This is a genomic window from Pseudomonadales bacterium, from assembly GCA_041395945.1.
GTDB lineage: Bacteria > Pseudomonadota > Gammaproteobacteria > Pseudomonadales > Azotimanducaceae > SZUA-309.
In genome coordinates this window covers 1-115343 of record JAWKZN010000001.1, presented here as the reverse complement: position 1 = coordinate 115343, position 115343 = coordinate 1, and the positions used below count along the sequence as shown (strand labels likewise).

112 protein-coding genes, 1 tRNA gene and 2 pseudogenes (1 of these 115 running past the window's edge) are annotated in these 115343 nt (G+C 62.0%); 56 read left to right on the top strand and 59 right to left on the bottom strand.

All coding sequences use genetic code 11. The features are described from left to right. The 5 genes in view from R3E82_00575 to R3E82_00555 are tightly spaced (at most 53 nt apart) and all read right to left on the bottom strand, a layout consistent with a single transcriptional unit that may run on beyond the window. Positions 1-262, bottom strand: partial view of a YfcE family phosphodiesterase gene (locus R3E82_00575; protein ID MEZ5549362.1) — the 5' portion only. Its footprint begins 347 nt before the window's first position; only the first 262 of its 609 coding nucleotides appear in the window; it begins with the start codon at positions 260-262; the stop codon falls past the left edge of the window. A 39-nt stretch (positions 263-301) separates the two neighbouring features. Next, positions 302-844, bottom strand: coding sequence for a DUF4124 domain-containing protein (locus R3E82_00570; GenBank protein MEZ5549361.1), 543 nt, complete (start codon positions 842-844; stop codon positions 302-304). A gap of 53 nt (positions 845-897) precedes the next feature. Then, on the bottom strand, positions 898-2838 hold the full coding sequence (locus R3E82_00565; GenBank protein MEZ5549360.1) for an amidohydrolase family protein: 1941 nt from the start codon (positions 2836-2838) through the stop codon (positions 898-900). A 33-nt stretch (positions 2839-2871) separates the two neighbouring features. Next, on the bottom strand, positions 2872-4161 hold the full coding sequence (locus tag R3E82_00560; GenBank protein ID MEZ5549359.1) for an MFS transporter: 1290 nt from the start codon (positions 4159-4161) through the stop codon (positions 2872-2874). Positions 4162-4165: 4 nt separating this feature from the next. Next, positions 4166-5023: an MBL fold metallo-hydrolase gene (locus R3E82_00555; protein ID MEZ5549358.1), complete on the bottom strand. Its 858-nt coding sequence runs from the start codon at positions 5021-5023 to the stop codon at positions 4166-4168. A gap of 242 nt (positions 5024-5265) precedes the next feature. Here R3E82_00555 and R3E82_00550 point away from each other — a divergent pair, with 242 nt between their 5' ends. The 3 genes from R3E82_00550 to R3E82_00540 all read left to right on the top strand — a co-directional run bounded on the left by R3E82_00550 (position 5266) and on the right by R3E82_00540 (position 8461). Continuing rightward, complete coding sequence (locus R3E82_00550) at positions 5266-5649, top strand: hypothetical protein (protein MEZ5549357.1); 384 nt, start codon at positions 5266-5268, stop codon at positions 5647-5649. A 79-nt stretch (positions 5650-5728) separates the two neighbouring features. Further along, positions 5729-6919 carry a lytic murein transglycosylase gene (locus R3E82_00545; protein MEZ5549356.1) on the top strand — a complete coding sequence of 397 codons (1191 nt, stop codon included), beginning with the start codon at positions 5729-5731 and terminating at the stop codon, positions 6917-6919. A 171-nt stretch (positions 6920-7090) separates the two neighbouring features. Continuing rightward, positions 7091-8461: a DUF222 domain-containing protein gene (locus R3E82_00540; protein ID MEZ5549355.1), complete on the top strand. Its 1371-nt coding sequence runs from the start codon at positions 7091-7093 to the stop codon at positions 8459-8461. 223 nt (positions 8462-8684) lie between these two features. Here the strand turns inward: R3E82_00540 and R3E82_00535 are convergent, their stop codons facing one another. Genes R3E82_00535 through R3E82_00525 form a run of 3 tightly spaced genes read right to left on the bottom strand, consistent with a single transcriptional unit; the run spans position 8685 to position 11763 of the window. Further along, complete coding sequence (locus tag R3E82_00535) at positions 8685-10124, bottom strand: MFS transporter (protein ID MEZ5549354.1); 1440 nt, start codon at positions 10122-10124, stop codon at positions 8685-8687. Positions 10125-10127: 3 nt separating this feature from the next. Further along, a complete protein-coding gene (locus tag R3E82_00530; protein MEZ5549353.1) occupies positions 10128-10904 on the bottom strand; it encodes an SDR family NAD(P)-dependent oxidoreductase in 777 nt (258 codons plus the stop codon). A 40-nt stretch (positions 10905-10944) separates the two neighbouring features. Beyond that, positions 10945-11763 carry an SDR family oxidoreductase gene (locus R3E82_00525; protein ID MEZ5549352.1) on the bottom strand — a complete coding sequence of 273 codons (819 nt, stop codon included), beginning with the start codon at positions 11761-11763 and terminating at the stop codon, positions 10945-10947. A gap of 134 nt (positions 11764-11897) precedes the next feature. Here R3E82_00525 and R3E82_00520 point away from each other — a divergent pair, with 134 nt between their 5' ends. From R3E82_00520 to R3E82_00480, 9 genes are all read left to right on the top strand, one after another. After that, the gene (locus R3E82_00520; protein MEZ5549351.1) at positions 11898-12056 is read left to right on the top strand and encodes a hypothetical protein; all 159 of its coding nucleotides are present in this window, start codon (positions 11898-11900) and stop codon (positions 12054-12056) included. A gap of 3 nt (positions 12057-12059) precedes the next feature. Next, positions 12060-13097: a phosphotransferase family protein gene (locus R3E82_00515; GenBank protein MEZ5549350.1), complete on the top strand. Its 1038-nt coding sequence runs from the start codon at positions 12060-12062 to the stop codon at positions 13095-13097. Positions 13098-13120: 23 nt separating this feature from the next. Then, the gene (locus R3E82_00510; GenBank protein ID MEZ5549349.1) at positions 13121-13507 is read left to right on the top strand and encodes a hypothetical protein; all 387 of its coding nucleotides are present in this window, start codon (positions 13121-13123) and stop codon (positions 13505-13507) included. 155 nt (positions 13508-13662) lie between these two features. Continuing rightward, the gene (locus tag R3E82_00505; protein ID MEZ5549348.1) at positions 13663-14490 is read left to right on the top strand and encodes a helix-turn-helix transcriptional regulator; all 828 of its coding nucleotides are present in this window, start codon (positions 13663-13665) and stop codon (positions 14488-14490) included. A gap of 54 nt (positions 14491-14544) precedes the next feature. Continuing rightward, positions 14545-15450, top strand: a complete 906-nt coding sequence (locus tag R3E82_00500) for an alpha/beta fold hydrolase (protein ID MEZ5549347.1) — start codon at positions 14545-14547, stop codon at positions 15448-15450. 98 nt (positions 15451-15548) lie between these two features. Then, positions 15549-15624 (top strand) — tRNA-Lys (locus tag R3E82_00495). Positions 15625-15823: 199 nt separating this feature from the next. After that, the gene (locus tag R3E82_00490) at positions 15824-17503 is read left to right on the top strand and encodes an AMP-binding protein (GenBank protein ID MEZ5549346.1); all 1680 of its coding nucleotides are present in this window, start codon (positions 15824-15826) and stop codon (positions 17501-17503) included. A gap of 173 nt (positions 17504-17676) precedes the next feature. Then, positions 17677-18228, top strand: coding sequence for a hypothetical protein (locus R3E82_00485; protein ID MEZ5549345.1), 552 nt, complete (start codon positions 17677-17679; stop codon positions 18226-18228). A gap of 92 nt (positions 18229-18320) precedes the next feature. Next, on the top strand, positions 18321-20171 hold the full coding sequence (locus tag R3E82_00480) for a winged helix-turn-helix domain-containing protein (protein MEZ5549344.1): 1851 nt from the start codon (positions 18321-18323) through the stop codon (positions 20169-20171). Here R3E82_00480 and queC read toward each other — a convergent pair. The 14 genes and pseudogenes from queC to R3E82_00410 form a co-directional block, all read right to left on the bottom strand. Further along, the gene (gene queC / locus R3E82_00475; GenBank protein MEZ5549343.1) at positions 20162-20842 is read right to left on the bottom strand and encodes a 7-cyano-7-deazaguanine synthase QueC; all 681 of its coding nucleotides are present in this window, start codon (positions 20840-20842) and stop codon (positions 20162-20164) included. The two genes, R3E82_00480 and queC, sit on opposite strands and share 10 nt — an antisense overlap. 51 nt (positions 20843-20893) lie before the next feature. Then, a complete protein-coding gene (queE, locus tag R3E82_00470) occupies positions 20894-21556 on the bottom strand; it encodes a 7-carboxy-7-deazaguanine synthase QueE (GenBank protein ID MEZ5549342.1) in 663 nt (220 codons plus the stop codon). Beyond that, complete coding sequence (ybgF, locus tag R3E82_00465; protein ID MEZ5549341.1) at positions 21553-22440, bottom strand: tol-pal system protein YbgF; 888 nt, start codon at positions 22438-22440, stop codon at positions 21553-21555. The genes queE and ybgF overlap by 4 nt, the downstream gene beginning before the upstream one ends. Before the next feature lie 13 nt (positions 22441-22453). Beyond that, positions 22454-22990 carry a peptidoglycan-associated lipoprotein Pal gene (pal, locus tag R3E82_00460; GenBank protein ID MEZ5549340.1) on the bottom strand — a complete coding sequence of 179 codons (537 nt, stop codon included), beginning with the start codon at positions 22988-22990 and terminating at the stop codon, positions 22454-22456. Positions 22991-23235: 245 nt separating this feature from the next. Then, a complete protein-coding gene (tolB, locus tag R3E82_00455; protein MEZ5549339.1) occupies positions 23236-24552 on the bottom strand; it encodes a Tol-Pal system beta propeller repeat protein TolB in 1317 nt (438 codons plus the stop codon). 5 nt (positions 24553-24557) lie between these two features. Next, positions 24558-25322 (bottom strand): cell envelope integrity protein TolA, encoded by a 765-nt coding sequence (gene tolA / locus R3E82_00450; protein ID MEZ5549338.1) that lies wholly within the window; start codon positions 25320-25322, stop codon positions 24558-24560. A gap of 1 nt (position 25323) precedes the next feature. Beyond that, a complete protein-coding gene (tolR, locus tag R3E82_00445) occupies positions 25324-25743 on the bottom strand; it encodes a protein TolR (protein ID MEZ5549337.1) in 420 nt (139 codons plus the stop codon). A 26-nt stretch (positions 25744-25769) separates the two neighbouring features. Next, positions 25770-26447, bottom strand: coding sequence for a protein TolQ (gene tolQ, locus R3E82_00440; GenBank protein ID MEZ5549336.1), 678 nt, complete (start codon positions 26445-26447; stop codon positions 25770-25772). A gap of 11 nt (positions 26448-26458) precedes the next feature. After that, the gene (gene ruvB, locus R3E82_00435; protein MEZ5549335.1) at positions 26459-27490 is read right to left on the bottom strand and encodes a Holliday junction branch migration DNA helicase RuvB; all 1032 of its coding nucleotides are present in this window, start codon (positions 27488-27490) and stop codon (positions 26459-26461) included. A gap of 2 nt (positions 27491-27492) precedes the next feature. After that, positions 27493-28110 (bottom strand): Holliday junction branch migration protein RuvA, encoded by a 618-nt coding sequence (gene ruvA, locus R3E82_00430; GenBank protein ID MEZ5549334.1) that lies wholly within the window; start codon positions 28108-28110, stop codon positions 27493-27495. A gap of 73 nt (positions 28111-28183) precedes the next feature. Further along, complete coding sequence (gene ruvC, locus R3E82_00425) at positions 28184-28672, bottom strand: crossover junction endodeoxyribonuclease RuvC (GenBank protein ID MEZ5549333.1); 489 nt, start codon at positions 28670-28672, stop codon at positions 28184-28186. A gap of 42 nt (positions 28673-28714) precedes the next feature. Continuing rightward, positions 28715-29455: a YebC/PmpR family DNA-binding transcriptional regulator gene (locus R3E82_00420; GenBank protein MEZ5549332.1), complete on the bottom strand. Its 741-nt coding sequence runs from the start codon at positions 29453-29455 to the stop codon at positions 28715-28717. A 39-nt stretch (positions 29456-29494) separates the two neighbouring features. Then, positions 29495-31252 carry an aspartate--tRNA ligase gene (aspS, locus tag R3E82_00415; GenBank protein MEZ5549331.1) on the bottom strand — a complete coding sequence of 586 codons (1758 nt, stop codon included), beginning with the start codon at positions 31250-31252 and terminating at the stop codon, positions 29495-29497. Between the two features lie 305 nt (positions 31253-31557). After that, a pseudogene (locus R3E82_00410) lies at positions 31558-31779 on the bottom strand (zinc ribbon domain-containing protein). A 359-nt stretch (positions 31780-32138) separates the two neighbouring features. On the opposite strand from R3E82_00410, the gene R3E82_00405 reads away from it, so the two are divergent. The 3 genes from R3E82_00405 to R3E82_00395 all read left to right on the top strand — a co-directional run bounded on the left by R3E82_00405 (position 32139) and on the right by R3E82_00395 (position 35176). After that, entirely contained in the window at positions 32139-32558 is a 420-nt protein-coding gene (locus tag R3E82_00405) for an HU family DNA-binding protein (protein MEZ5549330.1), read from the top strand. 162 nt (positions 32559-32720) lie between these two features. After that, a complete protein-coding gene (locus tag R3E82_00400; GenBank protein ID MEZ5549329.1) occupies positions 32721-34442 on the top strand; it encodes a proline--tRNA ligase in 1722 nt (573 codons plus the stop codon). Continuing rightward, positions 34442-35176: a transglycosylase SLT domain-containing protein gene (locus tag R3E82_00395; GenBank protein ID MEZ5549328.1), complete on the top strand. Its 735-nt coding sequence runs from the start codon at positions 34442-34444 to the stop codon at positions 35174-35176. Before R3E82_00400 ends, R3E82_00395 begins: the two co-directional genes overlap by 1 nt. A gap of 42 nt (positions 35177-35218) precedes the next feature. Here the strand turns inward: R3E82_00395 and R3E82_00390 are convergent, their stop codons facing one another. After that, positions 35219-35677 carry a TlpA disulfide reductase family protein gene (locus tag R3E82_00390; GenBank protein ID MEZ5549327.1) on the bottom strand — a complete coding sequence of 153 codons (459 nt, stop codon included), beginning with the start codon at positions 35675-35677 and terminating at the stop codon, positions 35219-35221. Position 35678: 1 nt separating this feature from the next. After that, positions 35679-37010, bottom strand: a complete 1332-nt coding sequence (locus R3E82_00385) for a YihY family inner membrane protein (GenBank protein ID MEZ5549326.1) — start codon at positions 37008-37010, stop codon at positions 35679-35681. A 174-nt stretch (positions 37011-37184) separates the two neighbouring features. Between R3E82_00385 and wrbA the strand changes: the two genes are divergently transcribed. Together wrbA and R3E82_00375 are read left to right on the top strand one after the other, a co-directional pair. Continuing rightward, on the top strand, positions 37185-37802 hold the full coding sequence (gene wrbA / locus R3E82_00380; protein MEZ5549325.1) for an NAD(P)H:quinone oxidoreductase: 618 nt from the start codon (positions 37185-37187) through the stop codon (positions 37800-37802). Continuing rightward, positions 37799-38170, top strand: coding sequence for a DUF2069 domain-containing protein (locus R3E82_00375; GenBank protein MEZ5549324.1), 372 nt, complete (start codon positions 37799-37801; stop codon positions 38168-38170). The genes wrbA and R3E82_00375 overlap by 4 nt, the downstream gene beginning before the upstream one ends. A gap of 606 nt (positions 38171-38776) precedes the next feature. Here the strand turns inward: R3E82_00375 and R3E82_00370 are convergent. The 4 genes from R3E82_00370 to R3E82_00355 all read right to left on the bottom strand — a co-directional run bounded on the left by R3E82_00370 (position 38777) and on the right by R3E82_00355 (position 44122). Further along, complete coding sequence (locus R3E82_00370; GenBank protein MEZ5549323.1) at positions 38777-39112, bottom strand: putative quinol monooxygenase; 336 nt, start codon at positions 39110-39112, stop codon at positions 38777-38779. Next, entirely contained in the window at positions 39109-40992 is a 1884-nt protein-coding gene (locus R3E82_00365) for a propionyl-CoA synthetase (GenBank protein ID MEZ5549322.1), read from the bottom strand. Before R3E82_00365 ends, R3E82_00370 begins: the two co-directional genes overlap by 4 nt. Then, positions 40989-42119: a CaiB/BaiF CoA-transferase family protein gene (locus tag R3E82_00360; GenBank protein ID MEZ5549321.1), complete on the bottom strand. Its 1131-nt coding sequence runs from the start codon at positions 42117-42119 to the stop codon at positions 40989-40991. The genes R3E82_00365 and R3E82_00360 overlap by 4 nt, the downstream gene beginning before the upstream one ends. A 65-nt stretch (positions 42120-42184) precedes the next feature. Next, complete coding sequence (locus tag R3E82_00355) at positions 42185-44122, bottom strand: ABC transporter transmembrane domain-containing protein (protein MEZ5549320.1); 1938 nt, start codon at positions 44120-44122, stop codon at positions 42185-42187. Here R3E82_00355 and R3E82_00350 point away from each other — a divergent pair. The 24 genes from R3E82_00350 (at position 44121) to R3E82_00235 (ending at position 65371) form a co-directional block, all read left to right on the top strand. Further along, the gene (locus R3E82_00350) at positions 44121-44789 is read left to right on the top strand and encodes a dienelactone hydrolase family protein (GenBank protein MEZ5549319.1); all 669 of its coding nucleotides are present in this window, start codon (positions 44121-44123) and stop codon (positions 44787-44789) included. The genes R3E82_00355 and R3E82_00350 overlap by 2 nt on opposite strands. 299 nt (positions 44790-45088) lie before the next feature. Next, on the top strand, positions 45089-45679 hold the full coding sequence (locus tag R3E82_00345; GenBank protein ID MEZ5549318.1) for a hypothetical protein: 591 nt from the start codon (positions 45089-45091) through the stop codon (positions 45677-45679). Further along, positions 45672-46550 (top strand): hypothetical protein, encoded by an 879-nt coding sequence (locus tag R3E82_00340; GenBank protein ID MEZ5549317.1) that lies wholly within the window; start codon positions 45672-45674, stop codon positions 46548-46550. Before R3E82_00345 ends, R3E82_00340 begins: the two co-directional genes overlap by 8 nt. A gap of 193 nt (positions 46551-46743) precedes the next feature. Continuing rightward, positions 46744-47691 carry an N-acetyl-gamma-glutamyl-phosphate reductase gene (argC, locus tag R3E82_00335; protein ID MEZ5549316.1) on the top strand — a complete coding sequence of 316 codons (948 nt, stop codon included), beginning with the start codon at positions 46744-46746 and terminating at the stop codon, positions 47689-47691. Continuing rightward, a complete protein-coding gene (locus R3E82_00330; GenBank protein MEZ5549315.1) occupies positions 47688-48989 on the top strand; it encodes an aminotransferase class I/II-fold pyridoxal phosphate-dependent enzyme in 1302 nt (433 codons plus the stop codon). The genes argC and R3E82_00330 overlap by 4 nt, the downstream gene beginning before the upstream one ends. After that, positions 48986-50221 carry a DEAD/DEAH box helicase gene (locus R3E82_00325; GenBank protein MEZ5549314.1) on the top strand — a complete coding sequence of 412 codons (1236 nt, stop codon included), beginning with the start codon at positions 48986-48988 and terminating at the stop codon, positions 50219-50221. The genes R3E82_00330 and R3E82_00325 overlap by 4 nt, the downstream gene beginning before the upstream one ends. Before the next feature lie 179 nt (positions 50222-50400). Next, a complete protein-coding gene (locus R3E82_00320; GenBank protein ID MEZ5549313.1) occupies positions 50401-51264 on the top strand; it encodes a carbon-nitrogen hydrolase family protein in 864 nt (287 codons plus the stop codon). After that, the gene (locus R3E82_00315) at positions 51261-52361 is read left to right on the top strand and encodes an AI-2E family transporter (GenBank protein ID MEZ5549312.1); all 1101 of its coding nucleotides are present in this window, start codon (positions 51261-51263) and stop codon (positions 52359-52361) included. The genes R3E82_00320 and R3E82_00315 overlap by 4 nt, the downstream gene beginning before the upstream one ends. Before the next feature lie 10 nt (positions 52362-52371). After that, positions 52372-53472: a histidinol-phosphate transaminase gene (gene hisC, locus R3E82_00310; protein MEZ5549311.1), complete on the top strand. Its 1101-nt coding sequence runs from the start codon at positions 52372-52374 to the stop codon at positions 53470-53472. Beyond that, positions 53469-53942 carry a cupin domain-containing protein gene (locus R3E82_00305; GenBank protein ID MEZ5549310.1) on the top strand — a complete coding sequence of 158 codons (474 nt, stop codon included), beginning with the start codon at positions 53469-53471 and terminating at the stop codon, positions 53940-53942. Before hisC ends, R3E82_00305 begins: the two co-directional genes overlap by 4 nt. Positions 53943-53962: 20 nt before the next feature. Continuing rightward, the gene (locus R3E82_00300; protein ID MEZ5549309.1) at positions 53963-54604 is read left to right on the top strand and encodes a DJ-1/PfpI family protein; all 642 of its coding nucleotides are present in this window, start codon (positions 53963-53965) and stop codon (positions 54602-54604) included. A gap of 24 nt (positions 54605-54628) precedes the next feature. Beyond that, complete coding sequence (locus tag R3E82_00295; protein MEZ5549308.1) at positions 54629-55396, top strand: rhomboid family intramembrane serine protease; 768 nt, start codon at positions 54629-54631, stop codon at positions 55394-55396. A gap of 185 nt (positions 55397-55581) precedes the next feature. Further along, on the top strand, positions 55582-56487 hold the full coding sequence (locus R3E82_00290) for an LLM class flavin-dependent oxidoreductase (GenBank protein MEZ5549307.1): 906 nt from the start codon (positions 55582-55584) through the stop codon (positions 56485-56487). A 109-nt stretch (positions 56488-56596) separates the two neighbouring features. Continuing rightward, positions 56597-56866 (top strand): DUF6356 family protein, encoded by a 270-nt coding sequence (locus tag R3E82_00285; GenBank protein MEZ5549306.1) that lies wholly within the window; start codon positions 56597-56599, stop codon positions 56864-56866. A 145-nt stretch (positions 56867-57011) separates the two neighbouring features. Further along, a complete protein-coding gene (locus R3E82_00280) occupies positions 57012-57614 on the top strand; it encodes a (2Fe-2S)-binding protein (protein ID MEZ5549305.1) in 603 nt (200 codons plus the stop codon). 29 nt (positions 57615-57643) lie between these two features. Further along, positions 57644-60040, top strand: coding sequence for a xanthine dehydrogenase family protein molybdopterin-binding subunit (locus tag R3E82_00275; protein ID MEZ5549304.1), 2397 nt, complete (start codon positions 57644-57646; stop codon positions 60038-60040). A 7-nt stretch (positions 60041-60047) separates the two neighbouring features. Further along, positions 60048-61037, top strand: a complete 990-nt coding sequence (locus tag R3E82_00270) for a xanthine dehydrogenase family protein subunit M (protein MEZ5549303.1) — start codon at positions 60048-60050, stop codon at positions 61035-61037. 4 nt (positions 61038-61041) lie between these two features. Next, positions 61042-61800, top strand: coding sequence for a cytochrome b/b6 domain-containing protein (locus R3E82_00265; protein ID MEZ5549302.1), 759 nt, complete (start codon positions 61042-61044; stop codon positions 61798-61800). A gap of 34 nt (positions 61801-61834) precedes the next feature. Beyond that, on the top strand, positions 61835-62185 hold the full coding sequence (locus R3E82_00260) for a hypothetical protein (protein MEZ5549301.1): 351 nt from the start codon (positions 61835-61837) through the stop codon (positions 62183-62185). After that, complete coding sequence (locus R3E82_00255) at positions 62182-62697, top strand: histidine phosphatase family protein (GenBank protein ID MEZ5549300.1); 516 nt, start codon at positions 62182-62184, stop codon at positions 62695-62697. The genes R3E82_00260 and R3E82_00255 overlap by 4 nt, the downstream gene beginning before the upstream one ends. Positions 62698-62733: 36 nt before the next feature. Further along, complete coding sequence (locus R3E82_00250) at positions 62734-62967, top strand: hypothetical protein (GenBank protein ID MEZ5549299.1); 234 nt, start codon at positions 62734-62736, stop codon at positions 62965-62967. Positions 62968-62976: 9 nt separating this feature from the next. Beyond that, a complete protein-coding gene (locus R3E82_00245; protein MEZ5549298.1) occupies positions 62977-63744 on the top strand; it encodes a hypothetical protein in 768 nt (255 codons plus the stop codon). A 13-nt stretch (positions 63745-63757) separates the two neighbouring features. Then, on the top strand, positions 63758-64672 hold the full coding sequence (locus tag R3E82_00240) for an MBL fold metallo-hydrolase (GenBank protein ID MEZ5549297.1): 915 nt from the start codon (positions 63758-63760) through the stop codon (positions 64670-64672). Positions 64673-64789: 117 nt separating this feature from the next. After that, the gene (locus tag R3E82_00235) at positions 64790-65371 is read left to right on the top strand and encodes a hypothetical protein (GenBank protein ID MEZ5549296.1); all 582 of its coding nucleotides are present in this window, start codon (positions 64790-64792) and stop codon (positions 65369-65371) included. Positions 65372-65408: 37 nt separating this feature from the next. On the opposite strand, the gene R3E82_00230 is transcribed toward R3E82_00235, so the two are convergent. Then, positions 65409-66335, bottom strand: a complete 927-nt coding sequence (locus R3E82_00230; GenBank protein ID MEZ5549295.1) for a LysR family transcriptional regulator — start codon at positions 66333-66335, stop codon at positions 65409-65411. Positions 66336-66521: 186 nt separating this feature from the next. Between R3E82_00230 and R3E82_00225 the strand changes: the two genes are divergently transcribed. From R3E82_00225 to R3E82_00210, 4 genes are read left to right on the top strand one after another with little or no spacing between them, the layout of a single operon-like run. Next, on the top strand, positions 66522-67454 hold the full coding sequence (locus tag R3E82_00225; protein ID MEZ5549294.1) for a hypothetical protein: 933 nt from the start codon (positions 66522-66524) through the stop codon (positions 67452-67454). A gap of 45 nt (positions 67455-67499) precedes the next feature. Beyond that, entirely contained in the window at positions 67500-68783 is a 1284-nt protein-coding gene (locus R3E82_00220; GenBank protein MEZ5549293.1) for a glycosyltransferase family 4 protein, read from the top strand. After that, on the top strand, positions 68780-69508 hold the full coding sequence (locus R3E82_00215; protein MEZ5549292.1) for a class I SAM-dependent methyltransferase: 729 nt from the start codon (positions 68780-68782) through the stop codon (positions 69506-69508). The genes R3E82_00220 and R3E82_00215 overlap by 4 nt, the downstream gene beginning before the upstream one ends. Beyond that, complete coding sequence (locus tag R3E82_00210; protein ID MEZ5549291.1) at positions 69498-70544, top strand: hypothetical protein; 1047 nt, start codon at positions 69498-69500, stop codon at positions 70542-70544. The genes R3E82_00215 and R3E82_00210 overlap by 11 nt, the downstream gene beginning before the upstream one ends. Here R3E82_00210 and R3E82_00205 read toward each other — a convergent pair. Further along, positions 70503-71114 (bottom strand): class I SAM-dependent methyltransferase, encoded by a 612-nt coding sequence (locus tag R3E82_00205; GenBank protein MEZ5549290.1) that lies wholly within the window; start codon positions 71112-71114, stop codon positions 70503-70505. The two genes, R3E82_00210 and R3E82_00205, sit on opposite strands and share 42 nt — an antisense overlap. Positions 71115-71138: 24 nt before the next feature. Further along, on the bottom strand, positions 71139-71327 hold the full coding sequence (locus R3E82_00200) for a hypothetical protein (protein ID MEZ5549289.1): 189 nt from the start codon (positions 71325-71327) through the stop codon (positions 71139-71141). Positions 71328-71399: 72 nt separating this feature from the next. Between R3E82_00200 and R3E82_00195 the strand changes: the two genes are divergently transcribed. Then, complete coding sequence (locus tag R3E82_00195) at positions 71400-71879, top strand: hypothetical protein (protein ID MEZ5549288.1); 480 nt, start codon at positions 71400-71402, stop codon at positions 71877-71879. Positions 71880-72201: 322 nt separating this feature from the next. Here the strand turns inward: R3E82_00195 and R3E82_00190 are convergent, their stop codons facing one another. The 4 genes from R3E82_00190 to R3E82_00175 form a co-directional block, all read right to left on the bottom strand. Further along, positions 72202-73755 (bottom strand): carboxyl transferase domain-containing protein, encoded by a 1554-nt coding sequence (locus R3E82_00190; protein ID MEZ5549287.1) that lies wholly within the window; start codon positions 73753-73755, stop codon positions 72202-72204. A gap of 52 nt (positions 73756-73807) precedes the next feature. Continuing rightward, on the bottom strand, positions 73808-74617 hold the full coding sequence (locus R3E82_00185) for a crotonase/enoyl-CoA hydratase family protein (protein MEZ5549286.1): 810 nt from the start codon (positions 74615-74617) through the stop codon (positions 73808-73810). 61 nt (positions 74618-74678) lie between these two features. Continuing rightward, on the bottom strand, positions 74679-74903 hold the full coding sequence (locus R3E82_00180) for a biotin/lipoyl-binding carrier protein (protein MEZ5549285.1): 225 nt from the start codon (positions 74901-74903) through the stop codon (positions 74679-74681). A gap of 12 nt (positions 74904-74915) precedes the next feature. Then, a complete protein-coding gene (locus R3E82_00175; protein MEZ5549284.1) occupies positions 74916-75272 on the bottom strand; it encodes a hypothetical protein in 357 nt (118 codons plus the stop codon). Between the two features lie 170 nt (positions 75273-75442). Here R3E82_00175 and R3E82_00170 point away from each other — a divergent pair, with 170 nt between their 5' ends. Continuing rightward, the gene (locus tag R3E82_00170; GenBank protein MEZ5549283.1) at positions 75443-76537 is read left to right on the top strand and encodes a hypothetical protein; all 1095 of its coding nucleotides are present in this window, start codon (positions 75443-75445) and stop codon (positions 76535-76537) included. Positions 76538-76630: 93 nt separating this feature from the next. Here R3E82_00170 and R3E82_00165 read toward each other — a convergent pair whose 3' ends face one another. The 9 genes from R3E82_00165 to R3E82_00125 form a co-directional block, all read right to left on the bottom strand. Further along, on the bottom strand, positions 76631-77551 hold the full coding sequence (locus tag R3E82_00165) for a phosphoribosylaminoimidazolesuccinocarboxamide synthase (protein MEZ5549282.1): 921 nt from the start codon (positions 77549-77551) through the stop codon (positions 76631-76633). A 64-nt stretch (positions 77552-77615) separates the two neighbouring features. Continuing rightward, positions 77616-78380: an SDR family oxidoreductase gene (locus R3E82_00160; protein ID MEZ5549281.1), complete on the bottom strand. Its 765-nt coding sequence runs from the start codon at positions 78378-78380 to the stop codon at positions 77616-77618. 20 nt (positions 78381-78400) lie between these two features. Continuing rightward, a complete protein-coding gene (locus tag R3E82_00155; protein ID MEZ5549280.1) occupies positions 78401-79621 on the bottom strand; it encodes a cystathionine gamma-synthase family protein in 1221 nt (406 codons plus the stop codon). 30 nt (positions 79622-79651) lie between these two features. Continuing rightward, on the bottom strand, positions 79652-81919 hold the full coding sequence (locus R3E82_00150) for an EAL domain-containing protein (GenBank protein MEZ5549279.1): 2268 nt from the start codon (positions 81917-81919) through the stop codon (positions 79652-79654). A 418-nt stretch (positions 81920-82337) separates the two neighbouring features. Then, entirely contained in the window at positions 82338-82925 is a 588-nt protein-coding gene (locus R3E82_00145) for an NUDIX hydrolase (protein MEZ5549278.1), read from the bottom strand. Beyond that, on the bottom strand, positions 82912-84111 hold the full coding sequence (locus tag R3E82_00140; protein ID MEZ5549277.1) for a lipocalin-like domain-containing protein: 1200 nt from the start codon (positions 84109-84111) through the stop codon (positions 82912-82914). Before R3E82_00140 ends, R3E82_00145 begins: the two co-directional genes overlap by 14 nt. After that, the gene (locus R3E82_00135) at positions 84098-86359 is read right to left on the bottom strand and encodes an FtsX-like permease family protein (GenBank protein MEZ5549276.1); all 2262 of its coding nucleotides are present in this window, start codon (positions 86357-86359) and stop codon (positions 84098-84100) included. The genes R3E82_00140 and R3E82_00135 overlap by 14 nt, the downstream gene beginning before the upstream one ends. Before the next feature lie 77 nt (positions 86360-86436). Beyond that, the gene (locus R3E82_00130) at positions 86437-87138 is read right to left on the bottom strand and encodes an ABC transporter ATP-binding protein (GenBank protein MEZ5549275.1); all 702 of its coding nucleotides are present in this window, start codon (positions 87136-87138) and stop codon (positions 86437-86439) included. Then, a complete protein-coding gene (locus tag R3E82_00125) occupies positions 87135-87890 on the bottom strand; it encodes an NUDIX domain-containing protein (GenBank protein ID MEZ5549274.1) in 756 nt (251 codons plus the stop codon). The genes R3E82_00130 and R3E82_00125 overlap by 4 nt, the downstream gene beginning before the upstream one ends. A gap of 112 nt (positions 87891-88002) precedes the next feature. Between R3E82_00125 and R3E82_00120 the strand changes: the two genes are divergently transcribed. Together R3E82_00120 and R3E82_00115 are read left to right on the top strand one after the other, a co-directional pair. Then, positions 88003-88299: an Arc family DNA-binding protein gene (locus tag R3E82_00120; GenBank protein ID MEZ5549273.1), complete on the top strand. Its 297-nt coding sequence runs from the start codon at positions 88003-88005 to the stop codon at positions 88297-88299. A gap of 5 nt (positions 88300-88304) precedes the next feature. After that, positions 88305-89303, top strand: coding sequence for a hypothetical protein (locus tag R3E82_00115; GenBank protein ID MEZ5549272.1), 999 nt, complete (start codon positions 88305-88307; stop codon positions 89301-89303). A 6-nt stretch (positions 89304-89309) separates the two neighbouring features. On the opposite strand, the gene R3E82_00110 is transcribed toward R3E82_00115, so the two are convergent. The 3 genes from R3E82_00110 to sbcB are packed head-to-tail and all read right to left on the bottom strand — an operon-like array spanning position 89310 to position 93012. Next, positions 89310-90842, bottom strand: a complete 1533-nt coding sequence (locus tag R3E82_00110) for a glycine betaine ABC transporter substrate-binding protein (protein ID MEZ5549271.1) — start codon at positions 90840-90842, stop codon at positions 89310-89312. Next, complete coding sequence (locus tag R3E82_00105) at positions 90839-91570, bottom strand: ATP-binding cassette domain-containing protein (GenBank protein MEZ5549270.1); 732 nt, start codon at positions 91568-91570, stop codon at positions 90839-90841. Before R3E82_00105 ends, R3E82_00110 begins: the two co-directional genes overlap by 4 nt. After that, positions 91567-93012: an exodeoxyribonuclease I gene (gene sbcB, locus R3E82_00100; protein MEZ5549269.1), complete on the bottom strand. Its 1446-nt coding sequence runs from the start codon at positions 93010-93012 to the stop codon at positions 91567-91569. Before sbcB ends, R3E82_00105 begins: the two co-directional genes overlap by 4 nt. 77 nt (positions 93013-93089) lie before the next feature. Here sbcB and R3E82_00095 point away from each other — a divergent pair, with 77 nt between their 5' ends. Next, the gene (locus R3E82_00095) at positions 93090-94469 is read left to right on the top strand and encodes an SLC13 family permease (protein ID MEZ5549268.1); all 1380 of its coding nucleotides are present in this window, start codon (positions 93090-93092) and stop codon (positions 94467-94469) included. An 18-nt stretch (positions 94470-94487) separates the two neighbouring features. On the opposite strand, the pseudogene R3E82_00090 reads toward R3E82_00095, so the two are convergent. Continuing rightward, positions 94488-95525 (bottom strand): annotated as a pseudogene (locus R3E82_00090) (aminopeptidase). 168 nt (positions 95526-95693) lie between these two features. Between R3E82_00090 and R3E82_00085 the strand changes: the two are divergent. The 3 genes from R3E82_00085 to R3E82_00075 are packed head-to-tail and all read left to right on the top strand — an operon-like array spanning position 95694 to position 99071. Continuing rightward, positions 95694-96602 (top strand): acetyltransferase, encoded by a 909-nt coding sequence (locus tag R3E82_00085; protein MEZ5549267.1) that lies wholly within the window; start codon positions 95694-95696, stop codon positions 96600-96602. Next, complete coding sequence (locus R3E82_00080; GenBank protein ID MEZ5549266.1) at positions 96602-98458, top strand: AAA family ATPase; 1857 nt, start codon at positions 96602-96604, stop codon at positions 98456-98458. The genes R3E82_00085 and R3E82_00080 overlap by 1 nt, the downstream gene beginning before the upstream one ends. 1 nt (position 98459) lies before the next feature. Continuing rightward, positions 98460-99071, top strand: coding sequence for a general secretion pathway protein GspB (locus R3E82_00075; protein ID MEZ5549265.1), 612 nt, complete (start codon positions 98460-98462; stop codon positions 99069-99071). 125 nt (positions 99072-99196) lie between these two features. Here the strand turns inward: R3E82_00075 and R3E82_00070 are convergent, their stop codons facing one another. The 6 genes from R3E82_00070 to R3E82_00045 form a co-directional block, all read right to left on the bottom strand. After that, positions 99197-101119 carry an HD domain-containing phosphohydrolase gene (locus R3E82_00070; protein ID MEZ5549264.1) on the bottom strand — a complete coding sequence of 641 codons (1923 nt, stop codon included), beginning with the start codon at positions 101117-101119 and terminating at the stop codon, positions 99197-99199. Between the two features lie 168 nt (positions 101120-101287). Continuing rightward, the gene (locus R3E82_00065) at positions 101288-102073 is read right to left on the bottom strand and encodes a hypothetical protein (GenBank protein MEZ5549263.1); all 786 of its coding nucleotides are present in this window, start codon (positions 102071-102073) and stop codon (positions 101288-101290) included. 160 nt (positions 102074-102233) lie between these two features. Next, positions 102234-102878: a urate hydroxylase PuuD gene (locus R3E82_00060; GenBank protein ID MEZ5549262.1), complete on the bottom strand. Its 645-nt coding sequence runs from the start codon at positions 102876-102878 to the stop codon at positions 102234-102236. 262 nt (positions 102879-103140) lie between these two features. Continuing rightward, on the bottom strand, positions 103141-104772 hold the full coding sequence (gene groL / locus R3E82_00055; GenBank protein ID MEZ5549261.1) for a chaperonin GroEL: 1632 nt from the start codon (positions 104770-104772) through the stop codon (positions 103141-103143). 24 nt (positions 104773-104796) lie between these two features. Then, the gene (locus tag R3E82_00050) at positions 104797-105087 is read right to left on the bottom strand and encodes a co-chaperone GroES (GenBank protein ID MEZ5549260.1); all 291 of its coding nucleotides are present in this window, start codon (positions 105085-105087) and stop codon (positions 104797-104799) included. 283 nt (positions 105088-105370) lie between these two features. After that, positions 105371-105862: an FxsA family protein gene (locus R3E82_00045; protein ID MEZ5549259.1), complete on the bottom strand. Its 492-nt coding sequence runs from the start codon at positions 105860-105862 to the stop codon at positions 105371-105373. A gap of 52 nt (positions 105863-105914) precedes the next feature. Between R3E82_00045 and R3E82_00040 the strand changes: the two genes are divergently transcribed. Beyond that, positions 105915-106226, top strand: coding sequence for a methylated-DNA--[protein]-cysteine S-methyltransferase (locus R3E82_00040; GenBank protein ID MEZ5549258.1), 312 nt, complete (start codon positions 105915-105917; stop codon positions 106224-106226). Here R3E82_00040 and R3E82_00035 read toward each other — a convergent pair. Continuing rightward, complete coding sequence (locus R3E82_00035; protein ID MEZ5549257.1) at positions 106186-107496, bottom strand: AmpG family muropeptide MFS transporter; 1311 nt, start codon at positions 107494-107496, stop codon at positions 106186-106188. The two genes, R3E82_00040 and R3E82_00035, sit on opposite strands and share 41 nt — an antisense overlap. Beyond that, on the bottom strand, positions 107493-107975 hold the full coding sequence (locus R3E82_00030) for a YajQ family cyclic di-GMP-binding protein (GenBank protein ID MEZ5549256.1): 483 nt from the start codon (positions 107973-107975) through the stop codon (positions 107493-107495). Before R3E82_00030 ends, R3E82_00035 begins: the two co-directional genes overlap by 4 nt. Positions 107976-108173: 198 nt before the next feature. Here R3E82_00030 and R3E82_00025 point away from each other — a divergent pair, with 198 nt between their 5' ends. Continuing rightward, entirely contained in the window at positions 108174-109151 is a 978-nt protein-coding gene (locus tag R3E82_00025) for a response regulator (GenBank protein MEZ5549255.1), read from the top strand. 21 nt (positions 109152-109172) lie between these two features. Continuing rightward, complete coding sequence (locus tag R3E82_00020; protein MEZ5549254.1) at positions 109173-109697, top strand: cob(I)yrinic acid a,c-diamide adenosyltransferase; 525 nt, start codon at positions 109173-109175, stop codon at positions 109695-109697. Positions 109698-109718: 21 nt separating this feature from the next. Here R3E82_00020 and aceF read toward each other — a convergent pair whose 3' ends face one another. Genes aceF through R3E82_00005 form a run of 3 tightly spaced genes read right to left on the bottom strand, consistent with a single transcriptional unit; the run spans position 109719 to position 115228 of the window. Continuing rightward, positions 109719-111557 carry a dihydrolipoyllysine-residue acetyltransferase gene (aceF, locus tag R3E82_00015; protein ID MEZ5549253.1) on the bottom strand — a complete coding sequence of 613 codons (1839 nt, stop codon included), beginning with the start codon at positions 111555-111557 and terminating at the stop codon, positions 109719-109721. 2 nt (positions 111558-111559) lie between these two features. Beyond that, positions 111560-114223 (bottom strand): pyruvate dehydrogenase (acetyl-transferring), homodimeric type, encoded by a 2664-nt coding sequence (gene aceE / locus R3E82_00010; GenBank protein ID MEZ5549252.1) that lies wholly within the window; start codon positions 114221-114223, stop codon positions 111560-111562. A gap of 27 nt (positions 114224-114250) precedes the next feature. Next, positions 114251-115228, bottom strand: coding sequence for an ROK family protein (locus R3E82_00005; protein ID MEZ5549251.1), 978 nt, complete (start codon positions 115226-115228; stop codon positions 114251-114253). Between the last annotated feature and the right edge of the window lie 115 nt (positions 115229-115343).

Sequence of the window (115343 nt, the reverse complement as noted above, 5' to 3'; positions counted from 1 at the left end):
CTTCGAGCTCCAGCAGCCAGGCATAGCGCACGCGCGGGTCCTCCGGCTGCACGGGTCTGCCGCCGGAGCCGTCTTCGCCGTTGCCCCGCGCCGCATAGATCGGCGCAATGCGTTCGAGTTCATCCAGCACATGGAGTTCGTGGATATCGCCCGCGTGAAAGATCATGTCCACCCCGGCAAAGGCCTCGAACACCTGGGGCCAGAGAGCGGGTCGACACTCGGGAATATGGGTGTCGGAAATGAGTCCGATGGTGAGCGCCATCGCTAGCCGGCTGACCTCAGCTGTGGACGCGGCATCCGGCTAACGGTCGCTGTAGGGAAATCGAACGGGAAAGCTCACAGGTGTTGCAGGCGGTGGTGGAGCGATCGGCTGTGCTGGATGTGCCGGATGGCCGGGAAAACAGCCGGGGTAGCCGCGGCTGTGGTAACTGCCGTGACTGCTCACATAGCGTATTTCCGGTTCGGCAGCCACCGGTACCGCCACAGCCCGGTCCGCGGCAGCGGCTTCCTGACGCCGCGCGCGGGTGGCCTCCCGGGCCAGTCGCGACGCCTCGAGCGAGTCAGCGACGGCGAGCTGCTGATCGATGATGCGCTGCTGTTCCGCGAGCACTTCTTCCCTGGACAACGCGGCGGAAGGTACGGCAGCAATGACCTGCACCGGAACCGCACCGGGAGTTTGCACATCGGAGAAGGTCACCACCCCGCCGGCATCCACACTGCGATACACGGCTGCCGCGTGGACAGAAAGCAAAGGTGTTGACAGGCAGGCCGACACAAGCAGATACCACAGGGCCTGTCGGATCTGATGATGGGCTTTCTGTCTCTGCGTTCTTAATCTCGGCACTTTCAATCTCTGTACTTTCAATCTCTGTACTTTCAATCTCAGCTCTGCGGCGGCTACACCGGCCCCCGTGCTTGCGCTCTGAGCGCGCCGCCCAGTTTCCGGGTGCCGAATTCCGGCGTGAAAGCATCCCCGGTCCAGACCTTGGTTCCCGCAATATACACAGCCGCCACCACGCCGTCCGAGCGGTTCACAAGCTGATGGCAATCGAATACATCCCGATAAATGTACTGGATGCCGGCGTCACCATCATATTTCCGCAGGGCTTCCGGCCGGATCAGGGTGATGTCGGCCCGGCTGCCGATATCGATTCGACCCGCATCCAGTCCGAAAAATTCCGCCGGCTCCCGGGTCAGGCGTTTAACCATGGTACTGAAAGTGGCTTCCGAGTCCTCCAGTGCAATCCGCAGCGCGCGCAGATTGCCGTCGTAGTAGGCCATGTTGGTCACGTGCGCGCCGCTGTCATTGAAGCCGGGCAGCAGCAGAGGATTCAGCAGCAGGCGCCTGATCACCTCCGGATTCCGGTTCGCGGAAACATAGTGCCAGTGCAGGTCCCGATCGAAATGTCTCAGCAGTGCCAGAAAGAAATCCGCCTCTTCCCGGAGGTCCGCACCCAGTGCCGTGAAGGCGCCGGATTCCGCATCGGTGTCTGACTGCCCATCGAGGGCGCCGCCGATCGATTCCAGATCACCCGGGTTCGCAGTACGCGTGCACCAGGAACGGTAGCGCACATACACCTCCGCCATGGTCAGTCCGACCCAGGCGCCCACCGGACAGCGGTAGATCACATGATCGTTCAGATCCCGGGTCATGAAAGCATTTTCAAGACGCAACCGCCGGCGCAGGTGGGCAATATTGAAACCGGACTTGCCCCGCCCCCACATCTCGCGGAACGCGGCCACGAAATCCGCATCGCTGAGAATGGCGCGGCGCGCTTCCACATCATCGAGTTCGGTCTGAATCAGCCGGCGCATGAGTGGATCCGCTTCCGCCAGCGGACTCACCACCCCTTCGCTGAACACCTTGAACGGCGCCGCCAGCGCCTGCATGCGGAAATGACCCTGCACCAGCTTCGAATTCAGCAGCCGGGAGAAATTCAGTGCCTGACTGAGCTGCATCCGGTTGATGGCGCTGTCGAGGGCGGCCAGCGCGGTGATCTTCAGCGGACGCTGCCGGCCACGGCCGCTGGTGAGCAGAAACAGCTTGAGGGTCAGCGCCGGGTCGTCGGTTGCCGGTGTCATCTGCCAGACCCGGCCATGACGGCGCACCACATCGGTGAGCGCCTTGTACTCATCGTAGCGCGCGTACTGGGTGGGAATCCGTTTCTCCAGATGGGCCCTGCTGGCGAGGAAGTGCAACGGCAGACCGTCGGTGGAAAAGCCGATGTAGCCATCCTCCATGGCCCGTTCGAGCTTGCCGACCATGGCGTTTAGTTCCGCCGCGCTCGGATCCCGGCTGATGCTCGCGGCCAGTCCCATGACCTCGATGCGCAGCATGGAATGTGGCAGCAGAGGCGCCATGCTCGCGGCCAGCGGCAGACTGTCGAGATGCGCCAGATATTCCGCGGGCGTGGTCCAGTCGGCCTGATCCGCCGCTTTGCGCAACACGGTCTTGGGAATGTTCTCTACCCGGGCAAAGCAGTCCACGATCGGGTCCTGTTCCGGCGTGCGCTGGGCGCCGAACGCCATGCCGATACTGCAGTTGCCGACGATCACACTGGTGGTGCCATGGCGCACGACCTCCGGCAGGCCGGGTGCAAGTTCCACTTCCAGATCTTCGTGGGTATGAATGTCGATCAGACCGGGCAGCATCCAGGCACCGGAGGCGTCTTCCACCTTCGCTGCCGCGCTGACCGGCAGTCCACCCGCACCTCCGTCCGGGGCTGACTCCCCGAATGCGGCAATCCGCCCGTCCCTGATCGCCACATCACGCAGACGGCCAGGTGAACCGGCGCCATCGAACACCCGGGCACCCCGAATCAGCAGATCCCAGTACATATAGACAGGTCCCTGGAAGCAACAGATCCGAGTCTACAGCACCTCTTCGAAAGGCGGCGGACGGACTTCGGTGGGCATCGGATCGTCCACCTGACGTACCGAACGCGACACCAGCGCGAGCAGCAGGACGCTGCCCACAAACACCCCACCCGCCACCACCAGCGCCACGGCCACATCCCAGGCCTCAGCGATCAGACTGATGGGAATCACCCCGAGCGGCATCAGGCCGTGCGACATCATGTCAATGCTCATGATCCGGCCACGCATGTGGTTGGCCACCTGCATCTGCAGCAGACCACGGTTGAGTGACATGTTCCAGGCGCTGATGAAACCGATCACCGCAACCAGCAGCGACGCCATCAGCACGGTCCGGGACAGGCCGAAGGCACTGGTGAAAGCCCCCCACCCCAGACAGGTTGCGATGAGCCATGTGGCCTTGTTCCGCATGTCGCCCGTCCAGGCCAGCATGAGAGAGCCGCTGATCGCACCCGCACCCATCGCCGACATCAGCAGCCCGAGATCGTCCGGACCACCCGCGAGGATGTCTTCGTTGAAGGCAGGCAGCAGCGTGTTGAGCGGCATCCCGAACAGGAAGGGCACCAGCGACAGCAGGATGAGACCGAGTATGGGCGGATTCGCCACTACATAGCGCAGACCGTCCACCATGTCGCCAAGCGCGCTCACCTGCACACTCTGCTGCACACTCAGACCCTTCCTGCGCACCATCATGATGGTGACCGCGGAAATGAAGTACAGCGCCGCGATCATGAAGTAGACGATGCCCACTCCGTATGCCGAACTGGTATCCCCGGCGGCAAACAGGGCGATCAGAAAGCCTGCGAGCGCCGGGCCGAGAATGCGGGAAAGATTCCAGCTCGTGGTATTCAGCGCCATCGCGGTGAAGATCAGCTTCTCCGGTATCAGCTCAGGCACGAAGGCCTGACGGGCGGGCATGGACAGCGCAAGTACCGAACCGTTGAAGAAGCCGAACCAGATGAAATCCCAGAAGGATATGTTGCCGGTGATGATGATCAGGCCCATCAGAATGGTGGCCAGACAGTTCATGGTCTGGGCGATGGCAATGATCGCCCGCTTGGGCATCCGATCGGCCAGGACACCACCGGGCAGGGACAGGGCCACCGTGGGCAGCATGAAGGACAGGGTCACCCAGGCCAGATCCAGCGCCGAGGAAGTCAGGGTGTAGACGAGCCACCCCCGGGCGATGATCTGCATGTTCATCGCGAAGGAAGAACCCAGGCTGCCGATCCACAGCCAGCGGAAGTCGGCAACCGCCAGCGCTTCCCTGATGTTGCGCTCAGCCATCGGCTCAGTAGTCCAGGCGGTAGCTGTCACCATCGCGGACGATATGTCCGGCGGTGGGGGCTGCGAAGTGGGTACCGATCACCAGTATCGGGCGATCCGCATTGCGGGCGAGGAAATGCACGCGGGTGTCGGCGCTCATCTGGGAGTCCCAGTCCGCCAGACTCGACCAGCCCGGCTCGGCGATCTGACAGGGATGGTGAATCATGTCACCGGTGATCACTGCCTCTTCACCCCGGGACGCTATCCGCACACTGACATGGCCGGGTGTGTGTCCCGGAGTGGGCTCGAGCCATACCTCATCGGTAACCCGGTGATCCACCGCCACCAGATCCGCGAGTCCGGCGTCGAAGATGGGCTGCACCGAATCCTCGATCACCGGACCGTATTCCTGGGGCTCCGCCCGCCAGTGTTCCCACTCGGTGTCCCCGAACAGGTAGCGCGCCCCCGGAAATGTGGGTTGCCAGACCCCGTCGACCAGCCGGGTATTCCAGCCCACGTGATCGACGTGCATGTGAGTGCACAACACCGTGTCGATGCGTTCCGGGGGAAATCCAGCGGCCGCCAGGCGGGTGAGGAAGTCGCCCTGCATGCGATTCCAGCGCGGATAGCTGCGAACCTTGTCGTTGCCGATGCAGGTGTCGACCATGAGCACCCGACCCGCCGATTCCACCACCAGCGCGTGCATGCTCAGGACAATGCGGCCGGCCTCATCGATGAAGGGCGCCAGCCAGGGTCGGGCGAGCATCCGTTCCGGCGTGGCCTGGGGCAGAAGGTGGGGCCCTAAGGACGCCGTGGTGAGTTCCACAATCTGAGTCACCTTCACAGCGCCGATCTTCCAGCTCAACATAACCGGTGTCCCCATTCGAATCCACCAGCCTTGCAGAATGCCGCTTCCTGGTCAAAGCCCGTTGTTTACCACCCACGAGCGAGCGGACCATCTCCAACACGCAGTGACAATGGTCTCGTTCTGTTACGCATCCAGAATTCTTCCTGAATTCCTCAAGCACCCGTTCCACAGACCCTGGCAGACTGCGCGCTGACAGAAGCGCCAACGCAAGAGCGCCGGATGTAAATCAGTCGACAACACCTGGGCAGGACACCATCATGTACGTCACCTCTCATCAACGCCACAACCAGGCCATGCTGGCCCCCAGCCGCAAGGACGAAAAAGCCATCGTCGGCGTCCTCCGGGGGCTGCAGGATTACCATGAACTGTTGAGCAGCGATGAAGGTCAAAGGCCAGGCACGGCTGCGATTCAGGGGATGTCGGACATTGCGCGGGGACTACACAGACTTATCCAGCAGGGACCGCTCGGTCGCCTCGACCGGGGCCTCATCGAAGCCGCCCTCGAACCCTTCATCATTGAAGGTCCGGCCAGCACCCTCAGTCTGGTCCCGGACGCTGCAGGTACTGAACCGGCGACTGCCGAGGCACCCGCAGAAGTACACGCCTTCGGCGCCAGACGCCGGAACGCCCAGCCAGCCTGAGCCGGCCCGGGTCCGTTCCCGGCCATTTACCGGGCTCCGGCTCCTTCTGCTGCTCGGTGCCGGCCTGTGCAGCCTGCCGGTGACCGCAGCCGAGGCCGCACCGGGCGCTGCCACCGGGCTGCTGACCGCGACCATCGATTTTCCGAGCTGTATCGACCGCCTCAAGCGGGCGGCCCACGCCGAAGGCATCTCAGCCGGCGTGATTGAATCCGTTTTGAATCGGGTAGAGCCGAGCGAGCGGGTTCTCGAACTCGACCGTCGCCAGCCCGAGTTCACCTCAACCTTTGCCGATTACTTCAATCGGCGTGTCACACCCGAGCGCGTCGCCCGGGGTCGGCAGTTGCGGACCGAACTCGCCCCGCTGCTGCAGACCGTACTCGATGCGACCGGTGTACCCCCCCACTATCTGCTCGCCTTCTGGGGCCTGGAAACAAACTTCGGCGGCTACCTGGGCAACATGTGGATACCCGCTTCCCTGACCACACTGGCCTGCGACGATCGCCGCAGCAGCTATTTCAGCAGCGAACTCCTCTCGGCGCTCAAGCTGATCGATCGAGGCGATGTCAGCGCGGACGCCATGCAGGGATCCTGGGCCGGCGCCATGGGCCAGGTACAGTTCATGCCTACCGCCTACCTGCGCTACGCGGTGGACCAGGACAGGGATGGCCGCAGGGACCTCTGGGGCAGTCTGCCGGACGCGCTCGCCTCAGGCGGCCATTTCCTGAAGACCCTGGGCTGGCAGCCGGGTACCCGCTGGGGGCGGGAAGTGCTGCTGCCCGCGCCATTCGATTATCTGGAAAACCCACCGGGTACTACCCGCACCCTGCTCGAGTGGCGGCAGCGTGGAATCACCGACACCAGCGGCCAGCCAGTGTCCGCCCTCGCGGTGGACGCCCGCCTGCTGCTGCCCGCCGGCCACCGGGGCCCCGCCTTTCTGGTGTATGAAAATTTCGGCGTGATCATGGGCTGGAACCGGTCCGAGTACTACGCACTTTCAGTCGGTCATCTGGCAGACCGGATCGCCGGTGGCGGAGCCCTGCACCGGCCACCGCCGGAGGACGACCTGAAATTTTCCAACGCCGACATGCTGCGGATTCAGAAACAGCTGGCCGCCCTCGGCTTCGATCCCGGCGAACCGGACGGCCGCCTCGGGCCTGCTACCCGGAAAGCAGTGGGTGAATTCCAGCGCGGCGCGAGTCTGATCCCGGACGGGCATCTGGATGCGGCAGTGATTGCAGCGCTCGATGCGCGGAGTCGCGACGGGACTTAGTCGTCGGACCGGGCACGGCGTGTGCTGCGGGCGCGACGAATACCAAGGGTGCAAATACCCCGTCCGTCCGTCAGCCTGCAACCATTTCATCAATGAAATCATTGGGTTTTCGCGATATCGGGCGTAGAATACTGTACATACATACAGTACCTGATTCCGCCGGAGCCGCCCATGTCTCACTACACCCCGCTGCCCAGTGCCGAGTTTCTCGCCAACACCGATCGCCTGTCGCCCATCGTCCGCCTCGGTCCCATCGATGATCTGGAATCGGCCCTCGAGTCGAGCTGGCTCGATGTGTCCCGGGCGACACATCGCTTCCTGAGCCTGCTGCGCGAGTTCGACCTGCGCCGGGGCTGGCAGGCCTATGGCTGCACCGACTGTGCCCAGTGGCTCGACTTCAAACTCAAGCTGTCGCGGACGACGGCTTTAGAGAAATTGAGAGTCGCGAAAGCGCTGTGGTTCGTGCCTCTGATCGATGCGGCGTTCCAATCGGGTGAACTGTCCTACTCCCAGGTCCGGGCGCTCACGCGCGTCGCCGATGAGACGAACGAAGCCGACCTGCTGGCCTATGCCCGGACCTCGACGGCGGAGCAGCTGGAGCAGTGCTGTAAACGGTTGCGCCATGGGGATGAGCGCACGGCTGGTCAGATCGCGCGGCGGGATCATGAGGCCCGGTCGGTGGCGCTGTATCCCCATTCGGGGGAGATCCTGGTGAAACTGCCGGCCGAGGCTTTTGCTCTGGTAGAACAGGTACTGACGCAGATGGTGGAGACGCTGCCGGAAGATCCTGCTCGAGGTACCGCAGCCGCCCGGGCGGATGCGTTTATGGAGCTGGTTGCGCGGGGGAGGGCGGCGGATGGCGGTTCAACCCCGGCCGCTGACTCGACGGCCGCCGACTATCAGGTCCTGGTCCATGTGGATGCGCAGGCATTATCCGGCGCCGGCGGCCAAGCGGATCTGCCCTTACCCACCATCCGGCGTCTGTGTTGTGAAGGCGCTCTGGTGCCGATCCTCAAGGACGGCCAGAAAGTACTGGATGTGGGCCGCAAACAGCGCACCGTGCCTACCGCCATCCGCCGGGCCCTGGCGGCGCGGGACCGAAGCTGCCGGTTTCCCGGCTGTCATCACAGCCGCTGGCTGGACGCCCACCATATTCAGCACTGGTGCGACGGCGGAGAAACCTCCCTCGACAATCTGATCCTGCTCTGCAGCCATCACCACAGGCAGATGCATGAAGGCGGGTTCAGGCTGCGGGCAACGGCCGAGGGCTACTACTTCGCGCGGCCGGACGGGCGGCCGATTGAGGGCCGAGGGGCGGCAGAAGAAGATTGTGCGTCTTCAGCGGAAGAAGCGCCTTCAGCACAAGACGCGCCGGAATCTTCAGCGGAAGATGAAACGGCGTTTTCAGGGGAAGCTGCGTTCCCGTCTTCCGCGGAAGATAAGACCGAAACTTCGGCGAAAGCCCGTTCTGTATTTTCCGCGGAAGATCTGCCCGCGTCTTCAGCGGAAGACGGGCCGGAATTATCGGCGGCAACCGGCTAACGGCTTTCATCGAGCACAAGGCGCAGAGATTCCGGGTACTTCCCGCCGAAAGCCCTGGGCATCCGTATTTCAATAGATGGATCGGCCTGAAGAGACAAAGCAAGCTCATGCTCCTCCAGCCAGACCGCCTTGATCGACCTCCACGGCAGATGGATGTTTCTAGGCCGGATAACTCATCGGATGGCCCACAAAAAATCCATCGAGCTTCCCTCTTCCTTCCCCCTTATACCCCCCGCCGCTCGTCCAGCTGTCGCCGAATCTCCGCATGCGCCGTCTCATCCAGAGAAAACTTCCGGAACATGAAAGCGCCGACACCGTAACAGACCAGCGGAAACAGTCCGTACAGGGTGACCATGGCTAACTGCACATTGATGGGCTGGACCTGGTTCGGCACAAAGCCGGAGAACTGCAGTACAAAGCCGGTCAGCAGCAGCATTACACCGGTGGCCCCTTTGTAGACAAAGTTCCAGGCCGCGAAGTACGAACCTTCCTTGCGTTCACCGGTCTGCAGTTCGTCGTAGTCGATCACATCGCCCTGAATCGACGGCGACAGCGTGCCACCGCAGCCCGCTGCAAAACCCGCGAAGGCTGCCGCCACACAGATGTAGCCGATCTTCAAGGTAGTACCTTCCAGCCAAGGCAGCGCGAACATGCAGCCGAAGGAGACCCCGGTGAGAATCATCGAGAACATCCACAGGCGCACTTTGCCGAAACGGCGTGACAGGGGAATCCACAGAGGTACGGACAGTGACGACGGCAGCATGTAGCAGAGAATCATCACCGGCGCCCACAGCGGCGCTTCGACAACGTACTGCGCAACATACAGGGTCAGCGCGCCGATGGCTGCGGAGCCGACGTGTTCGATGAAGGTCACCACGATCAGCAGCCGGGCGTGGGGATTGCGCCAGATGTCCCGGAAGGCGAAGAAGGGATTGGCGTTGACCCTTCCGCGGTATTCCGGACGCTCCTTGATCTGACCCAGGGCGAAGAAAATCAGCAGCGCCATGGCCACGGCGACCAGCACCGCGAGGTCCCTGGCTATGGCGCGCACCGCCTCGGGCCCTTCCTGCTCGGCAGAAATCAGCACATAGAAGCTCACCAGCGAGAGAATCGAACCGAAGGTGTAGAACCCGTGGCGCACGCCAAAAAGCCGGCTGCGTTCGTGATAGCTCCTCGACAGCTCCGCACCCAGGGACAGGTGGGGTACAAAAAACACCGTCATCGCCGAATAGAAGCCGATGATGGCGACAGCCATCCAGGCAACCAGTGCGCCGCCAGTCAGGCTTGCCGGCGGTGCAAACACCATGATGAAGGCGGCTCCGATGGGAATCGTGCTGGCAAGGATCCAGCTGCGGCGCCTGCCGTAAGCTATCCGGGTCCGATCCGAAAGATAGCCCACCAGCGGGTCGGAAACCGCATCCCAGATCCGGGAAACAGAGAAGATCAGTCCCATCACCGCCGGTGCGATAAGCAGCACGTCTGTGGAGAATTTCATGACATAGAGCGCGAGCATCAGATACATATAGCCGGCACCTAAGCCCGGTGCACCAAAACCCAGCACGGTGCGCCATGCCACCCGATCGGCTGCCTCCGCACTCGCCGCTGCAGCCGCAGCGCCGGAGTCCTGCGGCGGCCGCAGGGGATCGATGACAGGCCCGGCCACGCCTCAGGCGTTCCGGATGGTGAGGCCACCATCGACCGGCAGCGCAACCCCGGTCACGAAGCTCGCGGCAGGCAGTGCGAGGCTCAAGGTAGCGTGCGCGACCTCTTCCGGTTCTGCATAACGACGCAGCGCAACACGCCGTCGCGCAAACTCCGCCTTGGCATCGTCGGCGATGGCTGCGGTCATGCCCGTGTTGATCGGTCCAGGACAGATACAGTTCACGGTGATGCCCTCCCCGCCCAGTTCCACGGCGAGGGATCGGGTGAGACCGATCACCCCGGTCTTTGCCGCCGTGTAAGGGCTGCCGAAGCGGGTAGCGCCCAGGCCTTCGGTGGAGGCGATGTTGATGATGCGCGGATGCTCGGCCTTGCGCAGGTGAGGCAGCGACGCCCGTATGGTCCGGGTGTGTGCGGTGAGCAGCACGTTGAGAGAGAGGTCCCACGCAGCCTCGTAGTCTTCGGAATCGATCGGGGCAAACCGGGAAATCCCTGCATTGTTCACCAGGATGTCGATTCCGCCGAAGTGTTCGGCAATCTCTGCGAACACCCGGGTAATCGCCGCGCCATCGCTTAAGTCCAGTGTCCAGCCCCGCACCCTGGCACCGCTGCCTTCGATTTCTGCGACAACCGAGCCAAGACCGTCCGCATTGACATCGATCGCAGCCACCCGGGCACCTTCGTCCGCAAACAGATGTGCGGTGGCCCTGCCCATGCCACTGGCAGCGCCCGTGATCACCACGACCTTATCCGCTACGGATCGGCTCAACCGGCTCAGTCCCATCTTCTTCTCCCTTGCCGCTTACGTACTGTCTGAGGAACGATCACCTGAATCTGCCTTCCGTTACATCATCGCCGAACAGGGCCCGGGCGAAGGGCTCGTAATCCGGTCCACGACGCAGATGGTGACCCCCGTCCACACTGAGATTGACTCCGGTAATCCAGGAAGCTTCAGGACCACACAGAAACCGTACCGCCTGTGCGATGTCCTCTACCTCGCCCGTGCGGCCCAGGGGCATGCAGTCCAGATAGTCCTTGAGAACCGCTTCGCTGGCAAACAGTCCCTGGGCGAGTTCCGTGTCTACGAGTCCGGGGCATACACTGTTCACTCTCACCCCGGCCACACCCAGCTCGTCCGCCACTGTGCGCACCAGCATGTCGATGCCGGCCTTGCTCACACAGTAGGCGTGCATGAAGCGGTGCGTGCGCACACCGGCGATGGACGAAATGGCACAGAGCGCACCACCGCCGGCATTGGCAATCGCGCGCCCGGCATGTTTGAAGGTGTGGAAAGTACCACTGAGATTGGTCCTGAGTACCCACTCCCACTTGTCCGAGTCAGTAGCCACCAGGGGCGCGATGTCGCCGGATCCGGCATTGGCCACCGCGATGGTGAGCGGCGCGAGTGCGCTGGCGGCTTCGACGACAGTGGCGATCTCATTTTCGCTGGACACATCCGCCGCAAAGAAGTGGACTCGGTCAGGATCGGAAAAAGTGGCAGCCGCCTGGGCCAGTTTTTCGACGGTGCGCCCCACCAGGGTCACCCGCGCACCATCCGCGGCGAAGGCCCGGGCCGCCGCCAGGCCGATGCCGCTGCCACCACCAGTGATCAGCGCATGCTGATCCACGAGGGCTGTGCCCATACCGTCCTTCCCCCTGAAGTTTTTCTGCTCTGCCGGACTTTCGCCCGAGGCCGGAGCGCCATCCTAGAGTAATTGCATCTGCAGTTGCAAAACCGCTACCGTAAGCCGTTGTCTGCCCACAGAGCACATTTCTCATGCATCCCGATCGAGCTTACGAATTTCACGACGCCGACGTCATCGCACCGGAAGTCTATGCCCGGGCCGGTCATCCCCTCGAAGCCTTTGCCTGGCTGCGCGCCAATCAGCCGATCCGCTTTCGGCTCAAAGCTTCGCGAGCCGAGGGCGGGAGCTGACCCTTGTCGGCTGCGAACATCGGCAAACATCTCGTCGCCTATCTCGAGGCCCGCTGGGGACAAACGGTCGCGCTCGAATCGATCGAGCAGATCCCCGGCGGAGCGTCCCGGGAAACCTTCCGGGTGCAGCTGCGGGTAGCGGATACGCCGCGGCGGATCATCCTGCGCCGGGATCCCGTCACCAGTCTGATCGACACCGAACGCCGCCACGAATACCGGACCTATGAAGCCGTGTACTGCGCAGGATTTCCGGTACCGGAACCGCTGCTCCTCGAAGAAGGCGACACACCACTGGAGCGGCCCTTCTCCCTGATGGCGGAAGTGGCCGGTTGCGAGTCTGCCCTCGCCAGTCTCGGGCAGCCCCCCTTCGACAAGTTCAGAGAAAAAATCGGTACCAGGAAATGGACGCTGATGGGCCGGCTCGCCTCGATGGACATTGACACGCTGGGCCTGCGGGACTTCATGAAGGTGCCGCAACATGCCGCCCGACACGAACTCGACTACTGGAGCGGCGTGATCCGCACCGACGCCCTCCATCCCCAGCCGGTGGCCGAAGCCACTATCCGCTGGCTGCAGCGCAATCTGCCACCGGCTTCAGAGGATCTGTGCCTGGTGCACGGCGACTTCCGCACGGGCAATTTCCTCTACAACCCCGAAGGCGAGATCTCCGCAGTTCTGGACTGGGAGATGGCCCACATCGGCGATCCCCTCGAGGACCTGGCCTGGTCCTGCGATCCCCTCTGGGGCTGGCCCGAACGACATCTCGCGGGGGGCCTGCTGCCCCGGGAAAAGGCGATCGAGATCTGGGAGGCCGCGGCCGGGCGCCGGGTGGACCGACGAATTTTCCGCTGGTGGCAGGTGTTTGCTTCCCTCAAAGGCCTGGCGATCTGGATCTCGTCCGCCGAAGACTATGCCAATGGCACCAGCAAGGAACCCATTCTGGCCGTGGCGGGCTGGCTGATGACCGACCGGCAGAACCGTGTCCTGGTTGATCGGCTGCACCCGGCCACCACACACACCTATACCGAGGGACTGTTGTGATACCCCGACCGAATCAGGCCCTGATGGACATCGCGGTAAAACTGGCGACCGATATCGGTCCCCAGCTCACCTCGAAGTATCACGCCGCCAGCAGCGGCATGATGACCATGCTCCTGCTGGCGCTGGCCCAGGATGCCGACCGCGCCGTCGCCAACCGTTTCGCCGATGTGGCCGAACTGCGGGATCTGTTCAAAGCGGGCAGCGATGCACCGGGCGCGGAGGCGCGCGGCGCTTTCACGGCCAGCGAGCCGGCCGGCCTGCTCCTGAGTCAGGTCACCGACTGGCACAGCAAAGGCATGTCACTGCTCATTGAACTGCACGCCTGGGCGGAAGTGCATGACCCGGAGCTGGACCGGCAGATCTGGGACTTCCTGCGCAATCACACCGAGCGCAATCGGTTCGACGTATAGGCGTACAGACAGGCGGGCAGCGCGCAGGACAGCCATTTCATCACGGCACCACGCCAGGCTTCCCAGGTAATCCAGCCAATTACGAGCAAGGTAATGGTCCGGCATCCTGATCTGGTTAAACTTCTGCCAGCAGGATCGCAGCAGGAGTAATCCGCATGAGTGAAGCACTCATCCAGGCCCCGGAATTCGGCCGCATGCTCAAAGACTGGCGCCGGCACCGGCGCATGAGCCAGCTGGGACTTTCCAGTCATTCCGGCATTTCCCAGCGCCACATCAGTTTTCTCGAAACCGGCCGATCGAACCCCAGCCGCGGCATGGTGCTGGCGCTCGCCGACACCCTGGACGTCCCCCTGCGGGAGCGCAACGCCCTGCTGCAGAGCGCGGGTTTCGCCGCCGGATTCTCCGAACAGCCTCTGGACAGCAAGGCCATGAGTACATTTCAGTCCGCGCTGCAGGCAACCCTCAATCACCACGAACCCTTCCCGGCGATCGTCCTCGATGGCCGCTGGAACCTGGTGATGGCGAATGCCGGTGCACTGCGTTTCTTCGGTCTGTTCGTGGACATGGGACAGGCACTCGCCGACATCGGTTCGCCCATGCACTTCCAGATCGCCCGCCTCTGCCTGCACGACCGGGGTCTGAAGCCCTTCATCGTCAACTGGGAAGACCTGGCCTGGTCTTTTCTGCAGCGGGCACGAAGGGCACTGCTGCACAATCCCCGCGATCCGCACCTGCCGGAGCTGATCGAGGAGATCGTCGCGCACCCCGAGGCACCCGCACACTGGCAGCTGCCGGACTGGACGTCCGCACCGCCTCCCGCACTGATCATGACCCTGCGCAAGGATGGCCGTGACTACAGTCTCTTCACCATGCTTGCGCATTTCGGGGCTGCCCGGAACGTGACCCTCGAAGAACTTTCGGTGGAGTCGTTCTATCCGGCGGATGATGAAACCCGGCAGTCTCTGGAAACGCTGGCGCCATGACGCCCGCGCCCGCTGAGCCTGTACACTGCAATACAAATCAGGAGGCTTTCCGAAGTGGCCAGAGCAGCAGCAGGATCGATAGAAATTGAATACGAGTGCCGGGGAGAAGCGGGTGGCGAACCCCTGCTTCTCGTCCACGGCCTCGGTGTGCAGCTCGTGCAGTGGCCCGAACGCTTCATCGATGCGCTGATCGAGCGGGGTTTCCGCGTCATCGTCTACGACAATCGGGATGTCGGTCTGTCGACCCGTTGCCACGACTGGGGCCCGGCGGATATACCCGAAGCCTTTCGCCAGGCTCGCGCCCGGGAGCAGGTCAGCGCGCCTTATACCCTGGAAGACATGGCCGACGACGCGGCCGCGTTGCTCGAAGCTCTGGATATTCCGAGCGCCCATGTAGTCGGCCTCTCCAACGGTGGCGCCATCGCTCAGCTGCTCGCCATTCGCCATCCGGACCGTGTCGCCACCCTGGTCTCCATCAGCGCCACCTCCGGCCGTCGCGGATTGCCCAGACCGGGTCCCGAGGCCGCTGCCTGGCTCGCCGCGCCGAAGAATCCCGCCGGCACCCGGGAAGGGGCGATCGCCGAAGCCCTCGAAAGCGCGCGCATACTCGGCAGCCCGGGTTTCCCGCCAGACGAAGCAACCATCCGGGAGACCGCAGCACGCAGCTTCGAGCGGGCCTTCTATCCGGACGGCAACAGCCGTCATCTCCTCGCAAGCATCGCCTCCGGTGACTCCCGGGTGGCGAAGCTGGGTGAGATTCAGGCGCCTGCGCTGGTGATTCATGGCGCGGAGGATCCGCTGGTGCCCCTCGCCTGCGGCACCGATGTCCGCGATTCGATTGCCGGCGCCGGGCTGCTGGTGATCGAAAGTATGGCCCATGATCTGCCTGGCGCGGTCATTCCCCGCATCGCGGACGCCATCCGGGACAATGCCCGCCGCAGACCGGTCCGCAAGGGTTGAGAAGCACCAGCCAGGTGGCTACAATTCGCGCTCTTTTTCCACCGTCCCCCGCATTGCGCAGGCCCTCTAATACGGGCTCAAGCCTGGCGAGGCACTCTGGGTCGTTAGCTCAGTTGGTAGAGCACCGGGCTTTTAACCTGTTGGTCCTGGGTTCGAGTCCCAGACGACCCACCATTCTTTTTGTATACGCATAGCCCGGATCTCATCGATAGAGGATGCGATCGGGTATCAACCGGGTGTTCACAAGCCCGGCCAGCTCCACTTCACGACCGATCCAGAAGTCAGTGGTGACCGCACTGCGGATGGTCCGGACGCTGCCCGTCTGGCAGGATGTGGTACAAAGGAGACTGACCAAACGCCTGAGGAATTGAGTGTGCAGGAGGCGTATTACGCAGGTGCAACGGCAGATCTGATCACCAGTACCATCGGCGCACAGCTCGATGCAGTGGCTGCGAGAGACCCGTCCCATCCGGCCCTCGTCATGCCGCATCAGGGTATCCGCTGGAGCTACGGGGAACTTGTGCAGGAGGTGAATCAGCTGGCGACGGGCCTCCTGGCGCTCGGTATCGGGCGTGGGGATCGGGTGGCCATCTGGTCGCCGAATCGATACGAGTGGATTCTGACTCAGTTTGCCACCGCTAAGATCGGTGCGGTGATGGTGTGTATCAATCCGGCCTATCGTCTTTATGAGCTGGAGTACGCGCTGAATAAGGTCTCATGCGCGACGATCGTGCTCGCCGAGAGCTTCAAGACCAGCTACTACATCCGGATGCTGCAGGATCTGGCGCCGGAGCTCGAGCAATCGGTTCCTGGTGCGCTGCATGCAGAAAAACTGCCCCACCTGCGCACGGTAATCCGCATGGGTGAGGACAGAACTCCGGGCATGCACAACTTCACCGATGTCTGTGGCATGGGTGGTGAGTTGGAGCGTCAGCAGCTGGAGCAGCTTGCCGGCGAGCTGTCACCCACGGATGCCATCAATATCCAGTTCACAAGTGGCACCACGGGTTCTCCCAAGGGGGCGACTCTGACCCACCAGAACATTCTCAACAATGCCTACTTCGTGGGCAGAAACATGCGCCTCACTGCGGATGACATCCTCTGTATTCCGGTGCCCCTGTACCACTGCTTCGGCATGGTGATGGGCACGCTCTGCTGTGTCTCCCATGGGGCTACCATGGTGCTGCCCTGTGAAGCATTCGAGCCGGAGGCGGTGCTGCGGGCGGTGCAGGACGAGCGCTGCACGGCACTGCACGGGGTGCCGACCATGTTCATCGCGGAGCTCGACTTCCCTGGTTACTCGAATTTCGACGTGAGCTCTCTGCGTACCGGTGTTATTGCCGGATCAACCTGCCCGGTAGAGCTGATGAAGCGGCTGATCTCCGAGATGGATCTCAAAGAAATCGTTATCGCCTACGGCCAGACGGAGTGCAGTCCGGTCAACACCATGACCGAGATTGATGATTCATTCGACGTCAGGGTCAGCACCGTGGGTCGGCCGCATACCAACTGGGAGATCAAGATCTGCCGGGAAGACGGAAGCACAGCCGGTATCGGGGAGACCGGTGAGGTCTGCGCCCGGGGTTATGGTGTGATGCTCGGCTACTGGGAGGATGACCAGCGCACGGCCGAAACCATCGATTCGGAGGGCTGGCTGCACTCGGGCGATCTCGGTGAGATGGACGCGGATGGCTACGTGAAGATCACCGGGCGGATCAAGGACATGATCATTCGCGGCGGCGAAAACGTGTATCCGAGAGAAATAGAGGAGTTCCTCTACACCCACCCCGATGTGGCCGAGGTCCAGGTTTTCGGTCTACCGGATGCGAAGTATGGAGAGCAGGTGGCTGCCTGGGTGCAGCTCCGCGAAGGCTCGTCAGTAACCCCGGAACAACTCACCGAGTTCTGCCAGGGGCAGATCACTCATTTCAAGATTCCCAGATACATCAAACTGGTGGATGAGTTTCCGATGACGGTCACCGGCAAGATGCAGAAGTTCGTGATGCGCGACAACTACGCACAGGAGCTGGGTCTGAAGAAGTCCGGCGATTAATACCAGGAGGCAGGCGCGAGCAGCAGCTGAATCCCACGTCCGGGTGCGGCACCCAGCCAGTAAGACTTCGGCAAACCAGGCCAGGTACGGAATTTAGCCGGAAATCAGACTCCCGTTAGGACCGTAACGCCCAGTTCGGGAAGACTGGAGCGCACCATAACGGGAGGAAGGACATGATCAGAATTCTGAGTCTCCTGAGTATCGCGCTCGTCACCCTGTCCGGCTGGAGTCAGCCTGCTGAGGCAAAGAAGCTCAAAATGTGGGCGACCGGTGTCGCTGTAAGCTCAGCGGCCGCGGATCTGGATGGCAATGGCGAACCCGGGTTTCATTCCACTCTCCAGGGGAGTGGGACAATTGGCCCGGTCTGGATCGACAACGTTGGAGATCTGGCTTCCGACTTCTCGATCATCTGCGAGTTTGACCCGGACACCAGCGCGCCTGTCGGAGTCGAGCTCCAGTATGTGGGCTTTTCGACGGTCATTCGTACCATCGGCGGCGATCAGATATACATAGAAAACAACGCCAGCGCACCCGGCACGCTCTGTTACAACTTTGTTCATAACACTTCGACCTTTGAAGTGCTCGGAGACATCGTTGGCGGCACCGGCAGGTTCGAGGGCGCCAGCGGCTGGATCCGCATGAGCGGAGGCGGCAGGTCGCTGGCCGCCATCGATCCGTTCGACGCGAAGATCACTGGCGAGCTTGAGCTGCCGCCCAGGCACTGAACGGCTCACCTGCGGGTCGCCGGGCACTTCGAGGTGACCCGTCGTGTCCTCAGGTCTAGAATCCGACTGACCGCAGGGAGGGAGGATATGACTTGGGGTCCACCACCAGGGCTTTCCGGCTCGGCGACTGGCTGGTCGATCCTGAGCTGAATCAGCTCAAAAAGGGCGAGGAGACGGTTTCACTGCAGCCGAAGACCATGGATGTGCTGGTCTACCTGGCGCAGCAGACCGGTCCGCTCTCCACTGAGCAATTGCTGGACGCACTCTGGCCGGACAAGGTGGTGGTGCAGGCGGTCATCCACCAGCGGATAGCGCTCATTCGTCGTGCACTCGGTGACAGCGCCCGTTCGCCCCGCTACATACAGACCATTCCCGGCAGGGGTTACCGCCTGGTTGCGGCTGTGAAACCCGTACAGGAAGGCCAGACAGACAGTACGCCAGGCGCAAAACGGGTGGTGGCCATTCTGCCGTTCAAAGATTTCAGTCCCGGTCTGGATCTCGGCTGGCTGGCGGATGGTCTTCGCAGGCACCTCGAACGTCAGATCGCCGTCTGGTCTCAGTTTACCGTACTGCCGGGCGGGCTGGTGCATGACGCAGAGGTGACAGCACCGCCGCAGGATGCTGATCTGCTGATCGTGGGCTTCGTGCAGCCACACAGAGCAGATGTGGAACTCAGCGTTCAGGTCATCGATGCGCGCAAACGCAGAACGGTATGGTCCGAAATTTTTACCGGCACCGCTGACGATCCGTACGAACTGCAGCGCAGCCTCGTCTCCAGCGTCGCACGTTTTTTTGGCGAAAGTCTGGGTGGCTGGCCGGTGCCGTCGAATCCGAAAGCCTATGCGGCCTTTCTCAGACTGCTGAACTACCGCCTCTGGGGTGATGCGGATGAACACCTGTTCTGGCTCGAGCAGACACTCGAGGCTGATCCGTCCTGGGCGTGGGGTCGGGCCGATCTGGCCATGGCCCTGGTGAGAAACGCCGCAAGCGTCGGCAATCGCGAAATGCGCGCACGTGCGCTGACTATGCTCGACACCAACGACTGGAAGCGGGATGCCGGGGGTGCCTATGCCTGTTTCGCAAGATCGTATCTTCTCAGCTGTCATGGCGCTAATCCGGCGGCGGCAGAACGTATCGCGCGTGAGTGGGTGAACTCGTACGGATTTCCGTACGCAATGGTTCTCGTGGTATCCGGATATGCTCGAGAGGCACTGGGATATCTCCGTCAGGCTTCGGCAAAGGTGCCCTACGACGTCGCATTCCTGGAATGGCAGGCCATTGCCCGGGCAACACTGGGCGACTGGAAAGGTGCGCAGATCGATGCCGATCACCTGGCCACATTCTATCCACCGGGTTCCGTCAACCCGCAGATCATCCGCTCCTGGGTGCGCCGGGGCACGCCGGACCAGGTCGATGCCCGCGTACTCTGCGATTTCCTGCGGCAGGCGATGCAGGACTCCGTACCGACTTCCATTCAGCATCAGCTGACAGCACATCTTGGCTACTATCCGCTCGCGTTCGAAGTCGCGCTTGCGGAGGGTGATGATGAACGGGCCCGAGAATCGATCGACTGGTGCGTGGCCAACGAACATGCGTCGCTGGCGGCAATCTTTTCCCTGCGGCTCGATGGTGCTGTCCCAACCGCACTCAGCAGGGCCGCTCCGAATCCGGACCGGGACGGATTCTGGTGGTGGTTGACGCGCCTGCATGTAACCCCTGAAATCGCCCGGCACCCTGTGGTGCTTCGAATCGAGTCTGAACTGGGATTCACGGACGACTGGTATCGGGAACTCGCGGAAAAAGCCTCGACCTTGCCGCCGGACAGGCACCTGGTTGTGTCCCCGGGAGCTACACCGGTAAGGAGCGTTCCGAGATCGGACGCCCCTGATCGAGCGATCTGTATCTCCGCCGAAAACACCGATGGAACAATTGCTCATCCATAGAGGGTGGGATCAGGAACCCCGGCCGCCTGAAATCCGGCACTGCGCAGCCGGCAGCTGTCACACAGCCCGCAGGCCACACCACGCTCTCCGGGCTGATAACAGGAAATCGTCAACCCGTAATCCACTCCGAGCCTTGCACCCGCGCGGATGATGTCCGCCTTGCTCAGTGAGATCAGCGGCGCATGGATCCGGAAGCCGTCCCCTTCCACACCTGCTCTGGTGGCGAGATTGGCAAGGCTTTCAAACGCCGCGATGAACTCCGGCCGGCAGTCCGGATAGCCGGAATAATCCACCGCATTGGCACCGATGAATATGTCCCGGGCGCCGAGCACTTCCGCCCAGGCAAGCGCCAGTGAGAGAAAGACCGTGTTGCGGGCAGGTACATAGGTGACGGGTATCGCGTCGGAAGCCGCTCCTTCAACCGGCACCGGAATATCCGGATCGGTCAGTGCGGAACCACCGAACGCGGACAGATCGATGGGCAGGATGCGATGCTCCCTCACCCCCTGGGCACGCGCTACGCGTCCGCTGGCTTCGAGTTCCATGCGATGGCGCTGGCCATAGTCGAAAGACAGCGCAAAACACTCGAAGCCCTGCTCACGAGCAAGTGCCAGCGTGGTGGCGGAATCCAGCCCGCCGGAGAGAAGTACTACCGCACGACGGCCGGTCATGCGCATGCCCTCGGAATCGGATAAAGGTCCCACCCGCTCCGGCCCGGACATTCAGCGACCGGGTTCATTGCCCCATAGATACTTGTGCAGCTGAATCTGCAGGCGTACGGCCAGTCGATCCGCGAGAATCCAGTCCGCCAGTTCGCGCGCCGACAGTTCATCCGCCACCGGAGAAAACAGCAGATGCAGGGGTCGATCGAACAGGCCGAGTTCGTCGCACTTCAGACGCGCCCAGTCATAGTCCTGACGGTCTTTGAGCACAAACTTGATCTCATCCCGGGCACTGCAATGCGCTAGATTGCTCCACAGATTGCGGTGCATTTCCCCGGAGCCCGGGGCTTTGATGTCGAGAATTTTTCTGACCCGGGAGTCGACCCCGGCGACATCCAGAGCACCACTGGTTTCCAGCGAGACATCCAGACCCTCATCACACAGCGCTGTCAGCAGCGCGCGTACACCAGCCTGGGCAAGGGGTTCGCCGCCGGTCACGGTGACATGGGGGACCCCGTAATCGATTACCTGCTGGAGAATGTCATTCAGGGATTCGAGACGCCCCCCCTGGAAGGCATAAGCAGTGTCGCACCAGCTGCAGCGCAGCGGACAGCCGGTGAGGCGTACGAAGACAGTGGGCAGGCCCACGGATGTGGACTCGCCCTGCAGTGAAAGGAATATCTCGGTGAGACGCAGCTGACCGGATCGTACCGGAGAGTTCACCTCAGCTCGGCAGCGTAGCTCGTTGCCAGACCAGCCGCAGAGCTGGACGGAAATTCGGATCGAACCCGATTGAAGTACTCCATCGCCCTGGCGTTGTCGCCGATGCGGTGGTAGGTGACACCCAGTTTATACAGCGTGTCCGGCACCTTGGGATGATCCGGGTAGAGGCTGATTACCTGCATGAAGGCCTGCCGGGCCTGCTCGGCGTTCTGCTCTGCGAGGTAGAGCTCACCCAGCCAGTAATAGGCATTCGGCGTGTACTGCCCGTTCGGGTATGCAGTGATCAGATCGCTGAAGGCGGCAATGGACTCCTTGAACTGTCGCCCCTTCATCAGATCGAATGCCGCGGTGTAGGCATCCCGCTCCGACAGGCCGGCACCCGTCCGAGGCGCGCTCTGGGTAACCGGTTGCGTCACCTGCGTCGTCGCTGCAGGCGCACCCGATACGGACGTGCCCGAACCGGCGGCACTCGAACCGGGAATCGTCAGCGGCGGTGGAATGGTGACGACCGGCGCTCCGCGCTGCGCTGAGCCGAAGGCGGTGGCCGGTGCGCTCGACGCCTGCGCCGGTGCCCGTGAGCCGCCCGCGCCGCCTGTCGTGAGACCGGCGACGCGTCGGTCGAGGTCGATGTACTGCTCCTGCTGATCCCGGGCAAGACGGCTGAGCTGATAACTCTGCTCTTCGATCAGTCCGCGGAGCTCCTGCACTTCCTGCTGGAGCACCTGCAGCTGATAAAACAGCTCGTTCAGGCGCCGATCGCCAACAGCGGCACTGCTGTCGGCCGCGCCAGCATTCGGTTGCGGCTGACCGGGTGTCGCCGCAACCACCGCCAGCGGTAACGCCAGCAGTACACCGGCAGCGATATGGCCTCGGAAAGTAGTCATCGCAGACAGGCCCCTAGCGGTAGATCAACACCGCGCGGCGGTTGCGCGCGTAGGCAGCTTCAGCATGACCGGGATCTTCCGGTCGCTCTTCACCGTAACTCACCGACTCTACCTGACGCGGTGAGACACCGGCGGAGGTAAGGTACGTGCGGATCGCATTGGCCCGCCGTTCACCCAGTGCCAGGTTGTATTCACGGGTACCCCGCTCGTCGCAATGGCCTTCGATCACAACAGATCGGTCGCGGTTGTTGAGCAGCACCTGAGCGTGCATCGCCAAGGACGTCAGATCATCAGGGCCCAGCACGGCCTGATCGAACTCAAAGTAGTAGGTGCGCGGCAGCAGACGGGTGGTGCCCGGCGCGTAGGGGTTGAGGTTGTTATCGAATCCGGCGGGCTCCGTCGACAGGCCACCCGGTGCCGGGGTTGTATCCGATGTTTCCACCGGTTCAACCGACGGTTCCGTGGGCTTGCTCTTGCCACCGGATGCACAGCCGGCGACGACAGCCACCATCGATATGAGCAACAGATTCCGTATCCACTGCTTAGTCATGCTTTTCTCCTGTAGTCCTTGTTCGCTTTGCACTTTTTTTCGCTTTGCACTTGTTGTCTGCATCGCCTTTTTAATTTCATCTGCTCTCGAAGGGTCCGAACGGGACTTCTGTCGGTCCCTCCAGGGATCCTGTTATCGCCCACCGCCACATTGATCCCCAGGGTTCGGGAATGCTGCTCAACCGGGGAATCAGCGTGACGGGTTGTCGCCGAAACGCTTCGGCGACGCTTGTTTCTGTGACGCTCTTATAGAGCATCCATGAACGGGGACCAGGCCGGCTCCCGAACATCCCCTGACGAAGAAGGCAGCCGATACTTGACCCGCCCATCGATCGAGACGACGGCGAGTATACCTCTCCCCCGATCCTGCGTCGCATAGATCAGCATGGTGCCATTCGGCGCAACCGAAGGGGATTCGTCCAGCGGGGTGCGGGTCAGCACCCGCAGATCGTCCCGTTCCAGGTCCTGCCAGGCAATATGATCGACACCGTCCCGCCGATGCACGAAGACCAGGTGGCGCCCGCCCGGCAGCAGGCGGGGACTGGCGTTGTAGACGCCTTCGAAGGTCAGCCGCTCCACCGCATCATTGGACAGATCGACCCGATAGATCTGGGGCCGGCCGCCCCGGTCCGAGGTGAAAACCAGGCCCCGGCCATCCTCGGTCCAGCTCGGCTCCGTATCAATGGCATGGTGTCTGGTCACCCGCCGCAGCTGCTTGTTGGCAAGATTCATTACATAGATTTCCGGATTGCCGTCCATCGACAGCACCAGGGCGAGGCGCTGGCCATCCGGCGACAGTTTGGGCGAGCCATTGATGCCGCTGAACCGGGTCAGCACCTCCCTCGCACCGGTTGCGACGTTCTGCCGCACGATGCCCGGCCGCCCGCCTTCGAAGGAGACATAGAGCACGGATTTGCCATCCGGCGCCCAGCTGGCGGAAAGCAGGGGCTCCTTCGAACTGAACAGCGTGCGGGCTCGCTCACCGTCCGCATCCGCCACTTCCAGCGCATAGCGCACATCGGGGGAACCGGCGTTCTGTACCAGCACATAGAGGATCTTGGTTGAAAACGCACCCCGGATTCCGGTGATGGCTTCAAAAATGCGATCCGCGACGGTGTGTGCGGCATCCCGCCAGCGGGTGCGGTTCGTAGTCAGGGTGTCCACGATCAGCTCCCGTTCGTTGAAGACATCGAACAGGTGATAGTCGACTCTCAGGTTGCCGGTGCCATCGACACTGGTACGCCCGACGACCAGATATTCAACACCGAGAATACGCCAGTCACGGAAGAACACATCCTGACGCCGGGTCGGCAGTGACAGCATGTTCTCCCTGGCGGTGGGCGCGAACTGACCGCTGCGGGCGAGATCGAAATCGATGATCTCCGAGAACGCTTTTTCATTGGCAAACTCCGGCCCCTGCTGGAAGGGCACCACGGCGATCGTGGTCTGCTTGTCGTAGCCGGTGTCGATGATGATGGCATCGAGACTGGATGCCGCCTGAGCGTTCACACCAACCAACAACGCAGCCAGCCAGGCAACCAGCAGGCATCTACCCGAGATCACTACATTCACCGCAACAAATCCTCCGGTCTGAACAACAGGGTGAATCGGCGGAAGTATTTTTCGAATACCACCGACTCCTTGGGAACTTCAAAGCGCCGCGCCTTGCGCACGGCCGCTTCCGCCGACTGATCGAAGGCCGCATTACCGCTGCTTTCGACGAGTGTCACGGCTACCACGTCTCCGGTGGGCACCAGATCAACCTGCAGGATGGCCTGCATGCCATTGCGGGCACTCGGCGGTCGTGACCAGTTGGACACCACCCGCTGGTACACACCATAGCGGTAACTCTGGGCAACTTCTGCTTCATCCGCCGACGCATTTGCCGCCGCATCATCGGCAAGTTCCACGGACTCGTCTTCGAGTGCATTGGCAAAGGATGAGTTTGCCAGTGCCTGCAGCCGTGCCCGGCGATCGGCTTCCGCCTGCTGCTGGCGGATGACCTCTTCCAGATTCGGCTTAGGCGTCTCCACCGGTTTGGTTTCAGTCACAGGCCTGGGGTCCGGCTTTTTCTCCGGCGCGGCCGGCTGTGGCTTTGCAGGCGCCTTCTCGGCAGGTTTCGGCGCAGGCGCCGGTGTCACCTTCGGTGGCTGCGCTTTCGGCTTCGCCTTGGGTTCGAGCACCAGCAGAGTCGAATTCACGATTTTCGGCTTCATCACCGGTATCACTTCCCGGGATGGCTGCCAGGTGTTGATGAGTGCAGCAAGCGCCAGCGAATGCAGCGCCACCGCAAGCACCAGAGGTAACCAGTAGTTACGAAGCCCACCCTCCATCTCAGCCGCCTGTGGGCAGTTCCGGAGGATCGGTGATCAGACCGACGCTCTGGGCACCCGCCTTCTGCAGCACGGTCATGATCATCACCACCTGACCGTAATCGAGTTTGTGATCGGCCTTCACATACACCGACACATCGGGCCGGGCACGGATGATCTTGCCCGCCTGGTCTTCCAGGGAGTACACCGTTACCCGGCTGCCCGCCTCTTCCTTATCCTGCATGCCGAGATTCACGAAGATCGCGCCATCCGCACGCATGGACACCACCAGCGGGTCGTCGGTGGTATCGCTGATCGGCTCCGACGGCGCATTCGGCAGGTCGACCTGCACGCCCTGGGTCAGCAGCGGGGCGGTGGCCATGAAGATCACCAGCAGCACCAGCATCACGTCGATATAGGGCACGACGTTGATCTCGGACATGGGTTTGCGTTTCGAGGCCACTGCGTCTATCTCTTGGCGTGGGCGGCGCGGTAGAGAATCGCGGAGAACTCTTCACCGAAGGTTTCGTAACGGGTCATGAGTACCTCGACCTGGGCGTTGAAGCGGTTGTAGCCGATCACCGCGGGAATAGCGGCAAACAGCCCCATCGCCGTGGCGACCAGCGCTTCCGAAATACCCGGAGCAACCGTCGCCAGCGTCGCCTGGGTCATGTTGGCCAGACTGCGGAAGGAATTCATGATGCCCCACACGGTGCCGAACAGGCCGATGTACGGGCTGGTGGATCCCACCGTGGCCAGGAAGGCGAGATGGGTTTCGAGTTTTTCTTCCTCACGTGTCAGGGACACCCGGATCGCCCGCTGCACACCCTGCATGATGGAATCGGCGTCCGCATCCGACTGTTCCGATAGGCGCGTGAATTCCTTGAAGCCTGCCACGAACATTCCCTCGACCCCGTTGAGGTCATCGTGGGCGTCGAGTTCGGTATACAGATCGCGCAGATCGATTCCGGACCAGAAGTGATCCTCGAATTCGTCCAGTTGCCCGGAAATCCTGCGCAGGAAGAACCAGCGCTGAAAAATCATCATCCAGGAGGCTACGGATGCCAGCAGCAGCACCAGCATGACAAGCTGCACCACCACGGTGGCATTCGCCACCAGTTCGAATATGGAAAGCTGTTCGGGCAAGGGGGCTCCTGTCAGTCCAGATTGAGTTGATTCCCCACCACAGGCTGCAGGCCGAGGTGGAGGTAGGCTTTGTCCGTGGCAACCCGGCCACGCGGCGTGCGCATGAGATAACCCTGCTGGATCAGATAGGGCTCCAGTACATCTTCAATGGTGTCGCGCTCTTCACTGATCGCGGCAGAGAGGGAATCAACCCCCACCGGACCACCGGAAAATTTATCGATGATCGTATGCAGCAGGCGCCGGTCCATGCCATCGAAACCTTCCCGATCCACACTCAGCATATTCAGCGCAGCATCCGCCACCTGCCGATCGATGTGGCCGTCCGCACGCACTTCCGCATAGTCACGCGCACGCCGCAGCAGTCGATTGGCGATGCGCGGCGTACCCCGGGCACGACGGGCAATTTCCGCGGCACCCTCGGCATCGATGCGCACCTCCAGTTTGTCTGCAGACCGGGCAACGATTTCACCGAGTTCTTCGACCGTGTAGAACTCCAATCGTTGCACGATGCCGAATCTGTCCCGCAGCGGTGAGGTCAGCAGCCCGGCCCGGGTCGTGGCCCCCACCAGTGTGAACCGCGGCAGGTTCAGTTTCAGTGACCGCGCGGCAGGGCCTTCGCCGATCAGGATATCGAGCTGAAAATCCTCCATCGCGGGATAGAGGATCTCTTCCACCACCGGGCTGAGCCGGTGAATCTCGTCCACGAACAGCACCTCACCTTCCTCCAGATTGGTGAGCATGGCCGCGAGTTCAGCCGGCCGTTCGAGTACCGGTCCGGAGGTGGATTTGATCGCCACCTGCATTTCGTTGGCGATGATGTGGGCCAGAGTGGTCTTACCCAGCCCGGGAGGTCCGAAGATCAGGGTATGGTCCAGCGCCTCACCGCGGTTACGGGCGGCGGTGATGAAGATGTCCATCTGCTCCTTTACCGCCTGCTGCCCGATGTATTCCGCCAGCCGGCGCGGCCGCAGGACGTTTTCGAGACGCTGCTCGACCACATCGCCACCGCCGCTGGCGGCAGATACCAGACGATCCGGCTCGATACTCAACCGATCACCTCAACCTGTCGTGCAATCAGCCGCAGCGCAGCCCTGACCAGTTCTTCGGTGCTCAGTCCTTCACCTGCCACGCTGGCCACCGCCTTCTGGGCTTCGAGCGGCTTGTAGCCCAGTGACACCAGCGCACGTTCTGCCTCGCCGATGGCCAGTACCGGACCCGCTTTGCGGGCGCCGTGGGTGGAGAAACTGAATCGGCCGAGCCTGCCTTTGAGTTCCACCAGCAGACGCTCTGCCGTTTTCTTCCCGACTCCGGGCACCCGCAGCAGCAGGGTCGCATCACCCTCCTGAGCCGCCTCGGCGAGCTGTTCGAGGGTCAGGCTGGAGATCAGGCTCATGGCAAGTTTGGGACCGACACCGTTGATGCGGATGAGATCCCTGAATACATCCCGCTCCAGCCTGGAGCCGAAGCCGAACAGCAGCTGGGCGTCTTCACGCACCACAAAATGGGTGTGCAGAATGGCTTCCGTTTTGGAACCCGGCACGATGCCAGACAAAGTTCCCAACGCGGCACTGGTCACCTCAACTTCATAGGCAACGCCACCGACATCAATGAGAACCGAGCTGTCGCTGATTTCCACGACCTGACCTCGGATGCGACCGATCATCGAGTGTGACTTCCTGTAACTGAGTTGATCATCAGCACGATCTGCGCGGTCTCCTGGCGGACGGAAGGCTGCATCAAGGGGCCGATCCTCGATCAAGGCGCCGAGTATTGACGTGACAAATGGCAATCGCAAGCGCATCGGCCGCGTCCGCCTGGGGTGCTCCAGGCAGATCGAGAAGCACGCGCACCATGTGCTGTACCTGTTCTTTGCTCGCCCGTCCGCTGCCCACGATGTTCTGCTTGACCCGCCGCGCGGCGTATTCGTGAATCTGCAGACCATGCGCCACCCCTGCGGCAATCGCCACGCCCCGGGCCTGACCGAGCTTGAGGGCTGAAGCCGGGTTCTTCGCGAGAAAGACCTCTTCGATGGCCAGCTCTGCGGGCTGATGCTCGAGAATGAGTGAGCTCATCGCCCGATAAATTTCCGCCAGCCGTTCGGGCATCGGACCTGTCGGGGTACGGATACAGCCACTGGCCACGTAAACCAGCCCGCCCCTGCCGACATCGATGACGCCATAGCCGGTGAGCCGCGAGCCCGGATCGATGCCGATGAGTCGAGTCAAACTTCGTGCCCCTCCCGGGTTCTCAGCGGTTCTAAGAGCCGCTCAATCGGAGAGCAGAGACTCCGGCAGATCCGCATTGCTGTAGACGTTCTGCACGTCGTCGAGATCTTCCAGCGCGTCCAGCAGTTTCAGCACCGTCTCCGCAGTTTCAGCATCGGTTTCCACACAGCTGGCGGGCACCATGGTCACTTCCGCATTGTCCGGTTCGAGCGATCTGGCGCGCAGGGCCTGCGCCACATCACTCAAGGCTTCCCAGGCAGTGGTGACCTGGATCGACCCGTCATCATCCACCTCGAGATCCTCGGCCCCCGCCTCGAGCACCACCTCCAGGATCTTCTCCTCATCCGCACCAGGGGCGAAACTGATCACACCGCGGCGCTCGAAGAGATAAGCGACGGAGCCATCGGTGCCCAGGTTACCGCCATTACGGCTGAAGGCGTTCCGCACATCCGCCACGGTACGGTTGCGATTGTCGGTCATGGCTTCGACGATCACTGCCACACCACCGGGCGCATAGCCCTCATAGACCAGTTCTTCCACCGTACTGCCTTCCTGGCCACCGGCACCCCGGGAGATTGCACGTTCGATGGTGTCCTTGGGAATGTTGGCAGCAAGACCCTTGTCGATAGCTGCCCGCAGCCGGGGATTGTCCGCGGGTTCACCGCCACCAAGCCGGGCGGCGATGACGATTTCCCGGATGAGTCGCGTCCACAGTCTGCCCCGCTTCGCATCCTGAGCGGCCTTGCGGTGCTTGATATTGGCCCATTTACTGTGCCCTGCCATAGCAGTCTTCCATCTCTCAGCGAAGCTCCGGCCGCAGCATCAGCGCAGTCGGATGTGCAGATCGCGCAGTTGATGCTCGTCGACCGGGCTCGGCGCGTGGGTGAGCAGACAGGCGGCGGTCTGGGTCTTGGGGAAGGCGATCACGTCCCGGATGGCGGCCGAATCGGTCATCAGCATCACCAGCCGGTCGAGTCCGATCGCGATGCCGCCGTGGGGCGGGCAGCCGAGCTTGAGGGCGTCGAGCAGGAAGCCGAACTTCACGTCCGCTTCCTGGCCGATGCCCAGGGTATCGAACACCGCCTGCTGCATGTCCTGGTCGTGAATCCGCAGAGAGCCGCCACCCAGTTCATAGCCGTTGAGTACCACGTCATAGGCGGCCGCCCGGGCTGCCAGCGGTTCTGCCTTAAGCGCATCCGGGCTGCAGGTCGGCCGGGTGAAGGGGTGATGGGCGGGTGCCAGGGTGCCGTCGCGTCCTGACTCGAACATGGGCCAGGAAACCACCCAGCAGGGCGCCCATCTCTTTTCCGTGTCAAGCAGCTCAAGCTCCCGGCCCAGTTCGTTACGCAGCGCGCCCAGGGCATCGCAGACCACACTGGCTTTGTCTGCGCCGAAGAACACCAGGTCGCCGTCTACGGCGCCCACACGGTCCAGCACCTCCGCCACCACCGTCTCGGGCAGAAATTTCAGGATCGGTGACTGCAGACCTTCGGTGCCCGCCGACCGGTCGTTCACCTTTATGTAGGCGAGACCTCTGGCTCCGTAACGACCGACAAACTCGGTATAGCCGTCGATCACCTTGCGTGACAGCCGTGCCCCACCCGGCGCGCGCAGTGCCACCACCCGGCTGTTCGGGTCGTTCGCCGGTCCGTTGAAGACCTTGAACTCAACCTTGCGCATCAGGTCGGCGATATCGGTCAGCTCCAGGGGATTGCGCAGGTCCGGCTTGTCGCTGCCGTAGCGGGACATGGCGTCGTCCCAGGTCAGCACAGGGAAATCCTGCAGGGTGACACCGAGCACTTCGGAGAATACCGACTTGAGCATGCGCTCGGTGAGGCCCATGACATCCGCCTCGGTCACGAAGGAGGCTTCGATATCGATCTGGGTGAACTCGGGTTGCCGGTCGTGGCGCAGATCCTCGTCCCGGTAGCAGCGTGCGATCTGATAGTACTTGTCCATGCCGGCAATCATCAGCAGCTGCTTGAATACCTGGGGAGACTGGGGCAGTGCGAAGAATTCACCAGGGTGGGTGCGGCTCGGCACCAGATAGTCACGGGCGCCTTCCGGCGTCGCCTTGGTCAGGGTCGGTGTTTCCACCTCCCAGAACCCCTCGGATTCCAGATAGCGTCTAGCCGCACTGCTGATCTGAGACCGGGTCCGCAGCTTCTGCTGCATCTCCGGACGGCGCAGATCCAGATACCGGTAACGAAGCCGCACGTCTTCGCCGGCGTCGGAGTGTTCATCCAGCTGGAAGGGTGGTGTCAGCGAAGCATTGAGGATATCCAGGGTATTGCCGAGGACCTCGATCTCTCCGGTCGCCATATCCGGATTGACCGTGCCTTCCGGTCTCGGCCGGGTACGACCGCGCATGTGCAGTACGTACTCGTTGCGCACCCGATCCGCCGTGGCAAAACTCTCCACGGTGTCCGGGTCGAAGACCACCTGCACGATGCCGGTGCGATCACGGATATCGAGGAAAATGACACCGCCATGGTCACGCCGACGGTGTACCCAGCCCACCAGTTCGACTTCTTTTCCTGTATGGGCGGCGTTCAGTTCGCCGCAGTAATGACTGCGCATGGTCCGATTCCTTTTATTCTGCGACCTGGAGCACGCTTCCTGGAGCTGGCTCCGTCGAGCACACACCGTGGCGTCTCCACAACTTTACGGCGCCGGCGGCCTCAGGTCGAAGCCGAGCCGCCGGAATTCGAGCCGCTGCTGCCGGCTGCCGCCGTCTTGCCTGCCGGGCTGGTGGATTTTTCGCTGCCGGATTTATCGCTGCCGCTCTTCTCGCTCGAGGATCTGTCCGCGCTGCTTTTCTCCGCAGCGGAGCCGGACTCCTTGCCGCTCGAGCCGCTGCTCCCCGCGTCGGATTTACCTCCCGATTCGGCGGAATCGCCGGATCCCGCGACATTGCGTTTGTTCGCAGATTTGAAGTCGGTTTCATACCAGCCGGCGCCCTTCAACCGGAAGGCCGCGCGTGACACTTTTTTCTTAAGGGATTCATGTTCGCAGGCAGGACAACGGGTCAGCGGCTCTTCGCTGATTTTCTGGATGGTCTCGAACTCGTGACCACAATCCCCGCACCGATACTCGTAGATTGGCATCTGTAGTTCCGCTCATGAGGTATTTGCTATCGAAAGGCGCACATCGGCAGACGGTGGCGCCCCGGACAAGCGGCGCATGATCTTAGAAAACCCAATAAAAATACAGTGATTTCGCCATATTTTGTTGCCTGCATTCTGAATATGAGCTATAAAGCGCCCCCATCGACGTTCGCTTAATGCAGTCTTTTAACTGGCGAAAGTCGAAAAGGAACCAGGTGAAACCCCGGTTTCCGGAGTGGGAGGCTCAGCAGCCTTGAAACCAAGGGGCCCCGAAAGGGATACCCCTGGCAACTGGCAGGTCCTGCAACGGAACGAGTGTGGAATCGCCTCGTTTATTAACCGATTGAAAGGACCAATGAATGGCAACCAAGAAAGCTCCTGCGAAAAAAGCTGCTGCTAAGAGAAAAGCACCGGCGAAGAAGAAGTCGACCGCTAAGAAAGCAGCCCCCGCCGCCAAGGCAGGCGCCCCTATCGCGACCAAGATGACCAAAACGGCCATCCTGACCGAGATCGCGGAAAAAACCGCCCTGAACCGCAAGCAAGTCGCAGCTGTATTCGATGAGCTCGAGGTCCTGATCGAGCGGCACATCAAGAAGCGCGGCGCAGGTGAATTCACCCTGCCCGGACTTCTGAAGATCCGCTCGGTGAAGCGCCCTGCTACCAAGAAGCGTCTGGGCCGCAATCCGGCTACCGGCGAAGAAATCGTGATCGGACCGAAGCCGGCAAGCATCCGTGTGCGTGCCACCGCGCTGAAGCGTCTGAAGGAAATGGTCGGTTAAAGACCTTTCCCGGAACCTCCCCTTCTGGGGGATTTCCGGTTTGCGATACTGTAAGAGGCCGCATGGCATGCCAGGCGGCCTTTTTTTTGCCATCCTTGCAACTCGCGATCTGTGCCGGGCAATCCGGCGCTGTCGGCGCGGGTCCAGGGTACAGGAGTCCTCATGCGACAGAGCCAGATGCTGCTGCCTACCCTCAAAGAGAATCCTGCCGATGCGGACGTGATCAGCCATCGGCTGATGCTGCGCGCCGGTCTCATTCGACAGGTCGCCGCCGGTATCTACACCTGGCTTCCGCTGGGACTGCGGGTGATCCGCAGAATCGAGGCGATCCTCCGGGAAGAACTGAACCGCTCGGGTGCACAGGAAGTCCTGATGCCCGTCGTCCAGCCGGCCGAACTCTGGCAGGAAACCAGGCGCTGGGAAAAAATGGGAGCGGAGATGCTGCGCATGCAGGATCGTAACCAGCGCGACTTCTGTCTGGGTCCCACCCACGAGGAGATCATCACTGACCTGTTCCGTCGTGAGGTGCACAGTTACCGTCAGCTGCCCTGCAACTTCTATCAGATCCAGACGAAATTCCGCGACGAGATCCGTCCCCGCTTCGGAGTCATGCGGGCACGGGAGTTCACCATGAAGGACGGCTATTCATTCGATACCGATCAGGCCGCCTTCGACCGCACCTATCAGGAAATGTACGACTGCTACACACGGATCCTGAGCCGCATGCAGCTCGATTTCAGGGCGGTGGAAGCAGACAGTGGCAACATCGGGGGTGCCAACTCCCATGAGTTTCACGTACTCGCGGACTCTGGCGAAGACACCATCGTCTACGCCAGTGACGGCGACTACGCCGCCAATCTGGAAAGAGCGGTGGGTGCGGCTCCGGCACCGCGGGCACCCGCCGGTGCGCAACTTGAAACCGTCGACACGCCGAATTGCCGGACCATCGCTGCGGTCGGCGAACTGCTGTCACTGCCGCTGACCCGATGTCTCAAGACCATGGTGGTGAAAGGGGAAGAGTCCCCGATAGCCATCGTGTTACGGGGAGACCATGAGCTCAATGAGATCAAAGCCGCCAAACTGCCCGGCGTGCTTTCACCCCTGCAGTTCGCCAGCGACGACGAGATCGTCAAAGCGGTGGGCTGCCGGCCCGGATCCATCGGTCCGGTAAAGCTCGAAATTCCCTGCTTCGTGGATCCGGAAGCTTACGCGGTGGCGGACTTCTGCTGCGGGGCGAATGAAGACGGCCGCCACCACATCGGTGTCAACTGGGTGCGGGACCTCGATGTCCCCGCGCAGCGGGTGATCGATGTGCGCAATGTGATGCCGGGCGAACGCGCACCCGGCAACCAGGGTGAACTGCTGTTCCTGAAAGGCATCGAAGTCGGCCATATTTTCCAGCTGGGAAAGGTCTACAGTGAACCGATGAACGCTACGGTGCTCGATGCCTCCGGCCAGCCCCTGGTACCCATCATGGGCTGCTATGGCATGGGCGTGACCCGCCTGGTGGCCGCCATCATCGAACAGAATCATGACGCGGTCGGCATTAAATGGCCGGAGCCCGTTGCACCCTTTCATGTCCACATAGTGGCCCTGAACAGCGCGAAATCCGAAACGGTCCGAACAGCTGCGAGCGCGCTGTATCGGGCCTGTACAGAAGCAGACATGGAAGTATTGCTGGACGATCGAGACGAAAGACCCGGCGTGAAATTTGCGGAAGCAGACCTCATCGGCATTCCTCACCGGCTGGTGGTCGGCGATCGGGCACTGGCGGAAGGTTCCATCGAATACCGTCACCGGGGCGACACGGAGCCCACACTGATCCCGGTTGCTGACGCCATCGCCCATGTTACGACCCGTTCCCGGGACACCCGGAAAGGCTGATGCAGCAGAGGAATCGACAGGTCGCAGCAATGCCCGCCAGGCGCACAGTGGCCGCATCGGGTGATCAGGATCGATCTGCCCGACTGCGCAATGGCGCGCTGGCAGCTCTCGCCGTGCTGTCACTGGTCACGGTTATCTCTGCACGCGCCGCTGGCACGGATCCGGAAGCCATCGATTCAGAGCTGCTGGAGAAACTCTCCCAGACCATGGCGGGGGATGACGCGTCCATCGATCGTTTCGATGCGGAGGTCTGGCTGGTGGTTTCGGATCAGCGCCTGGAGAGATTCGTCGACGACCACGAGGACCGGCTCGCGCTGCTGCACCTGGTGTACCGCGAAGCACGGCGACAGAATCTCGATCCGGATCTGGTGCTGGCTGTCATGCAGGTTGAAAGCCACTTCAACCGCTACGCCATTTCCCGGGTCGGTGCCCAGGGTCTGATGCAGGTCATGCCCTTCTGGCGGGACGAACTCGGGCGGCCCCAGGACAATCTGATCCTCGCGGACACCAACGTCCGCTACGGCACTACCATTCTCGCCCACTATCTGGAACGGGCCGAAGGTGATCTGGTCGATGCGCTGGCCCGCTACAACGGCAGCCGCGGTCGCCTGGACTACCCTGAGCTGGTGATCAGCGCCTGGCGCCGGGTATGGCACAACAAGCCCACCAGTGAACTGCCCCAGCTGATCAGCGGCTGCACGAGCTACGCCCTGAAGGCCTGCCGCTACCAGTAGACGCGCGGCAGCGTACCGCCAGGGCAGCACTCTGGCACGTCATTAACCCGCCTCGTCAGAAACCTGCACCGCACGTGCCAGAGACTCAAAACTCTGCGGCCCGATGAGCACGTCCTTGAGCGTGCCGTCCGGCGCAATCACGAAGGTGCTGGGCAACACAGCAGGCAACTGCTCTCCCCAGCGCTCCCGGGGATCGGCCACCAGCACAGGAAACTCGATGCCCATCTTCACCACGAGGTCAGCCAGTACCTTCCCCTGCAGACCGTCGTAGTTCACGCCGACTACCGTGACATCGGGGGATTCTGCATTGAATCGGTTCAGTTCCGGGATCTCCTTGCGGCAGGGTGCACACCACTCCGCCCAGTAGTTCACGAGCAACCACTGCCCGTCCCAGGCATCACCGGCAATCGTCGACCCATCCGCCAGCTTCTGGGCATCACCCGGTGTGCAGCCAACCAGAAGCACTGTAAGGAGTACCGGAAACACGATCATCTGTCTCATCTCATCTTCCTGTCATCTGGCGGCCAAGCACGTCTTCAAGAGAAACGGTCATCTGATTCGATCCAAAATCGACCAGGGATCGCAGCGGGCCGATCAGTGGTTCCATGTCCTTTATCCGCGCCAGTGACGCCCGGTCGAGTCCTTCGGGCAGCGCCCGGTACAGGTCCCACAGGGTCAGCGCCCGGAGACTGCGGCCCAGCACCCATTGATCTTCGGAATGGCGCAGCAGCCTGAGCTCTGTCAGGGCTTCCATGACCCGCTCGAACTCGTTGCGGGTAAGCTGGACCTGGTCGGCAACCTCCGCCTCGCTGACCCCGCCACCCTGCAGGTGGGCTTCGTGGAGCAGTTTGAGGATGCGCGCGCACTTCACCAGCACGGGCTCTCCCCACGCCTCCTTCAACTCCGGCACCAGCGACAGCGTGCGCACGAAGATGGCCCCGGCGAGGATGAGCACCCACGCCATGTACATCCAGGCGAGGAAGAAGGGAACCGCCGCGAACGCGCCGTAAATCGATGCCATGTTCGACCGGGCCACAATGACGTTAAACACCACCTTCGCCAGTTCGAAGGACCACATGGTGAGAAATCCGCCGATCAGCGCGTGCGGGAAGGGAACGTGGCAGTTAGGTACCGCGAAGTAGAGAATGGTAAAACCGGTCCAGACCAGCAGCATCGGCAGGTAGCTCAACGCCATGCCGCCGAGCCCGAAGACATCCAGTCCGGAGATCAGCGGCAGCGAGGCCAGGTACACGCTGATCAGAATCGCACCCGCGATCATCGGTGGACCCAGAGAGAGCACACCCCAGTATACGAGAATGCGCTGGAGACCACGCCGCGGTTCCGCCACATTCCAGATGATGTTGAAAGTTTTCTCGATCGTCACCAGCAGCAGAAATGTCGTCACGAAAAGAAACGCGAAACCCGCTGCAGTCAGGCTGCGCGCGCGCTCAGAAAACTCACCAAGTTTTTCCTGCACGACAGAGCTGAGTTCAGGTACGAAGTTCTGGAAGACGTAAGTCTCGATCTGCTCGCCAATGCCATCATAGGCAGGCATGATCGAAAACATGGCATAGGCCACCGTCATCATCGGCACCACTGCAAACAGTGTCGTATAGGTCAGAGCGCCAGCCCGTGCCGGGCAATCGTGATCGAGAAACTGCTGCACCATCTGACCCAGATACCACCGCCCCCTCGTCCACCAGACCCGCACGATCCCGGTAATATCGGTCTCTGTTTCTGCAGCTGTATCTGCTGCATTTTCTGCCGGAGGGAGTGCCGGTCTGTCCGACGCGGCAGTTGCGGGTTCAGCCGGCGGTTTTTTCTGTGAGGTCATCGTTACCGGAGATCTCTGCTGTGCCACTGCCTTTCCAGTCTGCGAACCCATAAACTTCAGGTTCTCTGCAGGAGCGCGTCTGCTGGAAACACGCACCCCGTCGCTGCAACCGCGAAACGCAGGGATGATGCTCGAAGTCACCATTGATCACAATGCTGGAAGACCGAATCCCCGATGCAGCCTTACCTACTTGTTCTCTATTACAGCCGTGAAGGCGGTACCGCAAATCTGGCACGCCACGTTGCGCGCGGGATCAGCGCGGCCGGTTTCGAAGCGCGTCTGCGTACGGTACCACCAGTCGCAACTGCCACCAGCAGAACCCTGCCACCGGTGCCGGACGCAGGCGCCGTCTACTGCACGAGGGAAGATATCGCCGGCTGCGCGGGACTCGCGCTGGGATCGCCGACCCGATTCGGCAACATGGCAGCGCCACTGAAACATTTCCTCGATTCGACCGCCGATCTCTGGCTCAGTCATGCCCTGGTCGACAAGCCCGCTGCCGTCTTCTGCTCGACCGGCAGCCAGCATGGCGGCCAGGAAAGCACGCTGCTCTCAATGATGATCCCGCTGCTCCACCACGGCATGGTTCTGGTCGGTCTGCCATACAGTGAAAGTGCGCTGAATCACACCCGGGAAGGCGGCTCGCCTTATGGCGCGAGTCATGTCTCCGGCACCGGAGGTCAGCCCGATCTGAGTGCGGATGAGCGCACCCTCGCCGAAGCACTCGGGCGCCGGCTGGCGAAGGTGGCGCGCGGTCTGTCGGAGGAGCGGATGTCGGAGCGTGACACATGAGACTGGCCGGATACCAGTTTCTCAGCTATCTGGGCATCGGCTCGCTGTTCGCACTGACCGGGCTTCGGCAGTTCTTTGTGGAACCACTCGCCAACCCGATACCCAACGCTCTCTGGTTTCTGCTGCAGGTCACGCCCCTGCTGCTGGTGCTGCCAGGTATTCTCCGGGGGCGACCCCGCAGTTTCATGCTGTGCGCGTTGGCCGCCATGTTGTACTTCTGCCATGGTGTGCTGCTCGCCGTGGGCGCAGTACACCGGGCGCTCGGTTTCTGGGAAGTCGGCATCGCCATCGCGCTGATCGCCATCACCAGTCTCGCGGTCAGGCATCTGTGGCGGCCGGGGGCGGCGAGTGATCTGCAGGACAGTTGACCCGCATCCGTCACCGCTTCATGGGTGGCAGCGCGGGCGGTTGATCCCGCCTGGCTGGTACTCGGAGTGGTCTGTCTTCGGAGCCTGTTGCGTGGCTGTGGTGGAGAGGGGGGTTGGGGCGGACCTACGCTCGGGCCCTCCGGGCTGCCCTCGATTGGCGGAGTTGCCTCGCGTGAGGCACACGAGTCAATCCGCCGCACTCGGCCTCGCTCCACGGTCCGCCCCAACCCCCCTCTCCACCACAACGTCGCGATGGATCCGAGACAGGCCGATATGGCCAGGCCAGCGGTTCAACGACACGCTCAGCTCGGGCGTTACTCCGGGCTCTCAGATCTACGTGCACAAGCGTGAGTTTTCTCGACACCGGCCAGACACACAGCCACCAACAGGCGCACTGCACGAAGCTCGGAAAGATTCACCGGGCGTGGTTGAGGATGGGCTGCGCCGGGCCGTGTAGCGAGGCCGAGCGCGGCTTTTTGACTCGCGTTCCTACGCGAGGCAAAAAGCCAAACGAGGGCACAGCGGAGCTGCCGAGCGAGGCCCGGCGCAGCCCGTCCTCGACCACGCTCTGATCAACCTCTTTCCGAACATCGTGACGAGCCGTCACTAGTGAATGACCGGCGGCGGCGCAGCAGTCTCCTCCGCATCCTCTTCCACACTCTGCACCAGATATCGGCGGGTCGAAATTTCGCCGGTCACCACTTCCGGCAGTTCGCGCAGAAACTCTTCCATGTGTTCCGTCTGATAATGACCCATCAGCGCCTCCATGCTGTCCCACTCCTGAAACAGCATCAGCGTATTCGGATCCGACAGACCGACGAAAAACTCGTAGGAAATACACCCCACCTCGGTGCGGGTGGCTTCGGTCATCTGCCGCGCCAGTTCCAGTGCCCGCTCGCGCCGCTCCGGACGAATCGGAATACTGCCGTGAACGATGATCAAAGGACCCCCCGGTTGCGAAGAGTGGATTCGATTTCCGGCAGCACCGCGGGGTCATCTATCGTGGACGGCGCACTGTATGATTTGCCATCGAGCATGCGCCGCAGGACCTGCCGCAGAATCTTGCCGGAGCGGGTCTTCGGCAGCCGCTGCACCACTACCGCCCGCCTGAAGTTTGCGAAAGCGCCTACGGACTGCCGCACCATCTGTACCAGCTCCCTTTCGAGTGCGTCCGCATCGATATTCACCCCGTCTTTGAGCAGCAGCAGAGCAAGCGGGACCTGTCCCTTATCCGCATCATCCCGACCGATCACTGCACACTCGGCAACCGCGGGATGCTCGGCCACCACTTCCTCGAGCTGACCGGTGGACAGACGGTGTCCGGCCACATTGATGACATCATCGATGCGACCCATGATATAGACATAACCCTCTTCGTCCCGATAGCCGCCATCGCCGGTGAGGTAAAAACCTTCATACTGGGACCAGTACGCGTCCAGATAGCGCTGATGATCACCCCACACCGTCGGCAGACCGCCGGGTGGCAGCGGCCCGCGAATCACCACCGCCCCTTCCTGGTTCGGACCCAGCTCGCGACCTTCCTCATCGAGAATGCGCAGGTCATAACCGGGCACCGGAAGTGTGGGGGATCCGGGCCGGGTTTCCATGAGCTCTACGCCCGCCATATTGGCGCACATCGGCCAGCCGGTTTCTGTCTGCCACCAGTGATCGATCACCGGAATGCCCAGATGCTCCTGCAGCCAGTGGTAGGTGGGCGGATCCAGCCGTTCGCCGGCAACGAACTGATACTGCAGAGAGCTGATGTCGTATTTCGCTTTCAGCGCACAGTCCGGGTCTTCCTTGCGCACTGCCCGGAAGGCGGTAGGCGCGACAAAAAAACTTTTCACCCGGTGAGACTCGATGACCCGCCAGAACACACCGGCATCCGGGGTGCGTACCGGTTTACCTTCGAACAGGATGCTTGTGCAGCCTTTCAGCAGGGGTCCGTACACGATGTAGGAATGACCGACTACCCAGCCCACATCCGACGCAGCCCAGAACACGTCTCCCGCATCCATACCGTATACGGCCTTCATGCTGTAGTTGAGGGCAACGGCATGTCCGCCGTTGTCCCGCACGACACCTTTCGGTTTCCCCGTGGTGCCTGACGTGTAGAGGATATACAGCGGATCCGTGGCATCCACCGGCACGCAGTCAGAGGGCTGCGCACCTGCACGCCACTGCACCCAGTCCAGATCCGCCTCCCCCAGCTCTGCCGTAAGCTGCGGGCGCTGCACCACCACCGTATATGCCGGCTTGTGCGCAGCAATCCGGATCGCCTCGTCCACGAGGGGTTTGTAGGGCAGCACGCTGGTGAACTCGATGCCGCAGGATGCGCAGAGAATCACCTTCGGTGTCGCGTCGTCGATGCGGGTCGCAAGTTCCCTGGGCGCAAATCCGCCGAATACCACCGAGTGAATCGCGCCCAGTCGGGCACAGGCCAGCATCGCCACCGCCGCCTCCGGAATCATCGGCATATAGACGATCACCCGATCACCTTTTCCGACACCCAGCGCGGCCAGTGCACCCGCTGTGCGGGCGACTTCTTCGGTCAGCTCGGAATAGGAGATTTTCCGAATGACCCCGGTGACTGGCGAGTCATAGATGAGCGCCGTCTGAGCGCCGCGACCGGCCTCCACATGGCGATCGAGTGCAAGCCACGCGGTGTTCAGCTTGCCACCTTCGAACCAGCGCCAGGCACCGTTGGCATCCTGGCTGAGGATGGTTTTCGGGAACTCGAACCAGGGCAGGTCTGCAGCCTGGTCCTTCCAGAACGCCTCAGGGTCGCTCAGCGAACGCTGATATTCACTCGCATAAGTCACCCCGGAATCACACCTGCGGCTGCGAGCTTCGAAATTTCCTCAGCGGAGAAGCCGCAATCCTGCAGTACAGAGGCGGAATCGGCACCCGGTGCCCGTGCCGCGTGCGAGACTTCGGGTACGGTTCGGGAAAAACGCGGGGAAGGTGCAGGCTGCACTACGCCGTCGATGTTCAGGAACGTGTTACGCGACTTGTTGTGCGGGTGATCGGGCGCTTCGAAAATCGACAGCACCGGTGCGAAGCACACGTCCGTGCCCTCCATGATCTGACACCACTCGTCCCGGCTTTTCGTCTTGAAAACCCTGGTCAGCTCGGCTTTGAGTCCCGGCCAGGCGGAGGGGTCCATCTGCGCAGAAAACCTCTGGGCATCCAGGCCGGCTTTTTCCACCAGCAGCGCATAGAACTGGGGCTCGATCGAACCGATGCAGACGTACTTGCCGTCCTGAGTTTCGTAAGTGTCGTAAAAGTGCGCGCCCCCATCCAGCAGGTTGGTGCCGCGCCTGTCGCTGAAACCCCCACCGGCCGCCATGGAAAAGAACATGGCCATGAGCGAAGCAGCACCATCCACCATTGCCGCATCCACCACCTGACCCTTCCCCGACTTCTGCGCCTCGAGCAGCGCACAGACCATGCCGAAGGCCAGCAGCATCCCGCCACCGCCGAAATCACCGACGAGATTCAGGGGCGGTACGGGCCGCTCGCCCGCCCGGCCGATGGCATGAAGTGCACCCGCCAGTCCGATGTAGTTGATGTCATGGCCGGCGGCCGACGCCATCGGGCCGTCCTGGCCCCAGCCGGTCATCCGGCCGTAGACGAGTTTTTCGTTGCGCGCCCAGCAATCGTCCGGTCCCAGACCGAGCCGCTCGGTGACACCCGGACGGAATCCTTCGAACAGCGCGTCTGCGGTCGAGACCAGGCGCAGTACGGTTTCCACCCCTTCGGGCTGCTTAAGATCCACGGCAACCGATCTGCGGTTGCGGGCCAGCACGTCTTTGGGTGGTTTTCCACCCGGACGGATCCGATCCACCCGGATCACTTCAGCACCCATGTCCGAGAGCATCATGCCGCAGAACGGACCTGGTCCTATACCGGCAAGCTCAATGATGCGAAATCCCTGTAGTGGTCCCATGCGTACGTACCCCGAAAAAAATTTGATCGGTCAGTGTAACTATCCAGGGGCGCCATGAGAAACGCTCAGGTGCCGGAGCTGCCCTGGCGCGGTACCGCCAGCTCGATGCGCGAATCCGAGTGTGCCTGCTGAGTAAACTGAATCTTGACAAATCGCTGATACAGTTCGTCACTCTTCATCAGCTCGTCATGGGTGCCACAGGCCTGCAGTCGACCCTCGTTCAGTACCAGGGTTCGATTCGCCTGCCGCACCGTGGACAGCCGATGCGCGATCACCAGCACACTGCAATGGCCCTTGAGTTCAGCAAGACTCAGCCCGATGTGCTGTTCGCTTTCCGCGTCCAGCGCGCTGGTTGCTTCATCAAGCAGCAGCACGCTGGGTTCTGCCAGCAGTGCGCGGGCAATGGCAAGTCGCTGCCGCTGACCGCCCGAAAGTCCGACGCCCCCCTCGCCAATCAGCGTGTCGAGGCCATCCGGCAGAGCGGCGACGAACTGCTGGGCGTGCGCGAGCTTCAGGCAGCGCTCCATGTCGAGTTCCGATGCATCGGGCGCACCATAAGACAAGTTCTCCCGGATCGACCCGGCAAACAGAACCGGGTCCTGGGGGACGAAGCCGATCGTGTCCCGCAGGTCCCGCAGCCGCAGCTCTCTCAGATCCACCCCGCCAAGTGAAATACTCCCTCCCTGGGGATCGTAGAATCGCAGCAGCAGGTCAAAGAGCGTGCTCTTGCCGGCGCCGGAGGGGCCCACCACCGCCAGCATCTCGCCGGGATACAGTTCGAAGCTCACCCCATCCAGCACCTGTGTCTGCGGGCGACTCGGGTACGCAAAGCTCAGATCGCGCACGCTGATGGCGCCGGTTTTGGCCACAGCCCGGGGAGCGTCAGATTCAGGCAGCTCCGAGCGGGCTGCAAGCAGCTCCATGAGACGTTCGGTGGCACCCGCCGCCCGCTGCAGGTCCGTGTAAACCTCACTGATCGCACCCACCGAACCCGCAACAATGAAGGCGTAGAAAATGAATGCCGCCAGTTCACCGGGCGAAGTCTGACCACTGAGCACCGCCTGCCCGCCAACCCACAGCATCACAGCGATGGCGCTCATCACCAGCAGCATGACCAGGGCGACCAGCCAGGATCGCTGGCGGATCCGCCGCACGGCCACCTCGAAGGCACTCTCCACCCGTTGCGCAAAGGAGGCGTCGTCCCGGTCCTGATGATTGAACGCCTGCACGATCTTGATCTGGCGCAGTGCTTCGCCGGCGTAGCTGCCGACCACAGCGAGACGGTCCTGGCTGGTTCTGGACAGCAGCCGAACTCTGCGCCCGAACAGAATCACGGGCGCCACCACAAAGGGCACGCTGGCCACCACCACCAGCGACAGCTTCGGGTCTGTAACGAACAGCAGGACCACACCGCCGACGAACATGAGCGCATTACGCAGTGCGATCGAAATGGAGGAGCCGATGACCGTCTGCAGCAAAGTCGTGTCGGTTGTAATGCGGGACTGAATCTCGGTCGGCTGGTTCAGCTCGAAAAAGCCGGGATGCAGATGCAGCAGATGACTGAAAACCGCTTTGCGCAGGTCAGCACTGACCCGCTCACCTACCCAGGAAACAAAGTAGAAGCGTACAAAGGTGCCTGCTGTGAGCAGCACCACGAGGAGCGCAAATACCGCGATGCTCTGCACCAGCACTTCGCTTGAGCCATCCGACAGACCCTGATCGATCACCAGTCGCATACCCTGCCCTATAGACAGAGTCACACCAGCGGTGACCACCAGGGCGATGCTTGCGAACACGACCTCGCGGCTATAGGGCCTGAGGAACTGCAGTGCGGGCTTGAGCTTGCTGACCTCCCGTGTCGAAGGTCTGTCGGGTTCCATATCCATCGCGGCATTATCACACGGATCCTCCACCGGATTGGTACCGCAGGCGGATTCGCGCTTCACCTGCAGTGTGCGTCCGCGTATGGAAGCCTTCGGGGGGGCGCGTATACTCGGCGCCATGGCTGATTTACTCGAAAGCCTCAGGATCGACGCGGATGACCCGGGCGTACCGCCCGCCGCGGGTACCGTGATCTGGCTACATGGTCTGGGCGCAGACGCCACAGACTTCGAACCGGTGGTACCGCTGCTCGACCTCGACATGACGCTGAACTTCGTCTTCCCCAATGCACCCGTGCGGCCGGTCACCATCAATGGCGGCATGGAAATGCGGGCCTGGTACGACATCGATCCCGGCGCTCCGCTGGCGGGTGCAGAAGATATCCGTACCGCCGCCGCTCAGATCTCGGCACTGGTGGATGCGGAAATCGCACGGGGCATACCGCGGAAGCGGATTACCCTCGCCGGTTTCTCCCAGGGCGGTGTCATCGCCCTGCAGCTCGGACTGCGCTCCGGGCGCTTCGCCGGCATCATGGCCCTGTCGACCTACGTGCATGACTCCGAACATCTCGCGGATGAAGTCAGTTTCACCAGCATCGACACCCCGATATTCATGGCACACGGTCTGGCTGACCCGATGATCCCCATTGCCCGTGCGGTCGCCTCGCGCATCGCCCTCGAGAAACTCAACTACCAGGTCGAATGGCACGAATACGGCATGGGTCACCAGGTCTGCCCGGAAGAACTGGCCGACATCTCGAGCTGGCTGAACCGGATCTACGCGACCTGAGCCCCAGCTGTCCGGCCCGGCGTCCCGCGCTCGGCGTCTCGCGCACAGCACGTCGGCGCACAGCCGCCCCTGCCGGTATTTGTGACCCGCATCACGAATCGAATACCCCGCACCGGGTGCCCCCCCCGAAACCGGCCACGACGCGCTAGACTTGGTCCCACTCCGGCGTGAGGGATGCACGGGAAGGAACACGGGCACCCCGCTGCAGGCCACCCGCCCGGGATGGCGGGCAATTGCGCCAGGTGCGCTGACTTAAAGAAAGGCTAGAAGAAGACACTGTGAGCCAGGATGAGCTGACAATGGAGGCGAGCCTCCCGGAGAATCCCGATCTTGCATGGGATCTCGATGATTTCAACGATCGACAGCGGGCGATGGACTTTGTCATGCAGTTCGAATCGACCCTGTGTGTCTATTCCCCTTCGGTTGCCCAGCTCTACACCACTTACAACATGTTTTTCCCCCAGGAATGGGAGCGCAAGCTGGTCATCCTGCCGGACCCATCCGCCTATCACGACACCTTCTTCCATATCGATCCGAGAGCCGTGGCTGCCACCGGCCTCTACATCATCCCGGGAGAAATGATCGACAGGGACGGCCTCTATCTCTCCAACGTGCAGGAAGATCGCACACTCGGCAGGCGCCAGATTCCTTTCGAAGCGGGTATGCGTGCGCTCATGAAAAAGCGCCCGGAAGACGATCCTTTTCTGCCTGTGCTCGCGAAAGGCGATCTGCGGGGATTCCAGCGATCCTGGCCGGTCATGCACCTGCACCGGATCCGCCCGAAAGTACTCGCCGAGATTTCCGAGCTCGACCGGGCTCAGCTTGGCAACGTGATTATGGAAAAGTTAGAGTCACTGTTCATCGAGCTCAAGAAAACCAGCTTTGCCTGATCACCCGGAGCGTCAGCCGCCCGCGAACGTCTTCCAGCGTCTGCTGCTCAGCTGCATTGTTGCGGTACTGGTTTTCTGCGCATGGAGCGGGGTTCTGGAGACTTCCGCCGATTCCCGTCTCGAATCCACCCTGCAGCGGGCTCTGGTCACCGCCGCCATCGCGCGGGGCCTCAATGGTGTGATCTCGGTGGCCCAGGGTACAGAAATCGCCATTCAGCCGGTAGGTGTGGGGGTGACACTGACTGCCGGGGAAATTCTCGATCCGCTCAATGATCTGGTGGAACGCTTCTCCTGGCTGGCACTGGTCGCCGCCGCTTCCCTCGGCACTCAGCTGCTGCTCACCGAGATATTTTCCGAACCGGTCATCAGCGGCATATTCACCGTCAGCGCCCTGCTCGCCCTTGCACTGATCTGGTCGCCGGGGCTCAGTGCGCGTCACAGCTGGCTGCTGCGCACTGTGGTACTCGTCATCTTCGTCCGCTTCCTGTTCACCACCGTGGGACTGGTCACCGGCTGGGTCGACGCCTGGGTGCTCGCCGAACGCCAGCAGGTGGCGATCAGCGGACTGACCACGGCCCAGGAAGACATCGAGGCACTGGCGGCCCAGGGATCCACCACCCCGGCGGACCCGGCGCTCCCGGCGCCGGGTATCCGTGAACGTTTCGAATCCTTTCTCGACAGCTCCCGGCAACTTCTCGACATCGAAGCCCAGCTGCAGAAGCTGCAGACCCGGGTGGAATCCTCGATCGATCAGCTCATGGACCTGATCGTACTGTTTCTGGTGCAGACACTGCTGCTGCCGCTGGCCACCCTGTGGCTGTCCCTCGCCGCTTTCCGCAGTCTCTGGCAGTGGGCGTCGCGCAGCGGCTGAAGCAGACCCGAACCCGCACAACCGAGGATTCTCAGGCATTTGCGGCGGTCGGCCGACCCATGCCAGGACAACTGATTCCCTCCGAAACCGGACTATTGCTAGGCGCGGGAACCATAATTCTCTAGAATCCCGCGCCGTCAATACGCGCAAGGCGCAACGGGCACCCACTTAAGGTTTCGGAAACAGCAGACTCATGGCGACGGTTTTCATCGACGGACAGGCAGGCACAACCGGGCTGGAGATTGCCCAGCGTCTGCGTGCGCGCAGCGATGTGACCCTGCTGGAAATCGAAGAGGCGCGCCGGAAGGACACTGAAGCACGCAGAGAGCTGATCGCCAGTGCGGACGTCACTGTGCTGTGTCTGCCCGACGATGCCTCCCGTCAGGCGGTAGAGCTGGCTGCGGGCAAGGGCCGGATTCTCGATGCCAGCACCGCCTACCGGGTAGACCCTGAATGGGCATACGGCGCTCCGGAAATGACGCCCGGTCAGCGTGCAGCGATCGCGCGTGCGCGGCTGGTTGCCAATCCCGGCTGTTATCCCCAGGGGTTCATCTTCCTCATCCGCCCGCTCATCGAAAGCGGCCTGCTGGCAGCCACGGTGCCATTGAGCGTGTTCGGCCTTTCCGGCTACTCCGGAGGTGGTCGCAGCATGATCGAAAAACATCAGGCATTCAGTGCGCAGGAAGCGGATCGCTGGAACACCAGACTGTACGGACTGAACCTCAGACACAAACACGTTCCGGAAATGCACACCTATTCCACCACCCGGGCAGCTCCGCTGTTTCGACCCAGCGTAGGCAACTATTACCGGGGCATGCTCATCGAAGTGCCGCTGTTTTCCGGTCAGTTGCGCAAAGGCACCGGCATCCCGGAAGTCCACAGCATCCTCTCCGAGCGCTACGCGAACGAGGCCTTCATCGATGTCCTGCCGGCCAATCCGGTGGACGTACTCAATGATGGCTTCCTGGATCCCACTTTCTGTAACAACACCAACAACGTGCAGCTGATGGTGTTCGGCAATGATGACCAGATGCTGCTGGTGGCACGCTACGACAACCTGGGCAAGGGTGCGGCCGGTGCGGCCATTCAGAATCTCAATCTGATGCTGGGTGTGGACGAACAGCTGGGACTGGTGTTGTGACCCGACTGGCGGACATGTCCCTCGAGGAACTGCGTGCGCTGGAGCGTGAGCTCGAACGGGAATTCTCCCTGCAGCAGGGCAACCGCCTGTCGCTGGATCTCACCCGCGGCAAACCGGCGCCCGATCAGCTTGAACTGTCGGCGGGGCTGGAGACCGCGATCAACGGCAACTACAAGGCATCGGACGGCACCGACACCCGCAACTACGGTGGTCTGCGCGGTATTCCTGAGGCCCGCAGCCTGGGGGCGGAAATTCTCGATGTGAGCGCTGAGCAGGTCATCTGCTGGGGCAACTCGAGCCTTGGCCTCATGTATCTGTGCGCCGAACTCGCCATGAACTCCGGGCTGTGGGGCGACGAGCGCCGCTGGCGCAATCATCCAGCCCCGAAAATCCTTACACCGGTGCCGGGATACGATCGACATTTCACTTTGAGCGCAAACCTCGGACTGGAAATGGTCAATGTGCCCATGGACGATGCAGGTCCCGACATGGCCAGCATCGAAGCACTGGTGCGGGACGATGCGTCCATCAAGGGCATCTGGTGTGTGCCCAAATTCTCAAATCCCACCGGCTGCAGCTACAGTGACGAAAGAGTGACCGCTCTGGCCCGGCTGCCGTCGCTTGCAGCGGCGGACGATTTTGTCGTGTTCTGGGACAACGCCTACGCCGTCCACGACTTCGAATTTCCCAGGGCGCCGCTTGCTGCCATCGGGGCGCTGGCCGAAAAAGCCGGCACCAGCGATCATGTGCTCCAGTTCGCTTCGACTTCGAAGATTACCCTGGCCAGCGGTGGTATTGCTTTCCTGGCGGGATCCGAGCCCGTGTTGCGGGTCATTGAGCAACGGCTCAATGTCAGCAGTGTCGGACCGGACAAGGTCAATCAGCTGCGCCACGCCCGTTTTCTCCACCAGCGTCTCGAAGCCCACATGGCCGAACACGCGCGACTGCTGAAACCGAAATTCGACCTGGTGCAGCGCGTACTGACCGAGGAACTGGCCGAACTGGATATCGCCACATGGACAGTACCCGGAGGCGGGTACTTCGTCTCACTGGATACCAGGCCCGGCCTGGCAAAAAAGGTTGGCGAACTGGCGAAGTCGACAGGCCTGTCACTGACACCGGCCGGTGCGACCTATCCGCACGGGCGTGATCCGAACGACAGCAATCTGCGCATCGCACCGTCGTTTGCGACGCTTCCTGATCTCATGACGGCAATGGAGGTGTTCGTTCTGTGTCTGAAACTTGCCTCTGCGCGGGCCGAGATCGCAACAAAAAGCACCCACAGGAGTAGCACTTGAGCGATTGGAAGCCGGAGGATTTTGCAGTGCCCGAGGATCCTGACAGGGACAGATTTCATGATTTCTGTCTGCCGGATCCGCTGCTCCACGCCATCGCCGATCTGAATTTCGAATACTGCACACCGATTCAGAGTGCCGTCCTGCCTGCCAGCCTCGCCGATTACGACGTCACCGGCCAGGCCCAGACCGGCACCGGCAAGACGGCCGCCTTCCTGATAACCATCCTCACCCGTCTGTGGGAAGAACCGGATCTGACCCCGCGACCGCCAGGCACACCCAGGGCTCTGGTGCTGGCCCCCACCCGGGAGCTTGCCATGCAGATCGAAAGCGACGCCCTCGATCTCGCCAAATACATGAATATCGGTGTGCAGTGCGTGGTCGGTGGTATCGATTTCCAGAAGCAGCTGGACCGGCTGCAGAATGAAACCGTGCATCTGCTCGCCGCCACACCCGGACGCCTTCTCGATTTCATCAATCGCCGCAAGATAAATCTCCGACAGACAGACATGCTGGTGATCGACGAAGCCGACCGCATGCTGGATATGGGTTTCATTCCGGACGTGCGACGCATCGTCTACCAGACCCCGCACAAACGTTCGCGCCAGACTCTGTTCTTCAGCGCCACCTTCAACGACGCTGTAATGCGACTCGCCAATTCCTGGACACTCGATCCCGAGCATGTGGTCATCGAGCCGGAACAGGTCGCGACAGAAACCGTGACTCAGTATTTCTGGCTGGTCAGCGCAGATCGTAAAGCCCGGCTGCTGGCAGATTTTCTCGAGCGCGCAGAACCCGCCCGCGCACTGATCTTCACCAACCGTCGGGATCAGACCCACCAGCTGCAGAAATTCCTTTCCAGTCGCAACATCCGCTGTGAATCACTGGCGGGCGATGTGCCGCAGCGCAAGCGCATGTCCACGCTGGAGCGCTTCAAGAACGGCGACATCCCCTATGTGGTAGCCACGGACGTTGCCGGTCGCGGGATCCATGTGGATGGTGTGAGCCATGTCGTGAATTTCGACCTTCCGGAGGACCCGGAAGACTATGTGCACCGAATCGGTCGTACCGGACGGGCAGGCGCAGAGGGAGTGAGTATCAGCTTCGTCTCTGAAGACGATGCCTTCAACCTCCCGGCCATCGAGACCTATCTGGGTAACAGCGTGGTCTGCACCCAACCCGATATTCCCGGCGCAGCAACACCCACTGCTGTGAGTGAGTCGACTCCTTCCTGAGGAGACTCTTATCAGATACCGGGGCTTCCGAGTTTTCCTCCGCCGGCTGATGTCTCAGCTGCTTGCGGCGGCGTGCACGCCGTATTCGGCAAACCCATCGAGCCCGAACTGCTGCTCGCCAAAATGGCCGGACTCCTGAAGAATGGCGCTACTCAGTGATCATCGCGAATGAGGCCCCAATGCCCACCCCGGAATTGCAGGCGGAAATCACCTCTGTCGGACTGATTCAGCTCTGTGCGGGTGAGGACGTCGGCAGCAATCTGGCAACAGCCAGCCACCTGATAAGCCAGGCGGTCAGCGAAGGGGCGTCGGTGGTGCTGCTGCCGGAAGCCTTCGCCTACATCGGTCGTGATGCCGGCAAGCGCGAAATCCTCGAGCCTCTGCCGGCGGATTCCGCAACCCCTGCACCGGCACCTACACCCATTCTGGATCTGTGCCGGGGTCTGGCCCGGGAACATGGCATCGACCTGATCCTCGGCGGACATCACGAGTCGAGTGCAGACCCGGCACGCAGCTTCAACACCTGCGTACACATCGCCCCGGATGGCCATCTCGCCGCCCGCTATCGGAAAATCCACCTCTTCGATGTGAATCTGGCGGACGGTACCCAGCTGCATGAATCCGCCCGCACCCTGCCCGGTGACCGCGCGGTGACCACCCGGCTGCCCTTCGGTATTCTCGGCCTGACCATCTGCTATGACGTCCGCTTTCCCTACCTCTATCAGCGACTGGTGGATCAGGGTGCCATCGCACTGTCCGTGCCTTCCGCGTTCACTGCAACGACCGGCGCCGCCCACTGGCACACGCTGCTGCGTGCCCGGGCAATCGAATGCCAGAGCTACGTGCTGGCACCCGCACAGCACGGTGCACACAATCCGAAGCGACGATCTTACGGGCACTCGATCATCATCGATCCCTGGGGAGAAACCCTGGCCGAACTGGTACAGGGGGATGGTGTGGTCGTCGCTGCCATAGATCCGGCCCGGGTTGCCCAGGTGCGTGCCGAGCTGCCAAGCCTCACTCACCGCCGGACGATGGAATGAGCTCCTCGGCACGCGCCATTGTTGTCTTCGCAGCGCTGATCATCATCGCTGCCGGAATCCGCGCGGCCGATGATCTGATGGTGCCCTTCCTGCTGGCCGTGTTCATCGCCACCATTGCGGCACCGCCGGTGTTCTGGCTCGAAGCCCGTAAGGTACCGGCCGCACTGGCTATTTCCGGCGTGATGATCGCCATCATCGGTATGCTGATCGGCATCGCCGCACTGATAGCCCAGTCCGGTGCCGCCTTCTCTGCCAGGCTGCCCTTCTATCAGGAGCGGGTGTCGGACATGGTGAAAGAGCTGATTACCTGGCTGGCGCAGTTCGGCCTGGAGCTCAATGCCGATCTCGCACTGTCCTATTTCAATCCGGGTACCGCACTGGTCCTTGCAGGCAACCTGCTGAAAGGGCTCGGCGGCGTGCTGGGTGACGGGTTTTTCATTCTGCTGATGGTGATCTTCATCCTGGCTGAAGCCTCCAGCATCCCGGCCAAACTCCGGGACGTGCTCAAGCACCCGGATCGGGACATGCCTTATTTCACCCGCTTCGCCCGGAACATGAACCGCTACATCGGCATCAAGACCAGTGTCAGTCTCGCAACAGGGGGCATCGTCAGCCTGGTACTGATGGTGATCGGCGTCGACTTTCCCGTGCTCTGGGGCCTGCTCGCGCTGCTGCTCAACTTCGTACCCAACATCGGCTCGATCATCGCCGCCGTACCGGCCGTTCTGCTCGCTCTGATTCAGCTCGGACCAGGGCCTGCGCTCGCCGCCGCCATCTGCTATGTGGCGGTGAATATCGTGATGGGCAACGTGGTGGAGCCGCGCTTCATGGGACGCGGACTCGGGCTTTCCACCCTGGTGGTGTTCCTGTCCCTGGTCGTCTGGGGCTGGCTGCTCGGGCCGGTGGGCATGTTCCTGTCGGTGCCCCTGACCATGACGGCGAAAATCGCCCTGGAAGCCAATCCGGGTACGACCTGGATCGCCCACCTGCTGGGGCCCGCGCACGCGCTTGCCGCGCCTGCACCGGTCGAACAGTCAGCCGCTGAGACATCGTCCGGTGACGCAGCATCGGATGACAAGCCTGTGAACAAGGAATGAACTCGAATCCATGAGCTACGAACGGGACAACATCCGCAAGCTCGCCGCCTACCAGTGGGGCGAGCAGCCTGAATCCGATACGGTGCTGAAGCTCAACACCAACGAAAACCCCTACCCGCCGAGCCCGGCGGTACAAAAGGCGCTTGCCGCATTCAATACGGACCACCTGCGCCGCTACCCCCAGCCCACCGCAGACGGGCTGCGCCGCCGCCTCGCAGATCTGCATGAAACCGACATCGACCATATCGTCGTCACCCACGGCGGAGACGAGGCTCTGCGTCTTTCGCTCACCACTTTCGTCGAACCCGGTCAGGTCTTCGGAATGCTCGAGCCGAGCTACTCACTCTACGAAGTCCTCGCCGCGGTACAGGATGCCAGGACCCTCAGAATTCCCCTCGATGACTCCTGGGACATGCCGCGGGATCTCGCCCAGCAGCTCAATGAAGCGGGCACCAGCCTCGCCTGTATCGTAAATCCCCACGCCCCTTCCGGCACTCTCACCGACGTTGAGCGGATCAGTCGCCTGGCCAATGACTTCAGAGGCGTGCTGCTTGTGGACGAAGCCTACGCGGACTTCGTCGACCCGGCTCTGCGTTACGATCTGGCCCGTCTGGTGGGCGCATTCGATAACCTGCTCATCCTCCGAACCTTCAGCAAGGGCTACGGACTCGCTGGCCTCCGACTCGGCTACCTGCTCGGTTCTCCCGGGCTGATCGCACCGATCCTCCACAAGACCCGGGACAGCTACAACATAGATCAGATCAGCCAGGTACTGGGCGAGGCCGCCATCGAAGACCAGACCTACGCCCGGGAAACCTGGCGCAATGTCCGCCAGGCCCGGCGCCAGCTGCGGGAAGCGCTGCTGGCCGCGGGCTTCAAAGTCACCCTGTCCCAGACCAATTTCCTGCTTGCCGAAGTACCGCTGGAGTTTCCGCTGTCCGCCTTCGACATCTACAGCGCGTTGAAAGCACAGGGTATCCTCGTGCGTCACTTCAACACACCACTGCTCGAAGACAAGCTGCGCATCACCGTGGGTACGGAAGCTCAGAATGCGCAGCTCATGGCAACTCTGAACAACCTTCTGGACGCAGCGATGGTACAGCAGCGATGAGCGCCTCGATCCGCCGGCTGACCGCCGCCGATGTGGGACATACGCCGGCATACCTCAGGGTTCATCAGTTCAACGACAATGCTCAGCGTCTGACCCGCACCCTGACAGACGCTCTCGATCTGCAGCGCATCGGTCTGCATCTGGTCAGGCTGGAAGGCGGACGTGATTCGACCCAGTTTCACTACCACGACACAGACGAAGAGTTCGTGTACATCCTTGCCGGCAGAGGGATTGCGCAGCTGGGCGAGCAAAGCATTGAAGTGCATGCTGGAGACTTCATGGGATTCCCTGCGCCATCCTGCGGCCATTCTCTGCACAACCCCGACGCTGAGGATCTCGTCTATCTGATGGGTGGCGAGCGCAACCCGGCGGACGTCGTGCACTATCCCCGGATCCGCCGCACCATGATCAAATCTCACGGCCGGCGCAGCTGGGTGGACTGGGACAATCTCCACGACCTGCCGGGCTGATCCACAACGACGGAGGCAAGATGAGTGATTCCTCGCCACCACCCGCAGACGCACACTGGATCGTCGGGGGCCTGATTTTTCCGGGCTTCGAGCTTCTGGATCTGTATGGCCCCCTGGAAATGTTCGGCGCCTCATCGAAGCACTTCACTCTGGTCACCATTGCCGAGACGGCAGAGCCAGTGCCGAGCGCTCAGGGTCCCAGTTCGACCGTGCAGCGGACGTTCGCCGAGTGCGGGGACGTCGACATCCTGCTGGTACCTGGCGGGATCGGTACCCGGAAGGAGGCTGCCAATCCGGCGCTGCTGACCTTTCTGCGGAACGTTTATCCCCAGCTCGACCTGCTCGCCTCGGTGTGTACCGGTGCCGGACTGCTCGCAGCAGCCGGCCTGCTCGAAGGCAGGCGGGCCACCACCAACAAACTGAGTTTCGCCTGGCCCCGCAGCAGGGGTCCGAACACGGTCTGGGTTCCGGAAGCCCGCTGGGTCGAAGATGGCAATGTGTTCACCTCTGCCGGGGTTGCTGCCGGTATGGACATGTCCCTGGCGCTCATCGCACGACTGCTCGGAGAAGCTGCCGCTGAGGAGGTTGCCCGCTACACCGAGTACGAATGGCACCGCGACGCAGACCGGGACCCGTTCGCCCGGCGTGCGGGACTGCTCTGAATCGGCTGACTGACGCCACGCATCATGTTCCCGCTCAATGATGAAAATCCACGTCTGCACGCACCCGTCGCCACGGTAGTCCTCATCGTCCTCAATCTCCTCGTGTGGCTGCTTGTTCAGGGTCTCGGAGCGGCAGAACCTCTGGCGAAATCCCTGTGCCTGTATGGTCTCGTACCCGGCGACCTGCTCGGAAATCTTGCCCCGGGGACCGTGCAGCCACTGGGCGGCAACCTGGTCTGCCAGTTCGATGGCGCGCCGAATCCGGCCTCTCTGATCACTTCCATGTTCCTGCACGGCGGCTGGTTCCACATCATCGGCAATCTGTGGTTTCTCTGGGTGTTCGGCGACAACGTCGAAGACGTGATGGGACCGCTGCGCTTCGTCACCTTCTATCTGCTGTGCGGACTGGCGGCTGCCGCTGCACAGATCTTCAGCGACCCCGACAGCACCCTGCCCATGGTTGGCGCGTCCGGTGCCATCGGCGGTGTCATGGGTGCCTACGCGCTGCTGTATCCCCGGGCCCGGGTGAACACGCTGATCTTTCTCGGCTTCTACATCACCACCATCGGTGTACCGGCAGTGGTGATGCTCGGCTACTGGTTTGTGCTGCAGCTGCTGCAGGGGTTGCCCGCGCTCGGGTCGACAGAAGGCGGGGTCGCATTCTGGGCACACATCGGCGGGTTTCTGGCGGGGGTGATACTGGTCCGTGTCTTCGCCCGAAGCGACTACCTTGCCGCCCACGGACGCAGCTTCCGGCGCATCCGGCGTTCACGCAACAGCCGCTGGTTCTGAACCGCAGCGGGCCGATCCAGCCCGCCCGCCTGGAGCAGGGCATTGAGCGTCCCGGCAGTACTTCGACACACTATGGCAGTGCAGCATGGCAGTGCAGCCTGCGTTGCTAATCCCGGGCGCATGGGCGAATCTTGTGTCATGAATCACCTGCCAGCTTCATCTGACCTGCAAGTAAGGAGCCCTCGATGACCCGACTGCCCGCCATCAGCCTCGCCGCCGTACCCGGCCGACGAGCCGCCATTCTGGATACCGCCCGGGAGATCGAGCGCCGGGGGTTTCCCGGTATTTTCTGCCCGAGTCTGTCGGACAATCTTGCGCTGTGCGAAGCCATCGCCCTGGTAACCGAGCAGGTCGAGATCGGCACCAGCATCACGCCCATCTACACCCGCAACGTGAATGACTTCGCCCAGACCGTGGGTTTCATCCACGAGGTATCGAAGGGGCGTTTCCGCTTCGGTATTGGAGTGAGCCACGAGCCGGCGATGCGACGCCTGGGCGTCACCCAGGGCAAGCCCCTGGCCGACATGCGCAGATTTGTCGAAGAGCTGCGGGCGGTGCCCCGGGCCGGCGACATGCCACCGCTGGTGCTGGCGACACTGCGCGACAGAATGATTTCGCTGGCGGAAGAAATCGGCCAGGGTATGGTCTTTGCCAATGGGGCCCGCTCCCATATGAGCCATTCCCTCGGCGTACTCAGCGACAGGAGTCGCAGCGATCCGGCTTTTTTCATCGGCAACATGATCCCGACCTGTATTTCCGACGACGAGGAGGCCGCCAAGGCGGTAAACCGCCGCACCCTGACCGGCTATGCGGCACTGCCCAATTACCGCAACTACTGGAAGCAGGCGGGCTATGAAGAGGAGATGGCCGGTGTCGAGGCGGCACTGGCAGAGGGCAACATGGCCGGGGTGAGTGCCAGCCTGTCGGACCGCTGGCTGGCAGATACCACCCTCTTCGGCACCGCCAGCAAGGTACGGGAGGGTCTGGAAGCCTGGTTCGATGCCGGAATCAGGACACCCATCGTCGTGCCCTCGTCTGCCAGGGGGAATCAGATGAGTGCGTTGCAGGAATTTTTCGATATCTGGGACTGATTGGCAAAATCATCCCAATACAACGCCGGTTTATAGCGAAAAGGAGATAAAAGCCGCCGGAAAACACTATAACATCCACCTCGTGAATCAGTCTGACGAGGAGCAGACCATGATCGAGACACTGTTTCGGCAGCATCTGCACGACATCGACGAGTCCTACACTCAGCATGCCGGTCACGCCTTCCATATCGGCCTGCGCCTGATCGGATCGGGGATTGCCTGTCTGGTGCACGGCCTGCTGCCCGGGCTGTTCATGAAAACCGCGAGCAACACCCTGGCGGACATCGGTCAGCTCATGGTGCGCCGCCGCGAGCTGGCTCAGTCGGCAGCCAGCGACCGGTTGGGTTCCGCATCGATCATGGAAAATCCCGCGAACTGATATTGCGGCAGGCCGTCGGTGCTGGTGAAGGTTCCCGCACCGGCGGCAATCCCATCGAAGCCCCGCGACATTCGCAGCGGCTGCTCAGCGCCCGCATTTCCCGCGGCACACACTCGTGTAGAATGCGCGGCGGGGGTACGCAAAATTGAATCCGAATCTATCGCGTCGACGCTTCATCAAAGGTGTCATTGCATCCAGTGCCGCTGCCGCAAGCAGTTCTGCCTGGTATTCCGCTTCCGCGGCCTCGTCGGATGCGCATCCGGCCGGGACTGTGGAGCGGCTCCTAACACTGAATATCAACGGCCGCAGGCGTCCGGTGGATGTCCTGCCCCAGGAGACCCTTGCGCACACCCTGCGCTACAAGCTGGGTCTCACCGGTACCAAGCTCGGCTGTAACCGCGGCGAATGCGGTGCCTGTACCGTGCTGGTGGACGATGTTTCCCACTATGCCTGCTCCATGCTCACCCACAGCGTGCGCGGGCGCGCGGTGCTGACCGTGGAAGGTCTGCAGAGTGCGAGCGGCGCACTGCATCCGGTACAGCAGGCGTTCATCGATGAACTCGCGCCACAGTGCGGCTACTGCACGCCGGGCCAGATCATGGCCACAGTGGCACTCCTGAAAGACAACCCGCACCCGAGCCGCGAGGAAGCTCGCCAGGCGCTGTCCGGCAATCTGTGCCGCTGCGGTGCCTACGAACATTACCTCAACGCCGCAATGCGGGCCGCTGGTAACTCAGGCACCGCCTGAGACAAGGGACGAAAACAAGGACCGCCGCCATGAGCTATACCCACATCGGCAAGGATTTCGTGCCACCCGACATCTTCGGCAAGGTGACCGGCAAAGCGCGCTACGCCGAAGACTACAGCGTCGACGGCATGGTCTACGCACGCATGTATACGAGCCCCATGCCCCATGCACGGGTCAGACACATCGACGCGAGCCGGGCGCTGGCGCTGAAAGGGGTGATCGGCATCCTTACCGCTGACGATGTACCGGCGACCGAAGCACCGACCCCGGCTGTTCTCACCAACGAGCCCGTTTATATCGGTGATCCGATTCTCGCAGTCGCCGCCGTCGATGAAAAAACCGCAGAAAATGCCCTGGCCCTGATCCGTGTCGACCTCGAACCCCTGCCCTTCGTCGTCGACCCCCTCGACAGTCTCAAGCCCGGCGGCAGCAACGCCCGGGAGCAGGGCAACGTCTATCCCGGTGAGATTCAGGAACTGCGCTGGACGGGGGAAGACGTCGACAGATTTGTTACCGGCAGGGAGCCTACCGGCGCAGCACCTACTGAATGGAGCTATGGCGATCTGGAAGCCGGTTTCGACAACGCCGCCGTGATTGTTGAGGAGTCCTTCGTGACCACGGGCTACGCCCACATGTCGATGGAACCCCGCTCGGTGTTGAGCTACTGGCAGAATGGTAAATGCCACGTCTACGGGTCCACCCAGTCCCAGAGTTTTGTGGTGCCCTTTCTGGCACGCATGCTGGGCATCGACGCCGCCGATCTGGTCTATGTCGCCGAACACTGCGGAGGCGGCTTTGGCTCGAAGATCGCCGCCTACCCGACACTGGCCCTGCCCGGTTACTTTTCGAAGAAACTGGGCCGTCCGGTCATGCTGCGCATTACCCGGGAGGAGGAGTACTACATCGGCTCCGCCCGGGTCGGCTTCCAGGGCTGGGTGAAGGCGGGCTTCAACGCTGATGGCCGGGTGACCGCCGTCGATCTGTACATCGTCGAAGACCTGGGACCCAACCGCACCGGTGGTGATGCCTCGTCCGCCGGTGGCGCCGTCTCGATCCTCTATCAGCCGGCCGCCATGCGCCTGCGTGACGTACCCGTGTTCACCAACACCACCCCCCGTGGCGCGCAACGCGGTCCGGGGCAGAATCAGATTGCCGCCGTTTTTGAGCCCATCATGGACAAGGCGGCCAGAGAACTCGGCATCGATCCGGTGGACATCCGCCGCCGCAATGCGCCCGACTCCAACGCGACCATCGATGCGAAACAGGGTCCGATCACCAGCGCCTACATGGATGACGCGCTGGTCATGGGCGCCGAGCTTTTCAACTGGACCGAGCGCAGGGCGCGCAGTGGACAGCGCAAAGGCAGCAAGGTCACCGGCATCGGCGTCGGCCAGGGCTATCACTCCGCAGGCGCCAATGGTTTCGACGGTCTGGTGCGTATTACACCGGACGGTCGCATCCATCTGCACAGCGGAGTCGGCAATCTGGGTACCTATTCATACGTTTCCACCACCCGCACGGCGGCGGAGGTGCTGCGCTGCAACTGGGACAACTGCATCGTGCATCACGGCAACTCGGCCCTGCACCTGCCATGGAGCAGTTACCAGGCAGGCAGCAACACCAGTTTCACCCATTCCCGGGCGAACTGGGTGGCAGCCATGGATGCTGTACACAAGATGCTGGAGATCGCTGCAGCCACGCTGGGCGGCAAAGCGGAGGATTACGACTACGCCGACGAGCGGGTCTTCAACAAGTCAGCTCCCACACGGGGCATGACTTACGGGGAAATTGCCGCCAGGGCAATCGAACTCGGTGGAGCCTACAGCGGCCAGAGCTACCCCGAAGACATTCACGAAGTGACTCAACGCGCGGTGCAGGGTATCGCCGGTACCGGGCTCGTGGGCGTTGCCAAAGACAACCTGCCCGTGCGCGGCACGGTACCGGGGCTGGCGGTAGCCTACGTCGAGATCGAGGTGGATCTGGAAACCGGCAAGCATGAAATCATCGACTATGTTGCAGTAGCCGAGTGCGGCACCGTGGTCCATCCGCTCGGGCTTTCCGGTCAGATGAACGGCGGAGCGGTGTGGGGATTCGGCATGGCGTCTCTCGAACGCCACGTCTACGACCCCCAGAACGGACTGCCTGCAAACGTCGGCTTCTATCAGTGCAAACCACCCACCTATCTGGACGTGCCCGTCTCCACCCGCTGGACGGCAGTGGACAGGCCGGATCCGGACAATCCGATGGGCATCCGCGGGATCGGCGAACCAGCCATGGGCTGTGCGACCGCGGCGTTCATGTGCGCGCTTTCCGATGCCCTGGGTGGTCATCTTTTCAACCGCACACCCGTAACGCCGGATGTGATTCTCAATCACGTTGCCGGCATCTCCGAATCATCCGGCCCCATGGCCACCAACTCATTCTGAGGCAGTCATGACCGCATACGACGTGATGCCCGATATCGAACTGTTCCAGCCGGTGACGGTGGAGGACGCCGCAACGCTGGCCGCAAGACTCGGCGCAGACGGCTGGCTGCTGGCTGGCGGACAGGACACCTACGGCTGGCTGAAAGACCGTGCCAGGCACCCGCGAGCGATGATCGACCTTGCTGCCGTGACAGAGCTGCAGGGTGTGCGCGAACTCGGCAATGGCCTGAGTATCGGTGCCATGACCAGTCTCACCGAACTCATCCGCAATCCGCTGGTGAAAGCCCGCTTCGATCTGCTGGTTCAGGCTGCAGGCCGTGTCGCCAGCCCCCAGATCCGCAACCAGGGCACCCTCGGCGGCAACCTCGCCCAGGACACCCGGTGCTGGTACTACCGCCGCGGTCTTTCCTGTTACCGGGCAGGCGGCAATATCTGCTACGCCGACGGTCCAAAGTCGATGAACCGGGAACACGCCGTGTTCGGGGCCAGCCGCTGTGTTGCGGTGACGCCGTCGGATACCGCGGTGGCGCTGATGGCGCTGGATGCTGTCATGGTCATTCAGAACAGCAGGGGGGTGCGTCGTGTCAATGTGACGGATTTCTTCGTCGGCCCGGCGGTGAACATCAGACACATGACCGTCCTGCGGCCGGGCGACGTACTCACCGCGATCGAAATTCCTGATACCTTCGCCGGTGCGGACTTTTATTTTGAAAAAGTTGCCGATCGCAACGTCTGGGATTTCGCCCTGGTCAGTGTCGCCGCCGCTTACCGGATGAAGGGCGGTCTGATAGACGATGCCAGGCTGGTGCTCGGCGCGGTGGAATGTGTACCCCGGCGCCTGCGCGACATCGAACGCGCCGCCATCGGTAAGGCCCGCAGCGAAGAGACCGCGGGCAGCCTCGCCGGATTCGCTTCGCGTGGCGCGCGACCACTGAATCACAATCATTTCAAACTGCCTCTCATGGAAAACCTGGTGGCCCGGGCACTGCGGAGCTGAGTTCATGGATATCGTGCGCTTTAAAGAAGACGTGTGGGGCCGCGAGGTGCTGCTCGGCGTGTCCTGGGATCTGCTCTGGGTCGTGGTCGCCCTGGCATTTGCCGCGATCGTGATTCACCTGCTGGTCATGATGTTCATCAGATCTGAAGCCCGCCCTTCCGCCGCTGGCCGCAAGCTGCTGCGCCATGCCGCGATAGACCGCGCCTTTCACTGGGTCATGGCACTGAGCGTGTTTGTACTGCTGGCGACCGGTGTGCTGCCGATCATTGGTGTCGATTTTGACTGGCTGACCATTCACTGGGTCTCCGGACTGGTGCTGACGGCTGCCGTTGCGCTGCACGTCGTGCGTTCGATCTTCTGGCAGCGTCCTGCGGATATGTGGGTCGGAGTGAAAGATCTGCAGGAGCCCTTCGACAGCGCGATCAAGCCCGGTAAATATTCGTTTGCCCAGAAGGGCATGCACCACGTGATGTCCCTGCTGGTGCTCGCGGTGATCGTCACTGGAATCGCGCTGCTGTGGGTGATCGATACACCCTGGTGGGAGCGCTCCAACGCGCTCGAAGAGTCGACCCTCGGCTGGATGTTCGTGTTACACGGACTGTCCACCCTGGGTCTGATCGGCTTCACAGCACTGCACGTCTACTTCGCCGTACGGCCGGAGAAGCGCTTCTACACCCGCTCGATGATCAGCGGTTGGATATCGGAAGACGAATTCAAGGCAAATCACGACACCGCCAGGTGGGTGCCGAAAGAGTCTGCCTGAGTCCGACCCGAGCCGCCCGCGCCTGGACAAACTGATGGATACACAGATTGAAGCGGTGGAAATCGCTTACGAATTTCTGCTGGCATATGCGGCCCAGGGGCGTGAAGACGACGCTACCGGTCCGGGTCGAAAATCCCGTGAGGTCGTTGGCGAACTCGATGCCGCCCTTGCGGCGATCGCAACGCAACTGGACGACACCATCTCCTTCAGTTCCGTCATCGCCGCCGACATCGACAAGACCCGCCGCGCCCTTGCACTGGTTGCCGCCCAGCCCCGCATCAGCAGCGAACTGATCGACAACCTCAATGCTTCCATGCATCTGCGCGCGGTGCTCACCGATCTCTTTCTGCTCAGCGAAGCCCGCAGAATCACCGCGCATCCGTGAAGATCTGGCTGCACCGCCATGCCAAATCCTCCTGGGGGAATCCCGGTCAGCGGGATTTCGACAGGCCGCTGAACAAGCGCGGCAGCCGGGACGCCATCGAGATGGGCCGCTGGCTCGCAGCCCAGAGCGATCGAGCAACCTGGCTGTGGACGAGTGATGCCGCCCGGGCACTGGCCACAGCCAGAGTCGTGCAGGCCGCCTTCGACATCGACGACGATCACACGGTTGCCGTGCACGAACTTTATCTCGCGCCACCAGAGGTACTGCTGGCGGTGCTCAGACGCACGCCCGCCGAAGTAGAAAGCGTGGCCCTGGTGGCGCACAATCCCGGGATCACCGAGACCTTGAATCTGCTTGCCGGAGTTGCAGTCACCGCGAATCTGCCCACCTTCGGCACAGCGCGGCTCGATTTCGATGGCGACTGGGCACACCTGGGTTTCGGGCGCTGCGACATCGATCTGGTGACCGCACCCAAGCTGCTGGACTCACGCCCGGAGACTGGGTATATCTAGTCGCGTCGTGTCATTCACTCCGAAATAGGATCGCCCATGGGATTTTTCAGCTTCATCGTTCTGCTCGGCATCGCCTACCTGTTGTGGCGGGTGAGCGACCAGATGCCGGACCTGATCTTCCGTTTGAGCGAAATTCAGCGGGACATCGCAGAGATCAGGCGCCGTCAGTCCGGCGAGAGCACCAGTGAATCCACACGCACCGGTGGTGGGACGCCGGCAGCCGTGTCCAGTCCAGCCACCGGTGGCGTACCGGAGTCCGGCAACGTCTGATCGGATCTTATGATCAAGCGAACCCCGGACTGGCGCATCTGGTTGGGTCTGGGCCTGACCGCGGGCTGGCTGCTGCTGGGTACGCTGTACATCGCGGCGGACATTGGCTGGTCAAATTTCGCCCATCTGCCCGCGGATGAACTCGGCAGTTTTCTGGAAGGTGCCTTCGCGCCGCTCGCCTTTCTCTGGCTGGTGATTGGCTACTTCCTGCAGCAGAAGGAGCTCGAGCAGAACACGCTGGCACTGCGTGCCCAGGCGGAAGAGATCCAGCGCACTGCGGAGCAGGCCATCATTCAGTCCGAGAAGATGGCCCAGTCTGAAATGCACGCCCGCCAGGAAGCTTTCCTCCAGACATCGCGAATCGTCCGCAGCCAGCTCAGCCTGATCGAAGGCTTTCTCTATATATCGAGCCAGGCTGCGCTGGCCAGCGGCGCAGTCACGCCCGAAGAACAGAGCAAGCTCTTCGCCAGCGGCGGGCGGGATTCGGAACTGTTCTCCCGGAAGATTCTCGAGCTGCAATTCGCGATGGATGATCCTGCTCAGCAGTTCGACTTTTTCTACGGCACGCCGATCCGCGCCCGGCACTCGAACAACATCATCTTCACCTTCGAGCGGCTGATCGCCCGTGCGGAGGCCGTCGATCCGGACTTCATGATCCGGGACGCCCTGTCCACGACCGGCCACGGGCTCGTCTACCGGTTCGCGAAAAGATACCAGGCCATGGCACCCCCCGAACTCGCAGACCCGAATGCCACGGGTCTGACCGTCAATTTCTAGAGGAACTCACGCAATGCAACAGTCACACGCAAATCCCCGCTTTCTCCCGCTGCGCCGGGGCCTGGCCCTGCTGCTCTGCGGCTTGACACTGACATCACAGGTTGCCGCCGAAGAAGCGGACCGGTTCGCGGCGGTGCAGATCACCGCACAACACGTCGGTGGCAGCGTGCACATGCTCACCGGCGCCGGTGGCAACATCGGCGTATCGGTCGGTGCGGATGGCACCCTGATCATCGACGATCAGTTCGCTCCGCTGGCGGGGCGCATCCAGGCCGCCATCGATCAACTCGGTGGCGCCCGGCCCAGGCTGGTACTCAACACCCACTTTCACGGTGACCACACCGGCAGCAACGCCCACTTCGGCCGGACCGGCACCATCATCGCCCACGACAATGTGCGGGCCCGACTGCTCGACGTGGAGAATGGGGAACGTTATGCACTGCCCCTGGTGACTTTCGCCGACCGGGTCCGCATCCACTTCAACGATGACGAAGTCGATTTCATCCACCTGCCTCACGGCCATACCGACGGCGACAGTGTGGTGTGGTTCAAGAACGCCAATGTGATTCATATGGGCGATCACCTCTTCAACGGCCGTTTTCCGTTCATCGACGTGGCCAGCGGCGGTACCGTGGATGGCTTTGTCAGCAATCTCGAGACCGTGCTTGCGATGGTGCCGGAGGATATCCGGGTTATTCCCGGCCACGGCGCACTCGGCAGTGTGGTGACCATCGCGGAAAGTATCGACATGATCCGTGCAACTCAGAAAATCGTCGAGGACGCAGTCGCTGCCGGCCGCTCGGCGGAGGACATCGCGAAAGCGGGGTTCGGCGAGCGCTGGACAGAATTCGGTTCTGGTTTCATCAACGCCGAACGCTGGGTGCAGATTCTCCTCGCGCCCGCCGCCAGTGAACCGGCACGACGCTGAAGGCGCGGTGCGACAGCTGCGGGATCCAGGGATCGCGGTATCCGGGAATCGCGGAACAGAAGATTCGCGATTGTCGAGATCGACAGCAATCCGGGTAACCACACAGGATCTGCCCGGATGAGCGGTACGGACCCCATGCAGCGCCTGGCTGCGGATCGTGCGGCAGCACGGGCGCGCCAGGACCCCTGCGCCGGACTGTGCACCGTCGCCAACGTGGACGAGTCAGGGTTGCCCCAGCAGCGTACCCTGGTGCTGCGGGATCTGGAGGCACGCCTGGCGGTGTTCGTGAACTCCACGAGTCCGAAGTGGCCGTCGCTGCGCCAGGGACCCGTCAGCGTGCTGGTGTGGCTGCCGTCCCTGAATGTGCAGTACCGCCTCGCCTGCCGGACCGATCCGGTGCCCGAGCACCTGGTTCACGCCAGCTGGCAGCTGCGACCGGATTCCCCGAAACGCCTGGACTGGTTTTACACCCACCACGCACCCCAGAGTTCGACAGTCGGAAGTCGCGAGGAACTGCTGTCCGCCCTGGCAAGCCTCGCCCTGCCGGAGCCACTGACTGCGCCACCTACCGCGCAGGGCCTGTACCTGCATCCTCTGACCGTCGAACGTCTCGATCTCACCCAGGACAACGGGGTGCACGATCGCCGCAGCTATCGACGCGATGAAGACATCTGGATTGAGACGACCCTGACTCCCTGAACGTGCATCCGGGCAGCGACCCGGATGAGACCACCCCTCAGACTTCGGCGGTCACGATACCCACCAGATTGCGGAAACAGGTGCGCTTCGCCACCTCGACAAAGCCGCCGATGAAGGGCGCCGACTGCTGATCCGCCCGCACCGCGGCGTAGAGCGTCGGCCACACACCTTCCTCGCCCAGCGAACGTGCCACCACATAATTGCCTTCCAGATATTCGTGCAGCGCCCAGTTCGGCAGGCAGGTCACTCCGCGGCCGCTGGCCACCAGCTGAATCATCATGGTGGTGAGTTCCGCGTTGCGTACCCGCAGCGGCTCCACTCCGGCGGGGTCCAGAAACGAGGTGAACACGTCGAGCCGGCTGCGATCCACCGGATAGCTGATCAGGGTTTCGCTGGCGAGATCGGCTGGCTCAATCCACGGCCGCTGCGCCAGCTTGTGGTCCCGCGCCAGGGCCAGCTGGGCTTCGTAACTGAACAGCGGCAGGTAAGCCAGGCCGAGATCCTCCAGAGGGTCTGCGGTAATCACCAGATCCAGATCGCCCCGCGCCAGGGCCGGCAGCGGAGCGAAGTGGAAACCGCTGGCGATATCCAGCTCCACGTCCGGCCACTGCTCCCGGTACTCGTTGATCGCCGGCAGCAGCCAGTCGAAGCAGCTGTGGCATTCAATCGCCATGAAGATCCGCCCGGACTCTCCCCCGGCGAGCCGGGCGAGATCCTGCTCAGCACTGTGAAACAGGGGCAGCACCTCATCCGCCAGTTTCAGCAGCCGGTTACCCGGCGTAGTGAATCGCACCGGTCGGGTCTTACGGATGAACAGCGAGCAGTCGAGCCGGGTTTCCAGATCTTTCAGCTGATGGGAGAGGGCCGACTGAGTCAGGAACAACCGATCCGCCGCCTCCACCAGGCTGCCCGTGTCCCGCAGCGCCACGAGGGTCCGCAGATGGCGCAGTTCGACATGAGACATGAATCGCACTCACCAAAACAGGAATACACATGCATTATATTCATACAACAACCTTGACGGGAAGGCCGGGATCGCCCCTGGCTCCCGCCCGGCCCTCAGGACACGCAGGATCCGGAAAACTGTGGCACAACGCACGCAGGCTCAGTAAACCCTCAATTACACTTCGATGAAGCCGACGGATATGCAATGTTCAACCCGAGCCGTACCCTTATCGATGCGTTTGTGACACGAAGTCTCCAGCGCTACCGGGAAGCTTTTCCCGGTCGGGAGACCGTGCAGGAGGAGACTCTGGAGAGCGCGGTGCGGACTGCGCTGGAGTTTCTGCTGAACTGCGATTGCCCCTATCACGATCTCGAGCACACGATTCTGGTTACCGACGTGGGTCAGACGATCCTCCATGGCCGGATCATCTCCCAGGGCGATGTCTCTCCCCACGACTGGCTGCACGCGGTGATCGCCATGCTGTTTCACGACATCGGCTATCTGCGCGGACTGCTGAGGCAGGACGGATCGGACAGTTTTCTCATCGACGAGGCCGGCGGGCGCTTTACACCCGGCGTCGGGGCTACGGACGCCAGTCTGATGCCCTACCACGTGGTCCGTGGCCGCATGTTCATCCAGGAGCGCTATTCGGGTGACAGCCTGATCGATGTGGCTACGGTGATCGGACACATCGAGATGACCCGATTCCCCGTCCCGGCAGACGATCACTACCAGAAGGTGGACACCCTCTCCGCACTGGTGCGGGCCGCAGACCTGATCGGCCAGATGGGCGATCCGCTCTATCCGAAGAAACTCTCCCGCCTCTACAGCGAATTCCTGGAAACCGGAGAAGCACAGCGCCTCGGCTACCACAACAGCGCGGAATTGCGGGAGGGATTCCCGGAGTTCTTCTACGAGCAGGTGTATCCCTACATCACCGAAGGTCTGCGTTTTCTGCGCAAGACCCAGGAAGGCCAGCAGTGGATTGCCAACCTGTTCCACCACGTCTACGAACTCCAGGCCGTCGAATGCCCCGAAACCCGCCGCCCGGCGGGGGAAAGCGCTGCCGTGCACCGGCACCCGACCGTGACCAGGATCGGCGAGTCTTCCCAAGGTGGTCATCGACACGCTTGTTGATTAAAATCCCGGCTCTTTGCCTGGGGATTCTCAATCCAGACTGCCATGTCGGAACTGGCATTTTCAGATGTCGGGGCGGATTCTGCGCCTCTGCGAATTGCCCTGCTGGGTTACCGCAGCAATCCCTACAGCGGTGGCCAGGGCATCTACCTGAAATACCTCTCGCGGGCGCTCGCGGATGCGGGTCATCTGGTGGACGTGATTTCCGGCGAGCCCTACCCGGAGCTCGATCATCCGGAGGTTCGCCTGGTCAAACTGCCGGGCCTGAATCTGTTCGATGCGCCCAATCATCTCACCGCGCTGCGGCCGCGCCATCTGCGCTCGATCACAGACACCTTCGAGTGGCTCTCCATGGCCACCGGCGGTTTCCCGGAACCCTACACATTCGGGCGGCGCGTCGCCCGTCACCTGGCGGCTCACGGACGCGCTTACGATGTGGTGCACGACAATCAGTCTCTGAGCTGGGGCATGCTGCGACTGCAGCGCCAGGGCATACCCCTGCTCACCACCATCCATCATCCGATCACCTGGGATCGCGACATCGCCCTCGATCACGCCACCGGCACCGGTCATCGTCTGCTGATCAGACGCTGGCACAACTTTCTGCGCATGCAGAGTCGGGTTGCCCGTTCGCTGCAACACCTGGTGACCGTGAGCGAAAGATCAAAACAGGACATCAGCGCCGCCTTCGACATCGAGCCGGAGCGCATCCACGTGATCCACAATGGCATCGACGCGGAGAGCTTCCGCCCCGAGCCAAGTATCGCCCGCAACCCCTGGCAACTCATCACCACGGCCAGCGCCGATCAGCCGCTGAAAGGCACCCAGTATCTGATTCCCGCCTTCGCCGCGCTCCTGCACCGCTACCCCAAGCTGCGCCTGGTTTTCATCGGCAGGCCCCGCCCGGGTGGCACCACTGAAAAACTCATCTCCCACTATGCGGTCGGCGAACGCATCCGCTTCGTGCATGGGGTGAGCACCGACGACATCCGCCATCTCTACGCCAGCTCCGCGGTCGCCATTGTGCCGTCCGAGTACGAAGGTTTCGGCCTGCCCGCGGGAGAAGCCATGGCCTGCGGTGTGCCGCTGGTGTCCACCAATGGCGGCGCACTGCCGGAAGTAGTGGGTGACGCAGGCATTCTGGTGCCGACCCGGGACTCCGGTGCGCTGCAGCTCGCAATCGCCCGGCTGCTGGATAATCCTCGCGAACGGGAACACTACGCCACGCTCGGACGGCAGCGCATTCTCGACGCCTTTTCCTGGGACCAGACTGCCCGCCGGATGACGGATCTGTATCTCAGCCTGAGCACTTCCCGGCGCAGATCGTGAGTCTCACCACCATCGATTTCCGCAAACTGCAGCTGCACAGTGGCGACCGGGTACTCGATCTCGGTTGCGGCGAAGGACGTCACGCCATCAGCGCCTGTCTCGAAGCACCCGTACATGTGGTGGGACTGGATCTTTCGGTGGCGGACCTCGACACCGCCCGTACCCGCTACCAGGAGTTCAGCACAGACGCCGATGCCAGCCGCCGGTTGAATTTTCTCTCCGCCAGCGCACTGCACCTGCCCTTCGCTGATGCCACCTTCGACAAAGTCATCTGCGCCGAAGTGCTGGAACACATACACGACTACGAGCGTGTGCTCGCGGAGATCCGACGGGTACTGAAACCCGGCGGACTGTTTGCGGTGAGTGTGCCGCGCTTTGGCCCGGAATGGATCTGCTGGCAGCTGTCTGACGCCTACCACGAGGTGGAAGGTGGTCACATCCGCATCTTCCGCCGCCGGCAGTTGCAACAGGCAATCGAACGCACCCGCATGTACTGCTATGCCAGGCACTGGGCACATGGCCTGCACTCGCCTTACTGGTGGTTGCGCTGTGCCTTCTGGAAACAGGGGGAGTCGAACTGGCTTGTGCGCAACTATCACCGGCTGCTGGTCTGGGACCTGATGCAGAAGCCTGCGCTGACCCGCTGGCTGGAAGCCGCCCTGAATCCATTCATCGGCAAAAGCGTGGTCATGTATTTCGTGCGGGGCGCCGGTCATGCGAGCTGAACTCATTCACCGCACCTGCGACTTCATCGCCAGCACCCAGCTCCCAACCGGCGCAATTCCCTGGTTCCGCGGCGGTATCGCAGATCCCTGGGACCACGTGGAAGCAGCCATGGGGCTCAGCATCGGCGGTCGCGTCGAAGAGGCGGAAGCCGCCTATCGCTGGCTCGCCCGCCGGCAGCATGCGGACGGCTACTGGCTCGCCGCTTACGACGGCGAGCGCGTGGCTGACGGCACCCGGGCGGAAACCAATTTCGTGGCCTACATCGCCACCGGTGTCTGGCACCATTTTCTGACCACGGGCGACCGGACTTTCCTGCGTGAACTCTGGCCCACGGTGCAGCGGGCAATGGACTTCGTGATCGGTCTGCAGGCACCCACCGGCGAGATCTACTGGGCGCTGGATACCCGCACTGGAATCAATAGAGACGCCCTGGTAACGGGCTGCAGTTCGATCTACAAAAGCCTTGAATGTGCCATCGCAATCGCCGGCACCCTCGGCGAACCCTGCACCCGGTGGATGGCAGGCCGCCGGGCGCTGGGTTTCACCCTGTCCCGGCGACCGGATCGATTCGATCGCACCTGGGAGAGCAAGGCGCGCTATTCCATGGACTGGTTTTATCCGGTGCTCAGTGGTGCGATCGGCGGCGACCGGGCCCGGGCCCGCATCGACGCCCGCTGGTCGGAGTTCGTGGAACCCGATATGGGCTGCCGCTGTGTGGCCGATCAGCCCTGGGTGACCGTGGCCGAGACCTGTGAGCTGATCCTCGCCTGTCTGAAGATCGGCCGCGATGCGGATGCCGCGCTTCTGTTCGAGCAGCTCGCCCGCCACCAGGTGGAAGACGGCTCCTGGTGGACGGGGCACGTGTTCACCGATGGGGTCAACTGGCCGGACGAGCGACCGACCTGGACCGCGGGGGCCGTGCTGCTTGCTGCCGACGCGCTGCAGGCCCTGACACCGGCCAGCGGTCTGTTCACCACACCACAGCAGCCCCGCTCAGAGGCGTTCGAGCACTCCCAGCGTGTGCGTCGACGCTAGCGTTCTGAAGAGCCCGGAGGCCTCGGCCAGCCGGTAAATCCGGATGGGAGCCTGCCCGCCCTGTGCCGGATCTTCGAACAGGTCATGGATGGCCAGTATCCCGCCAGGCAGGATGTGCGGGCTCCAGGTCCGGTAGTCGCGCAGCGCAGCCGCCTCGCTGTGTCCCCCATCAATGAATACCATCGCAAGCGGCGTGCGCCAGTGACGCCCGGCCAGTTCCGTGCCTGCGACTATCGGAATCACCGTCTCCGACAGCCCGGCCCGCCAGAGGGTCTGGCGGAATGCGGGCAGAGAATCCAGACCACCGGTGAAAGGGTCACGCAGTTCCGGATCGTGATAAGCCTCCCCGGGCTGATGTTCCTCCGAGCCGCGATGATGATCGACCGCATACAGCACACCGCCCGCTTCCCGACAGGCCGAGCCCAGATACAGTGTCGATCTGCCGCAATAGGACCCTACCTCGAGAACAGGCCCCAGTCCGGCCGACTGACGCGCGAGCCGGTACAGGAGCTCGCCTTCCTCGGGATGCAGGAAGCCCTTCACGCTGTCCGGATCTATATCCAGCTTCATCCACCCGCTCCGCTCGAAATCCTGTCAGCCAACATTGATCACATAGAACAGCAGCAGAAATACTGGAAGCAGGAAGATGCCGACCAGGACGATGAGATTCAGCACCTGGTTGCGTTCTTCGTCTTCGCTCAACGGCAGGCGGGAGCCCGCCACCAGCCAGAGGGTGCCACCGAGCATGAACGACAGGACCAGAGTGAGAATTGCTGCTGCCATGGGCCTTAAAGCGCCTTTTGAAGTTGTGCCTATACTTAAACGAGGCGAACGGGCGAGTCAAAGTACTTTCCAATGTCCAATTCCGGTTCACACAGGCAGATGCTCGTGCGTTGCGGCATCAGCAACCGCAGCGGCGCTCCCGGGGTGCGCTTCGTGGAGCACAGCCTGTTCCGGCTCTGGCAGTACATGATGGCCAACAAGCACAACATTCTGGTGGAGAATGCGGAGCTTTGTCTGTGGCTGCCCGAGATCGAATGGCGCAGCCAGAGTGCGCTTTTTCAGCGGGCGGGTGCCACCCACGCCGTGCACAGAATCAGCTTCGCCATCTACGATCCGGCGACTGGACATTGCGACACCCTGCAGCGCTTCACCCCCGCTGCGGATTCTGCACAATTACAGCAGCTGCTGCTCGAACGCATCCCGGCCGATCGACGGGCGACCGGTGACTTCACCATGCAGCTCGAAGAAGGTCAGGCCATCGTGCGGGACGGACTCGCGGATCTGATTACCCTCGGTTATACCCTCACGGACTCGGGGCTGGTGCCCGGCTGATCGTCCGCTGGCCAGTCGGTTCACGAAGTTCGGAAGGGGTTTATCAGGGCGAGGTCGAGGACCTGCTACCCCGGGCCTCGCTCGGCGGCTCCGCCGTTGCATCGGAAATGGGCATGAAGTGGATAAGCTGACCTGGTCCCGGCTGGCCTGTCTTGGATCCATCTCGAAGCTGGGGTGGCGAAGGGGGATGGGGCGGACCGTGGAGCGACGCCGAGGGCGGCCCATTGACCCGCTTCGGGGCAAGGGGCCAACAGAGGGCAGCGCGGAGCGCCGGAGCGAGGTCTGCCGCATCCCCCTTCGCCACCCCAGCTGCGCATGCGAATCAGGGTCTGATCGGAAAGCGCACCGGCTCCGTCAGATCCTCGAGCAGTGGCTGAATCCACTCGATCCAGTCACACAGCATGGGCCGGGTTTCCCGCGGATCGATGAGTTCATGCACGGCAAAGGACTCCGCTCGCGCATAAGGAGTGCGTCCGCTGCGAAGGCGCTCCTCGAGTTCGCGGCGTTTTGCCTCCGGATCGTCTGCGGCTGCGATTTCACGATGGAAGGCCACCGCAACACCACCCTCCAGAGGCAGTGCGCCGGATTCCACCGAAGGCCAGGCCAGCACATAGGCGTTGTCACCGAAATGGGCGGCAGTCGCGACCCCGAATCCCTTGTGTACCTGGACTGACGCCCAGGGTACCCGGGCCTGAACGGCGGCGGCCACCGCAGCCATTCCGTAACGGATGGTGCCCGCCCGCTCGGCTTCCGGCCCGATCATGAAACCGGGCTGATCGACAAAGTTGACGATGGGCAGGTGGAAACTGTCGCAGAGTTCGACGAAACGGCGGTACTTCTGGGCGGCCTCTGCGGTCATCGCACCGGCGTAGTATCGGCAGTCATTACCGAGCACACCCACGGGCTGACCGTTGAGACGTGCAAGTGCCGCAATCTGACTCGGACCATAGGTGGCCCCCATCTCGAACACCGAGTCCCGGTCCATGACCATGGCAATGATCGCCCGCATAGCGAAGGGTGCATTGGCATCCCGGGGTACGATGTCGAGCAGATCCTCTTCCATCCGATCCGTGGGATCGCTGTTGGCGACACGGGGAGCACGCTGCCGGACGTTACTCGGGAGGTAACTCAGAAACTGGCGGATCTGCCGGAAGGCATCCTGTTCGTCAGCGGCGATATTGTCGACCACCCCGCTCAACGCATGGACCTGTACCCCACCCAGGGCTTCCTTGCTGAGTCGGGCCCCCAGGGCCCGCTCCACCAGTGCCGGACCGCCAATCAGTATCTGGGCGGTTTCCCGGGTCATCACGGAGAAATGGGACGCAACCAGACGCCCCGCAGGAAATCCGGCCACGGCACCGAGAGCGGCCGAGGCAATCGGTACCTGGCCCATCGCATCGGCAATGATCCTGAATCTGGGTTCGGCATAAACAGGCTCACCCACGGTGCCGCCCTTCCTTGCCGAGCCTTTCACACTCCCCCCGCCACCTTCGAGGAGTCTGATCAGCGGTACCTTGTAGCGACTGGCGAGATGTTCCGCATAAACGCTCTTGCGCAGACCGGCGGCATTCGGCGAACCCCCTTTGAGGGTGAAATCCTCGCCGCCCACCACCACTCGCCGGTTGTCCACCTTGCCGAAGCCGACCACATAGTTGGCGGGTACGAATCCGGTGAGCTGATCCTTGTCGTCGTATTCCGGTAACGCGGTGGCCTTGCCCTGCTCCTGAAAGCTGCCCGGGTCGAGCACGGCATCGATCCGCTCCCGGATCGTCAGCCGGCCTTTCTCGTGCTGGCGGGCGATACCGGCGGCGCCGCCCTGCTGCAGTGCAAGCTGACGGCGGCGGCGGATCTCCTGAACTTCTTTTTCCCAGCTCATCTTCTACCTGCTCACCTTTCCCGGCCCGGGGCGAACGGGACCGGCCCCGGCCTCAGTCCCTGAAGTCGGGTGCGCGTTTTTCGAAGTTGGCCCTGATGGCCTCCACCTGGTTGGGCGAACCGATCAGAGCGGTCTGCAGAGACGCCTCGAGTGCCAGCCCGGTGCGTTCATCCGCATGCCAGCTTTCCTCGAACAGCCGTTTGCCGGCCCGCACCGCGTCCGGGGACTTACCTGCAATCTCCTCTGCCAGACTCATCGCGACCGCCAGGGGGTTTTCGGCCACCCGGGTCACCAGCCCCAGTTCCTTCGCTTCCACACCGCTCAACACACGGCCAGTGAAAGTGAGTTCCTTGGCAACATCCAGCGGCACCAGATCTCTGAGTGTCTGGGTCAGACTCATGTCCGGAATCAGACCCCATTTGATTTCCATCACCGACATCCTGGCATCCGGCGCAGCAACTCGAATGTCTGCACCCAGAGCAATCTGACAACCACCACCGTATGCCACACCATGGATCGCAGCGATCACCGGCACCGGCAGGCGCTTCCAGACATAGGCCGGTCGCTGGGCATGATTCTCCGGGCGTTCGTCGCGCTGGAGCAGAGCCGATGCCGTCTCGCCGCTCCTGCTCTCGCCGGCGCCCGCCATGCCCTGGAAGCTCGACATGTCCAGGCCCGCACAGAACCCCGGACCGTTGCCGGACAGCACCACCACCCGCACATCTCTGGCCTCCTGCAGCCGCTCGCCGGCCTCGATGATGGCTTTGAACATATCCGGACTCAGCGCGTTGTATTTTTCCGGCCGATTCAGACGGACATCGGCGATGCCGTTCTTCGTTTCTATGGTGACCAGATCTGTCATTTCATACGCTCCTTTTCGATGCTGCAGCAGGTGTTGTTGCAAGCCTGCCAACTTACCCCAGTCATGCCTTGTCGTCGATGATGATGACCACTTCCCCTTCCTGGACCTGGTCCTGCAGCTGCACTCTCAGCTCCGCTATCACGCCATCTGACGGCGCGACAACGGGAATTTCCATTTTCATGGATTCCAGGATCACCAGCACCTCACCAGCCTTCACCCGATCGCCTACCGAGGCCTCCACCCTCCAGACGTTGCCCTGTACGTCGCTTTCCACTTCATGGCGCATGTCGTTTCTTCCTCATTTTTCTTCCTTCCTTTTTTCTTCCAGCGTCGTTCTTCCTTCGTCGTCCTGTCCCCGGCTACTGAGCGATTCTGAATATTCTGACCAGGCTTCCACAAATCCGCCAAGCCCGCGCTCACGGGTACCGGACGTCGTCGTGCCTTTTGCAACCGCTTCACGAACGGTCTCAAGCACGGTGCGCGCCTGGCGGGAGGTAAGCGCCACAGGAAACATGTCGGTCAACGTATTGCCACGGTGATCGGCCGGTCTGGTCAGAGGCTTTCCCGCCAGCGTCGCAGCCAGAGCATGCCGCACCTGTGAATGGATGTCGCATCGGGCGCCAGGCACGGACTGGAGCAGCTCCAGGGTCTGCATCAGCATCCAGCGCGAGAGCACAGCGGGTGAGTCACACTCGCGCTTGTAGCGATCCCAGTCCACGGCTACCCTGACTCCAACTGCGCTGACGGCAACAGAACACCCGCGACAAAACCTGTCCGCGGGAAAATACGCCCACAGCAATACAGCAACTGATGAGACGACGAGCGATGTTAACAAAAGCCGATGACTATCCCATCCATCAGACGCCGGAGCCCATCGCGTACTCGGGCACGGACCGCAATTTCTACGATCGCTATTTTTTCAATGGTTATGAGCGCGACGGTGACCTGTTTTTCGCCGCCGCGCTCGGCGTCTATCCTCATCTGAACGTGATGGATGCCGCCTTCAGTGTCATCGTCGGCGGCCGGCAGTACAACCTGCACGCTGCCAAGACGCTGCACATGGAACGTCTCGATCTGCGGGTCGGCCCGATCGAGATCGAGGTACTGGAGCCACTCCAGGTGTTGCGCATCAGCGTCCAGGATCCGGATAACGGTATTGCCGCAGATCTGACTTTCCACGCCCGTTTCCCACCCGTTGAAGAACCACGCTTCACACGCCGCATCGGCAGCATGACGGCCATGGACTACACGCGTCTCACCCAGAACGGCACCTATGAAGGCTACTTCGAGGTCGACGGCGTCCGTCACGACGTCCACCGCGACGGCTGGTGGGGCACCCGGGATCGATCCTGGGGTATCCGCGGTGTCGGCATGCGCGACCCCCAGCCCAACCCATACGCGACCACCCCCCAGTTTTTCTGGCTGTGGGCGCCGATCAATTTCGAAGACCGCGGCACCTTCTATCACCTGAATGCGGATGCCGAAGGCCGGCCCTGGAATACCATGGGCCGGGTGGTGTCCGCCGGATCGGCGACGGACTTTCCGACGGTCAGCAGCCGCCTGGAGTACCGCACAGGCACCCGCTGGGCCGAGCAGGCCACACTGGAATTTGCCGCCCGGGATGGGGTTCAACTCACCCTGACTCCGGGCAGCAACTTCTACATGAAGGGGCTCGGTTACGGCCACCCGAAGTGGGGGCACGGTCTTTACCACGGCGAGCTCGAGACAGGATTCGAAATCTACGACCTCGAGCAGCTGTCAGCGGCCGATCCGACCCACTTTCACATCCAGGCCATCTGCACAGCACAACTGCACACGGCGGATGGCGTGCAACTGCAGGGCAAGGGAATACTGGAACAGCTGGTGATCGGCCCCTACGCCCCCTATGGCTTCCGTGACCTGAGCGATCTCAGTCCCTGACGGATCCGTGGTCCCTGACGGATCCGTGGCACCGGTGGGACCTGCGTCACTGCCCGGTACAGACTCCCGGTCCCGACCCGACCCGCGCCCGCCTCAGAGGGTCAGTTTCGATCCGGTCAGCCGCTCGTAAGCCTCCAGGTAGCGGGCAATACTGCGCTCAACGATCTCATCGGGCAGCGTGGGACCGGGCGGGGTCTTGTCCCACTTGCCTGCAGCAACCACCGATTCCAGATAGTTGCGCACGACCTGCTTGTCGAAACTCTGCTGCTCACGGCCCGGCTCCCAGCTGTCTGCCGGCCAGAATCGGGAACTGTCCGGTGTGAAGATCTCATCGATCAGCAGCGGTGTGCCTCTGCCATCGACCTGCCCGAATTCGAACTTGGTGTCCGCGAGAATAATGCCGCGTTCCAGGGCATAGTCCCGCGCCCGCCGATACAGCGACAGCGTGGTCTCGCCCAGCCAGGTCATCAGTTCCTGCCCGACCAGCTTTACTCCCGCTTCGAAGCTGATGTTCTCGTCGTGGCCGGATTCAGCCTTGGTAGAGGGTGTAAACAGGGGCGCTTCGAGGCGATCGCTGTTGCGCAGCCCTGCCGGCAGTTCGATACCGCACACCTTGCCCGTGCGCTGATAGTCCTTCCAGCCGCTGCCGGTGATGTAGCCCCGGGCAATGCATTCGATTGGAACCACCCGGGTGCGGCGGCAGAGCATGATGCGGCCCTCGAGTGCTTTGCGCTGAGTGTCATTCAGGCCGGGCACATCGGCGACGTCCGTGGAGATGAGATGGTTGGGCACATCGTCGAAGTAATCGAACCAGAACTTCGAAATCTGGGTGAGCACGATGCCCTTGCCGGGCAGGCCGTTCTGCATCACCACATCGAAGGCGCTGATCCGGTCTGTGGCTACAATGAGAAGCGCATCTCTGCCATCTGCCAGTTTCACATCGTAGAGATCGCGCACCTTGCCCGAGCGGCGGTTGGGAAGATCGAGTTCAGTCTTGAGTATGGCTTCGCCCATGTCTGCAACGTTCCGTCAGTTATCTTGTTTCCATTAAGTGAGCCGTGCTGCTTTCGATCTGAGTTCAGGACGTCATGCCGCCATCCGCTGCGTTGACCGAGCCCGTGACCCAGGAGCTGTCGTCGCTGGCCAGAAACAGCATGACCTTCGCGATCTCGTCGGGCTGTCCATAACGCTGCAGCGGAATGTTGGCCGCCATCTGTGCTTTCACCATTTCTTCGTTGCCCGGTGCGATGCCGCTCTCCAGAGAGCGCATCATGCGGGTTTCCACCGGGGAAGGATTCACCGTGTTCACCCGGATGTTCATCGGCGCAAACTCCCGGGCCGCAGAACGCATGAGTCCGATCACCGCGTGCTTACTGGTGGTATAGGCGGACAATCCGGAAGTGCCTTTCAGACCGGCAACCGAGGAGGTGATGACAATGCTGCCGCCACCCCGTTTCTGCATGGCGGGCACCGCGGAGCGCAGCCCCAGGAAAGGCCCTTTCACGTTGATTTCCATCACCTTGTCGAAGCGGTCTTCTTCGTATTCGAGGATGGACTTCACATCCCCTTCGATTCCGGCGTTGGCCAGCAGCACGTCTACTCCGCCGTAGCGTTCCTCGGCACAGGCGATCATGGCGTCATTGTCCGCCGCACTGGTGACATCGCCCACGAAGTAGCTGACAGAGTTCCCGCCGATTTCGGCCACCGCCGCCTTCAGTGCGGCTTCGTCGAGGTCCACCAGCAGGACGTTCGCTCCTTCCGCCACAAATACTTTGCCTGCTGCCCGCCCGATACCACCGGCACCACCGGTGATCACCGCCACCTTGCCCTGCAGTCGATCCATAAGTCCTTCTCCCTGTCGAATCAGAATGCCGTTTCGAGATCCCGAATGAGATCGTCTTCGTCTTCTATGCCCACCGAAACGCGGATGAGGGATTCATCGATCCCCATGCTCGCCCGCCGCTGTCGACCCATCTCGAAGTAGATGGTGTGTGCCACCGGAATTGCCAGTGTACGGTTGTCCCCCAGATTGCTGGATTTGACGATCACCTTGAACCGGTTCAGATAATCCCAGACATCCACATCAGGTGCGAGTTCGAAGCTGAACAGCGCACCGGGATGACGGAACAGCGACTTTGCCCGCTCGTATTGCGGATGCGCCTTCAGCCCCGGGTAATAGACCGCTTTCACCTTCGGGTGCCCGGCGAGAAATTCGCTCATGGCGTGCGCGTTTGCACACTGGCGTGCCATTCGCAGCGCCAGAGTTTCCGCGCCAACGGCGATGTGATGCGCCGCCTCGGGGCCGAGTGACGCACCAAAATCCCGCAAGCCCTTTTTCCTGATCTGGGTGATGCCCCACTTCCAGACATCGCCTTTCCTGTAGGTGTCGTAAATGTTTGCGAAGCGGCTCCAGTCATAGAGCCCCGTCTCGGTCACCGCCCCGCCGAGGGCGTTGCCGTGGCCGCCGATGTACTTGGTCAGGCTGTTGATCACCAGGCTCGCCTGCACTGTCTTCGGAACGAACAGATAGGGAGACGTCATGGTGTTGTCGACAAAGTAGATGAGGCCCTTTGCGGCACAGAGTGCGCCGATTTCCGCCAGCGCGGACACCTGGGTTCTCGGATTGGCGATGGTTTCCACAAAAACCATCCGGGTCTTCGCGGTGATCGAAGCGGCGACCGCATCGACACGGGTCGCGTCCACGAAACTGACATCGATGCCCTGGGTGGCAAAACTCTGCAACAGGCTGTTGGTGTTGCCGAACAGAAAAGACGATGACACCAGGTGATCGCCCTGACGCAGCAGCGCGAAAATGGTGGTGCCGATCGCAGCCATGCCGGTGCCGAAACACACGGTACCGAACCCCTGCTCCATCGTCGTGATCTTGTCCTGCAGGGCGTCCACCGTGGGATTGACCTGCCGGCCATAGGTATAGCCGGGTTTCGTGCCCTGAAAAGCGGCAGCAAGATCCCGGGCGTCCTCATAGCCATAAGCCACGGTGGCGTGCACCGGTTTCTGCAGGGATCCGTGTTCGATGGGCTGCTGGCGATCGCTGTGAACGATCCTGGTCGTGAAACCTTTCATGGCTTGATGCGGGCCCGGCGTTCGATGGGATCAGACAACCGTGGCGCTGTCCCGGTGGTCGCGTACCAGAGAGCGGAAGGGATTGTTCTTCAGCAGCGACTGCATGTCTGCTGCGGGTACCGGTCGACTGAAAAAAAAGCCCTGCCCTTCGCGACAGCCCTGCCCCTGGAGGTAACGCAACTGGGTGCGGTTTTCGACGCCTTCCGCAATCAGGTCGAGCTTGAGGCCCCGGGCCATGGCCACGATCGCATTGATGATGCTGGCATCACGATCATCCGCGCGGATGTCGCCCACGAAGCTGCGATCGATCTTCAGTGTCTGAATCGGAAACTGCTGCAGATAGGAGAGCGACGAGTAGCCGGTGCCGAAGTCGTCTATGGCGATGCGGATGCCCATGCGCCGCAGTTCCTTGAGCTTCGGGATGATGATCTCGATGTCCTGCATCAGTGTGTTTTCGGTGATCTCCAGCTTCACAGCACCGGGTTCGAGACCGGCGCCCTGGAGGCTGCCCACGAAGCGATCGACAAAGCCCTCCTGCTCAAGCTGGGCGGCGGACAGATTCACTGACAGGGTTACATCCCCGAATCCTTTGCGCCGCCACTGCACGACATCGGCAAACGCACGCTGCTGCACGAACTCGTCGATCTGCCCGATCAGCCCGGTTTCTTCGGCCAGTGGCAGGAAATCCATGGGCTGCACCAGTCCGCGCAGTGGATGCTGCCAGCGCACCAGCGCCTCCACACCAATGATGCGGCCGTCGTCCAGACACACCTGGGGCTGATAGAAAACCCGCAGCTCACCCTGGGCGAGACCATTGCGCAGTTCGCGCTCCAGCGAAAGTCGGGTGGAGAACTGATGATTCATTTCTTCAGAGAAGAACTGGTAGCCGTTCTTGCCGCGCCCCTTCACCTGGTACATGGCGATGTCGGCATTCTGAATCAGGGCTTCCTCGGTTTCCCCGGCCTCCGGGTAGATGGAGATGCCGATGCTGGCGCCGACGAAAAGCTCGTGTCCGTCGATCACAAAGGGTGCATTGAGCCGGTCGAGAATTTTGCTGGCGATCACCACCACGTCGTCCCGGGTCCGCACTTCCGGCAGCAGCAGGGTGAACTCGTCGCCACCGAAACGGGCCAGGGTATCGCCGCGCCGCAGACAGCTCTGCAGACGGTTCGCCACCGCCTTCAGCAGGCGGTCGCCCATGGTGTGACCGAGAGTGTCGTTCACCAGCTTGAAACGGTCCAGATCGAGAAACATCACCGCGAGCTTGCGCTTGTTGCGCCGCGCATGGGCTATGGCCAGAGAAAGACGGTCCTTCAGCAGCGCGCGGTTCGGCAGATGGGTCAGCAGGTCGTGATAGGCCTGGAAATTGATGACTTCTTCGGCTTCCTTGCGCTCGCTGATGTCCCGCGCAGTGCCGTAAGTGCCGACAAAATTTTCCCGGGTGCGCTCTTTCGGATTCGAATAAACGCCTTCGGCGGTGAGCTCCACCCACAGCGACTGGGAGTGAAAAAGCCGCAGCCCGCGCCGGTTGACGCGACTGCGCAGCCGCAATTCCGCATTGCGCGCAGCCCGTTCCCCGGTGCGCCGCTCATTGAACACATTGCGGGCAACTTCGAGATGATCCTCATCCACCAGTTCCGAATAATGTTTGCCGATCAGCTCTTCCTTGGTGTAACCGAGCAGCGAATCGAGCCGGTCATTGAGGAAAGTAAAGCAGCCGTTGCGATCGAGCATGTAAACCAGATCGGGTGAGTTGTTGACGATGAAGCGGTGCAGCTCCTCAGATTCCTTGAGCTTCTCCTCCATGACTTCGTTGTCGCTTTCGAGTCGCGACTGGCGCAGCGCCGTCTCCATGGTGGAGATCAGCTCACCGGCTTCGTAGGGCTTCTTCACGAAGTCGAAGGCGCCGCAGTGCAGCGCGTGCTTCACCCCGCTGAAGCTCGAATCTCCGCTTACCACGATGATCTTGGCGGTCAGCTCCGCCTTGGCGGCAAACTCGAGCACATCATGGCCGCTGACGCCGGGCATGATGAGATCGAGCAGCACCACGTCGTAATTTCTGGCACCCAGCGCCTGCAGGGCGGCTTCGCCACCGAGGGCCTTGTCCGCGTCGTAGCCGTGCAGCTGCACCAGCTGGTGCAGACTGTTCAACAGTTCGGGCTTGTCGTCGACAACCAGTATGGCCCCGCCGGCGGCTGTGGTTCGGGGAGTGGCGCGAGCGGGTCTGGAGGCACCGTTGAGCAGCCGGGAGAAAGATTCTCCAGGGCCGGCGGCATTGGCGGGGTCGTTACGACTCATCTCGCTGCTCGACTATCTGCTTGACTAAGTATCCGACCGGTGGAGTATCGGCCGGGAACTTCCGGATGACAACCGGAGTGTGTCCACCAGAACCTCCAGTCCGACGTCGGACAGCAAACCGCGGCCGATCGGCCGTCTGCATTCCATCCGGGAAATGCCGGTGTCCTTGAACCGTCCACCCTCCCGGAGGACGCGCCATTGTGACGAATTTTCCCGGGGCTTCCTAGCCCGGATCTGTCGCCGGTTCGCGGCTGCGGGGTGGCGGCAGATCCCTGTGAAGGGACGCTCGGGCTCGGGACGGGGATTCGTTGGTTATCGAACGCAGTCGTGAGGGAGGGTAGCGCGGAGCGCCGGAGCGAGGTCCGCCATACCCCAGCCCACCCCCGCATGTGGATAACGCCTCCTCCAAGTCCACGTCTTAGAATATTTTGACGGCAGGCCAGCTTTGCACGAAGGGTCGCGGCCACAGGTCGAATACCCGGGCCAGAGCAGACAGCGCCAGGGCATGCCGGATGGTGCCATCCTGAACGGCGCGGCGAACCTCGGCCTCGGTGAGCAGTTCGACCCGGATCTGCTCCCCTGCACCGGGCTGCTGAGCGGCCGTGCGTTCCACCCCCACAGCCAGCCAGTGATGGCACAGGTGGTTGTGAAAGGCCGGGTTGGGCTCGACGGCGCCCAGATAGCGCCAGTCATTCCCGGTGAAACCCGTTTCTTCTTCGAGTTCCCGGCGCGCGGCAGTCAGAGCGTCTTCCCCTGCATCCACCATGCCCCCCGGTGTCTCCAGGGTCGGATAGCCCACACCAAAGCGGTACTGACGCACCATCACACTCTCACCGGCGGGTGTGATGGCCACCAGATTCACCCAGTCCACGGACTCCAGCACCAGCCGGTCCATCACCCAGCCGCTGACCGGGTGCTCCATGGCATCCCAGCGTGCCTGGAACAGTTTCAGGTCCGGCCCCGGCCGGGTCGACACCCGCTTCCACAGCAGATCACTCTCTTTCATAACCTGTCAGCTCCATATATCCCCGACCGCTCCGTTCCCCCGATGGGGACAGCACGTCGATCAGACCTTCCCAGTAGGTGATGGTCGTATTCATACGCTGGTCGTCAACCGCTGCTGCAAGACGATACTGCGAACCGTCCACAGACAGCGTCCATTCCACCGGCCAGTTCACACCCCGGCCATCCCGCCAGTAGCGCAGCGGCGTGAGGGTGAAGTCCCGTGCAGACAGGTGCCGGCTGCCGCCTGCCGCATCAATGAGCAGACCCTGATCGAAGTCGTCCCGCCCGCCGTCATCGCGCCGCAGCTGGAACACCATCAGGCTGCGCCCGTCGTCCAGCGTCAGGGCAAACCAGTCCCAGCCCACCTGACCTGCGCCCAGGACGCTGGTGCTCCATTCCCGATCCAGCCAGCCGCTGCCCGTAACGGCATAGTTTTCTCCCGCGCTGGTCAGTGTGCCCTTCACCGGCATGCGGGGAACGGAGTAGTAGTAGGAGGCCTGATCCGGTCCTTTCCAGCTCAATCCCGCATCACCCTGCAGGATCGGCGGCGCGCCTGCATCAAGGGTCAGATTCACAGCATCCGGAGCAGCGCCACCGGCACCGCTGAGAAGCCGCAGACGCCAGACATCCGGGTTGCGCGCATCCGCTTCCAGTACCCAGTCTTCGAGCCAGGCGCGGAAGGGCCGGGCCTGCACGCCGGCCAGCTGGGGATGGCCTCTGGCCGCGCGCTCGTAAGCACGGTGGGACTGCTGCCCGACATCGGTCAGGGCGAAATGGGCAAGAAACACCTGGGGAGTGAGCCAGGCGTTGTCCGATACCGGCCGGGCGGGTGTAAGGGCCTGACGGAACAGTGTGAACTGCACACCGAACTCGGAAGTGGCCGCAGAGGCTGCATCGGCTTCCAGCAGCAGGGTGAGGTACCACCATTCACTGCGGAAAGCCGGATGTGCACCCAGATCTTCCGGAAAAACCAGCGGCACGACACCCTCGGCTCTCTGAAAACCCGAAGTGTTGTCACTCCCGAGCACCGCACCCAGACGCAATTGACCCGCGCCGGCGACCCCGGCCGGTTCCGGTGCATCACAGGCGCCCGCACTCAGCAGCAGGACAGAGATCATGGCCGAAATCAGAGTTCGCTTCCGTGTCGGCGCCAGGCGGGCTGACCGCTGCAGGTCAGTCTCCCTCATCGAAGGCCTCCACCGGCGTTGGCAGCAGCGCAACTACTGCAACTGCGACCACCGCCGCGAGCACCGTCGGCAGCAGGGACTGCCAGCTCAGCTGAAGGTGCAGACTCCAGCCGAAGGCTCGCGGATTGATCACCGCACACAACAGCCAGCCCATCAGAGCACCCATGGGCAGCGCGATGAACAACGCCACGCCACCCACCGCCAGCGAGCGTGCTGCCGCTACCAGCCAGCGCTCGCCTGCACTGACACCCAGCATATCCAGCAGCCGCATCGACCGATTCTGGGTAAGCCGCAGCGCAAGCAGCGCGTTGTAAAGCGCCACCCCCGCCACCAGCAGTGCAAGCAGGGTCAGCGCCCCGGTTATGGCGAAAGTCTGATCGAAGATCCGCAGGGCCTGGCTCCGCAGACTGTCGCGCTGCTCCAGGACCAGCTCCGGAAACTGCGTACTCAACAGTGCAGCCAGTTCACCGGGATTGCCGGCGCGTACACCCAGCCGATCAAAACGGGAGCCGTATCCCGGCGTCCGCAGTGTGGAAACATCCACAAGCACCCGGGAGGTTACATCGCCATACCCGGGGAAAATGCCGGCCACACGCAACTGTGGCAGGGTAACGCCTGGGTCCAGGTTGACAGGATCACCAACACCCACACCGAGCGTCCGGGCAAGCCGTTCGCTGATCAGGCACTCTCCGGCCGGCAGCGCGCCGGGATGTCCGTAGCGGCGCCCTTCGGCGACGTCGAATTCGGTAAATCCAAGCTCTACCGGCCGACCGGCGATCCGGGTTTCTATCGAGCCGTAAGCGTCAATCGCGATGACATCGTCGCGTTCGGCAAGCCAGGCAGTTACCGGCTCGAGCATTTCAGGAGAGGCGCGCACATAGAGATCCTGCGCCATGCGCATCTCGAGCATGGCGCTGAAATCCTGTCGAAAACTGTCCACCATCACAGAGATTGCGAAACTGGTGGCGAGCGCCAGAGCGAGTGCACCTGCGGCAACCGCAAGATCACCCGGATACCAGACAAGCTCACGCACACCCAGCCGTGAGAGCAGACTCAAGCCGCGCACCCGGTGACTCCACTGGCGCAGTTTCAGAAGCAGGGGAAAGACCACGAGCACTGCCAGCAGTCCAACCACCAGAATGCTCAGGAAGCCACCCCAGAGCGCCTGGGTGACCAGCGGTCCCGCCAGACCGCATACGCCGAGCACGGCCAGCGGCCACCAGCCAGCAGAGTTCTTCTCCGGTGTCTGCCACTCCCGCCTGAATGCCAGAGTGCCCCCGAGCAGAGCGGCGAAGACCGCGCTGCCGAGTGCCTTGAGCAGCACCCAGACATCCGGTCCCGAACCGGCGATTACCAGGCCAAGTCCCGCCGTGGCGAATCGGGTCAGTGCGGCAGCCAGCCAGCTTCCAAGCAGCAGGGCCAGCAGCGCGGCCGGAATCGCCAGCAGCAGCAGACTGAGCAGATGCCCGCGGAGCAGTTCACCATTCGAGACACCCATCAGCACCAGCCGATCCATGACCGGCCGGCGACGCCGCAGCCAGATGATGCCGACCTGGTAGACAAGCAGCCAGGACACCAGCAGGGCCAGCGAGCTCAAGGCGCCGAGATTGAAGAGTACCGAGCGACCGAAGGCGAGACTGGGAAGCTCCTCCTCCATAGCCCGGATGCGCCAGCCGGGCAGTGTCCAGTCCGGCGGCGGGAAACCGGCCGAGAATCCGGGCAGCAGAGACTCCATCACTTCATAAAGGCGGGACCAGGGGTTGACCACACTCACCACAATGCGCGACAGGGTCTGTTCGTCGAGACCCAGCATGACCTGTGCAGTACCGATATCCGTCAGCAGCAGCCCGTCCGGAATGGCATCCACCGTGGCAACGACTTCGAAGCGGCCATCGAGACGGGTGCCCACCGGGATGCCCGCACCGGTGCCGAGCACGACCTGACCGGGTGCCAGGAGTCCGATGGCTGCGGTACCTCGGAACCCGGCGAGGGCGTCCACTCCGGCGACGGTAAACCCGGAACCGGTGCGAAAGTCCCAGCGACCATCGACCACGGGCATCAGGGCACGGATCTCCGGGTGACGACCCGCACGCCATTCCCGCCGCAGACTGAAGTAAGCATCCGCTGACAGGTCCGCCCGCTCAACGAGGTGCGTAAACCCCTGCAGGTGGGCGGGTGTGGTCGCCGCCAGTTCGTCTGCGATACGAGCGCTGATCAGATGCACTGCAACGATGGACGCAATGCCCACCAGAATGCCTGCAAAAAGGGTGAACGTGCTCCACGGCGTGCGCGTTAAAAACCGCAGTTGACTGAGGCTTAAGAGATTCAAGCGCCCAGCCGCAACACACGATCGGCGCTCGCGGCGATCGCTTCATTGTGTGTGGCAATCACCAGCACGGAGCCGAGCTCGCGAACTTCCCGCATGAGGAGGTCGCTCACCCGTTGCGCATTGTTCGCGTCGAGGTTACCCGTGGGCTCGTCGGCGATCACCAGTTCGGGACGATGCGCCAGCGCTCTCGCGATGGCCGTGCGCTGTCTTTCACCCCCGGACAGGTGTTCCGGGAAATCATCCAGCCGGGCGCCGAGGCCAAGCGTCTGCAGACGGGCGAGCGCACCGGCTGCGAGGTCGCCGCGTCGGTTGAGTTCCAGGGGCAGCAGCACGTTTTCCCGCACGGTGAGTGTGGGTACCAGATTGAAGAACTGAAACACGTAGCCGATGTGGCGCCGTCGCAGCCTGCGTAACGCCCCCGGGCTGAGACGCGCGTAGTCGGCGACACGATCCGGCAGCGCCAGCGCGATGCTGCCGGAATCGGCAGGGAGTACGCCGGCCAGGAGATTCAGCAGTGTGGATTTTCCTGAGCCGCTCGGTCCGGTGACGGCGAGTACTTCGCCAGCCGCCAGTTCGAAGGACACCCCACTGAGTACCTGACGGGTTTCACCCGCATCCCGGGAGCTTCTGCTCAGGTTGCCGACACGCAGAAGCCACGCCCCCCTCGGGGTGCTCTGTGGCTCGGATGCATACGTCATCTTAAGGGGTGCATGCCCTGATGGCGTAACTCGTCGGTAAGCTCGGGCAGATGCCGCTCCCCATGAACCGCCTCCCAGATCGCATCCACGCGATCGTGACCCGCGAGGGTCTGCAGAGTGATTAGGGTAGGAGCGATCATCCGCCAGTCACCATTGCTGTGGGCGGCGAGCGCCGATTTCGGAGAAACCCAGTGGGCGTCCGCCGTTTCCGTGGCGTGGGCGGCGGTCGCCTGCTGCGCCGGCATGCGGGCGACAAAGAAGCGGGTGTCGAATCGCCTCGGAGCCATTTCTGGGGTAATCCAGTGGCTGTGGTAGAGGAGACAGTCGGCGGCGAGCACGATGCGCTCACGCTCACAGAGTTCGGCCATGCTGAGGTCGCCATCGATGAGCTGCTGCCGGTAGCCTGCGAACCGTTCCATTTCCGCGCCCTGGGTGAGTCTTACAAAGGCCCCATGCCGGCGGGCCAGCAGTACCCCGCACTCCTCGAAACATTCCCGGATCGCGGCCACCCAGTAGCGCAGCCCGCCACCGCTCAAACCGAGCAGCCGATTGGCGGTGGCGTCACTGCAGCCGGAGACATAAGGATCAAGCACATCCGCAGCGTCCAGCTTGCCGCCCGGGAACACGTGCAGATCCGGAAAATCGCCGCCCCCCGGCCGCTGCATCATGAAGACCTCGGGGCCCGTGCGGCGCTGCCGCAGCAGCACGACAGTTGCCGCCAGACGGATGTTGTCCCGGGTCAGTGGTTGCACAGCGGATTCTCCAGGCGGGATTGATATCACTTAGCCATCTCTTGAGCCGGTGGGATTTCGGGGATAAATTCGGTCAGGCATGTTGTCTACAGCCGCGACCTGGACCTGCATCATGAAAGAACAACCCTACAAGTACATGGTCCGTCTGCCGCCAAGTATGCGGGATCTGATCGTCGAATCCGCCCGTCATTACCGGCGCAGCATGAACTCGGACATTGTAGCCCGACTGCAGATGAGCTTCAGCGAACTGCACGACGCGCAGACCGCCGCATTACTCTCCCCGCCCCTGCACGATCGTTTCGAAGCCATCTTCCATCCGGAACTCTCCGAAGACGAGCAGCGCCTCATCCGCGGCTATCGGCGCCTGCCTGAACACAAACGGGACGCGCTGCGCGCGCTGATCGGATAATCAGCATGCGGGATTTCGCACTGCCACCGTATTTTCACCCCACCACCGTCTGCGTCGTGGACGACAACGAACCATTTCTCACCAGTCTGGATCTCGAACTGCCGCCAGGCATGGCGTCCCGGGTCTTCACCGATCCGCATAAAGCACTGACCTTCCTGCAGACTCCCATCGATCTACCGGCATTGATGGATCGATGTTTCAGCATGCAGCTGCAGTCAGGCTCCCGGGCGCTCATCGAACTGGATCTGAGTCTCATCGAACAGGAGATCAACTTTCCGGACCGCTTCCGCCGCAATTCCGTGCTGCTCGTGGACTACTCGATGCCACGCATGGATGGACTGGAACTGTGCGCCGCCCTCGATGACGCCCTGATCCGCCGCGCTCTGCTCACCGGGGTGGCGGATGAAAAACTCGCCGTCCAGGCCTTCAATGCAGGACTCATTCACCGCTACATCCCCAAGCACCTGATCAATCCGCTGTCGGTGATCGTGGGCTTCATCGAAGAACTGCAGCGCGAGTACTTCAGCCAGTACACGGCGCGCCTGAAGTCGGTCCTGTCGATTAATCCACCCCGCTTTCTCATCGATCCGGTGATCGCCCGCTATGTGAGAAACCTGATGCGACGCGAACGACTCATAGAGTACTACCTGGTGAGCGACCCGCCCGGACTGCTGCTGCTCAACAGCAGCGGGCGTCTCTGGCGGCTGGCATTGCTCAACCGGGAACAGGTCCGTGAACAGGTTGTCTTCGCCCGCAGCCGGGGCGCACCCGCGGACGTGATCGCCCAGCTGGATTCCGGAAATTTCCTGGGATTCTTCTGCGGCACCGATCCGGATGATGATTTTTCAGCGGACGCCTACCCCTGGCAGGAACTGGTGTTTCCGGCAGTCACCCTGGTGGGTGCCACCGGGAGCTGGCAGATCGCACTGTGGCGGGATGCCGTTTCAGACATCGATTTCGACCCGGCAGGCGCCTCCTACGATACCTACACCCGCTCACTGTAAGCGCGGCTACTGCAGCCGCAGATGACCCGGCAGCACGATCCGCTCCACCCACTCGAAGGCCAGTTCGGTGACCACGGCCAGTACCGCGGCGGGTACCGCCCCCTGTAGGATCAGACTCACGTTGTTGAGTGCCAGACCCGTGACAATCGGATCCCCCAGCCCGCCAGCGCCGATGAAAGCCGCGAGGGTGGCGGTGCCGATGCTGATCACCGCCGCGGTGCGGATGCCCGCCAGCATGCTGGGCAGCGACAGGGGAATATAGACGTGACGCAACTGCTCCCGGTCGGAAAGGCCCATCGCGACTGCCACCCGTATCAGTGCCGGATCGACTGTGGTGAGGGCCGTCAGCGTATTCCGCAGAATCGGCAGCAGCGAGTAGAGAAACAGGGCGATGATCGCAGGCAGAGGGCCTATACCGAACAGGGGAATCATCAGCGCCAGCAGGGCGATGGAGGGAACCGTCTGCAGCAGTCCACAGAAGTAGGTCACCGCCCGCGCCAGACCGGGCAGCCGGAACACAGTCACACTCAATCCCACCCCGAAGAGGACGGCTCCAATCAGGGCGGTGACAGTCAGCTTCAGATGCTGCACGGTGTTGGTCCACAGATCCTGCCAGAGACGATTCCCCGCCGCCCGGGTGGCCGTGGCATCCGCGTCCACGAGTCCTGCCTCCACCAGAAAACCCCGGGCAACCTGGGCAAAGTTCTGGCCACCAAAAACCACTGCGCCATTGAGCTGCTGCATCCTGCGGTCGTCGATGAGGTCTGCGAGCAGATTGACCCGCTCACGCACCGCTGCAGCCAGATCGCGGCGGACGAGCGGTGCGGCCTGGTACTCGGGGAAATACTCGAGGTCATCCGCCAGAACGAGCAGATCGTAGCGGTCGAGTTCACCATCGGTGGAGTACGCGTCGGTGACATCGATGTCTCCCTCCTCCATCGCCCGGTAAGCGAGTGCGTGTTCGATGCCGCGCACCCGCTCGGGTAATCCGTAGGCCTGCGCCAGACCACGCCAGCCGTCTTCGCGTTCCAGAAACTCGTGGCTGACCACGATGCTCAGGTCCGGGTGTCGGGCCAGGTCGCCGATGGCGCGGACCCCGGCGGCCTCGGCACGCGATCGCGGCATGGCAATGGCATAGGTATTGTCAAACCCGAAAGGTGCCAGCAGCTCGAGCCCGCGCCCGGCGATCTGTGCATTGAGTGCCGGAATGCTGTTGAGTTCAGGACGGTTGAGGATCGCCTGGCCGAGGGTTCCGGTGTATTCGACATAGAGATCGATTTCGTCGTTGACCAGGGCTTCGAAGCAGATGAGGGTACCGCCCAGTCCATAGCGGCGCTCCACACTGTATCCCCCGTGCTCGAGGAGCTGCGCAATGATTTCAGCGAGCAGGTAGGATTCGTTGAAATTCTTGCTCGCAACCCGGACAGGATCCCCGCTCTGATCCGCAGCAATGGCGGCAACCGGGCTGGCCAGGACGATAAACAGGTTTGCGGACACGAGCGCAGCCATGAACGATCGCAATGCAGTCCTGCGATTCATCGCAACTGATCCTCCAGCAGCTGCGAAACGTACTCCGTGGCAGGCGCCGCCAGCACGTCAGCCGTCGCCCCGGCCTGGACGATCCGGCCCTGGTGCACGATGATCAGCATGCCGGCGAGCTTTACTGCCTCGCGCATGTCGTGCGTCACGAGCACCGTGCTCACCCCTTCGTGTTCCTGTACAGAGCGAAAGCGCCTGTAGAGACCGACCCGGGTAATCGGATCCACCGCAGAGAAAGGCTCATCGAGCAGCAGCAGTTCGGGTTTCAGCATCAGCGCACGACACAGACCCACTCTCTGCTGCTGACCGCCCGACAGCTCTGCGGGATAACGGTTCGACACGTCTTCCGGGAGTTCCATCTGCTCGAGCAGACGACGGTATCTCGAATCCGTCGCAGCATCCGACCAGCCTTCGAGCCTGGCCAGGAGGGTCACGTTGTCCCGGTTGGTGAGATGCGGAAACAGACCGGCGCCCTGTACCGAGTATCCGATGCGTCTTCTGAAGGCCACCGCATCTGCAGGGACCGGCGCACCAAATACCCGCACCTCCCCCGAATCCGGTCGCAGTACCGCATTGATCAACTGCAGCAGAGTAGTTTTACCGCTGCCACTTTCACCCACCACGGCACTGGTCACTCCCGCCGCCAGACTCAGCGTGACATCCTGAAGTACCCAGTGACCGGGCACGAAGTACTTCCCCGCAGCAGTGAATTCGACGCACGCCTTCATCGGAACACAGCAATCCCATATTGCCGCGCGAGCTCGCGACCATGCGCTTCGAGGGCTTCCAGCAGCTGCCGCCGACGGCCGGAAGCCGCCGCGTCGTCCGGTGGCGGTGCGGCGCTCAGTTCACCGAGCACTTTGTGGAACTGCTCAAGGCTCAGCCATGGCACGTCCCGTGCCGCGAGTTTGGAGACCACGAACGCTTCCCAGTCCGCACGTTCCTCCGCGGTCAGCCGTTCCGGAAAACTCCGGGCCTTGAGTCGTCGCGCAAGGGTGTCGAGTCGTTTGTCTTCATAGTCGAGTTCGGGCCATTCGCCCCTTCTGATCCCTTCGTGGAAGGACTGACAGCGACTGCGATCCGCGTCCTGCAGGAAACCATCATAGAGCGCGGCATCGGGATCTATTGCGGATGGCATGTCCCGCCGGGAATACACGCGCATGATCTTCTGCGCCACACCAGGCTTCTTCAGCCGTCGCTGCCGCTCTTCGATCTGCTTCCGATCAAAACCGATGCGCGACCAGTTTTCGGCTGTGAGCACCTCGATGCCTGCCACGAAAGGGCAGCGATTTATGCGGATCTCCTTCAGAGGAGGTCGATTTTCGCCACCGGCGGCAAACAGCCGATCACGGATCTCGTCGGCACTCATCTCCAGCAGTCCGGAGATATCCTGACTGAGGTCGGCAACGACGATGGAATTGCTGTTGGTCGGATGCCGGCATACGGATACCACCGGTGCAGATGAATACCGCTCCCGGGGGTACATGCCGGATACATGCAGACACAGACGGGCGCCGAAAGGTTCAAGGAGAGATCTGACCTCCTTCTTCGAGCGCTGACTGAAGTAGAAGTCCCAGAGACGGGGCTGATGCGTCCTGATCAGTCTGCCGAGTGCGACGGTTGCGCGGACATCGGAGAGGGCATCGTGTGCCTGGCCGTGATCGAGATCGTTGGCCCGGGTCATTTCTTCGAGTCGATAGGTTGGCAGTCCTTCCGGTGTGGTGGGCCAGTTGATGCCGTCCCGACGCAGCGCACCCGCCGCCCGTACCAGATCGATGATGTCCCACCGGGAATTACGATTGCGCCATTCCCGCTCGTAGGGATCCCGGAGCATGCGGTACAGGCCATGACGCACGAACTCGTCATCGAAGCGCAGGCTGTTGAAACCGGCGACACAGGTATCCGGGGTGCTGAACAGTTCCAGCACCCGCTCAAACATTTCGTATTCACTGATACCTTCATGCCGGGTGAGCGCCGGCGTGATCCCAGTGACCAGTGTGGCATCAGGGTTCGGCAGTACGTCGTCGGGCAGGCGCACATAGCAGGACAGTTCGTCACCCAGGGGATTAAGATCCATGTCGGTTCGAAACCCACCGAACTGCACAATGCGATCCCAGCGGGGATCCGTGCCCGATGTTTCCAGGTCGTACCAGTAGAAACTCTTCGCCATACCTGTCCTCAGCAGCCTGGGGCCGAGACCGCCGGTTAATTTGCTTTCGTGTCGTGGCATTGGCATCTTGCGCAGCCATGAACGCGAAGTCGAAGCAGCTCGCCCTGTTCGGCGGTCCGGCACTTGCCGTCGCCGCAGGATACCTCATGTATGGCGCAGGCTTCTCGACCGCGGCCGGAATCACACTCGGTGTGACGCTGCTGTGTGTGGTGTGGTGGGTTTTCGAACCTATACCGATCCCGGCAACTTCCTTCATTCCGCTTGGACTGTTTCCACTGCTGGGCGTGCTAACTCCGGTAGAGGTCGCCCAGTCCTATGGCCATTCCCTGATTCTGCTGCTGCTCGGTGGTTTCATCCTGGCAACCGCCCTCGAGCGCAGCGGTGCGCATCGGCGACTGGCACTGGCGATGGTGCGTGCATTTGGTGGTACTTCGAGCAGACGGCTGGTCTTCGGCTTCATGGCCGCCGCTGCGATTCTGAGCATGTGGATCTCCAATACGGCAACCACGCTGATGCTGCTGCCTGTCGCCCTCGCCGTACTGGAGAAGTCCGAGGACGAGAACCTGGCAACACCCCTGCTCCTCGGCATCGCCTACTCAGCGAGTATCGGCGGCGTTGGCACGCCCATAGGGACACCACCGAACGTGGTCTTCATGGGCATCTATGAAGCGACTACCGGCAACAGCATCGGTTTCCTCACCTGGATGAGCTGGGCCGTACCCATCGTCCTGGTGTTTCTGCCGATAATGGCCCTCTATCTGACACGACGGCTGAGCTTTCAGGGCACAGTGAAGCTGCCGACGGTCGGTGCCTGGCAGGCGTCCGAGGTCCGGGTGCTCACCGTGTTCGGCCTCACCGCCCTGGCCTGGGTCACCCGCAGCCAGCCCTTCGGTGGCTGGTCGGGCCTGTTCGATCTGCCGCACACGGACGACGCCATGGTCGCCCTGCTTGCGGTGGTCGTGATGTTTCTGGTGCCGGATGGCAAGGGCAAGCAGCTGCTCGACTGGGAGACTGCCGAGCAGATCCCCTGGGGGATGCTGATTCTCTTCGGCGCGGGTATTGCCATCGCCAGCGCCTTCACCTCGTCCGGCCTGAGCGAGACAATCGGTGCGGCACTATCCGGACTCTCGACTCTGCCGATTCTGGTCGTGATCGTCTGCATCTGTCTGGCCGTAACCTTCATGACCGAAACCACCAGCAACACGGCAACCACCACGCTGCTGATGCCCATACTCGCCGCCGCAGGGCTGGGTGCCGGAATTGACCCGAAGCTCCTCATGATTCCTGCCGCGATGAGTGCTTCCTGCGCGTTCATGCTCCCTGTCGCGACTGCGCCTAACGTGATCATGTTCAGCACCGGCCGTTTCACTATCGAAACCATGGCCAGAGAGGGCTTCGCACTCAATCTCATCGGCGCGGCCGTGATCTCCCTGGGCTGCTATCTGCTGCTCACCTAACTGTTCGAGTACCGCATCCCGCTCAACCTGGCTGAGTGCACCAAGCCCGGCAACTGCCGCGTAAAAGGCGGACCAATCGCGCCCGCTCTGTTCGAACAGCCGGGCAAACGCAGGCACCGCATCCTCGTAGGTGGCCAGCGACACCAGCAGCGCGTTGTTGAGCCCCGCGTCGAGCCGGTTCACCTGCTGGGGCGCGGCGCCACTGCTTCGATAGCATTCGACGGCGGCAGACAGGATGCGGGATTTTCTCTGCAGTTTGACCTCGTCAGTCTCCGGGCCGGCATAGAGTGCTTCAAGCGCGCCTCGCGTACGTTCGAGCAGGGATCTCAGCGCTCTGGTGGCGGCCTCCGCCGACTGGCGGCTGGCGAGTTCGTCGCGGGCGGGTTTCGCAGCATCGTGCTCCGGGTCTTTCGTTCCTTCCTCTGCGATCCCTTCCTCGTTGCGCAGCAGCCACTCCCGCATACCCTGCCGACCGACAAAACTGGCGAAGGACTCGTTGAAGCGGACGTCTCCCTTTATCCACAACTTCAGATGGGCAAGTTCATGAATCAGCAGCTGTGCCAGATCCGCCTCCGGCCAGGAGAGAAAACTGCTCAGCAGCGGATCCTTGAACCAGCCGAGCGTGGAGTAGGCGGCCACCCCGGCCATATAGGTATCGAGACCTTCGCCCACAAGCCGCTGCCGGTAGCGGTCCGCATCGTTCCGGGAAAAGTAACCCCGATAGGGCGCACAGCCCACTACTGGATAGCACCAGTGCTTCGCCTCCAGCGACAATGCAGGTGCCGCATAGAGATTCCACACCACGTGATCGGAAGAAAGTGCGACATAGGAGCGGTAAGCCCCGTCGGCGGACAGCAGCAGCCGGGTTTCCGCAAAGTCGAGAATCCGCTGGGAACGTTCGAGGCTGGCCCTCAGTGCGGCGCGGTCATCGGTTCCTGTTTCGGCACTTTCTTCGGAAGGGTGCGCGTCATCGAGCTCGGTCAGCAGTCGCTCCACCGGCTGGCGCCGGGTCAGCAGGCTCAACTGTCCGCCGATCGCCTGACTGTAATAACCCATGGTCTCGCAACCGGCCGCACCACAGATCGTCGCGGCGAAGAACACGGCGAGGGGAAGTCTGATCCTTCCCGGCGCCGATCCAGGGCTGACGGTCCGGGCAGGGCGCCGGCCTTTTCCGTGCAGGCGCACGGTGGCTATGTCCTCCGGAGTCTGATTAAGTACAGGATCATGAAGCTCATCATCGGCATTCTCTCGGCGACGTTCGTGGTTCTCAATACCGCCCTGAACTGTATCCCTCTGTATCTCGCGGGCATTGTTCGAGGACTGCTCCATCTGCTCGGCCTGCGGACAGCAGCCCGCTGGATCGCCAATCACATGGACTGGATCATCGAAAGCTGGGTGGGTGCCAACCGGCAGATGTTCCGCGCGCTTCATCTTACCCGCATCGAGATCGACTGGATCGACTGCGAATCCCTGAGCCGTGACGACTGGTACATGGTGATCAGCAATCATCAGAGCTGGACCGATATCGTGGTACTCCAGGTCGCCCTGCATCGGCACATTCCACCGATCAAATTCTTCACCAAAGCCCAGCTCATCTGGATACCCCTGCTCGGTATCGCGATGTGGCTGCTCGGGTTTCCTTACGTCAGGAGACTCAGCAAGGCACAGATCGAAGCCAGTCCCGAACTGCTGGAACTGGATCGAAAGGCGACGCTTCAATCCTGTGAGGGATTTCGTGCGAAGCCCACAACCGTGCTGAATTTCCTGGAAGGAACTCGCTTCACTCCGTCCAAACATGGTGCCCAGCAGGCACGTTACCGCACACTGCTCAATCCCAAGACCGGTGGCTTCACCTATGTGGTTGCAGCACTCGAAAGAGAGCTGCACCAGGTGCTGGACGTCACTATCGAGTATCCCCACGGCATTCCAACTTTCTGGGATTTCATGACAGGCAACTGTCCGCAGGTACGATTGCGAGTGGAGCGCCTGGAAATCCCCGCAGAGATCCGGGACGCAGAGTCGCTGGAGGAAAAGAGACCCCGCCTGCAGGCCTGGATCGATTCGCTGTGGCAGGCGAAGGATGCGCGCCTCATTGCCGGAGGCAGACTGACCCAGTTTGCTGCCGCTGACTGATGTACGAGGAACACTTTCATCTGCGCAAGGCGCCCTTCTCGATCGCTCCGGATCCCAGCTTTCTGTATCTGAGCAGTTCCCATCGGGAAGCCATGGCACACCTGCGGTATGGTTTGAGCAATGGCGGCTTCGTCCTGATCACCGGGGAAGTCGGCACCGGTAAGACGACGCTGTTGCGCAATCTGCTGCAGGAGACCCCGCCCGATCTCGACGTCGCTTTCATCCTCAATCCCCGCCTCACCGTGCGCGAACTCCTCGAGTCACTCTGCGACGAACTCGGCATCAGCTACGACCGCTCGGCCACCGGTACCGTGAAGCAGTACATCGATGTATTGAACCGGCATCTGCTGAAAACACACCAGGCAGGCCGCAGTACTGTGGTGATCATCGACGAAGCGCAGAACCTCTCACCTGCGGTACTCGAACAGGTGCGACTGCTCACCAATCTGGAAACCGACGAACGCAAACTGCTGCGTATCATCCTGCTTGGCCAGCCCGAACTCGCCGACCTGCTGGGCCGCCAGGAGTTGCGTCAGCTTGCCCAGCGGATCACCGCTCGCTACCACCTCGGGACCCTGAACCGGGAGGACTGCCGCGGCTATGTGATGCACCGTTTGAGCCATGTCGGCGGTGACCGGGAAACCTTCACCAACGCCGCCCATCGGCGTCTGTTCCGACTCAGCGGCGGGGTACCGCGGCTCATCAATACCATTGCAGATCGGGCGCTGCTGGGCGCCTACGCAGAAGACCGTGCCCGCGTCACAGCCCGCATCGTTTCCCGTGCCAGTGCCGAAGTCCTCGGTCGCAAAACGGACTGGCGGCCCTGGCTCTATGCCGGTCTGGGTGGCGTGGTACTCGTTGCCGCAGCATGGGCACTCCAGGTAAACCGGGTGCCCGTGGAAAACGGTGCAACGGCGGGAATCCCGCCTTCTCCGGACGCAGCGCAATCCTCCGCAGCCGCTTTACCTGCCGCACCATTCGCCGCTGCACCTTCCCCTGTTACGCCCTCCTCCGCTGCGTCCACCCCCACGCCGGATGATCCTGCTGCAGGTTCCACAAGTGCAGAAGCACAACAGCCTGCTGGCAGCACTGTACCGGCCGGTACTGATGTGATCACGGCATTCGATACCCGGTCTGAACCGGCCGGCGTCGCCGTCGACGCGCAGGTACAGGTGTCAGATGCTCCCCAGGCCGGTGTGCCTGAAGCATCAGCGTCTCCGGCGAGTCTGCCTCGACCGGTTGCAGAAATTCTCCGACCGGCTGGCAATACTTTTCAGCTCCGGCGTCAGGCCTACGCCGCGGTGTTCAATGCGTGGGGGGTTGAGTTCGATATCGCCGCCGAAGGGCAGATCCCCTGCGACTTCGCACCTTCGGCCGGCCTTCTGTGTCTGTCGGAGCGCGGTGACTGGACAGAGATCGAGCGACTCGACCTGCCTGTAATACTGGAGCTGTGGGACGAGCAGGAAGCCCCCTACCATGCGGCACTGACAGCGTTGCGGGACGCTCAGCTCACCCTGCACCTGGATGGAAAAGACATCCACACCACTCAGCGGGCGCTGCGCGACCACTGGTTCGGTTCCTACGTGGTGCTGTGGCGCACACCTCCGGGCTATTCCGGCAGTCTGCGCATCGGCGATGCCCATGAAACCGTAACCTGGCTCAGACGCCAGCTCGCCGAACTGAACCCGGCGCTGGGTATACAGGGCACGTCACCCGTTTTCGACGCCGAGCTGCAGTCCGCCATACTCGAATTTCAGAAGCAGGAGGGCCTGGTCGAGGATGGGATCGTGGGTCCGGCAACCTGGATCCGCATAGCTCATCGACTGCGCCTGCCTGCGCCGAGCCTGGCTGGTTGACATGTCCTACGTACTCGAAGCGCTAAAAAAGGCCGAAGCACAGAAGGACCCCGGTGCGCGAACCGCCCTGGTGCAGGAGCGTCGCGAGTACCGGCGCAATCGCTGGTGGCAGATCCTGGTCGCCAGCGCCCTGCTGGCAAACCTCTTCGTGCTGTTATGGCTGTTTTATCCCCGCAGCGAAACAGGCGCCCCTGCAGACCCGGTACCGGCTCAACAGCCGGCACTCGCCGAGTCATCCCCGCAGACTCAGGTCACGCCCGCACAATCTTTCCAGCAGCCGCAGGCGCTGCAGCAGCCGCAGGTGCTGCAACAATCCCTGGCGGAGACCTTACCGGTCACCGGGAGCGGTGCAGCCACACCGGCGGCACCACCGGTTCGAGTGCACCTGTCCGATCTTCCGCCTGCGCCACGCAGCCGCTTTCCCGGCCTGGCGTTTTCGACACACATCTACGCAGAAGATCCCGCACTGCGGGCACTGGTGGTAAACGGCAACCGTCTGACGGAAGGTGATCGCTTCGGTGTCCTGGTACTGGTCGAAGTCACGGAAGAAGGAGCCGTCTTCGGCTTCGAAAACTTTCTGGTCGACGTGTCCGTGCTGGACACCTGGGACTGATCCGCAGGAGTCAGAGCAATTGCTGATGGCGGGCGGATTTCGCTCCTAGCGGACGGATTTCGCTCCTAGCGGACGGATTTCGCTCCTAGCGGACGGATTTCGCTCCTAGCGGACGGATTTCGCTCCTAGCGGACGTGTACCGAGACCTCCGGCAGAGCAACCCGGTTCGAGGCCGTCTCGTAGATGCGGCTGGCAATGAAGATCTGCACCAGATCTGTATCCAGCAGACCTTGACGGACCTCGTCCTCCAGAATCCGCAACGCGAAGTCGGCAGTCATGGCCTTCTTGTATGGGCGATCCATGGCCGTCAGCGCATCGTAGATGTCACACACCGTCATGACACGGCTCGCCAGTGGAATCTGTTCCCCCACCAGACCCTGGGGATAACCGCTGCCATCAAGCTTCTCGTGGTGGGCGCCGGCGATTTCCGGCACCCCTGCCAGCTCGGGTGGCCAGGGCAGCACACTCAGAAACTCCCGGGTATGCACCACGTGGGACTGTATTTCCCGTCGCTCGTCCGGGGTCAGACTGCCCCGCCGCACAGAGAGTGCGAGCAGATCCAGGTCGGTGATCAGACCATTCAGGGTGCCATCGAATTCGCGATAGGCATACTCGCGGATCTCCCGAAGATCACGCGCCACGCCTTCATCGAGAATCTGCGGCAGATTCGCCTTACTCACCATCTCGAAGTAGTCGTCGAGGAGTGACAGTTCGGCTTCCAGCTTCCGGTGGATCCGGCGGCGGGCGACTTCGCTATCAACCGGCGCGTGATGCAGCATTTCCAGTTCGCTTTCCACCGCACGCCGACGCAGGCGCTCCTTCTGCAACTCCACCCGGTAGCGGACAATCTCCAGCCGGTCGTCGGTCAGCTTGTTGGCCTTGAGGAGCACGTCCTCACGCACGCCAACCTTCCCGAAATCGTGCAGCAGCGCGGCATAGCGTACTTCGCGGATATGTTCTTCGCTGAGGGTCAGATTGCGGAATCTCGAAAGGCCTGACTGGGGAAGCACCTGGAGCAGCGCGACCGTGGAGTCCGCTACCCGGAAAGAATGACCGCTGGTACTCGGATCCCGCTGCTCTATGGTTTTCACCGATGCCTGTACGAAACTCTCAAAGAGCCGGCTGATGTCCCGGATGAGCTGATTCTTCTGAATCGACACGGCGGCCTGACTTGCCACGGCGCGCAACAGTTCGACAATTTCCTCGTCGAAGGGAATCGGCAGGTCTTCAGTCGGATCAAGACGATTGATGAACTGCAGTACTCCCACCACCTGGTCCCGGTGATCGCGCATGGGCAGTACCAGCATTGAGCGCGTACGGTAGTTCATCTGCTCATCGAAGCTGCGGTTGAATCGATAGGGCACGCTTTCCGGGATCTGGTATGCGTCGGGAATCAGCAGTTCTTCTCCCACCACCGCGACATAGCCGGCAAGGGAATCCCGGGACAACGGCAGACGCTTCTCTACATAGTCGACTTCCACCACATCGTTCTGTGCCAGTTTGAACACCAGCTCCGGTTCATCGCCGGATTCGTCTATGAGATACAGAGAACCCGCCTCGCAATCGGCCAGACGACGGGCTTCCAGCAGAATGGTCCGCAGCAGATCTGAATAATCCATGCGGGTGGACAGCGACTTCGCGATATCCGAAAGCTGATTCATCCGTGTGCGGCGCGCGCCCACCTCCCGGAACAGAGCCAGCACCTTCAGATTGCGGCGCCAGTGCTCCTCACCATGCGCTACGAGCCTGTCCAGACAGCCACCCTCAGCCTCCGGTGGCAATACCAGATCGGCACCAAGCGGATCCTCGAAACTTACCAGCAGGGCATGGGGGAAGGCACGACGGGCACTGTCTGCACCGGCACCCGCCAGCACCACCAGCGCGACAGTTTCATCCATCTCATCGCTGTGGCGAATGTCCACGTAGCGGGTCGTCCAGCCACTCCGGGCCGCTGTCTCCTCCAGACGGTGACAGGCAGCCGCACACCGGGGCCGGGCAGGTTCTACGCCAGCGATACAGAACGCGGGATTGTCGCCGGGGTGCGACATGCGGATGGCTTCCCTCGATTTTTCTCGAAAGAAGTATGCCGGGGTGTCGTCACCCCAATGTAGACCTGTGTCACACCCCGACAGACCCTGTCCCCGCCAGGCGTACGGGGAGTCGGGCCATTAGCCCGGCACGGCGTGCCGTATCAGAGCGCAGCGCGGGCGTCGATTCTAGAGCGTCGGGTTGCCGAGCGAATCCAGCCGCCGTTCGATACTGGCAAGACGATTGTTGATCTGCACCCGATAGGCGTCGATCGCAGTGACCGCCTGTTCGTTTTCGGCAACCCGATTCACCAGACTGGTCTGCAGGGTGGCCATGCTCTGACTGGTGGTATTCACCCGGTCCACGATGTCGCGCTGCACCCCCGCCATCTGCTGGAGGGAAAGCTCGAGACTGGTCAGCTGATCCACAATAGCCGACTGCTGCTTGAACAACGCCTCGTGTCGACCTACCGAGTTGGTCAGTTCCCTGGTGGCGCTCTGCAGACCCTGGAGGTCTTTACCGAGCTTCTCGATGCCCGCTTTGTTCTCTTCGATCCACTTCTTGTTGCGGTCGTTGGTCACGCCCCAGAGCTTGCGGATCTCTGACTCCCAGAAGTTGATCTGGCTCTTGGTATCCTGACCGGTTTCAGACAGATTCTCATCGGTCATGCGCAGCCGGTCTTCGAGCAGGCCGATACGATCAGAGGCGGATGCCAGAGCTTTTTTATCTTCGAGCAGCTGCTGGTGCTGATTGGTGATGAACCAGCCCGCCACCACAAGCCCGGCAACGAGCACTGCCAGAATCAGATTGATACCAATCGATCTGGAGCCCCCGGAAGTGCCTCCGCCCGACCCGGTACGCCGTCGTGGCGAATCGCCGCTGGAAACCGTCTTCGGGGCTTTGATACCACGCCGGTAACCGGCCGAGTCATCGGGATTGGCGGGGATCGCGGTGGGAGAAGGACGCTCAGCCATGTGAACTCCGGGTTTTTCGAGCGCGCAGATTATAGAAGAAATCTAAGGAAGACAAAAAAAGCCCGCACAGGCGGGCTTTTCAGATACTGACGCTCTGCCACCCCGGTGGCATGCTCCGGCGGGACCCGGACACACCTTGCTCGGGAGTCAGAACCTGATGTCAGAGTATCTCCAGGATCCCCCAGAGCACGATGGTGAGTGCCAGACCACTGACGATCACTCCACGCACGCTGGCCATCGGACCGGGCTTGCCGAAGATCGCGTTCAACTGGAGCACGGCGATGATCGCCAGTGCGGCAATCAGCGCCGTGGTGTTGCCGTTCAGGCCGCCGTGGGCGTAATGAGCGCTCGACCCCATGAGAAACAGCATGGGCAGCGAAAACAGCGTGTTGGTTCTGGACGCCAGGGCTGCCTTCGGTGCCGCAGCCGCAGCCGCAGGAAGGGGTTCGCCGCCGGATTTCACCTGCTGATTCGAGGCAATCAGGATTTTCTGGTTCGGCCAGATGATGAGCCAGACATTCAGAAACATCAGTGTACCCAGCACGGCACCTACCGTGATATCCAGGGTCACACCGGCTCCCCGGATGCCCAGCATCACGATTCCGGTTAAGAAGGTGAACATCGCACCCCAGCGGAACCACCAGAGCGCACGGGGTACCAGCTTGACGAATGCATCGGTGCGGGCGCTGGCTTCGGCTTCCTTGAAGTATTCACCCTGCACGAAATTGAAATAGTAAAGCAGACCGATCCAGGTGATGCCTGCGAGAAAGTGGCCCCATCGAGCCAGGTAATCTATGAGTTCCATCGAAAAAATCTCCCCTGCTGACCGTTATAAATATTGTTCAGAACGACCGCGGCGACTATAGCATCGAAGCCGCACAGGGTCGAAACCCGTGCCCGGCGATCAGTGCTGACGTGCCGCCGGGAGAGTATCCGTGCCTGGGGAAAGCGGCCGAAAAAAAACCCCACACACAGGTGGGGTTTTCTTTTCTGCCGATTCCAGCTCCCGATTCCGGAGAGGGCCGCCTCCCAGGGGAAACGACTCTCACCACCCGGAAGCGGGCGGCTTACATCATGCCGCCCATGTCGGGCATGCCGCCACCACCCATTGGCGGCTTGTCTTCCGGCAGTTCAGCGACCATCGCTTCGGTGGTGATCATCAGACCTGCCACTGAGGCAGCTGCCTGCAGAGCGGTACGGGTGACCTTCGCCGGATCGAGAATGCCCATCTCCAGCATGTCGCCGTACTCACCAGTGGCTGCGTTGTAGCCCTGGTTGCCCTTCAGCGCAGCGACCTTATCCAGCACGACCGCACCTTCGACGCCGGCGTTTGCTGCAATCTGCCGCAGAGGGGCTGTCATGGCCCGCTGGGCAATGGTGATGCCCACGTTCTGGTCTTCGTTGTCACCCTTGAGGCCGTCGATGGCTTTGAGCGCACGCACCAGCGCGACACCGCCGCCTGCTACAACACCCTCTTCCACCGCTGCACGAGTCGAGTGCAGTGCGTCTTCCACACGCGCCTTCTTCTCCTTCATTTCCACTTCGGTGGGTGCGCCGACCTTGATCACGGCAACACCACCGGCCAGTTTCGCCAGACGCTCCTGGAGCTTTTCGCGATCATAGTCGGAGGAGGTGTCTTCAACTTCGGCCCGGATCTGCTTGATGCGGCCTTCGATGTCACCCTTGGCACCGGCACCGTCGACGATGGTGGTGTTTTCCTTGGTGGAGGAAATACGCTTGGCAGTACCCAGATCATCGAGGGTCGCGCCTTCCAGGGTCAGACCGACCTCTTCGGAAATCACGGTGCCGCCGGTCAGAATCGCGATGTCCTGCAGCATCGCCTTGCGGCGATCGCCAAAACCCGGGGCTTTGGCTGCGGAGACCTTGACGATACCGCGCATGTTGTTGACCACCAGGGTCGCCAGCGCTTCGCCTTCGATGTCCTCGGCTATCACCATCAGCGGCTTGCCCGCTTTGGCGACGGACTCGAGAATCGGCAGCATGTCGCGGATGTTGGAGATCTTCTTGTCGCAGAGCAGGATGTAGGGGTCTTCCAGCTCGGCAGCCATGGACTCCTGGTTGTTGATGAAGTAGGGCGACAGATAGCCGCGATCGAACTGCATCCCTTCAACCACGTCGAGTTCGTTCTCGAGTCCGGAACCTTCCTCGACGGTGATCACGCCTTCCTTGCCGACCTTGGCCATGGCTTCAGCGATGATCGCACCTACGGCTTCGTCACTGTTCGCCGAGATGGTGCCGACCTGTGCAATCGACTTGTTGTCTTCGCAGGGAGTGGCCATCTTCAGGATTTCGGCAACTGCGGCGGTGACCGCCTTGTCGATACCCCGCTTGAGGTCCATCGGGTTCATACCTGCCGCGACCGACTTCAGGCCTTCGGTCAGAATCGACTGGGCCAGCACGGTGGCTGTGGTGGTGCCGTCACCGGCTTCGTCCGAGGTCTGCGAGGCGACCTCTTTGACCATCTGCGCGCCCATGTTCTCGAACTTGTCTTTCAGTTCGATTTCCTTGGCAACAGACACCCCGTCCTTGGTGACGGTGGGTGCGCCGAAGGACTTGTCCAGCACAACATTACGGCCCTTCGGGCCCAGAGTTACCTTGACCGCATTCGCCAGCACGTTAACCCCATCGAGCATCCGGCTGCGTGCGTCATCTCCAAATAATACTTCTTTAGCGCTCATCGCTTATTCCTCGTTCCCGTGTAGTTAGCCTTCCAGCACGCCGAAAATTTCGCTCTCGCTCAGGATCAGCAGTTCTTCGCGGTCGATCTTGACCGTGCTGCCGCCGTACTGGCCGAAGATGACCTTGTCACCGACTTTCACATCCATCGGCCGGGTTTCGCCGTTATCCAGAATTCTGCCCGGTCCTGCAGCCAGCACTTCGCCGCGCGAGGGCTTTTCCGAAGCCGAGTCGGGCAGCACGATGCCGCCTGCGGTGGTGGACTCTTCTTCCAACCGGCGCACGACAACACGATCGTGTAAGGGTCGAATTTTCATTACCTGTTTTCTCCCAGTTCAAATCCCATTAGAGGGTCCCAGTACGGGTCGTCAGCATCTCGCCTGATCAACGTTTTCGAATTAGCACTCTCATAGGGAGAGTGCTAATTTCAGGGTGGCATATGATAGTGATCCACGAGCCTGATGCAAGGCCGATAACCCGCGACTCCGACCCGGCAGGCGCTCGTCCGCAACCTCAGGAAGTGTTACAGCCACGACCGCCAGCGAGCCGACGAACCCTAAATGGGTCCACCGGAGGTGGATTTCAAGAGCGGCCGGGAGCTCAGTCCGAATTTTTATCGGCTCGTGGCGGCCGATCTACCCGCTGGAACTCGCCTTCTATGGGTGTGCGGGGCCCCGGGTCGGCTCCCCGCCCGCCTCTCGGCGGCCACTCAGCCATTCCGGCTGCGCGTCCAGGTCCGAGACCGGTGACCTGTACTTTCGACAGAACCAGCCCTGCCACTGTGCCGCGAAATCCGGGTACGAGCAGCAGGAAGCCAACCGTATCAGTGACAAAACCCGGGGTGAGAAGGAGCGCGCCCGCCACCGCGAGCAGCAGACCTTCAACAACCTCCCGGGCAGGCAGCTGGCCACCCTCCAGCCGCTGCAGGCCCCGGGTCAGGGTGGCAAGGCCCTGGATACGCAGCAGGGTCACCCCGATCACCGCAGTCAGCATGACAAGCCCTATGGTGGGCCAGGCACCGATGTAGCCGCCCACCTCGATGAGCAGGTACATTTCGGCAATGGGCGTGAGGAAGAAAATCAGCAGCCACATGGGCGAGGTCCGTAAGTCGTCATCCGGTCAATCTGCGGGTGGCTCCGGGGTTTTGCAACCGCAGGAGCGGATCTGGCAGGTCGTCGCCCTGATTCCCCGGGGCAAAGTCGCCACCTATGGGCAGATCGCCGCGCTCGCCGGAATGCCGCGCCACGCCCGCCTGGTCGGCCGGACACTCAGCCAGCTGCCGGAAAGAAGCCGTCTGCCCTGGCACCGGGTAATCAACGCCAGCGGACGCATTTCCTTGCGCAGCGGTTCAGAAGGCCACAAGACCCAGTATCAGCGGCTGCTGGCTGAGGGGGTGGAATTCATCGGGGAACGGGTCAGCCGCGCCTGCCGCTGGGAGGCGCAGGCAGGATCGTAGTCTCATCGCCCAGGGGTGCAACGGGTTCAACGGTCGAGGTGTCTGCTCGCCAGGGTGCAACCCAGTGCAGCAGCGCCATGCCGGGCAGGGCCAGCAGCGCACACAGATAAAAGAAGTCGATCCAGCCGATTTCGTCCACGATCAGACCGCTGACACTGGATGCGACTACCCGCGGCAGGGCGGCGATCGCGGTAAACAGTGCAAACTGCGTGGCGACGGAGGTACGCGCGGTTTCCCTGGCGATGAAGGCCACGGATGCCGCCGTACCAAGACCGACACCCAGGTATTCGGCCCCGATCACCGCCGCCAGCAGCCAGGGGTCCGCTCCGACACCGGCCAGCCAGGCAAAGCCGAAGATGGTGGCGAGCTGTACCACCCCGAAGGCCCAGAGGGCTTTGTTGATGCCGATCTTCACGATGATCAGGCCACCGGCAATGCCGCCGATGATCGACGGCCAGAGCGCAGCGTTCTTCGCGATCCAGCCGATTTCCGTAAGGCTGAAGCCAAGATCGATGTAAAACGGTGTGGCCAGCGCGGTGGCCATATTGTCTCCCAGCTTGTACAGCAGCATGAACGCCAGCACGGCAACGGCCGAGCGCCAGCCATGACGGCCGAAGAATTCGCGGAAGGGTTCGACAATCGCCGCCGCCAGGCTTGCAGGCACCACCGGCTCAGTTTCCGCCTCACGGATGAGCAGAGTGAGGATCACACCGACGCCCATGAAAGCCGCCATGATGGGAAAAACCACCTGCCAGGGCAGTGAGTCCGCCAGGATCAGACCGAGGGAGCCGGGTATGAGACCGGAGAGCCGATAGACCTGTACATGGATGGCGTTGCCCAGACCCAGCTCCTCATCGGTTCTGAGCAGCTCCCGCCGGTAGGCGTCGATGACCACATCCTGGGTCGCACTGAACACGGCCACGGCGATCGCCATGAGGGTGATACCAAGCAAAGCATCCTGTGGCTGCTGAAAACCCAGCAGGGCCATGGTGCCGATCAGCAGGACCTGGGTCAGCAGCATCCAGCCTCGACGCCGGCCGAGCAGGGGCACCGAATAGCGTTCCAGCGCCGGTGACCAGAGGAACTTCAGGGAATAGGGGTACTGGATCGCGGTGAAGAAACCGATAGCGGTCAGGCTCACGCCCTCGACACGCAGCCAGGCGGGCACCAGTTGCACCAGCACGAACAGCGGCAGACCGGACGCAAAGCCAAGGCCGGCGCAGATCAGCATCCGCCGGTTGGCAAGCGTCTGCCAGAGGGGCTGATTCAATCGCGGAAGTTGGTGTAGTTCAGCGGTACGTCCAGCTCGGCGTCTTTGAGCAGGGCCATGACCTGCTGCAGATCATCGCGCTTCTTGCCGGTGATACGGACCTGTTCACCCTGTACCTGGGACTGCACCTTCAATTTCGAGTCCTTGGTCAGCTTGACGATTTTTTTCGCAGTTTCCTTATCGATGCCCTGTTTAAGACCGAAACTCTGGCGTTTCTGTTTGCCCGCGGCTTCGACTTCCCCGGCATCCAGCGCCTTCACGTCCACGCCGCGACGGGTGAGTTTGTCACACAGGATGTCAAACATCTGAGTAAGCTGGAACTCCTCCAGGGCATGCATCCGGATCCTATCGTTCTCGAACGCGTAGCCGGATTCCACCCCCCGGAAGTCGAATCTTGTACTCAGCTCCCGGTTGGCCTGATCCACCGCGTTGCGCACTTCCTGCACATCCACTTCCGAGACCACATCAAAAGACGGCATAGGTACCCCTTACATCTGCGCGTACATTTGTACGCATCGGTCAGCAAAATGCTTCCAAACTGCATCACGGGCGCGCACTGACCCCCGTGCTAGACTGCTCCGGATCGGGTCACCGACCAGGACGTGACTTCCTTGACAAAACTGGATACCTCGCATATCAAACCGGGCACGCCCCCGCCGGCTCAGCCTGTAAGTTACATGTCATACGAAGACATTCCAATCCTCGTCGTGGATGACGCGAAGTTTTCCAGCGCCATCATTGCCAAGGCGCTGCGCAGCGGCGGGTTCAGCAACGTCCGTTTTACCAACAACCCGCTCCAGGCCCTCCGCTCCCTGGAGAAGCGCCCCGCACAGATCCTCATTGCCGACTGGCTGATGCCGAGTATGGATGGCCTCGAGTTGAGCCGCCGGGTCAAGAAGCTCGATGAAACAACCGAACATTTCACCTACACCATGCTGCTGACCGCGCGCGACGACATGGAAGCCATGCAGCAGGCGTTCGATGAAGGTGTGGATGATTTTCTCAACAAGGCACACCTGCGTGCCCAGCTGCTGCCCCGGGTCATTGCCGCCCAGCGCATTGCGGCCCGGCAGAACGAACTGCTGCGCACCAACCGCCTGCTGCGCAAGAAGATCCGTGAACTCCAGACCACCGACCTGGTGGACCCGGTCACCGGACTGGGCAACCTGAAGTTCACCCTGGAACGCATCGCAGACACGATGAAACACGCCGAAACGCGAGGCGGCGCCGCCTGTCTGCTGCTGGTCGGCATCAACAACCTGAGCGTCATCCAGGAGCAGTACGAGCAGAATATCGTGGACGAACTCATGTCCGGTATCGGTGCCAAAGTCCGGCAGCTGGTACGCCCCCTGGATGTGGTCACCCGACCCGAGGCCAACATGTTCGCGGTGATCACACTGCAGCCGGATATTCAGAACTGCACTTCTCAGAGTTTCCGGCGCATCTTCGACAACCTGTACATGCACTCATTCAAGACCACCGAGGGCTATATTCCTGTGGTGGTCGGTGTGAGCATCTCCGCTGCCGACAATGAAACCGGACTGCCGCACCCTAAACATTTCATGCGCCACGCTTACGAAGGTCTGACCCGATCCTTCGATACGGGTCTCATCACGGTGCAGCCCTTCGACCCTGCCTTCCGACCCAAATCCTGAGCTGCGCGGCGGACGCTTCAGGTGCCACGCAAGCGAATCACGTCAGTCGTCACCCGTGGCGGGGACAAAGGGCAGACGTCGCTTGCGGACGGCTCCCGGATATCCAAGTGTGATCCCCGCATTCACACCATCGGCGCGGTCGATGAACTGAACAGTTTCACCGGTGCGCTGATCGCGGAGCTTGCGCAGGACAGTCCCTATCGGGAAATGCTGGGGCGCCTGCAGCAGGAACTTTTCGATCTGGGCGCGCACCTGGCCACTCTGGCCGCAACACCTGCACCCGATCACCAGTGGCTGGAAGATGCGGTGACCATGCTGAACAGCAGTCTGCCACCGCTGACCGAATTCGTGATTCCCGGCGGCACCCGGCAGGCAGCAGGCGCGCACATCTGCCGCACCGTGTGCCGGCGCGCCGAACGGCACTGCTGGGAGGTGGCGGACGCCGGACAGCCCGCCCGCTATCTGAACCGACTCTCTGATCTGCTCTTCGTGCTCGCGCGGGTACTCAACAGCGGGGTCGAGCCCCAGTGGCGGGGGTTGCAGTAGCCCGCAACTCGAAACACTACTCTAGAGCGCCAGGCGCCGGATATCCGCCAGGACTTCGGTCAGGCTCGCCATGAACCGGCCAGCCTCGGCGCCGTTGATGGCCCGGTGGTCATAGGACAGGGACAGGGGCAGCATGCTCCGGGGCCCGAACTCCGTACCATTCCAGACCGGTTTCTGACTCAGCTGCGACACCCCGAGAATGGCCACTTCCGGGGCATTGATGATCGGCGTGAAGCCTGTGCCACCAATGGCACCCAGGCTGGAGACACTGAAAGTACCTCCCTGCATATCATTAAGACCGAGTTTCAGCTCCCGGGCTTTCGTCGACAGCTCGACGATCGCCTCGGAAAGCTCCCACAGTCCCTTCCGGTCCGCGTCCCGGATCACCGGAACCACCAGTCCGTCCGGAGTATCCACCGCCATGCCGATATGAAAGTAGTCCTTGAGGATGAAATTACCCGCGTCCAGATCCAGCGACGCATTCAGATGGGGGTGTGCTTTCAATGCGTGGCAGCAGGCTTTGATGATGAACGCCAGTGGCGTGAGTTTGATGCCACGGCGCTCGGCTTCTGCCTTGAGTGAACCGCGAAACGCCTCGAGATCGGTGACATCCGCCTCATTGAACTGAGTGACATGCGGCAGGTTCAGCCAGCTGCGGTGCAGGTTGGCGGCACCCGCCAGACGGATTCGGGACAGGGCTTCAGAGCGCACCGGACCGAACCTGCTGAAATCCACCCTGGGTATCGGCGGAACAGCCGATGCGCCCTGCACAACTCGAGGCGGTGCACCCAGCGTCTGCTTTACAAAGCGCTTCACATCGTCTTTGACGATCCGACCCCGTGCACCTGAACCCTTCACCCGGCTGAGCGCAACGCCCAGCTCCCGTGCCAGGCGCCGGACCGCCGGCCCGGCATAGACACGCTGCGCCTGCTCCCTGTCAGCGCCATCATCGGTCTGCACGCGCTCCGGCGTGGTCACACCTGTGGCGCCGGCCGGACTTTCTTCTGCAGTCGGTGTGGCAGCTTCCGGTTTCTCAGTCTGTTGTGAAGAGTCTCCGCCTTTTTTCCCGGCCGCAGGCCCGGCAGAGGCGTCTTCTTCAGCCGGTGCACTGACCCCATCACCACTGAGCCGAAGGGTCGCCAGCAGCGTACCTTCTTCAACTTCCGCGCCCACTTCCACGTGAACGGCTTCCACAGTACCGGCTTCGCCTGCCGGTATTTCCATGGATGCCTTGTCGGACTCCACCACCACCAGCAGGTCGTCGGCGCTCACCGTATCCCCCGCCTTCACACCGACCTCGATGACCACCACGCCGCTGGCATCGCCGATTTCCGGCACCCGGATCTCGACTTTGCGGCGTTCGGTGGCTGGCTCAGAACTGTCCGACTTCGACTTTTCTGCATCGGCAGCGTTTGTTGCAGAGGTTTCCTGCTCAGCGGCCCCAGCCGGTGCGGCTGCGTCACTCGCCGCTACGGACGAGTCCGGTTCGACTGCCACTGATTCAGCGACTTCGGATTCCGCCGCCGCCGATTCATCGCGCCCTGATTGATCAGACTGCGATTCCCCGGCCCCGGACGACCCCGATGCCGCGGCCGTATCTGCGCCGGTATCTGCACCCTCACCTGCAATGCGGGCAATGGTGTGACCTTCCGCAACCTTGTCACCCACTTGCACTGAAATCTCTTCGATGACACCGCTCACGCCAGCAGGGACATCCATGGACGCCTTGTCTGACTCGATCACGATCAGCGTATCGTCCGGCCCCACCGAATCGCCCACCGCCACGCAGATCTCGATTACCTCGACCTCTTCAATGTCGCCAATGTCGGGTATCCGTATTTCCTCTGCCTTCTTTGCCACGCTCAGATCTTCCTCGGATTGGCTTTCTCGGCATCGATACCGAATTCGTCCCGGGCCTTGCGCACTACGTCGATCGAGATTTTCTGCTGATCGGCCAGACTCCGCAGCGCACTGAGCGCGATGAAGTTCCGATCCACTTCGAAAAAGTGACGCAGCGCCTCCCGGGTATCGCTGCGACCGAATCCATCGGTGCCAAGCACCTGATAGGGTGCCGGCAGAAAGGCCCTGATCTGCTCCGCGAGCAGTTTCATGTAGTCGCTGGCCGCGATGACGGGAACTTCGCCACCAAGCTGCTGGGCCACATAGCTGACACGGGGTGTCTCCTCGGGGTGCAGCAGATTCCAGCGGGCGACATCCTGACCCTCCCGGGCCAGTTCGTTGAAGGATGTCACGCTGTAGACGTCGACGGACAGACCGAACTCCTCATTGAGCAGCTGTGCCGCTGCTTCGACCTCCCGCAGGATGGTGCCTGCACCGAGCAGTCTCACCCGCTTCGCATCGTCTCCGGTGAGTGAGTAACGACGGTACATGCCTTTGAGAATACCCGCCTCAACTCCGGCAGGCATGGCCTCCTGCACGTAGGCTTCGTTCATCACGGTGATGTAATAAAAGACGTTCTCCTTCTCCTGCACCATCCGCCGCAGACCGTCCTGGATGATCACCGCCAGCTCATAGGTGTAACAGGGATCGTAGGCCACACAGTTGGGAATGGTGCTTGCAAGGACGTGGCTGTGACCATCCTGGTGCTGCAGCCCTTCACCATTGAGCGTGGTGCGGCCGGCGGTTCCACCCAGCAGAAATCCCCGCGCCTGCATATCTCCCGCCGCCCAGGCGAGATCACCGATCCGCTGAAAGCCGAACATCGAGTAGTAAATGTAGAACGGAATCAGCGTGAGCTGGTGAGAGCTGTAGGCGGTCGCGGCTGCCAGCCAGGCGGAAAATGCGCCGGCTTCGTTGATCCCCTCTTCCAGCACCTGGCCGTCGCTGGATTCCTTGTACGCCGCGATCTCGCCCGAATCCTCCGGCTCGTAGAGCTGACCGGCCGAAGAATAGATCCCCAGTTGCCGGAACAATCCTTCCATGCCGAAGGTACGCGCTTCATCCGGCACGATGGGCACGATCCGCGGTCCGATGTTCTTGTCGCGCAACAGGGTAGCGAGAATTCGCACGAAACCCATGGTAGTGGAATTGGCGCGGTCGCCGGTGCCCTTCAACTGCTGTTCAAATGCGCCCAGACCCGGCACCTTGAGCACTTCTTTTGTCACCACCCGCTTGGGAATCGATCCACCCAGGCGCTCCCGGGCCGCTCGCAGATACTTCATCTCCGGACTGTCCGGCGCCGGTCGGTAGTAGGGCACCGACTCCAGTTCCTTGTCCGAAAGCGGGATATCGAAGCGGTCGCGGAAATACTTCAGTTCTTCCAGCTTCAGCTTCTTCACCTGGTGCGTATCATTCTCCGACTCACCCGCATCCCCCATCCCGTAACCCTTCACGGTCTTCGCCAGAATCACGGTGGGCTCGCCTGAGTGGTGAACGGCCGCATGGTAGGCCGCATACATCTTGAAAGGGTCGTGTCCACCCCGGTTCAGACGCATGATGTCCTGATCGGACAGATTTTCGACAAGCTTCGTCAGCTCGGGGTAGCGGCCGAAGAAGTGCTCGCGGGTATAGGCACCACCCTTGGCCTTGTAGTTCTGATACTCGCCGTCCACGGTTTCATTCATGCGCTGCTGCAGCAGGCCGCTCTTATCATTGGCAAACAGCGGATCCCAGAGTCGTCCCCAGACCACCTTGATCACATTCCAGCCAGCCCCACGGAAAGACCCTTCCAGTTCCTGAATGATCTTGCCATTTCCCCGCACCGGGCCATCCAGGCGCTGCAGATTGCAGTTGATGACAAAAACCAGATTATCCAGATGCTCCCTGCCGGCGAGGGACAAGGCACCCAGCGCTTCCGGTTCGTCGCATTCACCGTCACCGAGGAACGCCCACACTTTACGGTTCCCGGGTTCCACCAGTCCCCGATGGCTCAGATACTTCATGACGTGAGCCTGGTAGATGGCCTGAATCGGGCCCAGGCCCATGGAGACTGTCGGGAACTGCCAGTAGTCGGGCATGAGCCAGGGGTGGGGATACGACGACAGCCCTGCACCACCGACCTCACGTCGGAAATTGTCCAGGTGCGTTTCATCGAGACGCCCTTCCAGAAAGGAACGCGCATAGATCCCGGGAGACGCATGACCCTGAAAGTAGATCAGATCCCCGGGGTTCTCATCTGTCGGTCCTCTGAAGAAGTAGTTGAAGCCGACATCGTAGAGCGTGGCCGAAGACGCAAAAGACGAAATGTGCCCGCCCAGCTCACCAGGACGGCTGTTGGCACGTACTACCATCGCCAGGGCATTCCAGCGGATGAGCGATCGGATGCGCCGCTCCATGAACAGATCGCCGGGCATGAAGGCTTCGCGGCTGCTGGGAATCGTGTTCCGGTAGGGCGTGGTGATGGTGTATGGCAGCCGGGCACCCGTCTTCGTCATCCGTGCTGAGAGCCGCTCCAGCAGAAAATTGGCTCGGTCAACACCGCCTTCTTCGAGTACGTACTCGAGGGCGTCCAGCCATTCCCGGGTCTCGTCTGCGTCGGTGTCGTTCAGTTCTCGCGGATAAGCCATTCGTTCCTTCCGAAGTCAGCTGGATTTCTACCTCTTGGCGGTGTCCGCAGGCCACAACCATGCAGCCCCGCGTACACCGCTGGCATCACCCCATCGGGGGGCCAGAATACGGGTTTCGCAACGCTCACCAAACACGTTGTCAGGCAGCCAGTGTCGCACGGGCCCGTAAATTCCCGACGCATTCGACAGTCCACCGCCGAGGACAATGGCATCCGGGTCCAGAACGTTGACGATCTGTGCCAGGGACCGAGCCAGCATACGGCAGTATAGAGCCAGTGCACGAACTGCAGGATTCTTCTCCATATTTCCGGCCGCGCTGTCGTACCACCACTCCGGGGAGTCGACCGCCGCTGCGCAGACCGACTGTGCCGAGTCCAGGTGCCGGGTGCGGGTATCGAGTTCCCGGAAGGTACGCACCAGACCGGCCCCGCAGAGGAATGTCTCTATGCAGTTTAGTCTTCCGCAGTAACAGTGACGTGACGACAGCTGCAGCTCCGCGACACTCTCCCTGAAATAAGGCAAAGGTGTGTGTCCCCACTCGCCCCCAAGGCCGTTGCGGCCGGACAACCCGCGCCCGTCAATCACGATGCCACCGCCCACACCGGTACCGAGAATCACCCCGAACACCACCCTGCTCTGGGCTGCACTGCCCCCGGGGCTCGCTTCTGAAAGGGCGAAACAGTCCGCGTCATTGGCAATCCGCACCCGCGCTCCCAGCCGGGTCTGCAGATCTGCCAGGAGCGGCCGCCCGTTGAGCCAGGTCGAATTACAGTTCTGCATCAGCCCGGAGTGCGGCAGGCTGCTGCCCGGTGTGCCGATGCCGACGGTGAGCGTGCGTCCGCCGTCCAGGGAAGCCACCAGACGCTCGAGCGCATCCAGAGTGCCTGCGTAGTCACCGTTCGGAGTGGCAACCCGGGTTTCGGCGGATATCCGCCCGTCTGGATCGAGCACAATCCCCTGGATCTTGGTGCCGCCCAGGTCCACTCCGATTCGCGGTGCTACCACAGCGCTCTCAGGTAGTGACACCAGTCGAAGGCCGATCCGGGATCGGTCTTTCGACCCGGGGAGATCTCAAGATGCCCCACGATGGACTCTCGCGACAGGGAGGGATAACGCTCGA

What these genes read in the sequence shown, in the direction of transcription:
- R3E82_00565 (MEZ5549360.1), bottom strand. Translation starts at nt 2,838, where the DNA reads ATGTACTGGGATCTGCTGATTCGGGGTGCCCGGGTGTTCGATGGCGCC.
- R3E82_00560 (MEZ5549359.1), bottom strand. Translation starts at nt 4,161, where the DNA reads ATGGCTGAGCGCAACATCAGGGAAGCGCTGGCGGTTGCCGACTTCCGC.
- R3E82_00555 (MEZ5549358.1), bottom strand. Translation starts at nt 5,023, where the DNA reads ATGGGGACACCGGTTATGTTGAGCTGGAAGATCGGCGCTGTGAAGGTG.
- R3E82_00550 (MEZ5549357.1), top strand. Translation starts at nt 5,266, where the DNA reads ATGTACGTCACCTCTCATCAACGCCACAACCAGGCCATGCTGGCCCCC.
- R3E82_00540 (MEZ5549355.1), top strand. Translation starts at nt 7,091, where the DNA reads ATGTCTCACTACACCCCGCTGCCCAGTGCCGAGTTTCTCGCCAACACC.
- R3E82_00530 (MEZ5549353.1), bottom strand. Translation starts at nt 10,904, where the DNA reads ATGGGACTGAGCCGGTTGAGCCGATCCGTAGCGGATAAGGTCGTGGTG.
- R3E82_00525 (MEZ5549352.1), bottom strand. Translation starts at nt 11,763, where the DNA reads ATGGGCACAGCCCTCGTGGATCAGCATGCGCTGATCACTGGTGGTGGC.
- R3E82_00520 (MEZ5549351.1), top strand. Translation starts at nt 11,898, where the DNA reads ATGCATCCCGATCGAGCTTACGAATTTCACGACGCCGACGTCATCGCA.
- R3E82_00510 (MEZ5549349.1), top strand. Translation starts at nt 13,121, where the DNA reads ATGGACATCGCGGTAAAACTGGCGACCGATATCGGTCCCCAGCTCACC.
- R3E82_00505 (MEZ5549348.1), top strand. Translation starts at nt 13,663, where the DNA reads ATGAGTGAAGCACTCATCCAGGCCCCGGAATTCGGCCGCATGCTCAAA.
- R3E82_00485 (MEZ5549345.1), top strand. Translation starts at nt 17,677, where the DNA reads ATGATCAGAATTCTGAGTCTCCTGAGTATCGCGCTCGTCACCCTGTCC.
- queC (MEZ5549343.1), bottom strand. Translation starts at nt 20,842, where the DNA reads ATGACCGGCCGTCGTGCGGTAGTACTTCTCTCCGGCGGGCTGGATTCC.
- ybgF (MEZ5549341.1), bottom strand. Translation starts at nt 22,440, where the DNA reads ATGACTACTTTCCGAGGCCATATCGCTGCCGGTGTACTGCTGGCGTTA.
- pal (MEZ5549340.1), bottom strand. Translation starts at nt 22,990, where the DNA reads ATGACTAAGCAGTGGATACGGAATCTGTTGCTCATATCGATGGTGGCT.
- tolA (MEZ5549338.1), bottom strand. Translation starts at nt 25,322, where the DNA reads ATGGAGGGTGGGCTTCGTAACTACTGGTTACCTCTGGTGCTTGCGGTG.
- tolR (MEZ5549337.1), bottom strand. Translation starts at nt 25,743, where the DNA reads ATGTCCGAGATCAACGTCGTGCCCTATATCGACGTGATGCTGGTGCTG.
- ruvA (MEZ5549334.1), bottom strand. Translation starts at nt 28,110, where the DNA reads ATGATCGGTCGCATCCGAGGTCAGGTCGTGGAAATCAGCGACAGCTCG.
- R3E82_00420 (MEZ5549332.1), bottom strand. Translation starts at nt 29,455, where the DNA reads ATGGCAGGGCACAGTAAATGGGCCAATATCAAGCACCGCAAGGCCGCT.
- aspS (MEZ5549331.1), bottom strand. Translation starts at nt 31,252, where the DNA reads ATGCGCAGTCATTACTGCGGCGAACTGAACGCCGCCCATACAGGAAAA.
- R3E82_00405 (MEZ5549330.1), top strand. Translation starts at nt 32,139, where the DNA reads ATGGCAACCAAGAAAGCTCCTGCGAAAAAAGCTGCTGCTAAGAGAAAA.
- R3E82_00400 (MEZ5549329.1), top strand. Translation starts at nt 32,721, where the DNA reads ATGCGACAGAGCCAGATGCTGCTGCCTACCCTCAAAGAGAATCCTGCC.
- R3E82_00395 (MEZ5549328.1), top strand. Translation starts at nt 34,442, where the DNA reads ATGCAGCAGAGGAATCGACAGGTCGCAGCAATGCCCGCCAGGCGCACA.
- R3E82_00390 (MEZ5549327.1), bottom strand. Translation starts at nt 35,677, where the DNA reads ATGAGACAGATGATCGTGTTTCCGGTACTCCTTACAGTGCTTCTGGTT.
- R3E82_00385 (MEZ5549326.1), bottom strand. Translation starts at nt 37,010, where the DNA reads ATGACCTCACAGAAAAAACCGCCGGCTGAACCCGCAACTGCCGCGTCG.
- wrbA (MEZ5549325.1), top strand. Translation starts at nt 37,185, where the DNA reads ATGCAGCCTTACCTACTTGTTCTCTATTACAGCCGTGAAGGCGGTACC.
- R3E82_00375 (MEZ5549324.1), top strand. Translation starts at nt 37,799, where the DNA reads ATGAGACTGGCCGGATACCAGTTTCTCAGCTATCTGGGCATCGGCTCG.
- R3E82_00360 (MEZ5549321.1), bottom strand. Translation starts at nt 42,119, where the DNA reads ATGGGACCACTACAGGGATTTCGCATCATTGAGCTTGCCGGTATAGGA.
- R3E82_00350 (MEZ5549319.1), top strand. Translation starts at nt 44,121, where the DNA reads ATGGCTGATTTACTCGAAAGCCTCAGGATCGACGCGGATGACCCGGGC.
- R3E82_00355 (MEZ5549320.1), bottom strand. Translation starts at nt 44,122, where the DNA reads ATGGCGCCGAGTATACGCGCCCCCCCGAAGGCTTCCATACGCGGACGC.
- R3E82_00345 (MEZ5549318.1), top strand. Translation starts at nt 45,089, where the DNA reads ATGGAGGCGAGCCTCCCGGAGAATCCCGATCTTGCATGGGATCTCGAT.
- argC (MEZ5549316.1), top strand. Translation starts at nt 46,744, where the DNA reads ATGGCGACGGTTTTCATCGACGGACAGGCAGGCACAACCGGGCTGGAG.
- R3E82_00320 (MEZ5549313.1), top strand. Translation starts at nt 50,401, where the DNA reads ATGCCCACCCCGGAATTGCAGGCGGAAATCACCTCTGTCGGACTGATT.
- R3E82_00315 (MEZ5549312.1), top strand. Translation starts at nt 51,261, where the DNA reads ATGAGCTCCTCGGCACGCGCCATTGTTGTCTTCGCAGCGCTGATCATC.
- hisC (MEZ5549311.1), top strand. Translation starts at nt 52,372, where the DNA reads ATGAGCTACGAACGGGACAACATCCGCAAGCTCGCCGCCTACCAGTGG.
- R3E82_00305 (MEZ5549310.1), top strand. Translation starts at nt 53,469, where the DNA reads ATGAGCGCCTCGATCCGCCGGCTGACCGCCGCCGATGTGGGACATACG.
- R3E82_00300 (MEZ5549309.1), top strand. Translation starts at nt 53,963, where the DNA reads ATGAGTGATTCCTCGCCACCACCCGCAGACGCACACTGGATCGTCGGG.
- R3E82_00295 (MEZ5549308.1), top strand. Translation starts at nt 54,629, where the DNA reads ATGTTCCCGCTCAATGATGAAAATCCACGTCTGCACGCACCCGTCGCC.
- R3E82_00290 (MEZ5549307.1), top strand. Translation starts at nt 55,582, where the DNA reads ATGACCCGACTGCCCGCCATCAGCCTCGCCGCCGTACCCGGCCGACGA.
- R3E82_00285 (MEZ5549306.1), top strand. Translation starts at nt 56,597, where the DNA reads ATGATCGAGACACTGTTTCGGCAGCATCTGCACGACATCGACGAGTCC.
- R3E82_00275 (MEZ5549304.1), top strand. Translation starts at nt 57,644, where the DNA reads ATGAGCTATACCCACATCGGCAAGGATTTCGTGCCACCCGACATCTTC.
- R3E82_00270 (MEZ5549303.1), top strand. Translation starts at nt 60,048, where the DNA reads ATGACCGCATACGACGTGATGCCCGATATCGAACTGTTCCAGCCGGTG.
- R3E82_00265 (MEZ5549302.1), top strand. Translation starts at nt 61,042, where the DNA reads ATGGATATCGTGCGCTTTAAAGAAGACGTGTGGGGCCGCGAGGTGCTG.
- R3E82_00260 (MEZ5549301.1), top strand. Translation starts at nt 61,835, where the DNA reads ATGGATACACAGATTGAAGCGGTGGAAATCGCTTACGAATTTCTGCTG.
- R3E82_00250 (MEZ5549299.1), top strand. Translation starts at nt 62,734, where the DNA reads ATGGGATTTTTCAGCTTCATCGTTCTGCTCGGCATCGCCTACCTGTTG.
- R3E82_00245 (MEZ5549298.1), top strand. Translation starts at nt 62,977, where the DNA reads ATGATCAAGCGAACCCCGGACTGGCGCATCTGGTTGGGTCTGGGCCTG.
- R3E82_00240 (MEZ5549297.1), top strand. Translation starts at nt 63,758, where the DNA reads ATGCAACAGTCACACGCAAATCCCCGCTTTCTCCCGCTGCGCCGGGGC.
- R3E82_00235 (MEZ5549296.1), top strand. Translation starts at nt 64,790, where the DNA reads ATGAGCGGTACGGACCCCATGCAGCGCCTGGCTGCGGATCGTGCGGCA.
- R3E82_00230 (MEZ5549295.1), bottom strand. Translation starts at nt 66,335, where the DNA reads ATGTCTCATGTCGAACTGCGCCATCTGCGGACCCTCGTGGCGCTGCGG.
- R3E82_00225 (MEZ5549294.1), top strand. Translation starts at nt 66,522, where the DNA reads ATGTTCAACCCGAGCCGTACCCTTATCGATGCGTTTGTGACACGAAGT.
- R3E82_00220 (MEZ5549293.1), top strand. Translation starts at nt 67,500, where the DNA reads ATGTCGGAACTGGCATTTTCAGATGTCGGGGCGGATTCTGCGCCTCTG.
- R3E82_00210 (MEZ5549291.1), top strand. Translation starts at nt 69,498, where the DNA reads ATGCGAGCTGAACTCATTCACCGCACCTGCGACTTCATCGCCAGCACC.
- R3E82_00205 (MEZ5549290.1), bottom strand. Translation starts at nt 71,114, where the DNA reads ATGAAGCTGGATATAGATCCGGACAGCGTGAAGGGCTTCCTGCATCCC.
- R3E82_00200 (MEZ5549289.1), bottom strand. Translation starts at nt 71,327, where the DNA reads ATGGCAGCAGCAATTCTCACTCTGGTCCTGTCGTTCATGCTCGGTGGC.
- R3E82_00195 (MEZ5549288.1), top strand. Translation starts at nt 71,400, where the DNA reads ATGTCCAATTCCGGTTCACACAGGCAGATGCTCGTGCGTTGCGGCATC.
- R3E82_00190 (MEZ5549287.1), bottom strand. Translation starts at nt 73,755, where the DNA reads ATGAGCTGGGAAAAAGAAGTTCAGGAGATCCGCCGCCGCCGTCAGCTT.
- R3E82_00185 (MEZ5549286.1), bottom strand. Translation starts at nt 74,617, where the DNA reads ATGACAGATCTGGTCACCATAGAAACGAAGAACGGCATCGCCGATGTC.
- R3E82_00180 (MEZ5549285.1), bottom strand. Translation starts at nt 74,903, where the DNA reads ATGCGCCATGAAGTGGAAAGCGACGTACAGGGCAACGTCTGGAGGGTG.
- R3E82_00175 (MEZ5549284.1), bottom strand. Translation starts at nt 75,272, where the DNA reads ATGCAGACCCTGGAGCTGCTCCAGTCCGTGCCTGGCGCCCGATGCGAC.
- R3E82_00170 (MEZ5549283.1), top strand. Translation starts at nt 75,443, where the DNA reads ATGTTAACAAAAGCCGATGACTATCCCATCCATCAGACGCCGGAGCCC.
- R3E82_00165 (MEZ5549282.1), bottom strand. Translation starts at nt 77,551, where the DNA reads ATGGGCGAAGCCATACTCAAGACTGAACTCGATCTTCCCAACCGCCGC.
- R3E82_00160 (MEZ5549281.1), bottom strand. Translation starts at nt 78,380, where the DNA reads ATGGATCGACTGCAGGGCAAGGTGGCGGTGATCACCGGTGGTGCCGGT.
- R3E82_00155 (MEZ5549280.1), bottom strand. Translation starts at nt 79,621, where the DNA reads ATGAAAGGTTTCACGACCAGGATCGTTCACAGCGATCGCCAGCAGCCC.
- R3E82_00150 (MEZ5549279.1), bottom strand. Translation starts at nt 81,919, where the DNA reads ATGAGTCGTAACGACCCCGCCAATGCCGCCGGCCCTGGAGAATCTTTC.
- R3E82_00145 (MEZ5549278.1), bottom strand. Translation starts at nt 82,925, where the DNA reads ATGAAAGAGAGTGATCTGCTGTGGAAGCGGGTGTCGACCCGGCCGGGG.
- R3E82_00140 (MEZ5549277.1), bottom strand. Translation starts at nt 84,111, where the DNA reads ATGAGGGAGACTGACCTGCAGCGGTCAGCCCGCCTGGCGCCGACACGG.
- R3E82_00130 (MEZ5549275.1), bottom strand. Translation starts at nt 87,138, where the DNA reads ATGACGTATGCATCCGAGCCACAGAGCACCCCGAGGGGGGCGTGGCTT.
- R3E82_00120 (MEZ5549273.1), top strand. Translation starts at nt 88,003, where the DNA reads ATGAAAGAACAACCCTACAAGTACATGGTCCGTCTGCCGCCAAGTATG.
- R3E82_00115 (MEZ5549272.1), top strand. Translation starts at nt 88,305, where the DNA reads ATGCGGGATTTCGCACTGCCACCGTATTTTCACCCCACCACCGTCTGC.
- R3E82_00110 (MEZ5549271.1), bottom strand. Translation starts at nt 90,842, where the DNA reads ATGAATCGCAGGACTGCATTGCGATCGTTCATGGCTGCGCTCGTGTCC.
- R3E82_00105 (MEZ5549270.1), bottom strand. Translation starts at nt 91,570, where the DNA reads ATGAAGGCGTGCGTCGAATTCACTGCTGCGGGGAAGTACTTCGTGCCC.
- sbcB (MEZ5549269.1), bottom strand. Translation starts at nt 93,012, where the DNA reads ATGGCGAAGAGTTTCTACTGGTACGACCTGGAAACATCGGGCACGGAT.
- R3E82_00095 (MEZ5549268.1), top strand. Translation starts at nt 93,090, where the DNA reads ATGAACGCGAAGTCGAAGCAGCTCGCCCTGTTCGGCGGTCCGGCACTT.
- R3E82_00085 (MEZ5549267.1), top strand. Translation starts at nt 95,694, where the DNA reads ATGAAGCTCATCATCGGCATTCTCTCGGCGACGTTCGTGGTTCTCAAT.
- R3E82_00080 (MEZ5549266.1), top strand. Translation starts at nt 96,602, where the DNA reads ATGTACGAGGAACACTTTCATCTGCGCAAGGCGCCCTTCTCGATCGCT.
- R3E82_00075 (MEZ5549265.1), top strand. Translation starts at nt 98,460, where the DNA reads ATGTCCTACGTACTCGAAGCGCTAAAAAAGGCCGAAGCACAGAAGGAC.
- R3E82_00070 (MEZ5549264.1), bottom strand. Translation starts at nt 101,119, where the DNA reads ATGTCGCACCCCGGCGACAATCCCGCGTTCTGTATCGCTGGCGTAGAA.
- R3E82_00065 (MEZ5549263.1), bottom strand. Translation starts at nt 102,073, where the DNA reads ATGGCTGAGCGTCCTTCTCCCACCGCGATCCCCGCCAATCCCGATGAC.
- R3E82_00060 (MEZ5549262.1), bottom strand. Translation starts at nt 102,878, where the DNA reads ATGGAACTCATAGATTACCTGGCTCGATGGGGCCACTTTCTCGCAGGC.
- groL (MEZ5549261.1), bottom strand. Translation starts at nt 104,772, where the DNA reads ATGAGCGCTAAAGAAGTATTATTTGGAGATGACGCACGCAGCCGGATG.
- R3E82_00050 (MEZ5549260.1), bottom strand. Translation starts at nt 105,087, where the DNA reads ATGAAAATTCGACCCTTACACGATCGTGTTGTCGTGCGCCGGTTGGAA.
- R3E82_00045 (MEZ5549259.1), bottom strand. Translation starts at nt 105,862, where the DNA reads ATGTGGCTGCTGATTTTCTTCCTCACGCCCATTGCCGAAATGTACCTG.
- R3E82_00030 (MEZ5549256.1), bottom strand. Translation starts at nt 107,975, where the DNA reads ATGCCGTCTTTTGATGTGGTCTCGGAAGTGGATGTGCAGGAAGTGCGC.
- R3E82_00025 (MEZ5549255.1), top strand. Translation starts at nt 108,174, where the DNA reads ATGTCATACGAAGACATTCCAATCCTCGTCGTGGATGACGCGAAGTTT.
- aceE (MEZ5549252.1), bottom strand. Translation starts at nt 114,223, where the DNA reads ATGGCTTATCCGCGAGAACTGAACGACACCGACGCAGACGAGACCCGG.